Consider the following 111,768-nt stretch of genomic DNA (forward strand, 5'->3'; position numbering starts at 1 on the left):
GTCGCGCATCCGCGGCCCGAAAACGGCCCGCGCGACGCCGAGCGCCTCGTCCTGGCCGAGACGATGGGGCGGCAGGGCCGTGGCGAGCGAGAGGATGCGGGGGGTATGGTTCATCCTCAGCGATGTGATGCGCGCAGGGGTGGCAGACCAGCCCTCCGGAGGGAGTTCCTTCGCTTGCTCCCCCACGACTCTTTCCCGCTCTCCGATACGTCGATGTGGATTGAGCAGGAGCCATGTCCTGTATCACTATATCGGGCGTCGGATTTTCGGGGGTGTGGCGGTGGATCGGAACGAACAGGACAGCCAGAGCGCTGCGGACGAGGCCGCGTCCCACCGGTCCGTCGGCATCGGCCTGATGGGTCGGCTGCGCGCCTATTTCCTGGCGGGTGTCCTGGTGACGGCACCGATCGCGGTGACGGTCTATCTCGGCTGGTGGTTGCTGGCCTTCATCGACGGGCATGTGCGCCCGCTGATCCCCACCGCCTACAACCCGGAAAACTACCTGCCCTTCTCCATCCCGGGCATCGGGGTGCTGACGCTGATCATCGTGCTGACCCTGATCGGGGCCTTCGCAGCCGGCTATGTCGGGCGGCTGGTGGTGCGCATCGGCGAAGGCGTGGTGGAGCGCATGCCGGTCGTCCGCTCCGTCTACGGGGCGGTGAAGCAGATCGTCGAGACGGTGGTCGCCAAGAAATCCAAGGCCTTCCGCGAGGTGGTGCTGGTGGAATATCCGCGCCACGGCGTGTGGTCTCTAGGCTTCATCACCGGAGCCGCCCATCCGGAGGTGCAGAAGATGTCGGCGGAGGAGATGGTCCACGTCTTCATCCCCTGCGCTCCGCCGACCGCCGGCTACTTGGCGATCATGCCGCGGCGGGAGGTGACCGTTCTGGACATGACGGTGGAGGACGGGCTTAAGCTGGTGATGTCCGGCGGCATCGTCACCCCGCCCGACCGCAAGTCCCCCCCGCAGCTTCACAAGCTGGATCGGGAGCGCAAAAGCGCCTGACCGTCACCAGCCGCTCAACCCGCTCAGTAGCTCACACGGATGCCTTCGCGGTATTGCCGGGCGGATTTCGCGTCCTCGAAGGCACCAACTCCGCTCTTCTGCATCGCTTCCCACGCCGCCATGACCTCTTCGCGCAATTGAACCCGCTGGCCCATCACCGGAGCGTCCGTCCTGGTTTGCGTTGCAGGAAGGGAGATCGACGGAAACAACGAATCGTCCGACGTGAATTCACGGTCCTGTGAAACCGTATGGGTGGATGGCTGCCCCGTGCGCTCGGCAATCAGCGATGCCGCATCCCACTCCCCAATGGAGCGAAGCGCCTTGTCGATGGACGACAGGTCTACCCCGGCATCCTTCAATTTATAGGCCGCATCGGCTTCCTTGCGTGTGTACGCCATCCGCGAGTCGGCGGGCTGCGTGATGCTGAAGCCCTGGAAGGGATCCAGAATCATACGCTGGTTACCGGATTGAGCAAGCAACAGCGCCGGGTTGGTGCCCTGCGCCATCAGTGAGGTCGATATCTCCCCATACTGCTCCGACGCTCCCTGACCACGCTGATCCAGCAGGGACAGCTTTCCCATAAGCTCCTCTCGCTTCGCACTGGTCGCGCTGAGAGCTTTTCTGAAATCATCCGACGTGGTGTCGTCGCTGGAGAAAAGCCCCGCATTATCATTGTGAGCCATGCGAAACGTCGCCGAGTACGCCGTGAGACGGGACTCTTTAAGCCGCTGTTTGAGCGCATTATGGACGTCTTCGCCGGTCAGCTTGCCGCTGTCGACCAACGACGACAACTGCGTCCGCGTTTCAGCAGACAGCGCATTGAACGCGGTCAAAGACTCATCGCGCAGAGAAGAGGCCAGAGGGCTCAACGACACACTGTCCGCAATCCCTCCGGTGGTTCCACCGATCGCCCGCCCTGTTCCGCCTCCTGACGCCGACGAAGCGGACGGAGACGGAACGGAAGACGATGTGCGTTGGATTGATCCGCCCCGTTGTGAGGAGACATCGGAAATGCTCATCGCCGGATTCCTCGCCAGTTAGGAAAAGAGGCATTGTGCTAATCATAAACAAAAAGGATCATGAAGACACCAATCACACGCAAAACCACATACATATGCGTTAATAAATTCAGGCCACATTTCGCCAAACTCAAACACTGATCAACGCCCAGCCGACAAGGCGCTTTGAATTTCTCACGCGACCTGCGTATGAGCGTTGATCAATATTATTAATATTCAATCACTTTCTTCCAAGAATCACTCAGAAGAATAATCCGCGCCCGCCACTCCAATAATCACAGCCATGACGAACTCTTTATTCAATTTATTTTCCATTGATGAGGATTCATCATTAGCTGACAGAAAGACAATTTTCAAGAGAAAAATATAAAAATGCACCAACCCTTAGTTATCTAATCATGAGACACCGACACAAATTATTTGAATATTTGCGTATGCGCTGCATGTCGTTGAAGCAGTGTAGACGAGCATTTCTCCTGCCGACTTGGCAGCGGTGATGCACTGAAAAAGAGGCACTCTTTGGAGACCCGGCGACGGGCAGGCTCGCACGAAAAAGAGCGCGCACGTCAGGCTTGAGAAGTTTGCTGGAGAACAGACTTGAGGCGCCGATCAAGATTTTGATCGGACCGAGCAAAATCAATGGTTTGCGCCCATGAAAACGGGGTCTTGATCTGCGCTCCTACCCCGACCGCAGCGTCTTTGCGGCCGCGTCCCGTTCGAACAGATACAACAAAGTCCGCAGCGCCTGACCGCGCTCCCCCGCTAAGTCCGGATCGCGGTCCACGATCAGCTTTGCGTCGTCACGGGCGGCGGCCAGCAGGTCGCCGTGCACCGCCAGATCGGCCATGCGGAACTCCGGCAGGCCGGACTGGCGGGTGCCCAGCACCTCGCCCGCACCGCGCAGCCGCAAGTCCTCCTCCGCGATGACGAAGCCGTCCTCGGTGTCGCGCATCGTTTTCAGGCGGGCGCGCGCCGTCTCCGTCAGTTGCGGGTCGAACATCAGCAGGCAACTGGACGGCTTCTCGCCGCGTCCCACCCGGCCACGGAGCTGGTGAAGCTGGGCGAGGCCGAAGCGCTCGGCGTGCTCGATCACCATGACGGTGGCCTCGGGCACGTTCACGCCGACCTCGATGACCGTGGTGGCGACCAGAACATCCAGGTTGCCGGCCTGGAAGGCCGCCATCACCGCGTCCTTGTCCGGCCCGCGCATCTTGCCGTGCACGAGCCCCACCCGATCGCCGAAGGTGGCGCGCAGGAAGGCGTGGCGCTCCGTCGCGGCGGCGAGGTCGGTCTGTTCCGATTCGTCCACCAGCGGGCAGACCCAATAGACCCGCGCGCCCTCTTGCACCTTGCGGTGGATGCCGTGCACCACCTCCTCCAGCCGGTCGAGCGCGATGGTCACGGTCTGGATCGGCTTGCGCCCCGCCGGCTTCTCGGTCAGGCGCGACACGTCCATGTCGCCGTAGGCGGTCAGGGTCAGCGTGCGCGGGATCGGCGTGGCCGTCATCACCAGCACGTCCACCGCCCGCCCCTTAGCGGAGAGCTGGAGCCGCTGGTGGACGCCGAAGCGGTGCTGCTCGTCGATCACCGCCAGGGCGAGATCCTTGAAGGCGACGTCCTCCTGGAACAGCGCGTGGGTACCGACCAGCAGCGGCAATTCGCCCGAGGCCAGACGGTCCAGCACCGCCTGCCGCGCCTTGCCCTTGTCGCGCCCGGTCAGCAGGGCGAGGTCCACCCCCGCCGCCTTGCACAGCGGGGCGAGGCTTTCGGCGTGCTGGCGGGCCAGGATCTCGGTCGGCGCCATCAGGGCGGCCTGATGACCCGCCTCCACCGCGTTCAGCATCGCCATCAGCGCGACCACCGTCTTGCCGCTGCCAACGTCGCCCTGGAGCAGGCGCAGCATCCGCCGCTCCGCCGCCATGTCCTCGTAGATTTCCTCCAGCGACGTGACCTGGGACTTGGTCAGGGAAAAGGGCAGCGCCGCGGCGACCTTGGCGCGCAGCCGCCCGTCGCCCTGGATGACGCGGCCGGACAGGCGGCGCTGCTGCATGCGAACCAGCGTCAGGGCGAGCTGGTTCGACAGCAGTTCGTCATAGGCCAGCCTGCGGCGGATCGGGTTGGTCGGGGCGAGGTCGGCCTCGTCCTCCGGCGTGTGGGCGCGGCGGATCGACTCGTGCCATGTCGGCCAGCCGTTGCGGGAGCGCCACGCCGCGTCCTGCCATTCCGGCAGCTCCGGCACGTCGGTCAGCATGGCCCGCACGGCCTTGCGCAGCGTCTTGGCCGGGAGCCCGGCGGTCATCGGATAGACCGGCTCCACCGCCTCGATCTCGTCCTTCGATTCCAGCGGGACCACGGCGTCGGGGTGGGTGATCTGCGGCGTGTCGTGGAACCACTCGACCTTGCCGGACACCACCACCGTCTTGCCGACCGGCATCTGCCGCTCCAGCCAGTCGCCCTTCACATGGAAATAGATCAGCTCCAGCACGCCCGTCTCGTCGGTGCAGCGGACCTTGTAGGGATGGCGGGAGTTGTGCGGAGCGGCGTGCGAATCGATGCGCACCGTCATGGTGGCGATCCGCCCGTTCGGCGCCTCGGCGATCTTCGGGGCGTAGCGGCGGTCGATGACGCCGCAAGGCAGGTGCCACAGCAGGTCCACGACCTGCGGACCGGCCAGCTTTTCGACGAGCTTGCCCAGCCGGGGACCGAGGCCGGGGAGCGCCGTCACCGGACGGAACAGGGGGAAGAGAACGACGGGACGCACGGGAATGGAGTCTCGGCAGCGGGGGTACGGGGGCCTGTGGCACCCATTCAAGCCCGCCGAGGGGGCTCCGCGTCAAGCGCGGCGGTTTCCGAAGATGGCCGGGAGGGGAAAAGAAGACGGCGGTGTGCAAGGGGTTGGGGGGAAGCCTGGGCGGGGGACGCCGATCCAAGGCAAAAGCCCGTTGCACACCGCCGCAAGAAACGATCCGAGGGTATGCGGGAACATTCCGGATCGTGTGTGGCCGGCGGCGGGAACCGCCGGTGGATGACTCGCCAGTAATCAAACGTCGTCAATGACTGTAGTTGTAGCGTCGCCCGCCTGACCCCAGCGTTGCGGGATCATGAAATCCGTTTCATGAAGCGCCTGCTCACCGCGCCGCGGCCAGCAGGGCGTCGATGTCCACATGCTCCTCCAGCCGGGCGGCGATGCGGTCGAGCGCCTGTTCGACCGTCGCCGCGTAGGATTGGCCGGACGCCTCGCCCCCCAGCCCCGTCAGGAAGGCGGCGCGGAAGCCGTCCGCCCCGAACAGGCCGTGCAGGTAGCAGCCCATCACCCGCCCGTCGGCGGACACCGCGCCATCGGTCTGCCCGTTCGCCAGGGTCAGCATGGGTCGGGCGCGGTCCGGCCCCTCCGTTCGGCCCATGTGCATCTCATAGCCGGCGACCGCGGCCCCCGTGGCGGTCTCCGTCCCGGTCGCCTCCTCCAACACCTTCGGCCCCTTCAGCACGGTGTCCACGTCCAGCAGGCCCAGCCCCTCGGCCTCGCCCGGCGGCCCCTCGATGCCGTCCGGGTCGGCGATGCGGCGGCCGAGCATCTGGTAGCCGCCGCAGATGCCCAGCACCCGCCCGCCGCGCCGGCGATGGGCGGCGAGATCGACGTCCCAGCCCTGGGCGCGCAGCACCGCCAGATCGGCGATGGTCGCCTTGCTGCCCGGCAGGATGACCAGATCGGCATCGCCCGGCAGCGGTTGGCCGCGCGGCACCATGGACAGGGCGACGTCCGGCTCCTGGGCCAACGGATCGAAATCGTCGAAGTTGGCGATGCGCGACAGCATCGGCACGGCGACGCGCAGCCGCCCACCCGAGCGGGTCCTCCAGGTGTCCAGCGCCACCGCGTCCTCCGCGGGCAGCAGGGCGGCGTCGGCCAGCCAGGGCACGACGCCGAAGCTCGGCCAGCCCGTGCGCTCGGCGATCACCGACAGGCCGCCGTCGAACAGCCGCACGTCGCCGCGGAACTTGTTGATGAGGAAGCCGGCGACCAGCGCCCGCTCCTCCGGCGGAATCAGGGCGTGGGTGCCCACGAGGCTGGCAATCACCCCGCCGCGGTCGATGTCGCCCACCAGCACCACCGGCACGCCCGCCGCGGTGGCGAAGCCCATGTTGGCGATGTCGCCGGCCCTAAGGTTGACCTCCGCCGGGCTGCCCGCCCCCTCGACCACCACAATGTCCGCCTCGGCCTTCAGCCGCTCGAAGCTGTCGAGCACGGTGGGGAGAAGCTGCCCCTTGCGCGCCTGGTAGTCGCCGGCCCGTGCCGTGCCCGCCACGACGCCGCGCACCACCACCTGGGACCCGACGTCCGACTGCGGCTTCAGCAGCACCGGGTTCATGTGGACGGACGGCGCCACCCCGCAGGCCCGCGCCTGGAGCGCTTGGGCGCGCCCGATCTCGCCGCCGTCGGCGGTGACGGCGGCGTTGTTGGACATGTTCTGCGGCTTGAAGGGCCGCACGGTCAGGCCGCGGCGGACCAGCGCCCGGCACAGCCCGGCCACCAGCAGCGACTTTCCGACGTCGGAGCCGGTGCCCTGCAACATGATCGCGCGCGGCATGGCTCAGAACTCGATGCCCGGCTGGGCCTTGATGCCCGCCTGGAAGGGGTGCTTGACCAGCGTCATCTCGGTCACGAGGTCGGCGGACTCGATCAGCTCCGGCTTGGCGGTGCGGCCGGTGACCAGCACATGAAGCCCCTCGCGCCGCCCGGTCAGCACGGGAAGCACCTCCTCCACCGGCAGATAGCCCATGCGCAGGACGATGTTCAGCTCGTCGAGCACGACGAGGCTGTACCGCGGGTCGGCCATCAGCTCCTGCGCCTTGGCCCAGGCGGCCTTGGCGGCGGCGATGTCGCGCTCGCGGTCCTGGGTCTCCCAGGTGAAGCCCTCACCCATCGTGAAGACGTCCACGAGATCGTCGAAGCGCTCCAGCGCCACCGTCTCGCCCGTGGACCAGGCGCCCTTGACGAACTGCACCACCCCCACCCGCATGCCGTGCCCGGCAGCGCGCAGGATCAGGCCGAAGGCGGCGGTGGACTTGCCCTTGCCGTTGCCGGTGTTGACCATCAGCAGGCCCTTCTCCTGCGTCTTGCTGGCCATCACCCGGTCGTGCAGCGCCTTGCGCCGCTTCATCTTCTCGGCGTGGCGTTCGTTCTGGTCGGCATCGTTCCGGTTGGCGTCTTCGGTCATGGTGTCTCTCCCTTCAGCAGCAGCGGCAGCCCGGCGGCGACGAAGGCCACCCGCTGGGCCACGGCGGCGATGTCCTGATGCAGCCGCCCGGCATGGTCGCGAAAGCGGCGGGCCAACGCGTTGTCCGGCACGATGCCCAGCCCCACCTCGTTGGAAACCAGCACCACCCGCCCCTCCACCCCGGCCAGCGTGGCCAGCAGTTCGGCGGAACGGGCAGGCACGTCGGCCTCCGCCATCATCAGGTTGGACAGCCACAGCGTCAGACAATCGACCAGCACGCTCGTCCCGGCGCCGGCGTGGCGGAGCAGCGCGCCGGACAGGTCGAGCGGCTCCTCCACCGTAATCCAGCCGGGGCCGCGGTCCTCCTTGTGGCGGGCGACGCGGTCGGCCATCTCGGAATCCCAGATCTGGGCGGTGGCGATGTAGACCCGCGGGCCGGGCGATGCGGTCACCAGCCCCTCGGCGTAGCGGCTCTTGCCGGAGCGGGCGCCGCCCAGGACGAGGGTGATGTCGGTGCTCATGACGGTCGGATCACCTTGACGCTTGCGGGTTTGGGCGACGCTTGGCGGACAGGCGCTTGCGGAATCGGATGGTTAGCGCAGTTGGCGGCCCGGCGCAAACCGCCATGGCGGTTGTCCTCCGCCACCTCCGTCCCGTACCATCCGCCGCCTTCCCTCCCGAACGATCCCGGAGCCGCCGATCGTGACCGACACCAACCGGCCCCGCCCGGCCCTGGCCCGCGCCGCAGCCTTCCTCCGGCGCCTCACCGGCAAGCTGTTCCGCCGCGGCGCGCCCGTCCCTCCGCCTCCGGCGAAGCCGGCGCCTGTGACGGAGCCGATGGAATCCGGGGTCTTCACCGGCGACTCCGGCTCGCTCGCCTACCGCCTGTTCGTGCCGAAGGGTGCGGCGGCCGGACCGCGCCCGCTGCTGGTCATGCTGCACGGCTGCACCCAGTCGCCGGAGGACTTCGCCGTCGGAACCCGCATGAACCGGCTGGCCGAGGAGGCCGGCTGTCTCGTCCTCTATCCGGAGCAGACTCCCGCGGCGAACGACAAGAAATGCTGGAACTGGTTCAACCCCGACCACCAGCGCCGCGAGCGCGGCGAACCGGCGCTGATCGCCGGAGCCACCCGGCAGGTCCTGGCGGAGCAAGGAGCCGATCCGCAGCGTGTCTACGTCGCCGGAATTTCGGCGGGCGGCTCGGCCGCGATGGTCCTGGCGACCACCCATCCCGACCTGTTCGCCGCGGTGGGCGTCCATTCCGGCCTGCCCTACGGCTCGGCCAGCGGCGTGCCGTCCGCCCTGCTGGCGATGAAGGCCGGCTCCTCGCCCGGCCAGCGTCCGGCGGCCGGGGCTCCGGTGGTTCCGGCCATCGTCTTCCACGGCGCCGCGGACAAGATCGTGCATCCGCGCAACGGCGACCATGTGATGGCCCAGGCCACCGCCAACGCGGAGGGCCTGACCGCGAAGACCGAGGACGGGCAGGCCCCCGGCGGGCGCGGCTTCACCCGCACCGTTCACAAGAACCGCGATGGAGCGACGCTGTTCGAGCAGTGGACCGTCCACGGCAGCGGCCACGCCTGGTCCGGCGGCAGCCCGGACGGCACCTACACCGACCCCCAGGGGCCGGACGCCGCGCGGGAGATGCTGCGCTTCTTCCTGTTCCACAGGCACCCCGCGCCCGCGAAAGGCGCCTGAGTCCGCGGTTACCACTTTTGCACAGCCGAATTGGCGCCGCCCGTGCCATAAACTCCTTTAGCATTCTCCAGCCCACCGATCCGGCCATGCGCGTCACCGCCCTTTGCCTCGCCGCCCTCGGCGCCCTCGCGCTGTGCCTGTCGGCTTCGCCGACGGTCCAGGCCGCCAACGTCTCCGCCGGGCAGGCCGAGGCGAAGGAGGCCGCCAAGTCGCTGGGCAATTGCACGCCCGCCAAGGTGGAGGTGATGAGCTACGTCACCGGCCGCTCCGGCCAGACGGTGTTCAAGGTGGGCTGCACGGAGGACAAGGACACCTTCGTGCTGGTGCAGTGCCGGTCGCGAATCTGCACGCTGCTGCGCTGATCGCGGCTTTTTGGATTCATGGCTTTTTAACTGGGTTCGCCTGGAATCGGACTCGAACACGGGACGGGGTGCAGGGAATCATGAGGCTCGCTCAGTCAATCGCGGCTCTGGCGCTGGCGGCCCTTCCCCTGGGCGCCTGCAGCGGGCCGATGATGGTCGCCAGCGTCGGCGCGGATCTGGCCTCCGTCACCAGCACCAAGAAGACGCTCGGCGATCATCTGGTGTCCGCCGCGACCGGGCGCGACTGCTCGTCCGTGACCTTCTCGGAAACCGGTCATTATTGCCCGGAGAAGGTCTATGTCGACCGCTCCCGCGTCTACTGCTACAAGACGTTGGCCGATGTGGATTGCCACCACATCCCGGATCCGCACCGCAACGGCCACACCGCGCTGGCGAGCCCGCCGCCGGACATCCGGCCGGAACCGCGCCAGCCGGGCTGGATCGAACGGATGATGACCGCAGCAGAGCAATAAGCCTGGGGCCTCTCCTCAGCGCATCTTCTTCGCCACGAAAGCCTTGGCGAGGGTCATCATTGCCTTCTCGTGGGTGACGCCGCCCTGACCGCCCTTGCCGGCGGGAACCACCATGGTGGCGGATTTGACCGGGGCGGGTGAACCGGCGCGTCCGCCCGCCGTCGGTGCGTCCTCCCCAGGATCGCGGCCAAGGCGGCTCAGCACGTCGGCCAGCGCCTCCTTGCTCAGCGCCGAATCCGCGGGACCACGGGACCGGCCCGGCGCTGCGGGTGCCGAACGGCTGGGCGCCGACGGGCGGACTCCCCGCTCGACCGCCGCCGCGGCGATCGCCTTCAGGAAGGGCTGGGAGATGCCCAGCAAAAGCTGCGGGTCCTCGACCGCCCAGGCCATCAGGAGCTTCTGCGCGGTCGCCCGGCTCCCCTTGGCCGCCACCAGCGCGTCGCGCACCTTGCCGTCCACATAGGAATTCGCCATCGCCACACGCCTCCGACCGCTGCGGACCCTCATCCGCGCAACAGCGCGACTCTCGGGCGGCAAGGGTTAACAAAGGGTTGCAAAGGCGGTTGCCCGAACGCGGCACGACTCCCCACGGGCAGGGCGGTTGCGCGGCGGGGCGGGAATGGAGGATAGTGGGCCTATGCTGATCGAAACCTACGCCGACCTGATCTGCCCCTGGTGCTACATCGGAAAGCGGCGGCTTGCCCGCGCGTTGGCCGACCGGCCCCGCGTCCAGGTGGAACTGCGGTGGCAGCCCTTCCAGCTCAACCCGGACATGGCACCGGGCGGGATGGAGCGCAGCGCCTATCTGGCGGCCAAGTTCGGCGGCACGGAGCGGGCGCGGCAGATACACCTGGTGGTCGAGGAAACGGCGGAGCGCGACGGCCTGCCGCTGCGGCTGGACCGCATCCGGCGCACGCCCAACAGCTTCGACGGCCACCGGCTGATCCGCATCGCCGCCCGCCATGGGCTGGGCGACCGGATGGCCGACGCGCTGTTCCACGCCTATTTCGTGGACGGGCTGGACATCGGCGACCGCGACACGCTGGCTGCCACCGCCGCCGGCCTGGGCTTCGATTTTACGGACATCAAAAATCTGCTGAACGGCGATGCGGAGACCACGGCGGTCTTCAACGCCGACGCCACGGCGCGGCAACTCGGCCTTCAGGCGGTCCCCTGCTACATCTTCAACCGGCGTTACGCGCTGTCCGGCGCGCAGGAGCCCGCCAGCTTCCTTCCGCTTCTCGACCTTGGGGTGGAGGAGCAGGAAGGCGTCACGGCGGCGGCCGATTGATGATCCGCGTCACGCCACGCATCAGCCTGGACGAGAGCGAGCTTCAGGAGAGCTTCATCCGCGCCTCCGGACCGGGCGGACAGCACGTCAACAAAACGGACAGCGCGGTGCAATTGCGCTTCGACGTGGCGGCCTCGCCGAACATCCCGGATGAGGTGAAGGCCCGGTTGGTCCGGCTGGCCGGCTCGCGCATGACGGCGGCGGGCGTGCTGATCATCGTCGGCGACACCTACCGCAGCCAGCTTCGCAACCGCGAGGACGTTCGGGAGCGGCTGATCGATCTGATCCGCGACGCGACGGTGGTGCCCAAGAGCCGCCGTCCGACCAAGCCGACCCTTGGCTCCAAGAAGCGCCGCCTGGAGGCCAAGGGTCAGAGGTCCGATATCAAGCGTCTGCGCTCCGGCAAGTCGGAGGACTGAGGCCGTTTATTGCGGCGTCTTTTGCCGGCTCAGCGAGATCATGTTCCCGCCATACTGGAACTCCGGGAGATTGGCGAACTGATCCTTGGTGAGTTGGGTCGCCACGATGGCGTCCTGCTGCTGGTTGTAGCGGACGTTGTCGATGTCCAGCGCCACGTTGCGGCCGCCGATGCCCATAATGCCGCCGGTGGAGACCACGAGCTGGCTCGGGCGGTTGCTGCGGTTGAACAGGACGTCCTCGACCTGCCCCACCTTCTGCCCGTCATAGGCGACGACGGACTTGCCCAGCATGGCCTGCGGCTCGATCCGCGAGGCGGTCTGGAGCGACTGTTCGGACATCGGACGGGATGCCTGCTCGCTTCCTCCACCGAACCAGCTCGACGTCTCGGCGCAGCCCCCCAAAGCCAAAAGCGCAACCGCCGACAGGACCGGAACAGCAACCTTACGCATAGCCCCCTCCTTCTGACGAGATAATCACGCGGGTTTAAACAGGCCATCGACCGCAATCGTCACGGCGTCTTGCGCCGATTGCGCCCGGTGGCGCCGGAACGTGCCGCCTTCCCCGGCGTTCTGCACTGTCTCAACTCTCCCGAGGCTCCGCAGAACATGGCCGAAGACACCGCCCGCCGGTTGCAGGCCCGCCCCATCCCGGTGCCGAAGGCCGCCCCGCCCGCCTCCACCCAGACGACGCTGCTGGTCACCGCGCTGGTGGTGGCAACCTTGTATCTGGGAAGCGACATCCTGGTCCCCATCGCGCTCGCGGTGCTGCTGACCTTCGTCCTGGCGCCCATCGTCAGCCGGCTGGAGCGGCTGCGGCTGGGCCGGGTGCCGTCGGTGCTGGCCGTGGTGGTGCTGGTCTTCGCGGGCATCGCCGCCTTCGGCACGGTGGTCGGCGGGCAGATCGCCGATCTGGCAGACAACCTGCCCAGCTACCAGCGCAACGTCCACGCCAAGCTGGATTCGCTGCGCTCCAGCGCGTCGTCGGCGGGCAGCGGCGGAGTGGTCCAACAGGCGACCGAAGCCTTCCGCGACCTGAAACAAGGGCTGGAGCAGGTGACCGGGGAAAACCCGCCCCCCGCCACAGCTCCAGCCGCCGCCCTGCCCGCCCCCGGCGCGGCGCGGGAACCGGTGCCCGTGCGGATCGAGCAGGACGGGTCCGACGCGCTCACCATCATCAGCGACGTGCTGGGGCCGGCGATGGCGCCGGTCGCCACGGCGGGCATGGTCCTGGTCTTCACCATCTTCATGCTGCTGCAACGCGAGGATCTGCGCGACCGGCTGATCCGGCTGGCCGGGTCCGGCGACCTCAGCCGCACGACGGAGGCGATGAACGACGCGGGTGAGCGGGTCAGCCGCTACCTGCTGATGCAGTGCGTCGTCAACGTGACCTACGGCCTGCCCATCGGGATCGGTCTGTGGCTGCTCGGCGTGCCGAACCCGCTCTTGTGGGGGATGCTGGCGACGGTGCTGCGCTTCATCCCCTTCCTGGGGCCGGCGATCGCCGCGGCCTTCCCGATCCTGCTGTCCTTCGCGGTCGATGCGGGATGGACCCTGCCGCTGCTCTGCATCGCCCTGTTCGTGGCGGTGGAGCTGTTCTCCAACAACGTGGTGGAGCCCTGGCTCTACGGCTCCGCCACCGGCCTGTCGTCGCTGGCGATCATCGTCGCGGCGGTGTTCTGGACCACGCTGTGGGGGCCGGTCGGGCTGCTGCTGGCGACGCCGCTGACCGTCTGCCTCGTGGTGCTGGGGCGGCACGTGCCGCAGCTTCATTTCCTGGAGGTGATGCTGGGCGACCGACCGGTCCTGCCCGACGAGGCCAAGCTGTACCAGCGCCTGCTCGCCCGCGACCCCATCGAGGCCATGGAGATCGCCGAGGAGAAGATGAGCAAGGGCGGGCTGGTGGAGGCCGGGCACGGCCTGCTCATCCCCGCCCTGTCGCTTGCCGAGCAGGACCGCCAGCGCAACCGCCTGAACCCGGAAGGACGGCAGGCGGTGGCCGAGGGCATGACGACGTTGCTGGACGAGATGATGGAATCCTCCCCACCCGCCGCGGAGGACACACCGCTGGTGCTGTGCATCGGTGCCCGCAACGACCTGGACGAGGCCGCGGCGGCGCTGCTCGGCCACATGCTGCGCCCGCGGGGGCTGCGCGCCGACGTGATCCCGTGCGAGAAGGTGTCCGTCCGCTCCATCGCCGCCTTGGCCCCGACCGGCGTGTCGGCGGTGGTGCTGTCCTATCTGAACCCGTCCGCCCTGTCGCACGCCCGCCGGCTGGTGCGCCGGTTGCGCCTGCATTTCGGCCCGAACGTGCCGATCCTGCTTTGCCTGTGGAGCGCCCACCCCGAAGCCGACGCGCCGGAACACGCCATATCCCAGACCACCGCCGACCGCGTCGCCACCAGCCTGACCGGCGCCGTCACGCAGTTGGAAGAGGTGGGCGTGCTCGCCCCCGTCGAAGCGGAGAAGGCCCCTCAGGCATAACGGTCAGGAAGGCGCGACGATGGTGCAGACCCGTTTCAGCGCGTCGGCCGCGCGCTCCACATCCTCGTCACGCACCAGCACGTAATCGGTGTCGTAGGTGGACATGGCGAAGATCGGCACCCGCGCCTGGGCCAGCGGCACGGCGATGCGCGCCAGCACCCCGAACAGCGAGAAGTCCAGCGGCCCTTCCACCTTGAAGGCGCGCCAGCCGCGCTCCGCCGTCACACCCTCCGGCACGCGGGACTCGCGGCAGAGGATCGACAGCTCTTCCCCCGTGCGGGTGGCGCTGACCAGCGGGTCGGTCCAGTCGAGCCAGCCGGGCATCCCGTCCCCCGGTGCCAGCCGCGCCACCGCCAGACGGTCGGGCAGGACCGACAGGGTGAGCGGCTTGGTCTCCGGCAGCAGGGCGGCGTCCAGCGTGGCGCGGTCCACCTCGAACGGCTTCAGGATGCGCTTGGCCCTCGCGGCCAGCGACGGGATGCGGGAGCGCATGGCCCGGCCCAGCATGTCCGCCGCGACCGGGCGAAGCTCCGGATCGTCCGCCGCCAGATCGACCATGGCCTGAAGCGCCGCGCTCTGCACGATCCGGCTCGCCCGGTTCTCGAACCAGCCCTCCAGAAGCGCCACCGCGCGCCCGCGCTGCTGCTCCGTCAGGGTCAGGCGTGGCAGGACCGCCGCCAGATGCCAGCGCACCTCCGCCTGCTCGATGGCCGCGGCGTCGGTCAGCAGCCGTTCCGCGAAGGCGTCCAGCGGACGGGCATCGCCGCGCGACACCCGCTCCAGAGCGTCGGCCGCCCGCATCCGCACCCCGGCGTCGGCGTCGAACAGGCAGGCGACCAGTTCCGGCAGCCGCGCGGGATCGGCGGCCACCGCCTCCGCCACCGTCGGGATGTCGCCGAAGGCCCGCCGGTCACCGCCGAGCGCCAGGGCCTTCGCCAGGCCCCTGTCCTTGGGCCCGATATCCTTGGGCCCGCTATCCTTGCCCATCGCCTCAGCGCCGCCCGAAGGGACGCGAGGGGATGTTCCGCCCGAACTTGGACCCGGCCTTCAGCGCGCTGGGACGCGGCGGCGGAGGGGGCGGAGGCGGAGGCGGCGCCTCGCCCTTCGGCACCGCGCCGCCGCCGGCCATCTGCGCCAGATCGCTCATCAGCCGGTTGACGCCACGCACCCGCTGGGCCTCGTCGGCCCATTCGCGGGTGTAGACCAGCTTGTGGTCGGGCCGCAGCTTCATCAAGCTCATCTGCTGGCTGATGTAGGTCAGCAGCTTGGCGGGCTCGGCGTAGCTGTTGTTGCGGAAGGTCAGCACGGCGCCCTTCGGCCCGGCGTCCACACGCTCCACCCCCGCCTGACGGCAGAGCTGCTTGATGGTCACCACGTCCAGCAGGTTCTCCACCTCGCCCGGCAGCTTGCCGAAGCGGTCGATCAGCTCCGCCGCGAAGCCGTCGATCTCCGCCCGGTCCACCAGTTCGGCGATGCGGCGGTAGAGCGACAGGCGCACCGTCAGGTCGGGGACATACTCCTCCGGGATCAGCACCGGCGTGCCCAGGTTGATCTGCGGGGTCCAGGGCTGGTCCTCCGCGCCGCTCGGCACCTGCCCGTCCATGTTGGCGCGGGCGTTGGCGACGGCCTCCTCCAGCATGTGCTGGTACAGCTCGACGCCGACCTCCTTGACGTGGCCCGACTGCTCCTCGCCCAGCAGGTTGCCGGCGCCGCGGATATCCATGTCGTGGCTGGCCAGCTGGAAGCCGGCGCCCAGGCTGTCCAGCGTCTCGATGACGTGCAGCCGCTGCTGCGCCGTGCCGGTCAGCGGCTTGTTCGGCGCGTAGGTGAGGTAGGCGTAGCCGCGCACCTTCGAGCGGCCGACGCGCCCGCGGATCTGGTAGAGCTGGGCCAGGCCGAACATGTCCGCCCGGTGCACGATCAGCGTGTTGGCGTTGGGGATGTCGATGCCGCTCTCGATGATGTTGGTGGCGAGCAGCACCTCGAACTTGCCCTCGTCGAAGGCGGTCATCACCTCCTCCAGCTCGCTGGCGGGCATCTGGCCGTGGGCGGTGACGATCTTGACCTCGGGTACCAGCTCGCGCACCCGCTCGGCGACCTTGGGCAGGTCCTCCACGCGGGGGCAGACGTAGAAGGTCTGGCCGCCCCGGTAATGCTCGCGCAGGATGGCCTCGCGCACCACGACGGGGTCGTAGGGCAGGACGAAGGTGCGCACCGCCAGACGGTCCACCGGCGGGGTGGCGATCAGCGACAGCTCGCGCACGCCGGACAGCGCCATCTGCAGCGTGCGCGGAATCGGCGTGGCGGTCAGCGTCAGGACGTGCACGTCGGCGCGCAGCTCCTTCAGCCGCTCCTTCTGCTTCACGCCGAAATGCTGCTCCTCGTCGACGATGACCATGCCGAGCTGCTTGAACTGCACGCCCTTGCCGAGCAGCGCGTGGGTGCCGATCACGATGTCGGCGGTGCCCTCCGTCAGCTCCTGCTTGACCTTGGTCTGCTCCTTGGCGGTGACCATGCGGGAGAGCTGGACGATGCGCAGCGGCAGCCCGGCGAAGCGGGTGGTGAAGGTCTTGAAATGCTGGCGCGCCAGCAGCGTGGTCGGCACCACCACGGCGACCTGCTGCCCGCTCATGGCGACGAGGAAGGCGGCGCGCAGCGCCACCTCCGTCTTGCCGAAGCCGACGTCGCCGCAAACCAGCCGGTCCATCGGACGGCCCGAGCCGAGATCGGTGAAGACCTCCTCGATGGCCTTCAGCTGGTCGTCGGTCTCCGGATAGGGGAAGCGGGCGGCGAACTCCTGATAGACGCCCTCCGGCGTGTAGACCGGATCGGCCTTCTTCAGCATGCGCTCGGCGGCGATCTTCAGCAGCGCCTCGGCCATGTCCTTCAGGCGCTTCTTGACGCGGGCCTTGCGGCCCTGCCAGCCGGCCCCGCCCAGCTTGTCGAGCTGCGCGTGCGCGTCCTCCGACCCGTAGCGGGTCAGCACCTCGATGTTCTCGACGGGAACGTAGAGCTTGTCGCCCCCCTCGTAGATCAGCCGCAGGCAGTCGTGCGGCGCCCCGGACACCTCCAGCGTCTCCAGCCCGTCGTAGCGCCCGATGCCGTGGTCCATGTGCACCACGAGGTCGCCCGAGGCCAGCGCCGTGTATTCGGCGATGAAGTTGGCGGCCTTGCGCTTCTTCTTCGCCGCCGGGCGGACGAGGCGGTCGCCGAGGATGTCCTGCTCGGTGATGACGGCCATGTCGGCGGAGGTGAAGCCGTGCTCCATCCCCAGAACGATCATGCCGATGATGTTGCGGTCGAAGCGGCGGACGTCCTCAATGCTCTCCGCCGGCTCCAGCCCCGGAATGCCGTGGTCGCCCAGCACCGTCATCAGACGGTCGCGCGACCCCGCGGAATAGCCGGCCACCAGCACGCGCCGCCCATCGGCCCGCAGCGCGCGGATGTGGTCCTTCACCGCCTCGAAGACGTTGACGTCGGGCCGCGCCCGCTCCTCGGCGAAGTCGTGGCCGCGGCGCCCGCCGGCGTCCAGCGTACCCTTGATGCCCGGCGGCGTGCCGAAGGGCTGGAGCTGCGCCACGGCGTGGGCGGCGAACAGGTCATCCCAGGCCTGGGCGTCGAGGAACATCATGCCGACCGGCACCGGCTTGTAGACCGGCGAGCCCGTCCGCTTCTCGATGACGATCATGCTCTCGCGGGAGGCGTGGAAGTCCACCACCTGCGCGATGCGCGAATCGCGGGCTTCCGTCGCCTGATGGTCCAGCGACAGGATGGCCTTCGGCATGTAGGCCAGCAGCGATTCCATCGTCTCGTGGAACAGCGGCAGCCAATGCTCCATGCCGCCGTACTTGCGCCCGGCGCTGATCGCCTCGTAGAGCGGGTCGTCGTCGGTGACGGCGCCGAACAGCTCGCGGTAGCCGGAACGGAAGCGGGCGATGCCGGCCTCGTCCAGGAAGACCTCCGACATCGGCTTCAGGTCGATGCCGTCGCGCTTGTCAGTGGTGCGCTGCGACATGGGGTCGAAGCTGCGCACCGCCTCCAGCTCGTCGCCGAACAGGTCGAGGCGCAGCGGCTCGTCGGTGCCCGGCGGGAACAGATCGACGATGCCGCCGCGGATGGCGAACTCGCCCGGCTCGCGCACCGTCTGGGCGCGGGTGTAGCCGTTGCCGGCCAGATAGCGCTGCAGCTTCTCCAGGTCGATCCGGTCGCGCAGCTTCGCCGAGAACACCGCGTCGCGGAAGGCGGCGCGGGGCGGCACCTTCTGCACCATGGCGTTGACGGTGGTCAGCACGACCAGCGGCGCGGCGTCCGCCTTGCGCGCCAGCAGGCGGGTCAGCGTGTCGATGCGCTTCGCCACGATGCCGCCGTTGGGCGACACGCGGTCGTAGGGCAGGCAGTCCCAGGCCGGGAAGACCTGCACCTCCAGCGACGGCGCGAAGAAGGCCAGCGCCTCCGCCAGCTGGGCGGCGCGGGTGTCGTCGAGCGCGACGTGGAGAAGTCCGGCACTCCCCGCCCGCTTGGCGAGGTCGGCGAGGACGCGGGCGTCATGACCGGCGGGGGCGCCGCCGACCAGAAGGCGGCCGGAGCGTCCCGGCTGCAACTGTTCGAAGCTGGGCAAGGATCGGGCCTCAGGACCCCTGACGGGGCGTGTAGCGGAACTTGGTCAACAGCTGCATGACGTCGGTGTCATGCTCGGCGGGCAGCGGCTCGCGCCCGGCGTACCAGTTGTAGAGGTCGGGGTCGCTGAGTTCGAGCAGCGCCTCGTAGCGGTCGAGCTGCGCGTGGTCGAAGTCCGGGACATGGGCGTCGGCGAAGCTGCCGATCAGCAGGTCCATCTCGCGCATGCCGCGGTGCCACGACCGGAAGCGCAGCCGCTTGCGCCGGTTTTCCAGGGACTCGCCGCTCTCCGACAGGGTGTTCTCGTCGCTCATGCCATCCACGCCAAAAAGCCCCGGCCCCGGAAGATAGGGGGCGGAGCGGTCCACATCCACCCCCGCATCCTGCACACCGGCACGCCCCCGCGCAAACCGAAATGCCGGACGATCCCCCGGAAGGAGCTTGATTCAGCGCGCGAGCCACGCCTCCAGCCCGTCGCGCAGGTCGGGGCCGGGGGCCAACCGGGCGAAGCGCTCCGTCTCCACCGCCAGCCCTTCGCCGATGGTCATGTTCAGCCCGCGGGTCACCGCTCCCAGGATGCCGGACACCGCAACCGGGGAGTGCCGGACGATCCGCCCGGCCAGTTCGAAGGCCGCGGGCAGCAGCGCGTCGTGGGGCACCACTTGGTTGACCAGCCCCACCGCCAGCGCCGTCGCCGGCGGAAAGGCGTCGCCGGTCAGCAGCCATTCCAGCGCCCGCTTGCGCCCGGCGTTGCGGGGAAGCCGTTGGGTCCCGCCGAAGGTCGGCATCATGCCGAGCTTGATCTCCGCCTTGGAGAAGTTCGCCCGCTCGCTGGCGACGGCGAGGTGGGCGGCCTCCAGAATCTCGCAGCCGCCGCCGTAGCAGATGCCGTTGACAGCGGCGATGATGGGCTTGGGAAAGGCCTCGATCCGCGCGCACAGCGTCTGTCCGGGCCGGAACGCCCGCACCGCGGCCTCCGGTCCCTGCCGGACGGCCTGGGTGAACTCCGCGATGTCCGCCCCGGCGGAGAAGGCGCGCTCCCCGGCACCGGTGATGATGACCGCCCGCACCGCCTCGTCGGCCTCCAGCGCGTCCAGCGTGTCGAGCATCGCGGCGGCCAACGCCATGCTGATGGCGTTCAGCTTCGCGGGGCGGTTCAGGGTGAGGGTGGCGATTCCTCCGGCGGTGACGCACAGGACGGGGTTGGCGGAATCGGTGTAGGGCATGGTGCGTTCCTTTTTCCTGCATTTGGAATGCCACACTGTCGAGCCCGAGCCACGCCCCTGACAAACGACTACGCCGCGTGTTCGGGTGAGCAACGCTCACCTGAAACCGGGCCTTCGCCGCAGGCCAAAGCGTCACCTTGACAGAATCGCGACAGTTGGTACACTGAACAGTCCCAGCCATTAGCCGTGGAGGTCGCCATGACCGACGGTTCGATCGGACGCTCGGAACCCCTGGTCCGCTCGGCCGGCGTGGTGGAGCGCACCGGCAGCGCGACCGACCGCAAACAGCGGCGGCAGAATCGGCAGGACCTGCAACAGCAGGAGCGGGAGCAGCAGGAGCGCCGCGACCAGGACGAGGCCAACCACAAGCGCCGGCGCCTCTACGACCTGCTGTTCGACGAGATCGATGAGTTGGACACGCTGAACGCCGGGCAGCGGGCGCGCATCAAGCAGAATCTGCGCGCGCAGCTGGCCAACCGCCGCCCGCCGCCCCACCTCGCCCCCAACCTCGCCCAGCCGCCCCCGGCGGATCAGGACATCGAACGCATCGCGGCGTCGCTCCTCGAAAAAGCCGTCGCAGCCCATTCCGTCGACCACGACCACATCGTCGACATGGCGGCGCCGACGAAACCCACACTGCCACCGGGACAGACGGCGGAAAACATGGCTCTCGCCAACCAGCTTCGCGAGTGTCTGGAACAGCGGACGACGACATCGCGGCGCGTTGCCGTGTATCTGCGCCTTCTTCTGACACTGGAAGGTGCCTTCCGTCCGCATCTGGTGGTGGACGCCTAACCACAGCGCCAGTCCGGGTATAATGCGCGAATTCGGAGAAAGCCCCCCTCCGATGCGCCACCCAGGATGGTCGGGCCATGCGGCACAATGGTCCTGTTGTTTCTCCGGCGGAGTCCGGGCGCGTTTCCGCGCCGTTTCTGCCGCGGAAAACCCGCTCCCGTAGGGAGGTTCCCCCGTGCCCGACACCCATCTCGCCACGCACGCCCAGCCGTCCGGCGACGCCCTCCGCCAAGCGCTCTCCACCCGATTCCAAAAGATCCGCGCCCGCACCGCCGAACTCGCGGCCCCCTTGTCGCCCGAGGACCTGATGGTCCAGTCGGTGCCCGACGGCGCCCCGGCCAAATGGCACCTCGCCCACACGACGTGGCTGTTCGAAACCACCGTCCTGGTGCCCTGCAACCCCGGCTACCGCCCCTTCGATCCGGCCTTTCTGACGCTGTTCGCCGCCCGCGACGACCGGTTCGGCAGCCACCAGCTTCCCTCCCCCACCCTGCGCCTGCTGTCCCGGCCCAACGCGGCGGAGGTCATGCGTTACCGCGACCATGTGAACGCCGCGGTGCTGCACCTGCTGAATCAAGCCGACGAGGCCGAACTGCCGGAAATCGCCGACCGTGTGGCCGTCGGAATCACGCACGAGCGGCGCCACCAGGAACGGCTGCTGACCCACATCAAGCACGCCTTCTGGAGCAACCCGCTGCGTCCCGCCTACGACCAGCCGCCACAGGCCGCGCCAGCACCGCCGCAACCGGAACGCTGGGTCGAGCATGAAGGCGGCCTCATCGAGATCGGGCGGTCGGAAGCCGGGGCCGGTTTCGATCATGAGGGGCCGCGTCATCGCGTCCATCTGGAGCCCTTCCGCCTCGCCACCCTGCCGGTGTCCTGCGGCGCCTTCCGGGACTTCATCGAGGATGGCGGCTATTCAAAGCGCTCGCTCTGGCTCGCCGATGGCTGGGAGGCGGTGCAGACCGAGGGATGGCAGGCCCCGCTCTATTGGGAATGGCGCGACGGCGCTTGGCAGATCTTCACCCTTTACGGCATGCGCGCGCTCGATCCCGCCGAGCCGGTCTGCCATGTGAGCTGGTTCGAGGCCGACGCCTTCGCCCGCTGGGCCGGCAAGCGCCTGCCGGACGAAGCCGAATGGGAAGCGCTCGCCTCCCGCTGCGACAGCATCGGCAATCTGTTGGGCACCGGTCACCGCCACCCGCGCCCCAGCACCTGCCACGGCGACGGCCCCTGGCAATTGTTCGGCGACGTGTGGGAATGGACGCGCAGCCCCTTCACCCCCTACCCCGGCTACCGCCTGCCCGACGGGGTGGACGAGGCCGTCCATGGCCGCTTCATGATCAACCGCATGGTGTTGCGGGGCGGCAGCTGCGTCACCCCCTTCGACCACGCCAACCCGACGACCCGGCATTACCTACGGCCGGAATCCCGCCTGTCCTTCACCGGACTGCGGCTGGCCGAGGATGCCTGAGACATTGGAATCGTTTTAAACGGTGGCGTTGCACCGCAGCAAGCTCTATAACCATAATAAAATTATGGACTAAGGAGCCTGCGATGTCCCTCGATCTGCCTCAGGTGTTCCGCCACCACGTCTTCTGTTGCTCCCAACAGCGCCCGCCCGGCCATCCGCGCGGGAGCTGCGCGGCGAAGAACGCCCACCCGCTGTGGGAGCAGCTCGGCCAGCGCATCCAGGCCAAGGGGCTGACGGACGTCGGCATGGCCTGGACCGGCTGCCTCGGCTTTTGCTCCGCCGGGCCGCTGATGGTGGTCTATCCGGAAGGCCTGTGGTACCGCCCGGAAACGCCCGCCGACATCGACGAGATCGTCGACTCGCACCTCGTCAACGGCACGCCGGTCGAACGGCTGGTGATGGTGCTGACCCGCTGAACGCAAAAGCCCCTCCGCGGCGTGGCCGGCGGAGGGGCGTTCTTCGTGCGGAACGACGATGCTACTTGCGGAACAGGAACTCGCGGCCGACCTTCACGCGCTTCTCGCCGTCATACTCGATGATGTCGGCGGTGGCGTAGGTCTCGGTCCAGCGCTCCGGCAGATAGCTGCCGGTGCCGATGATGTCGACGGGGGCGTTGGCCTCCGCCATCAGGCGGCACTTCGCCGGGCCGAAGCCGGAGCTGGCGACGATCTTCACCGCCGGGAATCCGGCCTCGTCCAGCTTCTCGCGCATGAAATGGATGGCCGCGGCCGACACGCCGGTGCCGATCAGGTAGCGGAGCTGCGTCTCGTCGCGGTAGCCGCGGATGGAATGGGGCGCGTGCCGCTCCAGCACCGCGTAAGAGCCCGGCGGGTCCAGCCCTTCCAGGAAGCGCCCGCCCGGCGTGTCGAGCCGCACCGCCAGCTTGCCCTGCGCGGCGAGGCCGGGGAAGCGGCGGCAGACCTCCAGTGCGTCGGTCACCTCGCGCCCGAAGTAATCGACCAGGACGGTCAGCGGCAGTTCGGGGAAGGTCTCGTGGAACATCTCGGCCGCCCGCACGGTCGAACCGGCATAGCCGATCAGCGCGTGCGGCATCGTGCCCATGCCCTTCTTCTGGCCGAAGAAATGGGCGGTGGCGTCGGTGGCGTTGCCGATGAAGCCCTTGGCGCCGACCTTGCGCTTCGCCCGGTCCGACCCGACCGAGGCGGCGTAGGCCATCATCTCCTCCATCTCCGTGCCGGCGCAGTGGCGCGCCTCCATGGCGAGGAAGGCGGTCTTCGGCAGGTCGGCGCACATGGTGAAGGCGTTGTAGGCGCCGACGCAGGCGGGGCCGAGCTTCTGCAGGATGATCGTCTCGGTGTCGACCAGATGGTAGAAGGAGCCGGTGATGTACAGGATCGGCTCGCCCGCACCGACCCACTTCCCTTCCGGATAGTTCAGGACGATGTCGAGGTCGAACCCGCGCTCCCGCGCCACCGCCTCCAGCCATTCGATGGCGAGTCGCGGCGCGCAGACCACCGGACGGCGCATGAAGATGGCGTAGGTGACCTTCTTGTCACCGAATTTCCCGACCGCTTCCTTGGTCCGCTTGAAATAGGTGTCGGTCCATTCGGTGATGGCCGACGCGGGCGGATGGCTGGCGGGCGCGTGACTGGCCGGCGGCTGGTTCCTGGTCTCGTCCATGGCGATGTCCTTGTCTTCCCGCTCTTGCCCTTCGCGACGGTCACGTCCGGAGGCCGCCTCCACCGCGGGAACGGCAATCCGATTGAGAAACCAGCATTATACGCCCTGGCCCTCCGGTGGAAGAGGCTTCATCCGCTACGGCCAACCGCCGCAAGCAATGGTGATTTACCGAAAATACGCTACGAAATCCGGCGCATTTCAAACGCAAAGAAGATGCGAAGAGATGCGCAGTTCTTCACTGTAATTGGCTTTCACCAAAAAGTATAAAATACCTGTATTTGACGCCTTCCTTTCAACCATCCACCATACACTCAAGAACAGGCACCATCCCCTTTCGGTGCCGGGAAAAGCGACGAGGTCGGCATGAGCCGGACAATCCGCCAGAACGCGCCGAACATTGCGGCAGGGCCCTCGACGGCGGCCCCCTCGACGCTGGATCGCCTGGGCCGCCGGGTGGTGGTCGGGCTTCTCTGCACCATGGCCGGGCTCGCCGCGGCGGGCACCGGCGGAGCCTTCCTGCTGAAGCCCGGCACAGCGCAGGCCGGGCGCGCGGTGGGGGACACGCTGCGGACCGCCGCCAACTACGCGCGCCTGCCGGCGATGATCTTCACGTTGAGCGACGGCGACCGGCTGCGCGAGCTGCGGGTCCGCGTGGTGCTCGACATGGAGCCGACCGCCCCCGCCAAGACGGTGGAAAGCTACGGGCCGCGCATCGCCAGCGCCATGACCAACGTGATGCTGGACACCGACCCCGGCGAGCTGCGCGGGCGCAACGGCGCCTTCTACGTCAAGGACGCGGTGATGCGCACCGCCGCGAAGGAACTCGGCGCGATGAAGATCCGGCAAGTGCTGGTCCAGGAGCTCGTCATGCGCTGACGGAAGGCCCGCTCCGCCCACGCCGATGCCGGCCCTCCAACGCTCGACAGGGGCGCCGGAATGGGGAACACTCCCCTCCCGTTCGGATCTTGGGAATGCAAGGAGACGGCCGTGGCCGAGTTCGATTTCGACCTTTTCACCATCGGTGCCGGCTCCGGCGGCGTCGCGGCCAGCCGGCGGGCCGCGTCCATGGGGGCCAAGGTCGCCATCTGCGAAGGCAGCCGGGTCGGCGGCACCTGCGTCATCCGCGGCTGCGTGCCGAAGAAGCTGCTGGTCTACGCCGCCCAGTTCCGCGACGCCTTCGAGGACTCCAGCGCCTACGGCTGGGCCACCGCCACGCCGGCCTTCGACTGGGCGACGCTGATCGGGCGCAAGGACGCCGAGATCGACCGGCTGAACGGCATCTACATCAAGATGCTGGAGAACTCCGGCGTCACCCTGCACACTGGCTTCGGGCGGCTGATCGACCGCCACACGGTCGAGGTCGCGAACCAGCGCTACACCGCCAAAAACATCCTGGTCGCCACCGGTGGCTGGCCGGCGCTGCCCAAGATTCCGGGGATCGAGCACGCCGTCACCTCCAACGAGGCGTTGCAGCTCGGCACCCTGCCCCACTCCGTCATCATCCTGGGCGGCGGCTACATCGCCGTGGAGTTCGCCGGGATCTTCCGGGGTTTGGGCGCCGAGGTCACGATCATGATCCGCGGCGAGGAGCTTCTGAACGGCTTCGACGACGACATCCGCGTCGCTCTGGCCCAGGAGATGCGCAAGCGCGGCATCACCATCCTCACCCGCACCCAGCCGGTGAAGGTCGAGGAGGGCCCCGGCGGCTTCACCGTCACCGACCAGCTGGGGCGGGAACATTCCGCCGGCCTCGTCATGGCGGCGACCGGACGCCGTCCAAACACCCGCGACCTCGGGCTGGAAGCCGCCGGCGTCGCGCTGGACGACGCCGGGGCGATCCGGGTGGACGAGTATTCGCGCACCAGCGTGGACAACATCTTCGCCGTCGGCGATGTCACCGACCGCATGGCCCTGACCCCCGTCGCCATCGCCGAGGGGCGTGCCTTCGTGGAAACGGTGTTCAACGACAACCCGACCAGCATCAGCTACGCCAACATCCCGACCGCCGTCTTTTCCATCCCGCCGCTCGGCACCGTCGGCCTGACCGAGGCGGAAGCGCGGGTGAAACACGCGACGGTGGACATCTACAAGGCCGGTTTCCGCCCGATGAAGCACACCATGTCGGGCCGCGACGAGCGCGTCCTGATGAAGCTGGTCGTGGACGGCGAGAGCCAGCGCGTGCTCGGTTGCCACATGATGGGCATGGACGCCCCGGAAATCGTCCAGGGGCTGGGCATCGCCCTGAACTGCGGCGCCACAAAGAAAGATTTCGACCGCACCATTGCTCTTCACCCATCTACCGCGGAAGAGTTCGTTCTGATGCGCGAGAAGGTGTCCTGACGATCGGACATAAAACCAAAGGTCAGGAGCCAGATTTCCTGGAACGCTTCTAAGAAGCCTGTGTTGAGAGCACACGACGATGGCGGCGGCACTCACGGCGGCGGTCAAGCACCCCCGCGGACGCCGCCGCCTCCCATCCTTCATCCAGGCACCGGGAGGGCTCCTACGCATGTTCATGCACAACAAGAACCTGATGTACACGGTCCGCGTCGCCGAACCGGACCCGAAGCTGGCCAGCCTGATGCTGGAACAGTTCGGCGGCCCGCAGGGCGAATTGGCGGCGGCCTTGCGCTACTTCACGCAGGGCCTTTCCGACGAGGACCCGGGCCGCAAGGACATGCTGATCGACATCGCGACCGAGGAACTGAGCCATCTGGAGATCATCGGCAGCATCGTCGCCATGCTGACCAAGGGCGTGAAGGGCAAGCTGGCCGAGGGTGCGGAGGAAGTCACCGACCTCTACGCCGACATCGCCAAGGGCAACGGCAGCCACACGCTGGCCCTGCTCTACGGCGGCGGCCCGGCGCTGACCAACTCCGCGGGGCAGCTGTGGACCGGCGGCTACATCGACAGCATCGGCGAGCCGACCGCCGACCTGCGCTCCAACATCGCCGCGGAATCGCGGGCCAAGATCATCTATGAGCGCCTCATCAACATCACCCCCGATCCGGGCGTGAAGGACGCGCTGACCTTCCTGATGACCCGCGAGGTGGCCCACCAGAAGATGTTCGAGAAGGCGCTCTATTCCATCGAGAACAACTTCCCGCCGGGCAAGCTGCCGGGCAACCCGGAATACACCGACAAGTACTACAACATGAGCCAGGGTGACGGCGACATGCGCGGCCCGTGGAACCAGGGCGAGCAGTGGGAGTTCGTGAACATCACCCCCGACCAGGCCCCGGTCAGCGGTGGCGACGGCAACCCCTCGGTCCGGCTGGCGGCGGAAGAGATGAAGGCCGTCAACGAGGCCGCCAAGCGCACCATGTCGCGCACCGACGTGAACCCGGTGACGGGTGCCGACCTCGGCGCCGGCCCCGGTTCCGGCAAGATGACCCCGGTGAAGTAACGTCCCGATCCCCCTCTCCCCCCTGGGGAGAGGGCTGGGGTGAGGGGGCGCCCGTCAGGGCGTCCACGCTCTGCACTGAGTCAACGTGGTCGGCCTCACGGCCGCCCCCTCATCCTGACCTTCTCCCCGGGGGGAGAAAGAATCAGGCCTTCACCACCGCCTCGTCCCGCCTTGGCCGGGTCATCAGCCACAGCAGCACCAGCAGCCCGGGCACCGCCCCGCCGGTGGACAGCAGAAAGAAGCTGCTCCAGTCCATCCGCTCGGCCAGCCAGCCCGACGAGGCACCGAACAGGTCCCCGCCCAGCTTGTAGAAGCTGCTGAGCAGCGCGTATTGCGTGGCCGTGTAGGCTGTGTTGCACAGGCTGGACAGATAGGCGACGAAGGCCGCCGTCGCGATGCCGCCGCAGACATTCTCCAGCGCCACCGTCACCGCCAGCGCCGACACGTCATGCCCGACCTGCGCCAGCATGACGTAGCCGAGGTTGGACAGCATCTGCATCAGCCCACCGACCAGCAGCCCGCGCAGCACGCCGACGCGCCCGACCAGCACGCCGCCGATCAACCCGCCGACGATGGTCGCCCACAGGCCGAACAGCTTGGTGACGTTGGCGATCTCCGTCTTCTCGAAGCCGAGATCGACGTAGAAGGGCGCCGACATCACCCCCGCCAGCACATCCCCCAGCTTGTAGCAGGCGATGAACAGCAGGACCGCCGCCCAGGCCGGGCGCGTCATGAACTCCACGAAGGGCGCCACGACGGCGCCGTAGACCCAGGCCAGCAGGTCCGCCTTCCAGCCGGTCAGATGCGGACGCATGGCCAGCCAGTCGGCCACATGCTGCTCCCGCGCCTTGGACTCCGCCGAGTCCGCGACCTTCGGCTCGCGGTTCAGCAGGATCGTCACCATGCCGACCGCGACCAGCCCGGCCATGACGTAGTAGGCGACGTGCCAGCCGAAGAACTCCGCGAGGTACAAAGCCCCCGCCCCCGCCGCCAGCATGCCGAAGCGGTAGCCCAGCACGAGGATGGCCGCACCGGCGGCCTGCTGGTGCTCCTCCAGCACCTCGACGCGGTAGGCGTCGACCACGATGTCCTGGCTGGCCGAGAAAAAGGCCACCACCACCGCCAGCATGGCGGTCCACCACAGGTCGGTGACCGGGTTGGTGCTGCCCAGCCCGATCAAAGCCGCCATCAGCCCGGCCTGCGCCACCAGCGCCCAGCCGCGCCGCCGCCCGAACAGACGGGTCATCACCGGCAGGCGCAGCCGGTCGATCAGCGGTGCCCAGACGAACTTCAGCGCGTAGGGCATCGTGACCAGCGCGAACAGGCCGATGGCCGTCTTGCTGATGCCGCCCTCGCGCAGCCAGACCGACAGGGTGGACCCGGTCAACGCCAGCGGCAGCCCTTCGGAAAAGCCGAGGAACAGAATGGCCAGAACGCGCCGGTCAAGATAGACGGAGGCCGCCTGACCCCAGGAGGATGGTTTCACCCGTTCAACCCTTCCGCACACCTGCGTATCCGTTTGTATAGGCCCCAGCCGGACGCTCCGGCCAGCGCGCTTTTTCGGGCGCGGCGCCGCATCATCCATTGCGGAAGTTGCGGTCGAAACTATGGAAAAATTTCTCGGCAACCGCTATACAGAGTACCCCTCTGGCCGTCATCCGGCCGTCTGGAGGAACCCTTAGCACAAGGAAAGAGCGGGCGTCATGGTTGAGCGTTGGTCCCCCGACAGTTGGAGGTCGAAGCCGGCGAAGCAGCTTCCGACCTATCCGGACCCGTCCAAGGTCGAAGCGGTGGAGCAGCGCCTGTCCTCCTATCCCCCGCTCGTCTTCGCCGGTGAGGCGCGCCGGCTGAAGGACAGCCTTGCCGCCGCCGCCGCCGGCAACGCCTTCCTGCTGCAGGGCGGCGACTGCGCGGAGAGCTTCGCGGAGTTCCACCCGAACAACATCCGCGACACCTTCCGCGTCCTGCTGCAGATGGCCGTCGTGCTGACCTTCGGCGCCGCCATCCCGGTGGTCAAGGTGGGCCGCATGGCCGGGCAGTTCGCCAAGCCGCGCTCCGCCGACACCGAGGTGATGGAGGGGATCGAGCTCCCGTCCTACCGCGGCGACATCATCAACGGCTTCGACTTCACGCCCGACGCCCGCGTTCCCGACCCGGAGCGCATGATGCAGGCCTACACCCAGGCCGCCGCCACGCTGAACCTGCTGCGCGCCTTCTCCCAGGGCGGCTACGCCGACCTGCACAAGGTGCACCAGTGGACGCTGGGCTTCGTCGAGCGCTCCCCCGCCGGTGAGCAGTTCCGCGAGATCGCCAACCGGCTGGACGAGACGCTGGGCTTCATGGCGGCCTGCGGCATCACCGCCCAGACCACCCCGCAGATCCGCGAGACCGAGTTCTTCACCAGCCACGAGGCGCTCCTGCTGCCGTTCGAGCAGGCGATGACCCGCGTCGACAGCACCACCGGCGACTGGTACGACGTGTCGGCCCACATGCTGTGGATCGGCGACCGCACCCGCCAGCCGGACGGCGCGCATGTCGAGTTCCTGCGCGGCGTGAAGAACCCGATCGGCCTGAAGTGCGGCCCGACGACCGACCCGGACGAGCTGATCCGCCTTATCGACCTGCTGAACCCGACCAACGAGCCGGGCCGCCTGACCCTGATCGTCCGCATGGGCGCCGACAAGGTGGCGGAGAAGTTCCCGCCCCTGCTGCGCAAGGTTCAGCGCGAGGGCCGCGTCGTCGTCTGGTCCAGCGACCCGATGCACGGCAACACCGTCAAGTCCTCCAGCGGCTACAAGACCCGCCCGGTGGAGAAGGTGCTGTCGGAGGCGCGCGACTTCTTCGCGGTGCACGAGGCCGAGGGCACCCACGCCGGCGGCGTCCATTTCGAGCTGACCGGCCAGGACGTGACGGAGTGCACGGGCGGCGCCCAGGCGATCACCGATCACAAGCTGGCGCTGCGCTACCACACCGCCTGCGACCCGCGGCTGAACGCCAGCCAGGCACTGGAACTGGCCTTCCTGCTGGCCGAGGAACTGAAGCGCGCCCGCCTGAAGCGCGACGCCGACCGCCGGGCGGCGGCGGAGTAAGGCGTTTTCCTGGGGGCACTGCTGCCCCCACCCCGGCCCTCCCCCGCTTTCGCAGGGGAGGATGCCTTCTGTGAAGCGGCGGCCGTTCCCTCCCCTGCGAAAGCGGGGGAGGGTTAGGGAGGGGGCAAGCGGTGCGAGCGCCTACCGCACCACCATCCGCTCCAGCAGCACCTCGCGCACCCGGATGGCCTGCGCCTCGCGTTTCATCACGCTCGCCACGGTGCTCTTGATCAGGTTGGCGCCTTCGGCCCCGTTCAACTGGCCCGGCTCGATCTGGCGCAGCCGGTCGGCCATCTGGTCGGCGATGCGCGGGACGAAGGGCGCCGCCGCGTTCGGGTCCGCGGTGGGCTCAATCTCCAGCAGCACGCGGATGTCCACCAGACGCGCGTCGCTGCCCCCCAGCGTGAAGGTCATCGTCGGCAGGGACGCGTAGGTCTTCTGCGCCTTGCGGTCGCCACCAACGCCGCGGGCGCCGGATTTGGCGGCGACCACCGTCCAAGTGCCCAGGGCGGCGAGCAGCACCAGGAACACCGCGATGAGGACGGGCATCAGGGACACCGATTCCCCATCGGAGCGCCGCAGCAGGAACCGCACCGGGCCGCCTTTCCCCCATCGTTCCCCTGATGGGAACATGGGCAAATTTAACGATGATTTATCCTAGATAAAAAAACGGGGCCGGTCAAAGCGCGTCGCGCGACCGGCCCCGTATTTTTACTTGCAACCGACGCCCGGCGTTCAGCCGCCGATTCCGCCCATGCACAGATACTTGATCTCCAGGTAATCCTCGATCCCGTACTTGGACCCTTCGCGCCCGATGCCGCTCTCCTTCATGCCGCCGAAGGGGGCGACCTCGGTGGAGATGATGCCCTCGTTGATGCCGACGATGCCGTATTCCAGCGCCTCCGCCACCCGCCAGACGCGGCCGATGTCGCGGCTGTAGAAGTAGGCGGCCAGACCGAACTCGGTGGCGTTGGCCATGCGCACGGCCTCCTCCTCCGTCTCGAAGCGGAACAGCGGGGCGACCGGGCCGAAGGTTTCCTCGCGGGCCACCTTCATGGCCGGGGTCACGTCGGCGAGGATGGTCGGCTCGAAGAAGCTGCCGCCGAGGTCATGCCGCTTGCCGCCCAGCACCACGCGGGCACCCTTCTCGGTGGCGTCGCGGATGTGGTCCTCGACCTTCTCCACCGCGGCCATGTCGATCAGCGGCCCCTGCTGCGCCCCCTCCGTGGTCAGGCCGGGGCCGACCTTCAGCGCCTTCACCGCCTCGGCCAGCTTGGCCGCGAAGGCGTCGTAGACTCCGGATTGCACCAGAAGACGGTTCGCGCAGACGCAGGTCTGGCCGGTGTTGCGGTACTTGGACGCGATGGCGCCCTTCACCGCCTCGTCGAGGTCGGCGTCGTCGAAGACCAGGAAGGGCGCGTTGCCGCCCAGTTCCAGCGACACCTTCTTCACCGTGCCCGCGCATTGGGCCATCAGCTCCTTGCCGATCTCGGTGGAGCCGGTGAAGGTCAGCTTGCGCACCGTCGGGTTGCCGGTCATCTCGCCGCCGATGGCGCGGGCGGAGCCGGTGACGACGCTGAGGATGCCCGCCGGAATGCCCGCCCGCTCCGCCAGCACCGCCATGGCGAGCGCGGTCAGCGGGGTGGCGGTCGCCGGCTTGATGACCATCGGGCAGCCGGCGGCCAGCGCCGGACCGGCCTTGCGGGTGATCATCGCCGCCGGGAAGTTCCACGGCGTGATGGCGGCGGTGACGCCGATCGGCTCCTTGGTCACGACGATGCGGCGGCCCGGCAGATGCTGCGGGATGGTGTCGCCGTAGACGCGCTTGCCCTCCTCGGCGAACCACTCGATGAAGGACGCGGCGTAGGCCACCTCGCCCCGCGCCTCGGCCAGCGGCTTGCCCTGCTCCGCCGTCATGATGCGGGCGATATCCTCCTGGTTCGCCATCATCAGATCGAACCACGTCCGCAGGGTTTTCGCGCGCTCCTTCGCGGTCAGGGCACGCCAGGCCGGCCAAGCGCGCTCGGCGGCTTCGATGGCCCGGCGCGTCTCGTCCGCGCCCATCATCGGCACGCTGCCCAGGACGCTGCCGTCGGCGGGGTTGGTCACCTCCACGGTCTTGCCGCTGTCGGCGTCGATCCACCGGCCATCGACGAAGCACTGGAAGCGCAGCAGCTCGGCGTCCTTCAACCCGAGACGCCGGGCGGTGTCCACGGAATCATACGGCATGGTGCCTTCCTTCCCTCGTTTCTTGTGCACGGCCTCGCGGTCGGCCGCGCGTTCGGCAGAGAGTATAGGGCACCACGCCCGCTCTGCGATCCTTCGCGTGACGTGGGCAGGCGTGCGGACCGGGGATGGAACGCCGGCTGTTACGCCGGAAGGACCGGCACGTTGTCGATCAGGCGCGCCTTGCCCATCCAGGCGGCGGCCAGGAGGCGCGCCGGGCGCTCCACGCGGGCCACCGGCTCGAGCGTGTCGGCGTCGCGCAGTTCGACATAGTCGATGGAGCCGAAACCGGCGGCGGTGACTCGTGCCCGCACCGCCTCCAGGACCGTTGCGGCCTCCGCCCCGCCGGCCAACGCCGACGCCGCCTCGAGAAGCGCGCGGTTCAGCTCCGGCGCACGGGCGCGCTCGTCGGCGGACAGATAGGCGTTGCGCGAGGACATGGCGAGCCCATCGGCCTCCCGCACCGTCGGCAGCCCCTCCACCCGCACCGGGATGTCGAGATCTCGGGCGAAGCGGCGGATGACCATGAGCTGTTGGTAGTCCTTCTCCCCGAACACCGCCACGTCGGGCTGGGCCTGGAGGAACAGCTTCGTCACGACCAGCGCGACGCCGCCGAACATCTGCGGCCGGAAGGTGCCGCACAGCCCCTCCGCCGGGCCGCCGACCGAGATGGCCGTGGCGAAGCCCTCCGGATACATCGCGCGCACCGTGGGAGCGTAGAGCAGATGGCAGCCCGCCGAGGCGAGCTTGCGCGAATCCCCGGCCTCGTCGCGCGGGTAGCGGTCGAAGTCCTCGTGCGGGGCGAACTGGGTCGGGTTGACGAAGACGCTGGCGACCACATGGTCGGCCAATTCACGCGCACGGCGCACCAAAGCGAGATGGCCGTCGTGCAGCGCCCCCATGGTCGGCACCAGGGCCACCGTCTTGCCGTCGCGGTGCCAGGCGGAGACCTGGGCGCGGAGATCGTCGACGCTGCGGACGACCGGCAGGGGCTGTTCCGACTCCGGCTGGCGGGCGGTGGCGAGGGAGGTCATGGCGGGTGCTCCACAGGCGTCATAAACGGCGCTGGGATAAACCGCCGGCCCGGCGCTGTCCAGTCATGGAATTAACCGGCAGCGCCCGAATTTGAAATTTTCCCATCCTGTGGGTGGGCCTGTGGGTGGGCCTGCGGACGGGTTGGGCGATGAAGCCCGCCCCGCCCGCGGGTGGGGTCAACGCATCAGCGTGACGACGACCAGATAGGTCAGGTTCACCCAGGCGCCGAGCGTGGCCAGGAGGACCAGGGTGGCCGGAGACAGGACCACCGAACCGAGGATCACGACGAGCGCCACGACCAGCAGGCCGAGGGCGAGAAGGGTCACGCGCGTATCTTCCATGTCACTGCTTCCAGATGATTGAGAAAATCGGATGCTGGAAGCGATAGACGAAAACCCCACGTGCTGTAGCTGATCTGAATCAACTGCGGTAGCGTTCGTCTCAAAAAGGCACACGCGATTGGGCAAGGGTATTTTGTGGTGTTACGCCCAAGCACAGGGCCGCACAATCGGTGCGACAACCCATTACTGGCGAATTCCAACGATGTCTCGGAGAGGAGTCGGTGTTTGGGATGGTGGGCGCAGTAGGGATTGAACCTACGACCCCACCCGTGTGAAGGGTGTGCTCTCCCGCTGAGCTATGCGCCCATCCCAAAGAAACAACCGCTGACGCACCACAGAGACGACAATGCGAGGCCCGACGGACCCCGATCTTGACCGGCCCATATGGTGGAGGGGATGGTACCATCCGCAAAGTCCATGAACCATCGGACTTTGGGATGGTGGGCGCAGTAGGGATTGAACCTACGACCCCACCCGTGTGAAGGGTGTGCTCTCCCGCTGAGCTATGCGCCCATCCCAGTAAAACCACGTCGGCATCAGGCTCGTTTCGCTGTCGCGTCGTTGCCACCGCTGCGGTGAGGCGGGTTTCTAAAGGCCCCGCCCCCTCCTGTCAAGCACCTGTTTCACACCAATATCAAAGAAGCCCTTCCGCCCGGAGCCCCCGATGAGCCAATGGACATGACGCACCGGACCGCGCTTCCCGCCCAGCCTCCTATCAAGTGTCCCTCTGCCGCCCTCGTCGCCGGGCTGTGCGCGGCGATCGCAGGGCTCTTCCCCCTGCCCGCCCTGGCGCAGCGCTGGCAACTGGACTACCGCGTTCATGTCGGCGGCGTGGCCGTGCTCGACGCGCGGGCGGAACTGACCTTGACCGAGGGCCGCTACAGCGTCCAGGTCAACGCCGCGACGGACGGCTTTCTGGGGCGCCTGTTCCCCTGGGAGACCCAATCGCTCAGCGTCGGCACGGTCGGCCCGGATGGCGTTGCCCCGATCCGCCATACACAGTCCGGAGTCCTGCGCGGCTCCCCGCGGACCGTCACTCTGGACTACGGCCCGGACGGCCGCGTCCGCACACAGGTCTCCCCGCCCCCGGAGGAGGAGGACCGCGAACCGGTCCCCGAGAACCTCACCCGGCAAAGCCGCGATCCGTTGAGCGGTGTCGTGGACATGCTGCTGGCTGGGCTTCACGGCGACGGATGTCAGCGCACCGTGCCCATCTTTGATGGGCGCCGCCGCTACGACATGATGTTCACGGACCGGGGAATGACCATGGTCGGGGCGTCGCGCCATTCGGTGTTCTCGGGCGCGGCGCGGCAATGCCGGGTGTCCCACAAACCGATCGCCGGTTACGAGCGCACGCCGCGCCAAGCCTTCTGGCAGCGCGGCGGGGGCCGGGAGGAACGTCCGCCCGTCGATCTGTGGATCGCTCCGGTGGGGGGGGCCGGCCCGCCCCTGCCCGTCCGGCTGGAAACCGACAGCGGATTCGGCGGGGTCGTCGTCCACCTCACCGCCGCCCGCAAGACCGACCAGACGGCGGAGCGTCCCGTCGAGCCGGCACCGTCACCGCTTCGTTGAAGGATCAGGCGCGCCCGACGCTGCCGCTGCAGGCGGTGGGATGGTACAGCAGTTCGGCCATCGGCCGCTCGGCCAGCGCCTGTTCGCACAGGCGGTTGAACTCGGCCATCTTGCGCTGGAGGTCGCTGTGGTGGGCCATCATCCGGTCGAAGTCGGCGGTGGCCGAGTCGATCTGGCTGCTGGACGGAGCGCGGGCCGCGTTGTGGCCTTCGATGGACAGAGCGTCGGCGGACAGGGTCTTGCCGGTCTGGGTCTTACCGGGGAAGGCAAGGATCTGGGCCATCGGGTGTCTCCTTCGCTCACCACCATTCGATGCGCCCATCCAACAACATTTACCTTTCGTTAGCCACCGTTAATCTCTCGTTAACCATGACAAGAAGGAGACCTACGGCAAAGCCCCCGCTGGGCCTTGCAGCGCGGCCGGCCATTCAGGTGCCCAGCCGCCGCAATGCGTCCGGCAGGTCGGCGAAGCGGTCGAGCAGGATGTCGGCGCCCAACTCCTGCACCGGCATGCGGGGATATCCGTAGGTCATCGCCACCACCGGCACCCCTGCGGCGCGGGCGGCCGTCACGTCGTTGCGGTTGTCCCCCACCATCGCGGCGCTGCCGCCGCCCAGCGCCTCGACCACCCAGGACAAATGGCGCCCGTCCGGCTTCTTCACCGGCAGCGTGTCGCCGCCGGCCAGCGCGGAAAACAGGGCCGACAGGCCCAGCCCGTCGAGCAGCTTCCGGGTGATTCGCTCCGGCTTGTTGGTGCACAGCCCCAGCCTGACGCCGCTGTCCGCCAGCGCCGCCAAGGTTTCCGGCACGCCGGGATAGAGCACCGGGGGTTCGTCGTCCTGGAAATAGGCGTCGAGATAGTCGGCCAGGGCCGTCTTCAAGGCATCCTCGGTCAGGGCGTCGCCGGTCGCCGCGAAGGCCTGCCGGACGAGGGCGGCGGACCCGTCGCCGACCATGCCGCGCACCTGTTCCTCCGTCAGGGTGGGGCGCACGAAACGGGACAGGGTGCGGTTCAGGACTCGGGTCATGTCCCGCGCGCTGTCGATCAGCGTGCCGTCCAGGTCGAAGACGACCGCGGAGAAGGGAATGGCGGCGGACATGGCAGACATCGGCGGGTGTCCCATGGTGAGGCGAAGACGGGCGGATACCCCTTTCGATAGCACGGCCTTCCCCTGGCGGCGAGCCCCTGCTCCGGCAATCCACCCACGCATAGGCCCTTCGGCGCCGCCGGCGCGGGTTGCGTACACCCTCGGGCCGCGATTTGTGTATGTCAGATTGACACAAAAGTTGACTTGGGGTCCCGGCACCGGATGTGGCACTCAATGCTTGAGGACAGACCGTTTGCCCGGATTTTGATGCGCACGCTTTTCCACCCGTTTGCCATAACCCGTTTCCAATACTGCAGGGATATCCGATGACTCAGCACCGCCCGCTCGCCTGCGTCATTCTCGCCGCCGGCAAAGGCACCCGCATGAAATCGGACTTGCCGAAGGTCCTGCACCGCGTCGCCGGCCAGCCGATGGTCGGCCATGTGTTGTCCGCGGTGAGGGCGCTCGACCCCGACCATGTCGTCGTGGTGGTCGGCCCCGGCATGGACAATGTGGCCGACGCCGTCGCCCCCTACCCCACCGCCGTCCAGCACGAGCAGCGTGGCACCGCCGATGCCGTGCGCGCCGCCTTCGGCCTGCTGGAGGGCTTCGACGGCGACGTGGTGGTGCTCTACGGCGACACGCCGCTGGTCACGCCGGACACGCTGCGCGCCATGGTCGCCGCGCGGCGCCAGCCGAGCGACCCGGCGGTGGTCGTGCTGGGCATGCGTCCCGACGATGCCGGCGCCTACGGCCGCCTGATCCTCAACGCCCGCGGCGGGCTTGAGAAGATCGTCGAGTATCTGGACGCCTCGGAGGAGGAGCGCCAGGTCACCCTGTGCAACGCCGGGCTGATGGCCTTTGACGGGTCGCGGATGTTCGACCTCATCAGCCGCATCGGCAACAGCAACGCCAAGAGCGAATACTACCTCACCGACGTGGTGCAGATCGCCCGCAGCAACGGCATGGCCTGCGCGGTGGTCGAGGCCGCCCCGGCGGAGGTCGTCGGCGTGAATTCCCGCGCCGAGCTGTCGGAGGTGGAGAAGCTGATCCAGCGCCGCCTGCGCAAGGCCGCCATGGACAACGGCGCCACCCTGACCGATCCGGACAGCGTCACTTTTTGCGTGGACACCCGCCTCGGCCGCGACGTGATCGTCGGCCCGCACGTGGTGTTCGGCCCCGGCGTGGTCGTCGCCGACCGGGTGGAGATCAAGGCCTTCAGCCATCTGGAGCAGGTGCGGGTGGACAGCGGCGCCCAGGTCGGCCCCTACGCCCGTCTGCGCCCGGGGGCGGAGATCGGCCCCGACGCCCACATCGGCAACTTCGTCGAGATCAAGAACGCGAAGATCGAGGCCGGCGCCAAGGTCAACCACCTGACCTACATCGGCGACGCGCGGGTGGGGACGAAGGCCAACATCGGCGCGGGGACCATCACCTGCAACTACGACGGCTACGCCAAGAGCCACACCGACATCGGCGCCGGGGCCTTCATCGGCTCCAACACCGCGCTGGTGGCTCCGGTCAAGGTGGGCGACGGCGCGATCGTCGGAGCGGGCAGCGTGGTCACCACCGACGTGGAGGGCGACGCGCTGGTCGTGGCGCGCGGGCGCCAGCAGGCTTACACCGGCTGGGCCAAGCGTTTCCGCGAACGGAAGCAAAACGAGAAAGCGAAAAAGGCGTAAGATTGCCCCGGTTGACCGTTCACCCGGCCCCGGCCATCATTCAGGAGTTGCAGGTTCATGTGTGGCATCATCGGCATCATCGGCACGCATGACGCGGCCCCCCGTCTCGTCGAGGGTCTCCGCCGCCTCGAATACCGTGGTTACGACAGCGCCGGCGTCGCCACGCTGGTCAAGGGCGGCATCGAGCGCCGCCGCGCCGAGGGCAAGCTGATCAACCTCGACGCCAAGCTGCGCGAGGCGCCGCTGCCGGGCGTGATCGGCATCGGCCACACCCGGTGGGCGACCCACGGCGGCCCGACCGAGAACAACGCCCACCCGCACGCCACCCACCGCGTGGCCGTGGTGCACAACGGCATCATCGAGAATTACCAGGAGCTGAAGGCTGAGCTGATCGAGCACGGCTACGTCTTCGAAAGCGCCACCGACACCGAGGTGATCGCCCACCTCGTCACCTATTACATGGAGAAGGAGGGGCTGGGTCCGGTCGAGGCCGCCGCCGCTTCCTTCAAGCGCTTCACCGGCGCCTTCTCGCTGGTGCTGCTGTTCTCCGGCCAGGAGGACATGCTGATCGGCGCTCGCCACGGCACGCCGCTGGCCGTCGGCTACGGCGAGGGGGAGATGTATTTCGCCTCCGACGCCTTCGCCCTGGCGCCGCTGACCAACCGCATCTGCTATCTGGAGGACGGCGACTGGGTGGAGCTGACCCGCACCGCCGCCGTGATCCACGACGCCAGCGATGCGGTGGTGGAGCGTCCGGTCAAGACCACCGCCCTGTCCGGCGCGCTGATCGGCAAGGACGGCTACCGGCACTACATGCTCAAGGAAATCTATGAGCAGCCGCAGGTCATCGGCGACACGCTGAACGCCTACATCAACCCGGAGACCGGCCGCGTCACCCTGCCGGAGACCAGCTTCGACATCGCCAAGGCGACGAAGCTGACCATCGTCGCCTGCGGCACCGCCTATTACGCCGGCGTCGTGGCGAAATACTGGTTCGAGACGCTGGCCCGCCTGCCGGTCGAGGTCGACATCGCCTCGGAGTTCCGCTACCGCGAGGCGCCGATGCCCGAGGGCGGCGTGGCGCTGTTCATCAGCCAGTCGGGCGAGACGCTGGATACGCTGGAGGCGCTGCGCTACTGCAAGCGCCAGGGCCAGAAGATCCTGTCCATCGTCAACGTGCCGGAAAGCACCATCGCGCGCGAATCCGACGCGGTGCTCTACACCATGGCCGGTCCGGAGATCGGCGTCGCCTCGACCAAGGCCTTCACGACGCAGCTGACCACGCTGGCCTGCTTGGCGGTCACGGTTGGCCACGCCCGCGGCGTCATCCCGGCGGAGCGGATGCAGCAGATCGCCCAGGCTCTGCGCGAGGTGCCGGCCCGCGCCGCCGACGTGCTGGCCCACGACGAGCGCCTGCACGAGCTGGCGCAGGAGGTCGCGGAGGCCCGCGACGTGCTGTATCTGGGCCGCGGCGCGATGTACCCGCTGGCTCTCGAAGGCGCGCTGAAGCTGAAGGAAATCAGCTACATCCACGCCGAAGGTTACGCGGCGGGTGAACTGAAACACGGCCCCATCGCACTGATCGACGAGAGCGTGCCGGTGATCGTCCTGGTGCCGTCGGACAACCTGTTCGAAAAGACCGTGTCCAACGTCCAGGAGGTCTGCGCGCGGTCGGGCAAGGTGCTGCTGATCGCCGACAAGAAGGGCATCGACAAGCTGTCCGACAAGGTCCGCTGGTCGCTGGAGCTTCCGGCCTGCGACCCGTTGGTCGCCCCGCTGCTCTACGCCATCCCGGTCCAGCTGCTGGCCTATCACGTCGCCGTGCTCAAGGGCACCGACGTCGATCAGCCCCGCAACCTCGCCAAGTCGGTCACCGTCGAGTAACGCGGTCGATCTGCTCGAAGAAAAAGCCCCCGTCCAACCGGCGGGGGCTTTTTTTGTTTCCTCTCGGGACGCCGGTCAGGCCGCCCAGTGGCGCTTCGGGCCGACGTCCACATGGACGAAATTGCTGTCCGGATAATAGCCCACCCCGCCTCCGCGCAGGCTGAGCGCCGCGCGCTGCAGGGTGCGCAGCGGCAGGCCGGGCACCCGCAGGTCGATGGCCTTGCCCTGCATGTGGAAGCTGTTCTGGGCGACGCCGTTGCCGTCCTGCTCGCGCAGCCAAGCGTTGGATTCGGGAGAGCGGTAGCCGGAGATGATGTGCACCGGCGTCTTGCTGCCAACCTTACGGGTCAGGGCGTGCAGCAGATCGAGCAGCTTCGGGTCGATGGGATGCACATCACCGGTGCGGTGGTCGCGCAGCAGATGGTTGATCTCGCGCAGCCCGTCGCGCTGATAACGGCCCTTGGACCAGTATTCCGCCCGCACCCGCTCCCCGGTGTGGAGGTTGAGGAGGACCAATTGTCGCGGTGGGGCGCGCAGCGCCGCCTCCGACACCTCCGGCGCCATCACCATACCGGCGGCGGCCGTCGCCAGACCGATGCGCAACAGTTCCCTCCGGCCGAGCGTGGCTGCTGGGGTCGGTTGGAATTTGGCCTCGGTCATCATGCCTCCATGGGGTCCCGAACGGGGCGGTGCATAGAGCACCCCCTTTTTGTCCGATGACTTTTGGCGGCAGAGCCCCCGCTTGTGTCAAGAAACCAATGGTTAACGTCTTTAAAAAGCCCGCATTTCCTGGGATTTCCAGGATGGGAATGCGCCGGCCGAAGAGGCGGGATGTCCCGTTACAGAGATGAAACACAACGGATCCCCCTTCCGATTCGCTCGAGTCCCTCCCCCGCCCCCTCACGCACCGGTCGTGACAAGGACAGGGCAAAAAACGGCAACCATAAGGGGTACTTCCGTGTCCTCTACCGTTTAGCCTTCGGTAACGAATCTACCTCCATAGTTTGAGTAGTGGAAACAACCCCCGTCAGATTCCTGCCCGTGCCCCCCGTCGCCACAGCCCCTGCGCCGGCTCCCTCCTATCTTCGGCCCGATCAATTGGCCGAGGTGCTGGACCGGCACGCCCGCTGGATCAAGGGCCAGCCGGGCGGCGCGCGCGCCAATCTGGCGCTGGCGGACCTGGAGGGCGCCGATCTGTCGCAGCGCGACCTGCGCGGCGCGCGGCTGGTTGGAGCGAAGTTGGCGCGCTGCCGACTCAGCGGCACCAATCTGGCCGGCGCCGACCTGTTCGGCGTGGACCTGCGCGACGCGGACATCACCCGCGCCAACCTGATGCAAACGGATTTGCGTGGTGCCCGGCTGCGCTCCGCCGATTTCTCATACGCCAATCTGCGCGACGCCGACCTGCGTGCCGGCACGCTGGAACCGGGCGGCACCGCCCGCCGCGGCACCGGTCCGGACGTCCAGGACGCCGAGGCCACCCGGCAGACCCACCGGACCGCCTTGGCCCGGCTTCAGGGCGGCGCCACGGCGGAGGGCGGCATTCCAACCGACCTGACCGGGGCCGTGCTGGCCGGTGCCAACCTGACGGAAGCCGACCTGTGCGGGGCTGTGCTTCAGAACGCCGACCTGACCGGCGCGGTGCTGACCGACGCCAATCTGTCGGGAGCGCGGCTGAACGGCGCCAACCTGACCGGCGCTTTGCTGGACGGCGCCACCTTCGACAACGCCGATCTGGTCGGCACGCGCATGGTCGATTGCGACCTCTCGCAGGCCAAGCTCGGTTCCGCCTGCCTGACCCGCCCGATCGACAGCATGGGGTCGGAGATCCAGCGGGCGATCTTCGACCATGAGCGCTGGATCGACAGCGTCGGCCAGCGCGGGGAGCGCGCCGAACTGGACGGCACCGACCTCAGCCGGGCCGACCTGCGCGGCGTCAATCTCAGCGCGGCCTCGCTGCGCGGCGCCAACCTGTCCGACGCGGCGCTGACCGGCGCACGGCTGATGATGGCCGATCTGTCCGGCGCCATTCTGGAGCGCGCGAACCTGATGGGCGCTGACCTGTCGGGCGCCAACCTCAGCTTCGCCCGGCTGACCGGGGCCGACCTGACACGGGTCAACCTCGGCCCGGCGGAGATCAAGGACCCCAGCGGACGCCCCACAGGCCGCTCCTGGGCTGCCAATCTGATGGGCGCCGACCTGCGGCAGGCCATGCTGACCGACTCCCGCATGGTGCAGGCCAACCTGACCGACGCCGATCTGGAGAACGCCGACCTGGACGGGGCGGATCTGGCCGGCGCAAAGCTCCAGCGCGCCCATCTCAAGGGCAAGGCGCCGCGGCGGCGCTGACCCCTTCCCCTTCGTTCTCCCTTCGCTCCACCACCGTCATCATCCCGCAAAGGAACGCGGCGCATAGTGCGGCACCTTGATCCGCCGGACGATCCACCATGCCCGCCCTCCCCCGCCGCGGCGCCTTGCGCCTTCTCCCCGCCATTCTCATCCCCCTGTTCGTCCGCCCCGGGCGGGCCGAGGACTCGCGCCTGTCCGAAATCTGGCGGTGCGGCGGTGGTGACTGCCCCGGTTACGAGTATCACCCCCGCGACGGTGACCCGGAGCACGGCGCGCCGGCGGGCACCGCTTTCCAGGACTTGCCGGCGGACTGGTTCTGCCCGCGCTGCGGCGCCGGGAAGCCGGATTTCCGTCGAATGGGCGATTGACGAACAAATCGCCTTGCCTTTCCCCATCATTTCGGCAATTATTTCTGATATGGACGATACAGACCGCAAAATCGTTGCGCACATCCAGGAAGACGGACGCGCTTCCTACGCCGACATCGGGACGGCGGTCGGACTGTCGGTGTCCGCCGTGAACGAGCGGCTGAAGAAGCTGCAGGCGAACGGCGTGATCCAGGGCTGGGGGGCGCGGCTGTCTCCCAGGGCCGCCGGGCTGGACGTGCTGGCCTTCGTCGAGGTGCTGCTCGACCGCCCGGAGCATGACGCGCCCTTCCGCGACGCCATGCGCGCCACGTCGGCGGTCCAGGAGTGCCACCACGTCACCGGGGACTGGTCCTATCTGCTGAAGGTGCGCGTGGCCGACACGGAGGCGCTGGAACGCTTCCTGTCCGACCGTCTGAAGGCGCTGCCCGGCGTCGTGCGCTCCCACACCGTGATTGCTCTGTCCTCGGTCAAGGAGACGCCGATCCTTCCCATCGATTCAGACTGACCCACCCGGAGCATCCGCCATGGAGACGCTGCCCGCCCTGCTGAAGGGCCTGATCATCGGATTCAGCATCGCCGCCCCGGTCGGACCGATCGGGCTTCTGTGCATCCGGCGCACCCTGGCCGACGGGCCGGCGCACGGCTTCGTCAGCGGGCTCGGCGCGGCCAGCGCGGACGCGGTCTATGGCGCCATTGCCGGCTTCGGCGTCGCTCTGGTCACCGACGCGCTGCTGGGCGCGCAGGTGGCGCTGAAGCTGGTGGGCGGGCTGATGCTGCTGTGGCTGGGCTGGAGCACCCTGCGCGCCCGTCCGGCGGAGCGCGCCGCGGACGCCCGCGGCGGCGGCGGTCTGGCCGGGGCCTACGCCTCCACCTTCGCCCTGACCCTCGCCAACCCGGCGACGATCCTCAGCTTCGCCGCGGTGTTCGGCGGGCTGGGCGTGTCGGCGGGGGACGGGAGCAGCACCGGCGTGGCCGCCCTGCTCGTTGCGGGCGTCTTCACCGGTTCGGCCATGTGGTGGTTGGGACTCAGCGCCTCGGTCGGGGCGTTTCGGCGCCGGGTCACGCCCGCCGCCATGCTGTGGATCAACCGCGTCTCGGGCGCGGTGCTGGGAGGATTCGGGATCGCGGCCCTTGCCTCTCTCCTGTGAGGAGGCGGGATGCGCCGGTCACCCGGAGCAAATCAGAACAGAATCGTCACGGGGCCGCCCAGCGCGACCACGGCGACGATCAGGATGGCCACCGCCGTCAGCTTCTCCGCCGCCGACCAGCGTTGCCAATCCTTCTTGAAACTCTTGAGATCCTGGGCCATGGCAACCTCCGCCATCCCTGACTGTCCGTGTTGAGAGCGATATTGGGCGCTTCCAGTTGATGTTTGGTTAACGTCACCCGGAAACTCTTTCATCCATCGCAATGCCACAGGTAATCGGAAGAAAAACTGATGCAAGTCAAATAGAGGGCAAAAGCGGGTACAATTTTCGGCATCCCCCATGAGGAGGCCCCCGGGCGCGTCCCGCGTCCCCCGGATGGAAGGGTTTCCACCGACGGTCCGATGCCCCAAATCGCTTTGGACACCCATCGACGCGTCGGCGCCGGACAAGCCTGACCAAGCCCACAAGACATGAGGTGCTGGCGGTGAGCGGACTGAAGATCGGACTGGCCCTGGGCAGCGGGGCGGCGCGCGGCTGGGCGCACATCGGCGTTTTGCGCGCGCTGGAGGAGATCGGGGTCGAGCCCGACGTGATCTGCGGAACCTCCATCGGCGCCGTGGTCGGCGCGGCCTATCTGACGGACCAGCTCGACGAGTTGCAGGCCTGGGCGCAGAGCATGGGCTGGCTCGGCATGCTCGGCATCATCGACCTGACCTTCCGCCGCGGCGGACTGCTGGCCGCCGACCGCACCTTCGACCGGTTCCGCAATCACCGCACCGAGGTCACCATCGATCAGTTGCGCAAGCCCTTCGCCGCGGTCGCCACCGACCTCGGCACCGGGCGGGAGATCTGGCTGCGCGACGGGCCGATGCTCAGCGCGGTGCAGGCGTCCGCCGCCATGCCCGGCCTGTTCCCGGCGGTGCGGCGCGACGACCATTGGCTGGTGGACGGCGCGCTGGTCAACCCGGTGCCGGTGTCGCTCTGCCGCGCGCTGGGAGCGGACGTGGTGATCGCGGTCAACCTGAACAGCGAATTGTCGCCGCTGAGCCGCCCGTCGGGACGCGGCGCCGCCAAGCTGCGCAAGGCCGCGGAGGCGAAGCCGGCCCAGATGCAGGCGCCTCAGATGCAGCAGGCCCGGATGCAGGAGGCCCAGCCCGTTCCAGAGGTGGCGATGGCCCCGGCGGGGGATGCGACCTCCCCCGTCTTCTCCACCCTGACCTCGCAGATTGCCTCCTGGATGGGGCGGCGCCCGGCGGCGCGCACGCGCTTCCTCGCCGATCAGCTGGCACGCCCCCCCGCCTCCGACGTTCCGCCCAACGTGATGGACGTGATGGCCGGGTCCATCGACATCATGCAGGACCGCATCACCCGCTCCCGCCTGGCCGGCGAGCCGCCGGACGTGCTGATCGCGCCCCGCCTCGCCCACATCGGCATCCTGGAGTTCGACCGCGCGGAGGAGGTGGTGGAGATCGGCTACGGCGCCGCCTCGATCCTCAAGCCGGCGCTGGAACTGGCCCTGCGCCGGGCATAGCTGCGCTCAGACGGGAGCCGCCGGCCACATCCAGGTCAGCTCGTGCTTGTTGTGGTGCAGGTGCAAGACCCTCCCGCCGGGGATCGCGGCGAAGGCGCGGGCCGTCTCGTGGTCCGTCTCGGCCTGGAACTTCAGCGTGCAGATGAAGCGCTTGGCCAGCCCGCTCTCCATCCACTGGTTCACCAACCGCAGCAGGCGCGTGGGGTAGCAGATCACGTCGCAGCACAGCCAGTCCACCGGCCCGACATCCTGCGGCTTCAGGCCGAAGGCGCTCTCCTGGCGGAACTCGATGCGCGGCAGGGCGGCGATGGCCGGGTCGAGCGGCGCCTTGTCGACGCTGACCACGCTGGCGCCCAGCTCATGCAGCACCCAGCTCCAGCCACCGGGGCAGGCGCCGAGGTCGATGCAGCGGTCGCCCGGCCCCGGCTGTTCCCCGAACAGGGTCAGCGCCTCCCACAGCTTCAGATAGGCGCGGTTGGGCGGCACGGTCCGGTTCTCGACGAAAGTGACCTCGCCATGACGGTAGGGGCTGGAGCAGCGGGCCGCCGCGACGATGGTGTTCTCGTCCAGCAGCGCCCAGGAGCCCAGCGGCGCCGTCGGCAGCGGCGACGGGAAGACCACCGGCTTGGCCGAGACGTGCGGCAGGTTCTCCTGGATCAGGCTGGCCCGCCGGTGATGGCGCAACGTCCACAGCGCCCAGTTGCGCTGGATGGAGCGCAGGGCCCGCGCGCCCTCTTTGATCGACGCGAACTCGATCCGCACCGGGTCATGCCAGATGTTCTGCGCCCAGGCGGCGGGACGCGCCGGCCCGTCGGCGAAGACCAGCCGGTCCTCCACCGCCGCCACGTCGCCCAGTTCGGCCACGAGATCCGGTACGAAGCCTTCGGGCGCCAGATAGACGGTCTGCCCCAGGGGCGTGTGCGCCGGGAGTGGACGGGCGGACGAAGTGTCGGATGAATCGCTCATGCCGAGGGGCTAGCGCCCCTGGCGTTCGATTGCAAGAGCGCGGTCGAAGAAATCGGTGATCTCCGCGTTGAGCCGCTCGTGAAAGGCCGCCCGGTCGAAGCCCGGCGGGTCCCAGGCGGGCGGTCCGAGTTCCGCCGCAAGGGGGGCCGGCACCGGCATCAGGAACGCAAAATGCCCCGCATCGCGCACGACCTCATACTCGGGCGGCGTTGGCAGCCGGTTGCGCAGTTCCTCGACCTGGGAAGCCGCGATCTGCTCGTCCCGCTCCGCCCGGTACAGGCGGATGGGGATCGTCACCCCGGCGAGGCCGTCCTTGGAGAAAGGAACGCCGACCGGCGCCATCAGGAGCGCGGCACGGATGCGCGGGTCGCGCGCCTCGACACGAGCCTCCGTCTCCTCGTTCCCACGATGGCAGAAGCGCTCACCAGCCGGCGGGGTGCGGCAATGGGCGGCGATGAGTCCCAGTTCCGCCTGCCCGCCGGCGGCCACCAGAACCGTGTAGCCGCCGGCCGAGAAGCCGAGGGCGCCGACGCGTTCGCGGTCGAGCCGGTCGGCCAGGTCCGGTTCCGCCAGAACATGATCCAGCGCGGCGGAAAGCTGGGCCGGACGGTTCCGCCACATCCGTTCCGTGCCGGCGTCCCGATCATCGTCAAAGGCATTGCCCCGGTGATGGGCCGCCGCGACCACATAGCCCCGCCGGGCCAGCGCCATGGCGGTGTCCGCGTGGCCGAAAGCGCTTCCCCCGGACCCGTGGGACACGACCACCAGCGGGTGGCGCCCCTCGGCCACCGGCCCTCCCTCCGCCACCTGAAACACAAAGGGGCCGCGCCGCACCGGCGTTTCCGGCGCATGCGTCGGATACCAGACCACCACGCGGGCGGTCCCGCCATCCACCGGGTCGGTGAAGGCCGACACGCGCATGCCCACCTCCGCCGCGGCACCGCCAGCCCAGAGGACCACGACCCCCGCGATCAGACACCATCCCATTCGCAGCACCGCGTCCTCCACGGCTTGAAGAAAGGCATCGACGACAGAGGTAGCCGCATCATCTCTTCGATCGAGCTGTGACATTCCGCCGCAATCCGCTCAAATTTGGCGGTCATGATTCAGATCAATTGACAATCATTCTCAGTCGCAGCACATTGGCCCCAGCACGACCGCACAACACGCACCGCTGCCGGGGGCCCATGTACGTCTGCATCTGCCACGCGCTGAACGACAAGCAGGTTACCAAGGCGCTGGAGAATGGCGCCCGCACCCCGGCCTCCGTCTTCCGGCATTATGAGCGTCAGGTCCAATGCGGCAAATGCGTTCCAATGATGCGGGACATGGTGCAGAGCCACTGCGCGAATCAGTGCCAGGCTTGCCCCAGCCACGCCGTGACGCAGCATCCCGCCCCGCTGCCGGAACCGGCCAACGCCGACAGCTTCCCCTACGGCGTTGCGGCGGAGTGACGGGCCTCGCCCATCCCCATCCCACCAAATCGCTGCAACGAACCCCCGCAGTCCCGCTCGGCTGAAAAACGGCAAGCTCCGTCCGATTGCCGCCGAGTGCCTTTTTAATCCACGAAGCGCCCGAGTTCTTTCGGAACAGAACGGACTTTTCGCGCCGCTCTTTTCCGTTTGACGCCCACCGCCCCCTTCCATTCGGCTGCGACAAATCGCCATAGACTTATACTCTTGGCCCGCTTGACGGGGCGGAGCCAATCGTGCAGAAAGAGTCCAGCCGGATTCAAGAAATCCGAAGCATTCAGAGCGGCACGGGGCGCTCCTGACTGAACAGGACACACAAAAAGCGAAGTCTTTTGGAACCGGAATTGCTTTTCATGCGTCTGTGAAAGGCAACCGGATGGTTTTCTTATTTGGCGCTGCAGCAATGCATTTTGCACTGCACATGTTTTTGAAAACAGGATTCCAGTGTGAAGCGTCAACCTGGAACACCATCCGGACATCCGATCGAAAGACCCCCAAGCGATCCGAAGGGAGGAGCAAGAGATGAGCCGCCGCAACCGGCACGCCCATGACGCCAAATGCCGTACCCTGCTTCAGGCAACCGCCGAGAGGCTGGACCGGTTGCGGTCGCAGGTGGAGCGGTTCGGTCTTGAGGGTCACGAGGGCATGAGCCGGGACGAGTTGGAACGCACGCTGGACACCCTGCGCGGTCAGCACAACAGGCTGTCCGCCCGCGTCGAGGCGGCGCGCATCGCCACGGATGACGCCTGGGCCTTTGCCCGCGCGATCGCCGACCAAGCGGCGGCGGAACTGGCAGACGGCCTCGACAGCATGGAAGCCCGCTTGAAGCGCGTGGCGGCCTGACCACCGCCGTCGGGTCGGATTACGCGGCTTTCAGCATTACTCGGCCTTCAGCAGCGGCACGGCGCCATATCCGGTCGCTGGGGTGGCCGGCGGCGGCGCGCCGGGCAGGATGATGCGCACCACCGTGCCCTCTCCAGGTGCGCTGCATAGGTCCAGCCGCCCGCCATGGGCTTCCACAAAGCGCTTGGCGAGCGGCAGCCCCAATCCCGTGCCCGAATGGGCCTTGGTGATGTAGCTGTTCACCTGACGGAAGGGCTCCAGCGCGATCTTGATGTCCTCCGGCGACATGCCGATGCCGGTGTCGGCGACGGTCAGCGTCACGCAGCCATCCCCGCCAAGCGCCGCTTCCACACACACGCGTCCGCCCGACGGCGTAAATTTGATGGCGTTGGACAGCAGGTTCAGGACCGCCTGCCGCAAGCGCATGGCGTCGGCCATCACCGTCAGGCCGGGTTCGACGGGGGAGCGCTCCATCCGCACCCCCTTCTGGCCGGCCAGCGCCTCCACCAACTCGACGCACTCGCCCAGCAGGACCGTGACGCGAACCGGCTCGGGATACAGTTCCAGGCGCCCTGCCTCCACCTTCGCCATGTCCAGCACGTCGTTGACCAGCGACAGAAGATGCTGGCCGGAAACGTGGATGCTGGCGATGTATTCCTGATGCTTCGGCGGGCTTGGACCGAACAGGCCGGACATCAACGCCTCGCTGAAGCCGATGATCGCGTTCAGCGGGGTGCGCAGTTCGTGGCTCATGTTGGCGAGGAAATCGGACTTCGCGAGGTTGGCGGCCTCCGCATGCTCCTTCTCCGCCTCCAGCCGGCGGCGCTGCTCCGCCAACATGGCCTCGCGGGCCTGCCGGGCCTCGCGCTCCGCCTGGCGGCGGCGGCGGACGTGGCGCGTCACCACCAGCGACAGCACCAGCGTCGCCAGACCGGCCCCCGCCGCTCCGGCCAGGATGGTGGTGCGCGTCTGATTCAGCCGGCCGCTGATCTGCTCGAACGGGACGGCCACGATGATCGACCAGCCGGTCTGCTGCGACCGGTGAACGAGGACCAGCGCCTCCTGCCCTTCCCGCGTCGTCCCCGAGAACAGCCCCGGATGCGGCTCCATCAGCCGGGGCACCATCTGGTCCCTCACCTTCTGCCCGACATGCAGGTGGGGGTCGGGGGACCGCGCGGCGATGACCATGGCGGGATCGACCACCGACACCGTCCAAGCCGTGGGAATTCCCGAGCCGCGCAGCACGGCGTCCAATCCGTCCAACCCGACCGCCAACGACAGGACGTGCCGGACGGGCGCGCCCGGAAGACCTTCCGGGTCCAGGATCGGCGCGCGGACGATCAGCGCCGGACGTCCCGGCGGTCCTCCCGGAGGCAAAACCCCGCCGACCACCGTCCGCCGCGAGGTGACCACCTGCCGGGTCACCTCGTCCAGACGCGGGGGCGGCAGGGGAACGCCCAGCGGGTATTGGGTATGGAATTGGAGGGACATATCCTCCACCCTGACCAATCCGATCGCCAGCCAGCCCGGTTGGCTTCGCACGGCCTCCGCGGCCTCCGACCTCAGCAGGGCGAGATCGTCCACCGTGTTGCGGCTCAACGCGGCCAGAAGTTCCAGAGGGCGGGCCTTGCTTTCCAGCTCCCGGTCGATGGCGACCATCACGGAACGGGCCTGCGCCGCCAACTCCGCCGCCAGCACGTCCTGCTGCCGGAGATCCAGAATCCAGACCACCACCGCCAGGAACAGCAGCAGCGGGGCGATGGCGGCGAGCCCCAGACCAAGCGTCGATGAGGGCAGGCGCAAGGCACTCTCCGACCTTTGACGGAAACGGAATGGCGTCCGGACTGGTAAGGGGAAGGCGGCGCCCTCCCCATTCCAATGGGTCGCCCGCATCGGTCCGCCTGTCAAGCCCGTCGGTTGCTTTCCTTCGCTCCTCACCCCACCGCCGCGAGTATCCGGGCAAGCTCCACCGCGGTCTTGACGCCCATTTTCTCGAAGACATGGGCGCGGTGCACCTCGACGGTCCGCATGCTGATCCCCAACTCGTCGGCGATGACCTTGTTCAGCTTGCCGGCCACCACCAGCCCCATCACCTGCCGTTCGCGCTGGGTCAGGGTCGCCAGCCGGGCGGCCACGCCGGCCTGCCCGGCCTGCCGTGCCCGCTCCCCGGCGTCGAAGGCCAGCGCGTCGATGACCCGGTCGACGAGGTCATTGTCGTTGAAGGGCTTCTCCACGAAGTCGCGGGCGCCCTTCTTCAAAGCCGACACGGCGATGGGCACGTCGCCATGTCCGGTCAAGAACAGCACCGGCATCCGGCAGCCCATGGCGGTCAGCCGGTCGAACAGCTCCAGCCCGCTCATCCCCTCCATGCGGATGTCCAGCAGAAGGCAGCCGGTCATGGCGGAGTCGTAGTCGGTCAGGAACGCCTCCGCCGACGGCCAGGAGGCCACCGGGACGTTGCGCGACTGGAACAGCCAGCCCAGGGCGTCGCGGATCGCCTCGTCGTCGTCGACGATGTGAAGCTTAGGCTCACACATCGCCGGTTCTCTCGGCGTGGGAGTCCGCCGTGCCCGTCACCGACGGCTCCGACAGGACCGGCAGGGAGAACAGGAACACGGTGCCGCCGTCCGGCGCAGGCTCGAACCACAGGCGCCCCTGATGGTGTTCGATGATGGACCGGCAGATGTTCAGGCCCATGCCCATGCCCTCGGTCTTCGTGGTGAAAAAAGGAGAAAACAGTTTTTCCGCATTTTCGGGCGAAATGCCACAACCGCGGTCCTGGATGCGCGTCAGGACGGCCCCGTCCAGCGCCTGCACCGTCACGCTCAGCCGGCGGCGGTCGCGGCGGGTCGAGGCCATGGCTTCGATGCCGTTGCGCATCAGGTTCACCACCACCTGCTGCAGCAGGATGCGGTCGGCCATCACCGCCGGAAGGCCACGCCCCGTCTCCAGCACCAGCCTCACCCCCTGCTGGCGGGCGTCGGCCTCCATCAGCGCCACACAATCCTCCAGCACCTGCGACAGGCAGCAGAGAGCGACGTTCGGTTCGCTCTTGCGCACGAAGTCGTGGATCCGCCGGATGATCTGGCCGGCGCGCTTGGCCTGCCCGGACAGCTTCTCAAGGGCCGTGGCCAGCTCGTCCGGCCGGATGCTGCCGGCCTGGAGGCGGTTGAGACAGCCGGTGCAATAGCTGGCGATGGCCGACAGCGGCTGGTTCAGCTCATGCGCCAGGGTCGAGGCCATCTCGCCCATGGTGATGAGCCGCGCCGTCTGTTGGAGCCGCTCCTGCTGCTGCCGGGCCAGCTCCTCCGCCTTCTTGCGCTCGGTGATGTCGAGGACGGAGCCCATCCAGCCGGTGTGCCGCCCCTTGGCATCGATCAGTGGCGCCTCGTAGATCAGCGCGTCGAACCGCTCGCCGTTGGCCCGGCGGAAGCGCAACTCGAAGCCGTTGGCCGGCGCGTTGCCGGCCAGGACGGCGCGGAAGACCTCCTCGGTGTGGACGAGATCCTCGGGCAGCCAGTAGGGCATGATCGGCCCCGCCCCCACCAGCTCCTCCGCCGACCAGCCGACCATGCGGCAGAAGGCCGGATTCACATAGATGATGCGGCCGTCCAGATCGCGGGCGCGCATGCCCACCGTCAGGCTGTCTTCCATCGCCTTGCGGAAGGCGTGCTCGGCGCGCAGGGCCTCCTCCGCCCGGATGCGCCGGGCGATGTGGCGGCGCACCGCCCACAGGCTCCACAGGGCCGAAACGGTCAACGCGAAGATGGCCGCGATCAGGATGTTGCGCCCGAGGTTGCCGGAGAGCTGATGCAGCGTGGCGACCAGGGTCAGGCCGTGCCCCGGCGGATCGAAGGGCACGATGTGGCTGCGCCGCGGCTCCGGCATCGCGATGCGCGACTTGGTGCCCAGCACCGCCCCGTAGGGGTCGAGCACCTCCAGCTGGTAGCGCTGGGCGAACCACCAGGGGACGTGATGGGTCAGCAGGGCGTCGATCGACAGCACCCCGGCAAGCGCGCCCGCGAACTCCTGCCCACGGAAGATGGGGATAACGATCTCGAAGGCGGTGTCCGCGGCTCCCAGCCGATAGGGCGCCGAGTAGGCCCGCCGGCCCGAGGAGCGGGCGATCAGGAAAGCGTCCGCGCGGGGGCTGGGACCGAAGGCGTCGTCCAAGGCCGGCCCATCGTCCACCGGCGGTTCCGACCGCACCGGACGGCCCTGCGCGTCCAGCCGCACCACGCGCTGAATCGCCGGATTGACCGTGACGATGTGGCGCGCCATCACCGAGTAGTTCACCGGGGTGGTGTCCTCGCGCCCCAGCGATTCGGCGAGATACTGCAGCTTCTCCTCGTCGGAGGTGAGCTGGAAATGCAGGTTCTGCTCGACCCACAGCACGTCCTTGATGAGGGTGAGCGTCTCCTCCTCCCGCTCGCTGCGGTGGAGCACCCACAGGAAGACGCCGAACAGCAGGACGACCAGCGCCATCGCCACGATCGGCATGGCCTGCACCGGGCCGCGCTGGCCGAGGCCGTAGGCGGTGTTGGCCGCACCGCCGGTCATGGGGGGGAGAGGTGTTGGCACGGCAACCAATGCGTTACGTTCTCAGCTACGGATTTCCACAATAGCGTCGGGGGTGAAATTATCGAACAATGAAAGAATATCAAAGGCCGGACCATCAGTCTGACCAATAACAAGTGGAGGATGACCCCTATGAAGCTCGTTTCGCTGCTGTGCGCCACCGTTGCCGCCGGCTGCCTGATGGCCGCCACCGCCGCCACCGCGCAGGAGCCGATCGTCATCAAGTTCAGCCACGTCGTCGCTCCGGAGACCCCGAAGGGCAAGGGCGCCGAGAAGTTCAAGCAGCTGGCCGAGCAGCGCACCGGCGGCAAGGTGAAGGTCGAGGTTTACCCGAACAGCCAGCTCTACAAGGACAAGGAGGAGCTGGAGGCCCTGCAGCTCGGCGCCGTGCAGATGCTGGCCCCGTCGCTGGCCAAGTTCGGCCCGCTGGGCGCCAAGGAATTCGAGATCTTCGACCTGCCCTACATCTTCCCCTGCAAGGCCGCCCTGGTGAAGGTCACCACCGGCACGATCGGCAAGCAGCTGTTCCAGAAGCTGGAGAACAAGGGCATCACCGGCCTGGCCTATTGGGACAACGGCTTCAAGATCATGAGCGCCAACAAGCCGCTGCACGCCACGGCGGACTTCAAGGGCCTGAAGATGCGCATCCAGTCGTCGAAGGTGCTGGACGCGCAGATGCGCGCGCTCGGCGCCCTGCCGCAGGTGATGGCCTTCTCCGAGGTCTATCAGGCGCTGCAGACCGGCGTCGTCGACGGCACCGAGAACCCGCCGTCCAACATGTACACCCAGAAGATGCACGAGGTGCAGAGCCACGCCACGCTCTCCGACCACGGCTATCTGGGCTACGCGGTCATCGTGAACAAGAAGTTCTGGGACGGCCTGCCGGCCGACGTCCGCACCCAGCTCGACGGCGCGATGAAGGAGGCGACCGAGTACGCCAACAACATCGCCCAGGAAGAGAACGACAAGGCGCTGGAGGCGATGAAGGCCGCCGGCAAGACCAAGTTCTACGAGCTGACCAAGGACGAGCGCGCGTCGTGGCGTCAGGCCATGCTGCCGGTCCATGAGGACATGGCGTCGCGCGTCGGCAAGGAACTGCTGGCGAGCATCAAGACCGAGACCGACGCCGCCAAGTGCGAGTGACACGGTTCGGGTAACCGGGCGGCACCCCCGCCCGGTCTTCGAAGAAAAGAAAACGAAAGCACGGCCTTCGGCAAGCGCCCGCACATTTGACGCGGGCGCTTCCTCCTGCGCGCGGAGCCACCATGCCCATGAAAATCCTAGACCATCTGGAGGAGATTCTTATCGCCTTCCTGATGGCCGCGGCAACGACGATCATCTTCGTCGCTGTCGTCCACCGTTATGCGTCCGGCATCCCCGTCATCCAGGACTACATTCTGCATTGGAATCTGGCCTGGGCGCAGGAGCTGTGCATTTACATGTTCGTCTGGATGGCGAAGTTCGGCGCCGCGTACGGCGTTCGCACCGGCATCCATGTGGGCGTGGACGTGCTCATCAACAAGCTGTCCGTCCCGATGCGGTCGAAGTTCATCGTGTTCGGCCTGCTGGCCGGCGCGACGTTCACCGGCGTGGTCGGCACGATGGGCTCCACCTTCGTCTGGCACATGTCGGACACCGAGCAGGTCTCGGCGGACCTCGAATGGCCGATGTGGATCATCTATCTGGCGATCCCGCTCGGCTCCTACCTGATGTGCTTCCGCTTCCTTCAGGTGATGGTGAACTTCCTGCGCACCGGCGAGTTGCCGCACCACGACCACGGCCATGTCGAGGGTCTTGAGGAGGACACCACCGACCCGCAGCGCGCCGCGCAGGATGTTAACTGGTTCGAGATGGACGACAACCTGCACCCGCACGACATCGCCCATCATGAAGGCCGCAAGCCCGGCAGCGCCGGCAACGCCGGCACGGGACCAAAGGAGAACGACCGATGAACGCCGCCATCATCTTCGGCCTTCTGCTGGTCCTGATGCTCACCGGCATGCCGATCTCGATCTCGCTTGGCCTGACGGTTCTGACCTTCCTCTTCACCATGACCCATGTGCCGATCGAGGCCGTGGCGCTGAAGCTGTTCACCGGCATCGAGAAGTTCGAGATCATGGCGATCCCGTTCTTCATCCTGGCCGGCAACTTCCTGACGCACGGCGGCGTGGCCCGGCGCATGATCAACTTCGCCACGGCGATGGTCGGCCACTGGCACGGCGGCCTCGGCCTTGCCGGCGTGATGGGCTGCGCCCTGTTCGCGGCGGTGTCCGGCTCCAGCCCGGCGACGGTGGTGGCCATCGGCTCCATCGTGCTTCCGGCGATGGTCGCCCAGGGCTTTCCGAAGCAGTTCGGCGCCGGCGTCATCACCACCTCGGGCGCGCTGGGCATCCTGATCCCGCCGTCCATCGTGATGGTGATGTACTCGGTCGCCACCAGCGGCAGCCCGCATGCCGCCTCGGTCGGCCAGCTCTTCATGGCGGGCGTCATCCCCGGCCTGATGCTGGCCTTCGTGCTGGGCGGCGTCACCTGGTATCGCGCGCGCAAGTTCGGCTATCCGCGCCTGCCGAAGGCCAGCTTGGCCCAGCGCCTGAAGGCTCTGCGTGAAGCGATCTGGGGCCTCCTGCTGATCGTCATCGTCATCGGCGGCATCTATTCGGGCGTCTTCACGCCGACCGAGGCCGCGGCGATGAGCGCCGTCTACGCCTTCATCATCGCGGTCTTCGTCTACAAGGACATGCCGCTGCGCGGCGTGCCGAAGGTGCTGCTGTCCTCGGCCAGCATGTCGGCGATGCTGCTCTACATCATCACGAACGCGGTGCTGTTCTCGTTCGTGCTGACGTCGGAGAACATTCCGCAGGGCATCGCCGACTGGATCGTCGGCCAGGGGCTGGGCGTGATCGCCTTCCTTCTGGTGACGAACATCCTGCTGCTGATGGCCGGCAACTTCATGGAGCCGTCGTCGATCGTGCTGATCATGGCGCCGATCCTGTTCCCGGTCGCCATCAAGCTGGGCATCGACCCGGTCCATTTCGGCATCATGATGGTCGTGAACATGGAGGTCGGCATGTGCCACCCGCCGGTGGGCCTGAACCTCTACGTCGCGTCGGGCATCACCAAGATGGGCATCACCGAGCTGACCGTGGCCGTCTGGCCGTGGCTGCTGGCGATGCTGGGCTTCCTGGTGCTGATCACCTACGTGCCGATCATCTCCACCTGGCTGCCGCGCGCGCTGGGGATGATGTAACCCATCGTCCCCGGGCGAAGGCCCATAAGGAAAACCCCTCGCCGGAGCGCTCCGGCGAGGGGTTTTCTCTTTTCGGGGAAGCCGGAGGACGTCACGCCTTCTTGACGAATTCCGACTTCAGATTCATCGCGCCGATGCCGTCGATCTTGCAGGCGATGTTGTGGCCGTCCGCCCCGTCGACCAGACGGATGTTCTTTACCTTGGTGCCGCCCTTGACGACCAGGGACGAGCCCTTGACCTTCAGATCCTTGATGACGGTCACCGCGTCGCCGTCGCTCAGGACATTCCCGTTGGCGTCCCGCACTCCCTGGTCCGCCGCTGCGTCCGCGCCCGCGCCGCCCTCGGCCTGCGGGTTCCATTCATGGGCGCATTCGGGGCAGATCCACAGCATGCCGTCCTGATAGACATGCTCGGAGTTGCATTTCGGGCACTTCAATCCGTCGTCCATATCATCCTCGCCAATCGGGAGCGGCATCCTAGTGCGGCGAGGCAAAATCCGGAAACGCAACTTGCCCGCGGCGGGCATGCGCGCCCATCGCAGGCAAGTTGCGTGTCATTGCAGGCCGCTTACGCCGCCTTGATCGAGGCCAGGAACCTCTGCACCTCATCGCGCAGATCGACGAAGCGCGCCTGGAGGGTCTGGGCGACCTCCACCGACTCGCGGGCCGCCGCCGCCACCTCCGCCGAGGCGTCGGATGCGACCGCGATGCTGCGGGTCACGGTGTCGGCCTCCCCCGCCACGGTGCGGACCCTTTCGGCGATTTCACCGGTCGCCGCCAACTGCTGCTGGACCGCAGCGGCGATCTCCGCCGAGCGCTGGCTGAGCTGGCCGATGGTTTCGGTGATGGCGCCGATGGCGGAGACGGTTTCCTGGGTCACCGACTGGATGGCGCCGATCTGGGTGGCGATCTCCTCCGTCGCCTTGGCGGTCTGGCTGGCGAGGTTCTTCACCTCGCTCGCCACCACCGCGAAGCCCTTGCCGGCTTCCCCGGCCCGCGCCGCCTCGATGGTCGCGTTCAAGGCCAGAAGGTTGGTTTGGCCGGCGATGGAGGTGATGAGGCTGGTGATCTCACCGATCTTGGCGGCGCCGGCGGCCAGCGCCTCCACCGTCTTGCGGCTGGCGTCGGCGCGGTCGATGGCTTGTGCGGAGATGGCGACCGACTGCTTCACGCTCTCCGCGATGCTGCGGATCGACTGGGTGAGCTGCTCGGCCGCCGCGCTGGCCGTCTGAACGGTGCGGCTGGTCTCGTCGGCGGCGCCGGCCACCGAGGCGTTGCACTGGTCGGCGCGCAGCGCGCTGTCCAGCATGCTGCCGGCGCTGCCCTTCATCTGCGAGGCGGCGGTGGAGGCCTCGCCGACCGTCGCCTGGACCGAGCGGTCGAAGGCGGCGGCAAGGCGGGTCAGCCGCTCGCCGCGCTGCGCCTCCTCCGCCTGCCGGGCCAGCTTCTCGGCTTCGAGCCGCTGGCGGTGCTGGGCGTTCTGGCGCAGCATGTCGATGGTGCGGGCCATGGCGCCCATCTCGTCGCGGCGGTCCAGGGCCGGCACGGCGACGGCATAGTCGCCCTCAGCCAGCCGCCCGACCATGGCGGTGATCTGCATCAGCGGGCGGGTGATGGCCGACACGACGAGGTAGAGCGCCGCCATGATGGCGAGGAAGGCGACCGCCCCGACCGCGATCTGGGTCACCGCGTCGGCGGTCACGCGCGCCTCCACCCGGTCCGTGCGCAGGCGCAGGACGAACTCGCCGATGGTCTTGCGCTGGCCGGCCTGCCCGCCGACGATGGGCTTGATCACCTCGATGAAGCCCTTCACGGCCTTGGTGTCGCCGACCTCGGCGACCACCTTGGCCTTGTCGTCGCGCACCTGGGCGCCGAGGAAATCGGGATCGGAGGACGGCGCCCTGGCGACCTCGCGCACCTGTTCGGTGTCGAAGTCGTAGAGCGGGATCGCCGCGGCGCGGGCCTGGAGCGAGGCCACCATATCGGCCCGCGCCGCCAGTGTCTCCTTGGCCTGGGTCGCCGAGCCGTGCACCCCCCAGGCAATGGCCAGCACCTGATAAACGAGCAACACGCCGCCGATCAGCAGCATCGCCCGCAGGCGCAGCCCCAAACCACCGCCCTGAATTCCGCTGTCCTGGATTCCGCCGTCCTGAATTCCGCCTGCCACCCCGCTGACCGTCATGATCCGCCCTTTTTCTTTCTGAACAACAGGTTGCCTAACGGTCGGCGCCCGACGGCGCCCGCCTCGGCGCTATTGGGTCGCCTTGAACCCGGCTTCGAGCTTTGCCAGAACCGCGGCGGCGTCCGGAGTCTTCTTCGACACCACGATGTAGACGTCCAGGCTCTGGACCGGCGTCGCCTTCAGGTCGGCGAGCGTCTTCCCGCCCAGCGCCTGCTGCATCGGCAGCGAATATTGCAGCAGGGTCGGCGCCCGCCCGGCCTGGAGAAGCTGCAGCGCCTGGTCGGCGGTGCGCGCGTCGACCAGCTGCACCTTGTTGGCCGGGTCCTCCATCCAAGCGCGCCAGCCGCCATAAGAATAGCCGTTCAGCGCGATGACCGCCTTGCCCGACAGATCCTCCTTCGCCTTCACCGCCGGGGCTTCGCCGATGCCGTAGGCGTTCAGCTCGATCCGGGCGATCGGGGCGGCGCTGATCAGCGTGGTTCCGTCGAATTCCTTGACCGTGCGGATGCCCAGGAAAATGTTGAACTCGCCCTCCGCGATGCCGGAGAAGAGGCGGCGGGCCGGGGCTGATTCGGCGGTGTAGGCGACGCCGGCGGCCTTGGCCGCCTTGTCGAAGGCTTCGATCAGGCTGCCCTTCGCGGCCCCACCGTCGGTCTGGGTGTAAGGCGGGAATTCCACATAGCCGAGCTTGACGCCGTCCGCCCGCGCCGTGGCGATCCCCGGAGCGGCCATACCGGCAACGGCTCCGACCATGGCTCCGAACAGGCTGGCGAACACCCCGGCCCGCAGCGTCCGCCGGGCGCCTCCGGCAACATTCGCGATCATACGGCTTCCCCTTGCAGTGTCGTTGCATGCTTCCGGCGGACCAGAAGCCGCCATTTGCGAGCATTTTTTAGGAAACATACCTCTTTCCGAGACGCACCTCCACAAGGATAGGGCTGCAATATTGAAATCTGATGGCAGTCCTTAAACAATCCTGACCGGTTGCGGAAAGCTGGACGCCGGACATAAGCTGACCTCCGCTTTTCCCGCGCCGAGGCGTCCTCCCGTGAACTCCGTCTTCCTGCCAACCGCCTGCCCGCACGATTGCCCGAGCACCTGCGCCCTCGAAGTCGAACGGGTCGCGCCGGACCGCATCGGCAAGGTCCGTGGGGCCGCCGCCAACAGCTACACGGCGGGCGTCATCTGCGCGAAGGTCAGCCGCTACGCGGAACGCGTCCATTCCCCCGACCGGCTGAGGACGCCCCTGCGGCGCACCGGCCCCAAGGGGTCCGGCCAATGGGCGGAAATCGGCTGGGACGAGGCGCTGGACCGCATCGCCGACGCCTTCCTGGACGCCGAGCGGGTCCATGGCGCGGAAGCCGTCTGGCCCTACTTCTACGCCGGCACCATGGGGCTGGTGCAGCGCGGCGGCATCCAGCGGCTGCGCCACGCGAAGGGCTATTCCCGGCAGATCAGCACGGTCTGCGACACGCCGGCCAACATGGGCTGGCTGGCCGGCCACGGCGACATCCGCGGCGCCGACCCGCGCGAGATGGCCGACAGCGACCTGATCGTGAACTGGGGCGGCAACCCGGTGGCGACCCAGGTCAACGTGATGACCCACGTCAGCCGCGCCCGCAAGGGCCGCGGGGCGAAGCTGGTCACCATCGATCCCTACCGCACCGGCACGGCGGAGGTGTCGGACCTGCATCTGATGCTGCGTCCCGGCACCGACGGCGCGCTGGCCTGCGCGGTGATGCACGTCCTGTTCCGCGAGGGTCTGGCCGACCGCGCCTATCTCGACCGCTACGCCGCCGGGGCCGACCAGCTTGAGGCCCATCTCGCCACCCGCACACCCGAATGGGCGGCGGCGATCACCGGCCTGACGGTGGAGGAGATCGTCGGCTTCGCCCGCCTCTACGGCGCCACCAAGCGCAGCTATCTGCGGCTGGGCTACGGGCTGACGCGCGGCCACAACGGAGCGGCGCAGATGCACGCGGTGTCCTGCCTGCCGGTGGTCACCGGAGCCTGGGCGCACAAGGGCGGCGGTGCGCTCTACTGCTCGTCGGGCATCTACAGCATCGACCGCACCCTGTCGGAGGGGCTGGACCGGCTGGACAGCTCGGTGCGCGGCTTCGACCAGTCGCGCATCGGCGCGGTGCTGACCGGGGAGGACATCGCCAGCGGTCCTCCGATCACCGCCATGCTGATCCAAAACACCAACCCGGCGGCCATCTGCCCGGACAGCGCCCGCGTGCGCCGCGGCTTCCTGCGCGACGACCTGTTCGTGGCGGTGCATGAGCAGTTCATGACCGACACGGCGCAACTGGCCGACATCGTCATCCCCGCCACCACCTTCCTGGAGCACGACGACCTCTACCGCGGCGGCGGGCAGATGCACATCCTGATCGGCCGCAAGGTGATCGAACCGCAGTTCGAGGCGCGCGAGAACCACTGGGTGATTTCCGAGCTGGCGCGCCGCGTCGGCGCCGAGCATCCGGGCTTCGGCATGAGCGCACTGGAGATCATCGACTCCATGCTGAAGACCTCCGGCCTGACCGACGCCGCCACCCTGACGGAGCAGCGCTGGATCGACGCCCAGCCGGATTTCGAGACCTCGCATTTCCTGAACGGCTTCGCCTTCCCGGACGGGCGGTTCCGCTTCGCGCCGGATTGGGCGGCGCTCGGCCCCTACGGCGCCGGCCAGTTGCCGGAACTGCCGGACCACATGACGCCGGGCCGCCCGGCGGACGCGGAACATCCCTTCCGCCTCGTCACCGCCCCGGCGCGGCAGTTCCTGAACTCCAGCTTCACCGAGACGGTGACCGCCCAGCGCCGCGAAGGCCGTCCCACCGTCCTGATCCATCCGGAGGACGCGGCGGGGCTCGCCCTGGCCGAAGGCGACGCCGTGCGCCTCGGCAACGGGCTGGGCAGCGTCGTCGTCCACGCCAAGCCCTTCGCCGGGGTGCCGCGCGGGGTGGTCATCGTCGAGGGCATCTGGCCGAACAGCGCCTTCCTGGAGGGGATCGGGATCAACACCCTGACCTCGCCCGAGCCGATCCCGCCGGCAGGCGGTGCGGCCTTTCACGACACGGCGGTGTGGCTGCGCGCCGCCTGAGCCGGCTCCGGCATCCATCACCGGACATGATCCGTCCCATCTGAACAAATCGTTTTTCACGATGGCCGGACTGTCCTAGCCTCACTCCGCGGAACACCGAAAGCGGAGGGCGGCGCGATGCCGGTTCACACCACACTGACCCAGCGCCTGGGCCTGTCCCATCCCATCGTCCAGGCCCCGATGGCCGGGGGCGCCGACACGGCGGACCTCGTCGCCGCGGTGGGCGAGGCCGGCGGAGTCGGCTTCATCGGGGCGGCCTATCTGACCCCGGACCAGATCACGGAGCGGGCGCGGGCGATCCGCGCCCGGACCTCCCGCCCCTTCGGGATCAACCTGTTCGCTCCCCTGCCCGCACCCGACGCACCGGACGCGGGGAGGATGGACGCGGCGGTCGCCCGCATCACGCGCTACCACGCCGACCTCGGCCTGCCCGCCCCTGGCGCACCGGCTTCGGGGGCGGACGGCTTCGCCGCCCAACTGGCCGCGGTGCTGGACTGCGGGGCGTCGGCCTTCAGCTTCACCTTCGGCATTCCGCCCGCCGACGCGCTGGCCGCCATCAAGGCGCGGGGCATGCTCCTGCTGGGCACGGCGACGAGCGTCGAGGAGGCCATTGCGCTGGAACGGGCCGGCATGGACGCCGTGGTCGCCCAGGGTGCGGAGGCCGGAGGACACCGCGGCAGCTTCGCCACGGGCTCGGGAGAGGTGGACTTCGCCGCCGGACTGGTCGGCACCATGGCGCTGGTTCCGCAGGTGGTGGACGCGGTGACCCTGCCCGTTCTGGCCTCCGGCGGCATCATGGACGGGCGCGGCATCGCGGCGGCGCTGGCGCTGGGCGCCACCGGTGTGCAGATGGGCACCGCCTTCCTGACCTGCGCGGAGGCCGGCATCCCCGAGGCGCACAAGCGGGCGATCCTCGATGCCCGCGAGACGCAGACGCGGGTGACCCGCGCCTTCTCGGGCCGCCCGGCGCGCGGGATCGTGAACCGGGTCATGGAGGACATCCCGGACAGTGACGCCCTGCCCTTTCCTCTTCAGAACACACTGACCCGCCCGATGCGCACCGCCGCCGCTCAGCAGGGCCGGGCGGAATTCCTGTCGCTGTGGGCCGGACAAGGGGTCCGTCTGGCGCGGAGGCAGACGGCGGCGGAGCTTATGACGCGGCTGGTGGACGAAACCGACGCCGCGGTCCGACGCCTGACCGGCGGCGCCTGATGCATCGGAACTGATGGCTGGCGGTCAGCCCGCGACCGTGGCCTCGGCACAGACGCGGTTGCGCCCGCCGCGCTTGGCGGTGTAGAGCGCCTCGTCGGCGCGGCGCATCAGGGCCAGCAGATCCTCGCCGGGGCGGTATTCCGCCGCCCCGACCGACAGGGACACCGATCCGTAGTTGGCGTTGCGCGTCCGGTTGATGATCTGCCGCGATCCCACGGAGGCGCGGAGCTGCTCGGCCAGCTTGACGGCGTTGGCGAGGGCGGTGTGGGGCAGGATGACGCCGAACTCCTCCCCGCCATAGCGGGCGACGGTGTCGCGCCCTTTCACCCCTTCGGTCAGCACCTTGGCGACCAGTTTCAGCACATGGTCGCCGACGAGATGGCCGTGGGTGTCGTTGAAGCGCTTGAAATGGTCGATGTCCACCATCAGCAGGGTCATCGGCATTCCGGTCTGCACCGCCTCCTCCGCGGCGGAGGCCAGCGCCAGATCGAAGCCGCGCCGGTTCGCGATTCCGGTCAACCCGTCGGTCATCGCCTCCCGCCGCGCCGAATCCAGGACGACGCGCAGTTCGGCCAATTGCTGGCTGGATTCGAGAAGCTGGCTCTGCAGGCGGGTCTGGCGGTCCACGATGGCGGTGGTCTCCGCCGCAATGGCCGCCACCATGGCGCGCAGCTCGGCCAAGCTCATCGGCTGGTCCAGTTCCCCCCGGAAGCCGGCCAGCGCCTGCCCGTAGCGATCGGTTTCCGACCCCACGCTGCCCAACTGGTCGAGGATGCGTCCCAGGGCGACGCGCGCCCGCTCCGACGTCTCACGGATGGCTTGGGCCTCGGCGTCGAGCGTGAAGAAGCGCTTGTACAGCTCGTCGCAATGGCTTTGCGACAGCGTCGCGCCGTCGCGCTGGGCCAGTTCGATGGCTCGCGTCAGGTCCGGGTTCTGTCCGCCGAAGTAGGCGTACCAGAGGGTGAAGTTCTCCGGATTCGGCAAAAGCCCATGGACGGCGATCCGATCCATGGCGCGGCTCGCGAGAATCCGCGCCGTCTCGAAATCCTGGTCGCCCGCCATATCCGTTGCCTTTCCACTGCGCTTTGAAAAAGCTACCGCAGCGGGAAAGAGACGGGCAAGCAACTTTCCAAATGGGTCATTATATTACAATTGGGAAGCAAGTTACTTGCGAATTTCTCAATTGCATTGTCCCACGGATTTCTCGGCGCAGACCGTTGTGCCGTCGATCCAGGTGGCGCCCGACAGATCGGCGTGTCGCAAGTCCGCGCCGCCCAGCCGCGCCCCGGTGAAGTCGGCCTTCTGCAGCATGGCGTTCACCAGCTTCGCGTTGCGCAGGTCGGCTTCCTTCAAGGATGCTCCGGTCAAATCGGCGCGGGTGAAATCAGCCTCGATCAGGCGGGCGCCGTTCAGCTTCACCCCCGGCATGGTGGCGCTGAAGAATTTCGCGCGATAGCCGTCGGTCTCCGACAGGTCGGCGTCCTTCAGCGTGGCCCGCTGGAAGGTGGCGTCGCGCAGCATCGCCCCGGCCAGCTTCACAGACGACAGATCGCGCCCATCGAAATAGCAGCGGCGCCAGTTCACCTTCGGCTGCGCCGGGTCGGTGCATTCGGCCAATGCGGCGGAGGGGGCCAGGGCTGTGCCCAGGAAGGTGGCAAGTACCGCGAAGGCGGCGAAAATTGTCGTCTTCATGCGCCAACAGATAGTGTCGCGCGGGCCGAATAACAAAGGGTCCGGCGCAACAAATGACCGTCACGGGCGGCGACTTACCGTCACGCCCCCTTCGGCGTCCGCAACCCGACCGAACGCCCGGCCTGCGGCGGCACGGGAAGCGTCGCGTGCTCCGCCACGGTGCGGGCGAGCCGTTCCGCGGTGTCCGGAGCCAGCGGCACCGACCGGCGCTCCGCCAGATCCACATGGACCAGAACGAATTCCGCCGTGGCGGCGAGGAAACCGTCCTCCTCATGGCGCATTTCGTGGAACAGGTGCAACCGCTTGGCATCCGCGCCCAGGACCAGGGAAGTGAAGGTCAGCCCATCGCCCTCCGTCACTTCGCGGGCGTAGGTCAGGTGCGCCTCCACCGCGAACATGGACCGCCCCTCGCCCTCCGCGTAGGCCTTGCCGATCCCGAAATGGTCGAGCACGGCGTCGGTCGCGTGATCGAAGGCAAGCAGATAATAGGCCACGTTCATGTGGCCGTTGTAGTCGATCCACTCCGGGCGGACGGTTTCCCGGTGGAGGCGAAGCGGGGTGGGCGAATGGTTCATGCCCTCAAGGATAAGCGATGCCGCCGCGCTTTGGGAACCGGCTTGGGTGCCCGCCGGGCCGGTTCCGATCATCCTGGAGACGCCTCCCTCCCCTTGTGACACGGGAAAGGAGGCGATGGCCCGATTCAGGCGGCCTGCATCAGACGCGAAAACACATCTTCACACGCTGAAGTATTTTGCCCGCGGGTGGTGCAGGACGATGGCGGAGGTGCTCTGCTCCGGATGGAGCTGGTGCTCGTCGGACATCTCCACGCCGATCCGCCCGGCGTCGAGGAGCTTCAGAAGCTGCTCCTGGTCGGCGAGGTTCGGACAGGCCGGATAGCCGAAGCTGTAGCGGCTGCCGCGGTAGGCCTGCTGGAGCAGCTTCTCCTTGTCGCGGCTGTCCTCGGCGCCGTAGCCCAACTCGGCGCGGATGCGGGCGTGGACGTACTCCGCCATGGCCTCCGTCATCTCCACCGACAGGCCGTGCAGGTAGAGATAATCCTGGTAGCGGTTCTCGGCGAACCAGTCCCGCGCCACCTCGGCGCAATGCTGGCCCATTGTGACGATCTGCAGACCCAGCACGTCGCGCTCGCCGTCGTTCACGTCGCGCAGGAAGTCGGCGATGCACTCACCGTCCTCCTTGGCCTGACGCGGCAGGGTGAAGCGGGCGACCTCGCTGGTTCCGTCCTCGGCGAAGAGGATGACGTCGTCGCCGTCGGCCGCCGCCTTCCAATAGCCGTAGACCGCCTGGGGCCGCAGGATCTCCTCCTTCGCGGCGATCCGGAGGATGCGGTCGAGCACCGGGCGAAGCTCCTTCTTCGCCCACTCCTTGAACTCCTCGAAGGACTTGCCGTCCTTCCGGTAGCCCCACTGGAGCTGGTAGAGCATCCGCTCGTTCAGGTAGGTCACCAGCGTCTTCAGCGGCACATGCTCGATGACCTTCGGCCCCCAGAAGGGCGGCGTCGGCACCGGCACGCCCTCGGCCAGACGGGCACGGCGGGCGCGGGCGGCGTCCTTGTCCACCGGACCGACGGTGGCGCTGGTCGCCTGCCCGAGCACGCGGCGGCGGTTGACCGCCCGGCCCGCCCGCTTGGCCTGCTGGATGGCGAGCTGCTGGTCGAAGCTGCCGCCGACCACCTGATCCATCAGGGTCAGACCGTCGAAGGCATCGCCCGCGTAGGCCACGCGGCCCGAGCCGTAGGAGGCCACGCAGTCCGTCTCGACATAGGCGCGGGTCAGCGCGGCACCGCCGAGCAGGACGGGAACCTCCAGCCCCTCGCGGGTCATCTCCTCCAGGTTTTCGCGCATGACGACGGTGGACTTCACCAGCAGGCCGGACATGCCGACGGCGTCGGCCTTATGCTCCTTCGCCGCCTGGATGATCGCGCCGACCGGCTGCTTGATGCCGAGGTTGACGACCTTGTAGCCGTTGTTGGTCAGGATGATGTCGACGAGGTTCTTGCCGATGTCGTGGACGTCGCCCTTCACGGTGGCCAGCACCATGGTGCCCTTCTGCTGGCCGTCCAGCTTCTCCATGTGCGGCTCCAGCCACGCCACGGCGGCCTTCATGGTCTCCGCGGACTGCAGCACGAAGGGAAGCTGCATCTTGCCGGCGCCGAACAGCTCGCCCACCACCTTCATGCCGTCGAGCAGGTAGGTGTTGATGATCTCCAGCGGCGGGTGGGTCTTCATCGCCTCGGCGAGATCGTCCTCCAGACCGGTGCGGTCCCCGTCGACGATGCGCTCCTTCAGCCGCTCCTCGACCGTCTCGGCGCGGGCCTTCTTCTTGGCGTCGGCGGCCTTGCGGCCCTCGAACAGGGCAATGAAGGCCTGCAGCGGGTCGTACCCGTCCGCGCGGCGGTCGAAGATCAGATCCTCGGCGGTCTTGACCTCCGTCTCGGGGATCTGGTGCAGCGGCATGATCTTCGACACATGCACGATGGCGCCGGTCATGCCGCGCTTCACCGCATGGTCGAGGAAGACCGAGTTCAGGACGTGGCGCGCGGCCGCGTTCAGGCCGAAGGAGACGTTGGACAGGCCCAGGATGATCTGGCAGCCGGGCATCTCGCGGCTGATCGCCTCGATGCCCTCCAGCGTCCAGATCGCCAGCTTGCGGTCGTCCTCGTTGCCGGTGGCGATGGTGAAGGTCAGCGGGTCGAACAGCAGGTCGTGGGCCGGCAGGCCGAACTCGTTGACCGCGAGGTCATAGAGGCGCTTGGCGATGGCGAGCTTGCGGTCCGGCGTCTTCGCCATGCCCTCCTCGTCGATGGTCAGCGCGATCACCGCCGCGCCGAACTTCTTGGCGAGCGCGAGGCGCTTGCGGGCCGGCTCCTCGCCGTCCTCGAAGTTGATGGAGTTGATGATCGCCTTGCCGCCGTAGAGCGCCAGCGCCTTCTCCAGCACGATGTATTCGGTGGAGTCGATGACCAGGGGGGCGGTAACCGACCCGGCGAAGCGCTGCACGACCGCCTGCATCTCCGCCACCTCGTCGCGGCCGACGAAGGCGGTGCAGACGTCCAGCGTGTGCGAGCCTTCCTTCACCTGCTCGCGCGCCATCTCGACGCAGCCGTCCCAGTCGTTCTTCTCCTGAAGCTCGCGCCACTTCTTGGAGCCGTTGGCGTTGCAGCGCTCGCCGATGGCGAAGAAGGCGTTCTCCTGGCGCAGCGTGACCTGGGAGTAGAGCGAGGCGACCGCGGGCACCCAATGGACCGTGCGGCCCTTCGGGTTCGGGCGGTGCGACCCGGCCGGGGCCAGCTTGCGCAGCATCTGATTGGCCGCCGCGATGTGCGGGACGTTGGTGCCGCAGCAGCCGCCGACGAGGTTCACCCCGTCCTCGGTCACGAAGCGCTCCAGCCAATGGGCGAAGTCGTCGGCGCGCAGCGGGTAGTGCGTCTTGCCGTCGACCAGTTCCGGAAGGCCGGCGTTCGGCTGCACGGAGACGAGGCCCGGCCAGTTCTGGGTCAGCCACTTCACATGCTCGCTCATCTCCAGCGGGCCGGTGGCGCAGTTGAGGCCCATCAGCGGCACGTCCAGCGCCTGGATCACCGTGGCCGCCGCGGCGATGTCGGTGCCGACCAGCAGCGTGCCCGTGGTTTCCACCGTCACCTGGACGAAGACCGGCGTGTCGGACCCGGCTTCGGCGCGGGCGCGCTTGATGCCGTTGACGGCGGCCTTGATCTGCAGCGGGTCCTGGCAGGTCTCGACCAGGATGGCGTCGGCGCCGCCGGCGATCAGGCCGGCCGCCTGGACGAAGAAGCTGTCCTCAAGGTCCTGATAGGGGATGTGCCCCAGGCTGGGCAGCTTGGTGCCCGGCCCGACCGAGCCGATGACGAAGCGCGGCTGCCCGTCCGTGAAGGTCTCCGCCGCCTCGCGCGCCAGCTCGACCGCGCGCTGGTTGATCTCGAACGCCTTCTCGGAGATGCCGAACTCGCCCAGCGTCACCGGGGAGGCGCCGAAGGTGTCCGTCTCCACCATGTCCGCGCCGGCCTCGAAATAGCCGCGGTGGATCTCCCGCACGATGTCCGGGCGCGAGAGCGGCAGGATGTCGGTGCAGTTCTCGTGCCCCCAGTAGTCCTTCTCCACGTCGAGGTCGAGCGCCTGGATGCGGCTGCCGAACCCGCCGTCGCAGAGCAGGACGCGGTCGCGGAGAGTGTCGAGAATGTGCGGCATGGGAAGGGTCTGGTCCGTTTCGGAAGGAAGGTCGGGCGGAAAGGGTCAGGAGGTCGTCAGCGGTTCACTCAAGGCTATGGCGGTTCGCGGGCCACCAGTCGTGATCAAGCACCTGTTCCAGCGTGTAGGGGCAATCCTGTGGGACGGCGTCTTCGGACATTCCATCCCGGGCGAGACCAAGGACGGCCAGACGGCGGGCATCCCGGTGGGCACGCCCAAGGTCGATTTTCCTGCGCAGGCTGGGGCTGGCGTCGATCTCGTCCCAGGCGGCGATGCGGTGATTGACCACCAACTCCCGCCACCCCAGCCGAGGGTCGGAGGCCGGCGAATGTTCGAGCTTCAGAAGATGCTCGATCACCCGCTTCAAAGCGCTGCCAAGCGCCTTGGCATCCGAACGCCCCATGTCCTCAATCTCCTCCGCCACATGCTCCCAATCGATGGGCGTGTTCAGACGTTCGCGGGCGGCTTCGCGGAGAAGGCGGGCCTGCTCCTGGGTCCAGGCGTAGAAGTCATCGTCGTAGCCGATCCGGCTGTCCATGGCCCCTCCTCCGCGACCGCGATCATCCGCAACACCCTAGCACAGGGGGGCGGTCAGGACACCGCCGGCTGCTTCGCCTTGACGCCCAGCATCCGGCAGATGGCCACCGTCAGGTCCGAGCGGTTTAGCGTGTAGAAATGGAAGTCCTTGATGCCCTGGGCCTGGAGCGCCTGGCACTGCTCCGCGGCCATGGTCGCGGCGACGAGCTGGCGGGTCTCCGGATCGGAATCCAGCCCCTCGAAGGTCTCGGCGAAGCGCTTCGGCATCGCGGCGCCGCACTTGCCGGCGAACTCGACCGCTCGGGCGAAGTTGGTGATCGGTAGGATGCCAGGCACGATCGGCACGGTGATGCCAGCGGCGGCGCAGCGGTCGAGGAAGCGGAAATAGGCGTCGTTGTCGAAGAAGAACTGGGTGATCGCCCGGGTCGCCCCGGCGTCCACCTTGCGCTTCAGGTTGTCCAGGTCGAACTGAGCGCTCGGCGCCTCCGGATGGGACTCCGGATAGGCGGCGACGGAGATCTCGAAGTCGGCGACCTTCCTCATCCCCGCCACCAGATCGGCGGCGTAGGCGTAGCCGCCGGGATGCGGGACGTAGCGTCCGCCGACCCCACCCTCGGTCTCCGGCGGATCGCCGCGCAGGGCCACGAGATGGCGGATGCCGGCATCCCAATAGGTGCGGGCGATGGCGTCGATCTCCTCGCGCGTCGCACCCACGCAGGTGAAGTGGGCTGCGGCGGGGATGCCCGTCTCCTTCTGGATGCGCGTCACCGTGTTGTGCGTGCGCTCGCGCGTCGAGCCGCCGGCCCCGTAGGTCACCGAGACGAAGGACGGGCCGAGCGGGGCCAAGCGCTGGATCGCCTGCCACAGGCTCTGTTCCATCTTCTCCGTCTTGGGCGGGAAGAATTCGAAGCTGACCGACGGGATGCCGGACGTCATGACTGGGCTCCGCTGATGGAGAGGATGGAGGAATCGGCCGGGGATGCGCCCTTCGCGGCGCGCACCGCCGGCCAGATGGATACGGTAAGCGGTTCGCCCGGCAGATGCACCACGGCACCGCAGTCCAGACCGCATTGGCGGCACCAAGCGGCAACCTCGGCGTCGGAGAAGCCCAGCCGGCGGTGCGCATGCTCCGCCCGCAGGGATTCCAAGGCGTGGGGGGCGAAATCGACCACCAGCAGCAGGCCGCCGGGCCGGAGCACCCGGGCCGCCTCGGCCAGGAGATCAGCCGGCGCCTCCGCGAAATGCAGCACCTGATGGACGACCGCCGCGTCGAAGGACCCGGATGGGAAGGGAAGCTGGTACATGTCCGCCTGCCGCACGTGGCAATGGCGAAGCGCCGTATCCTCCAGCTTGGTGCGGGCGATGGACAGCATCTCGCGCGACTGGTCCACACCCACGGCGCGCCGGGCGCGCGGCCCCAGCACCTCCAGCATACGGCCCGTGCCGGTGCCGATGTCCAGAAGATCCCCCACGCCATCGCCGGGGATCAGCCGCAGCAGCGCCTCCTCCACATCGCGTTCCGGGACGTGGAGGGAGCGGATTTCATGCCAACGGGCGGCGTTCTCGCGGAAGTAGCTGGCCGCCGCCTCGGAGCGGGCGCGCTTGATCGCTTCCAGCCGCTCCAGGTCCAGCGTCAACGTCGGGTCGTCGGACGGGATCGCGCCGACCAACACCCGCGCCAGTTCCGCCGAGGCGCCGCGTTCCGTCAGCCGGTAGAAGGCGAAGGTGCCTTCCCGGAAGCGGTCCAGAAGACCGGCGTCGCACAGCAGCTTCAGATGGCGGGACACGCGCGGCTGGCTCTGCCCCAGGATCTGGGTCAACTCGGTCACCGTCAGCTCGCCATGCGCGCACAGCGCCAGCAGCCGAAGCCGCGTGGTTTCCGCCGCCGCCTTCAATGTCGCAAGCAGTTCGTCCATGACCGCCGGCACCGTCCCGAAACGCCCCGAAGGGCCGGCGGGCCACCGCGGCCCACCATGCGGGATACAGATATAAAGATATCTTTATGCAGCGTAAACACGTTTTCACCGATCACCCTTCCAATCGGACAGGGCCGGCTGATGGGATGCCCGGTTGGGGCGCGACGGGCGCGGCAATCCTACCACATACGGCGGTGTCCGTATGGTGACCTCGCGTGGCACGCTGGTCAAAAGGCGGCGCCTGTGTTAGGCACGGAACAAAGGGATCGCGCGGATTCTCCGGGCGATGTCCTGTCCGGCAGCGTCCGTTGCCGCCCGGCGAGGGATCGAACCCTTCGGACGTGGCGCGACGGGGCCGCGGAATCGGATGCCCCGCCCAAAGTCGTGTCCCCAGAAAGAGCCGTCGCCGATGAAGCTGGCCAACCTCTCCCGCTCCCTTCTTCGCTCGACCGCCGTGGCCGTCGTCGCCCTCGGCATGGCGGGCTGCGCGACCGCGCCCGGCAGCAGCGAAGCCGACGTCACGGTCAGCGACCCACTGGAGATTCCCAACCGATTCGTCTTCGCCGTCAACGAGACCGCGGACATTCTGCTGATCCGTCCAGCGACGGAAGTGTATGTGGGCGTCGTCCCCGATCCGCTGCGCCAAGCGGTGCACAACTTCGTCCAGAACCTGCTCGGCCCGCTCTATATCGCCAACAACCTGCTGCAGGGCAACTTCGAGGGTGCGCAGGTCGCCACCGGTCGGTTCATGACCAACACGATCCTCGGCCTCGGTGGCCTCGCCGATGTGGCGACGGAGGCCGGAATCGGCGACCGTCCGGAGGATTTCGGCCAGACGCTGGGCGTCTGGGGCGTCGGCCCCGGCCCTTACGTGGTGCTGCCGTTCCTCGGCCCGTCGAACGTCCGCGACACGCTGGGCTACGGCGTCGACACGCTGGCCGACCCGTTCCGCATCGGCACCAACGCCGCCGGGGCGGACAACGCGCTGTACGGGCGGACCGCCGCCGCGGGTCTGGACCGCCGCTCGCAGCTCCTGCGCGAGATCGACGATCTGCGCAAGAACTCGCTGGATTTCTACGCGACGGCCCGCAGCCTCTACGCGCAGCAGCGCCGCGCCGCGATCGCCAACGACATCGCGCCGGCGACGCCGGAATTCCCCGATTTCGACGAACCCGCCAAGAAATAAGGAGGAGGCCTGCCGCGGTGCGACCGTCCGCGCTCGATCCTTCAGCCGATTGAGTGTTGACAAAGCCTCCGCGGCAGCCACTTTTGCCTTGCCATGCTGACACGTCGCCTGTTTCTCGTGTGCGCGGCCCTGCTCGCGGTGAGCAGCTGGGCCGCCCGTCCCGCCGCCGCGCAATCGGCTGATCCGGGCGCGACCGCGTTCATCCAATCGCTGGGGAACGAGGCCGTCGCCACCTTCTCGAACAAGAGCCTGTCGCGCGAGCAAGCGGTCCAGCGCTTCCGCGGCCTGCTCTATCAGGGCTTCGACGTGGCCTACATCGGGCGCTGGGTGCTGGGCCGCTACTGGAACTCCGCCACGCCGCAGCAGCACGACGAATACCAGAAGCTGTTTGAACGGCTGATCGTCAACACCTACGCCGACCGCTTCGTCGAGTATTCCGGCGAGACTTTCCGCATCACCGGGTCGCGGGTGGAAGGCGAAGCGGACACCATGGTCACCACCCAGATCGTCCGCCCCAACGGCCCGCCGGTGAATGTGGACTGGCGCGTGCGCAAGCGCGACACCGCTTACAAGATCATCGACGTGGTGGTCGAGGGCGTCAGCATGGGGGTGACCCAGCGCCAGGAGTTCGCCTCCGTCATCGGCCAGAACGGCGGACGGGTCGAAGGGCTGCTCCAGGCGCTCCGCCAGAAGGTGGGCAGCGCCGGCTGATCCTTCACCGGCCTGAACGCCCGACGAAATAGGGCGATTTCACCTACGATCTCAAGGGCTGCCTTCGGGCGGCCCTTTTTCATGTCTGGATGTCCTTCGCTCCTGGTTTTCATGAAGGGCCAAACGGCGTTTCCGTGACGAACACCTCCGGAAGAGGTATGGTCGCGCCCGTAGCCTCTCTTGTGTGTTGCAGCAGCGGGCGCCCCATCCGATGGCTGACCGGACCCCGAACGAGATCGAAGAGATCAAGGCGATCATCCTCGCCCACCAGACGTGGCTGAAACGCCGCGGCGGGCGGCGGGCCGACCTCAGCTTCCGTGACCTTTCGGGCCTCAACCTCGATCGGGTGAACCTGAACGGGGCGAAGCTGGCCGGGGCCAATCTCGTCGGCACCCGCCTCGTCCGTGCCGACCTTTCGCAGGCGGACCTGTTCGGCGCCGATATGGAGGGGGCGAACCTGACCGCCTCGACCCTGATTGGGGCCGATCTGCGCGGCGCCAACCTCCACCGGGCCATCCTAACCGACGCCAACCTGCGCGGCGCCGACTTCCGCGCCGGGTCGCTGATGAGCGGAACGGACGACAAGCCGCGCAGCGACGGCGTCACCCGCTTGACCGAGGCGAAGATGGAGCGCTCCATCCTGGCCGGCGCGAACTTCACGGGCTGCGACCTCAGCGGCGCCGACCTGAACGACGCCGATCTGACGGGCGCCGACATGACCGCGGCCGTTCTGGTCGGCGCCGACTTCTGGGGCGCCACGCTGGACGGCGTGACCTTCGACGGCACGACCATCGACGAGGCGACGCTCGACCGCAACTACCTGCCCGCCTCCCTTCCTGAGCACGCCATCGTCAAGCCGGCGTACAAGCCGATGCCGTCTGGGGCGTTCCTGGAGGCCGTTGCCGAGCATGAGCGGTGGGTGAACAGCCAGGGGGCGGAGGGCCGCCATCTCGATCTCGACCTCGTGTCGGTGATCGGGGCCGACCTGACCGGCCGCGTGCTCGCCGCCGCGCGGCTGCGCCGCTGCCGCCTGATGGGCGTCCGGCTGCGCAAGGCCAGCCTGGAGATGGCCGACCTCTCCTACACGGAGATGATCGGGGCCGACCTGACGGAGGCCTGCCTGAACGGCACCAACCTGCGCCGCGCCGGGCTGTCCCGTGCCGTTCTGGCCCGTGCCGACGCCCGCCCCGCCCGCCTGTCCGGCGACCGCCCCTGGCCGGCGAACTTCGACGGCGCCAACCTGACCGGCGCCGACCTTCGCGACGCGCGGATGGAGGAGGCGGTGCTTCGTTCCGCCAAGTTGAGCGGGGCGAAGCTCGACGGCACGGGGATCACGGTGACGGTGGACACCGCGCCACCCCCGCCCCCGGCGCCGGAGGAGCGGCGGACGCAGAAGCGCTACGCACAGCCGCGCCTGATCGTCCAGACCGACCGCGGCGCCCATTCCTCCCGCAACTGGTCGATCGGGGGAGTCTGCCTCTACGCGCCGGACGATCTGTTCGAGGAGGGCGAGATGATCGAGGGCCGCCTGTCCATGGTCGGACGGGATGACATCATGGCTGTCGCGCGGATGGTGGTGGTGCAAAAGGGCGTGGGGAAAGGGCAGGTTTCCGTGCGCTTCCACCAATATGGCGACGATCTCAAGCAGCTTCTGAAGACCGCCTTCCTGGAGCATCAGAAGCTGGAAGGGTAACCGGAAGACGCCCCCTCCCCCGAGGCGGGAGAGGGGGACGCAGGAGCCGCTTAGGAGCGGACCAACGGCTTGTACTTGATGCGGTGCGGATTCACCGCATCCTCGCCCAGGCGGCGCTTCTTGTCGGCCTCGTAGGCTTCGAAGTTGCCCTCGAACCACTCCACATGGCTGTCGCCCTCGAAGGCCAGGATATGGGTGGCGAGGCGGTCGAGGAACCAGCGGTCGTGGCTGATGACCACGGCGCAGCCGGCAAAGCTCTCCAGCGCCTCTTCCAGGGCGCGCAGCGTGTCGACGTCCAGATCGTTGGTCGGTTCGTCGAGCAGCAGCACGTTGGCGCCGGACTTCAGCATCTTGGCGAGATGGACGCGGTTGCGCTCACCGCCGGAGAGCTGGCCGACCTTCTTCTGCTGGTCCGGACCGCGGAAGTTGAAGGACGAGACGTAGGCGCGGCTGGGCATCGACTTCTTGCCGAGGTCGATGATGTCCAGCCCGTCGGAGATCTCCTCCCACACGGTCTTGTTCGGGTTCAGCGAATCGCGGCTCTGGTCGACATAGCCCAGTTTCACCGTCTCGCCGACGCGGAAGGTGCCGGCGTCCGGCCCGTCCTGCTCGGTGATCATGCGGAACAGGGTGGTCTTGCCGGCGCCGTTCGGGCCGATCACGCCGACGATGCCGCCCGGCGGCAGGCGGAAGGACAGGCCGTCGATCAGCAGGCGGTCGCCGAAGCCCTTGTTGATGCTCTCGGCCTCGATGACGACGTTGCCCAGGCGCGGCGGCGTCGGGATGACGATGCGGGCCTCGCCCGTCGTCTCCTTGCCGCTCTCGGCCAGCAGCGTCTCGTAGGCGGAGATGCGGGCCTTGCTCTTGGCCTGACGGGCGCGCGGGGACTGCCGGATCCACTCCAGCTCGGTGGCGAGCTGCTTCTGGCGGGCCTCCTCGGCGCGGCCTTCCTGCTCCAGGCGCTTCTGCTTCTGCTCCAGCCAGGAGGAGTAGTTGCCCTCGTAGGGAATGCCCGACCCACGGTCGAGTTCGAGGATCCAGCCCGTCACGTTGTCGAGGAAGTAACGGTCGTGGGTGACCAGGACGACGGTGCCCTTGTAGTCCTCCAGGTGCTTCTGCAGCCACGCCACGGACTCGGCGTCGAGATGGTTGGTCGGCTCGTCGAGCAGAAGCAGGTCGGGCTTCTCCAGAAGCAGCTTGCACAGCGCGACGCGGCGGCGCTCACCGCCGGACAGCTTGGTCACGTCGGCGTCGCCCGGCGGGCAGCGCAGCGCGTCCATGGCGATCTCGACCGTACGGTCGATGTCCCAGGCGTCGGCGGCGTCGATCTTCTCCTGAAGCTCGGCCTGCTCGGCCAGCAGCGCGTCGAAGTCGGCGTCGGGATCGGCCATCGCCTCCGACACGGCGTTGAAGCGGTCCAGCAGGCCCTTGGTCTCGGCCAGGGCCTCCAGGACGTTCTCCTGCACCGTCTTCGTCGGGTCGAGTTGCGGCTCCTGCGACAGGTAGCCGACCTTGGCCCCCTGCGCGGCCCAGGCCTCGCCCGAATAGTCCTTGTCCAGACCGGCCATGATCTTCATCAGCGTCGACTTACCGGCGCCGTTGACGCCGAGGACGCCGATCTTCACGCCGGGCAGGAAGGACAGCCAGATGTTGTCCAGAACCTTCTTGCCGCCGGGGTAGACCTTGGACAGGCCCTTCATCACATAGACATATTGATAGGACGCCATGCGCCGCTCCGACCCTTCTGCACAAAAAGGAAAAATTCAGGACGCCATCCGCGGCGCCACTTCGCTCGTCCAGGGTTTTAGCGCATAAGGACGCGGCATGAAACGGCGAAGGAGGGAGGCCGGGTGGTCGAGATTTATGTGGATGCCGACGCCTGCCCAGTAAAGTCGGAAATTTACCGGGTGGCCGGGCGCAACGGGATCAAGGTCTGGATCGTCAGCAACGGCCCGCTCCGCCTGCCCAACGAATGCCTCTCGGAACTGGTCGTCGTCGGGTCGGAGTTCGACGCCGCCGACAATTGGATCGCCGAGCACGCGACCGAGGCCGACATTGTGGTCACCGCCGACATCCAACTGGCCGACCGCTGCGTCAAGAAGCGCGCCGTGGTGATCGGCCCGACCGGCCGCCCCTTCACCGACGACAGCATCGGCTCGGCCATCGCCACCCGCGCTCTGATGCAGGATCTGCGCGACATGGGCGTGGTCAGCGGCGGCAACAAGCCGATGAGCCAGCAGGACAAGTCGAAGTTCCTGCAGACGCTCGATCAGGCGGTGCAGGCGCTGAAGGCCGGGCGGCGGCCGAAATGGCGCTGAGCGGTTGCTTGGGCAGTGATCACTCCGGCAGCGCGCCGGCCTGACCGGCGGCAAAGGCCCGCGCCTGCCCGTGCGTGGCGATTCCCTGCCGGTCCAGCCGCGTCAGCAGCGCCGCCGCCAATTCCGCCTCCACCAGTGCGGGGGCGAAGGGACCCATGCGGCGGTCCGTGGCGATGCCGAAGGCGGCGGCCAGCCGGTCGAGGGATGCGCCCTCCAACGCCGGGTCGAGCGCCGCGGCGAGCCGCGCGAGGTCGAGCGCCGGCGGAGCCTCCGGCTCCGGCAGGCCGGCGTCCCGGCAGGCGCGGGCCAGCGTGCCGAGCGATGCATCCACGTCCACGCCCACCACGGCGCAGCCGCGCAGGGTGTCGGCGATCACCGGCCAGGCCGCGGCGAAGGGGCGCGCGCCCTCCACCATCGCCGTGGCTACGCCGTGGATCGCGGTGCCTTCTGCCGGGATGGGCGCGCCGGAATCGATGAACAGCTCCAGCGACAGGCTGCGGAAGACGCGCGGCCCGACCATCCGCACCGTGCCCACCGCGACGACTGGACCCTCCTCCGGACGCCCGGTGGCTGTGGCGACCCACAGGCTGACCATCGGCAGGGCCAGCAGCGGTTCCTCGTCGCCGAAATGGACGGGCCGGGCGTTCGGGCGCAGGACCAGACGCTCGCCGGACAGCAGCGGCTGCGCCTCCCCCACCTTCGCCGGGAAGACCAGGGCGATGCCCGATTGAAGCCCCAGATCCTTGACCCGCACCGGCACCTCGCCCCCCTGGGCGCGGCGCAGCAGGGCCGAAACCATTTGGCCGTCCTCGCGCGCCCGCTCGATGGCGCGGAACAACTCGGGGCGCGACAGGTGGTCGTAGATGTCGGCCCCCGCAGCCAGCCCGAGATGGGCGGAGGCCGCAGGGTTCAGCGTGTCGATCCGCCCGAAATCATCGAGCACCACCACCGGCTCCTCCAGCGCGGCGATCACGCCGGCCAGCCGCTCGCCCGGGCGGTGCTCCCCGTGACGGCCATGGCGCAAGGCCTCCGCCGCCGCCCGGGCGAGGTCGCCGGCCTCGTCCTCCTTGGCGTCGGCGGCGAGGGAGGCGGCGCTGCGCCCGCGCCACGCCGACAGGGCCTCGCGCAGCCGCCCCAGATCGCGGAAATGGCGGTTCAGCCGGGCGAAGGCCATCCACAGCGCCAGCACGCCGAGCCCGACCGCCCCCATGTCCAGCAACGAACGCTCGGGGTCGGCGACGGCCAGCCGCCCGATCTCCACCCCCAGGAAGGCGAGCGCCATGCCCGCCACCGCAATGCCCAGAACCGCCGAACGCCACGCCCCGCCCCGCATCGGGCCGCCTCCACACACCGTCAGGAAGTCGGGACTGTAGCGCCCCCGGGCGCAAGCGGAAAGGGAGCGGGCGGGTCAGCCCTCCCGCTCCTGCCCCGCTAATCGGCGGCGAAGCAGTAGAACAGCCCCGCGCCGCCCGTGCTCCTCAAGGCGTCCTGGCTGCAACCGCCCCGCGTCAGGTGCGAGCTGTTCCAGGATTTGGCCGAGGGATCGTCGCCGAGCCCCATGCGGTCGTGGTGACCGACCATGGCGGCGCCCTCCGTCCCGCTGCGGGTCCAGTTGCCGCAGGTCATGTCCTCCGCACCGCCGAAGGCCGTGCCGTCCGGCTGGCTGCCGGTCAGGATGTCGTGGGTGTTGGGGGTGTCGCCGCGGCCTTTGACCGGCTCGCCGGTTTCGGTGAGTCCAGTCTGCTTGGTCAGGCCATTGGTGGCGTGCAGGTCCTCCACGCTGCGGGCGATCACCTGCCCCTTGGCGTTCTGCCAGGGGCCGGCGCCGATGCGGTCGCGGGCGTTCACCGCGGGCCGGCCATCCGCTGCCTGGGTGGACAGATAGGCCTTCCAGTCGCGGTTCCCCGCCCCGACAGCCTGCGCCAATTGCCGGCAATGGCGGTCCGCACCCTCCAGCCCGCCCAGGTCGGCGCCCTTCCCCGATCCGACGCTGGTGACGAAGAAGCTCATGCCCGCGGAACCGCCGGACGTTTGCGCCGGTGCTTGTGCCGCCGTCAGCAGAACCGCCGCGGCAACCGCGACGCCGATTCCAGCCCCGATGATGGTGCGGACCATAGGTGCCCTCCCCTGCCTTGTTGTTCAGACGATGGTGGTTCGTGGACGCTGGGAGGGGCGGCTTTATTCCCGCATCCTTTCGGCGCATCGCCCAGTCGCATGGCCGATCCTTCTTTTTCCCCCTTCCGGTGCGGGGCGGAATCCTTATGGTCTCTGGCGGCCTCGCATGATGGCCCGCGCACAGGATTTAGTACGAATTTCGAACCATTTTATCCCCATAACGATAAAAAGGTTTACGCAACTCAAAATAACAATGAGAGAAAGAGCGAACGAACACACGCTCTCGTTATCACGCCTTTAAACATTCAAAGACTTATTCGGCCGTTGTTAATCGCTCATTAAGGCAAGTTCGGCAGATTTGATCTTGCGTTCTCCTTCACATTTTTTTAGGTCCGGCGATGGTGATGGTCTACCAGCCTTACGCGCTCCAGCATCGGCAGGAACGGCGGTCCGGGCGCAGGCTTGCGCTGGCGTTGATCGTCGCGCTCGGCCTTCCCCTGGCGGTGGGCGCCGGCTACACCATGGAGACGGTGCGCGGCTATGCGGTGCAAGCCCGCTTGGCGCAGGCGGTCGACGCGGCGGCTCTGGCCGGCGGACGGGTCATGTTTGACGACCAGCGCGACGGCCACATCCGCACCTTCTTCGACAACGCCTTTTCCAAGAGCTTCCTCGGCGCCCACGCCGCCGCGCTGAGGATTGAGGACGACACGAACAGCGGCGTGCTGACGGTGCATGGCCGGGCGACCGTGAAGGCGCTCTTCACCCGTGTCCTGGGCGGCAGCGATCTGGTCGTGGAAGCGCAATCGGTCGTCCGCCGCAACGTCCGCGCCCGCAAAGGGTCTTAAGCCCTTCGAACCGCAACCCTCGGCGCCGTCGGATGGACAACCACCACGGCGCTGCGCCTCTGCCCGAATTTTTTAAGGCATCGGGAAGGTTTGCGCTGATACCATGCGGGACCAGGACCTTCCACAACCCGTCACGTCCCCGTGTCCAGCATCCCGTCCCTTCCATCGCCATCCGGCACGCCGTCCCTGTCCGGGATGAGCCGCATCCGGCAGATGCTGGCCAGCGAGGCCATCGCGGTGCTGCCGATCCGGCGCGTGCCGGGGGACGAGGAGCGTCGGCGGTCCGAGGACGTCTCAACCACCGACGATGCGCTGAGAAGCGGAAAGCGGACGGAGCTTGACGGAGCGCAAGGCAACCGCGCCGGCCGTGCCGGTTCCTCCGCGAAATTTGCGCTGGACGATGCGGAGGGTGACGATGGCCCGGTGACCGGAGCATCGCCGCGGCTGAGCGCAACCCCCAACGCCGCGTTCATCGCGCAAAGCATTCATCAGGACGCGATGGGCAGCGGCCTGCACATCGAGCCCTGGTCCGCCGCCATCACCGCCTACCGCAAGGCCGACGCCGCGGCCTATGCGGCCGGTGCGTCGGCTGGAATGTCCGTCTAGGCGGCGGACCGCTTCCCATCGCTTAGGAAGCCATCGCTTAGGAGGAGGAGTCCTCGCCGTAGATCTGCTCCTGCTGGTAGGCGGTCAGGCCCACACGCTGGATCAGGTCGAGTTGGGTCTCCAGCCAGTCGATGTGCTCTTCGGTTTCCTCCAGGATCTCCCGGAAGATCTCGCGGCTCTGGAAGTCGCGCACCGCATCACAGTCGGCGATGGCCTCCAGCAGATTGCCGCGGTTGTGGCTCTCGATACCCAGGTCGGAGGTGAACATCTCCGGCAGATCCTCGCCGATCTTCAGCTTGTGCAGGTCCTGAAGGTTGGGAAGACCTTCCAGGAACAGGATACGCTCGATCAGCTTGTCGGCGTGCTTCATCTCGCCGATGGATTCCTCGTAGACCTTGTGCGCCAGACGGTGCAGGCCCCAGTTCTTCAACATGCGGGCGTGCAGGAAATACTGGTTGATGGCCGTCAGCTCGTTCGTCAGAATCGTGTTGAGGTGCCGGATAACCTTCGGATCACCTTTCATTTACCCCTCCGTCTTGATTGGCCGCGCGGCGTGGCGCACGGCGCGCTGTTCTTTTGCCCGACGACTGACGGGAAGTGTAAGCCAATACCGCTGGATGGCAATCGGCTTCCGGTTCGGCTGGCTTCAGGGCCGCTCGCTGCGAACCGCCTCGGCCAAGCGGCGCAGCCCCTCGTCCTCGGCCATCGCCTCCACCGGCACGCCCAGGCGGCGGCGCCAGTTGGGGTGCTGGTCCACGGTGCCCGGCAGGTTCGGTTGCTCCACCTCGCCCAGCGCGTCCTCGATCTGCACCATGGCGATGCGGCCCGGCGAGCGGGCGAGGTAGCGGTGGACCGCCTCCATCAGCTCGCGGGAGAAGGGTTGCGAGCCCTCGTTGTTCGGGTAGCTGGCCGGACGAAGCCCTTCGCGCTCCAGCGCCTGGAGCATCCACCAGCGGTCCACGCCGCGGTCCCAGGCGTCCTTGTTCCTCGCGGCCTCGTCGGGATAGAGGTCCAGCCGGGCGCGCCAGTCGAGGTCCCGGTTGGTCCAGAAGCCCTTGAAGGTGGCAAGGTCGTGGGTGGTCACCGTGACCATGGCCCCGGCGGGATACTCCTGCGGCGCCTTGAACCCGCCGTCGGCGCTGCGCTCGAAATAGAGCACGCGGTAGCTGAGGATGCCGGCCCGCTCCAGCGCCGGGCGGAAGCCCTCCGGCACGGTGCCGAGATCCTCGCCGATGACGATGCAGCGGTTGCGCCGGCTTTCCAGCGCGATGATCCGCAGCAGGTCCTCGAACGGGTACTCGACATAGGCGCCGTCGCTGCCGTCCGCCGGGATCCAGAACAGGTGCTGCAGGGCCATCACATGGTCGATGCGCAGCGCCCCGGCGTGGCGCATGTTGGCGCGCAGCATGGCGATGAAGCTGCCGTAAGCCGATTCGCGCAGGCCCACCGGCGACAGCGGGGCGAGGCCCCAGTTCTGCCCCTTCATGTTGAACTGGTCCGGCGGCGCGCCGACGTTGGCCCCCTGCACCAGGATGTCCGACTCGCCCCAGGCCGCCGCGCCGCCGGGATGCGCCGCCACGGCGAGGTCGCGGTAGAAGCCGATGGGCAGCCCGGCCCGCCGCCCGCGCTCCGCCGCCGTGCCCAGCTGACGGTCGGCCTCCCATTGCAGATACTCGAAGAACGCCACCCGCTCGGCCTGCTCGGCGGCGAAGGCCTGGACCTCCGGACTGTCCGGAATCTGGAACGCCGGCGGCCAGGTCCGCCACATCCACTGGGACGGGTCGCGGCGGTAGAAATGCTCGTGCAGCGCCTCGAACACGGCGTGGCGGCGCAGCGGCTCGCCCATCTCGCGCCGGAACGCCTCGAAATCCTGCCGCCGCGTGTCGCTCTCGCCGAGCGCGCGGAAGGTGGCGTGCAGCGCCTCCAGAACCGGCATCTTCAGGGCGGAGACGGCGGGATAGTCCACCAGCTCCGTCGCCCGCACGGCGGCCAGCCGCTGCCGGAACTCCTCCGACGCGATCAGAGCCTGCGCCTGCGGCGTGGCCGCCAGTTCCGGCACCCGCTCCACGTCGATGTAGAGGATGTTGAGGAAGGTCCGGCTGCTCGGCGAATAGGGGCCGATGTGGTTGGGGTCGGCCGGGAACAGCGCGTGCAGCGGATTCAGCCCGACCAGCCCGGCCCCGAGCCCCGCCGCCGTCTCGGCGAAGCGCCCGAGATCGTCGAAGTCGCCGATGCCCCAGTCGTCGCCGCTCGTCAGCGCGTAGAGCTGCAGTCCGATGCCCCAGGTGCGTCCGCCGGGCACCACATCCTCCACCGTCAGGCAGCGCTGCGGCGTGACGATCAGCACCGTGCCACCCTCCAGCGCCCCGCCCACGCCCTGGGGCCGGATCACCACCGACAAACGGTGATAGCCGAGCGGCAAGGTCGGCGGCAGGCGGGTCGAGACGGTGCGCCGCTCGTAGGCCACACCGTCGAGCACCCGCTGCTCGGCCAGCGGCAGGTTGCCGACGCGCAGCGAGGCGCGGTGGGCGAGCCCGCCCTCCTCGGTCAACGTCCAGGTCAGTTCGGCGTCCTCCAGCCCGGCCGGAACGGCCAGGGCGAGGCTGAGCGGCGCGCCCTCGTCGATCACCAGGACGGGGGGCAGCATGCGCCGCCACGCCCGGTCCTCCACCGCGTGCAGGCTCGCCGCCAGTTCCTCGCCACTGCCGGCGGGATAGCCCATGGCGGCGGACAAAGCCCGCTTCGTCGCGTCGGAGGTCTCGCGCCGGTTGCCCCAGATGTCATGGTAGAAGGGCTCGATGCCAAGCCGTTCGGCAAGCCGGTCGAGATCGCTCATTCAGGGGTCCCCGCGGTTATCGGTCGTGGCGTCTTGGTGGCGTCATTCTGGCCGCAACGGCCTGCGCGCGAGCATTGCGCGTCGGGCCGATTCCGTCCAGCCCCGAACATTCGAATTTTCATATTGACCGCAACGCTTTCGCGCGCGGCGACGGGGCAAGGGTGACAACGCGCCGCAACCCTGGATGATCCGGGTTAGGCCTTCAGCGGCTCACCATTTGCGGGATCACGGCCCGACCGCCTCTTTCGCGGCATCGCCATTCGCCGCGGGCACGACCGTCGCCGCCCGCGCGGCCTCCGCCTTGGCCTGCGCGATCTGCTCCAGACGGGCGCGGTAACCGGTCACGGCGGCGGCGACCTCCGCCATCATCGCTTCCAGGGAACGGTTCGAATCCACCGCCCGCATCAGGTCGCGGGCGAGCGAGCGCACGCTCTCCACTTCCTCCAGCGCGGCGGCGCCCGATTCGGCCTGGAGGCGCAGCCGCTCGGCCATCATCTTCAGGGACTTGGCGACCGATTCCGCCGGCCCCGGCTCGCTCAGGTCGTCGAGGCGGCGGAGCAGGTCGTCGAGGAAGGCGGGGACGCGGGCCAGATGCTCCACCGCCATGCGCTCCGGCGGACGGGCGGTCAGGCCGGTGGCGGCGAACTCGATCAGAAAGGCGACCTGGACGCTGATGCGAAGCAGCTTCTGTTCGTTGACGAAGTGGTTGGCTTCGGCCATGAGCTGCCGGGCGTTGATGTGCGCCCAGCGGTTGGTGGCCTTCAGCCGCAGCGTGTTCGGCGCGTCGAGCAGCGGCACCTGGGCGCCTTCGCGCGGCGACTTGCGCCGGTCGGGGCCGGTGTAGTCGGCGGTCACCACGAATTTCTTGCGCGATTCGATCAGGGCGGCCAACCGCTCCTGCACCTGCTTGGGCGACACCGGCTTCACCAGCAGATCGTCGGCCCCGGCGTTGGTGACGCGCATGACCAGAAGCGGCGTCGGCTGCCACGTCGTGGCGACGATGCAGGCGTAGGGGTTGCGGGTGTCCGGCTCGTTGCGCAGGCGGCGGATGAGGCGCAGCGCCTCCGCCTCCTCCCCATCGATGTCCAGCAGGATCAGGTCGGGGGTGGCCGCCGCCGCCATGTCCGCCGCGTCTCGGACCGAGCCGTAGGTCTCCGCCCGCTTCATCCCCAACCGCCCCAGCACCTCGCGCAGGACGCGCTGGGTGTTCGACTGCGTGTCGATGATGGCGGCATCAACCAGGGAATAGTCGTATTCGGGCATGCGTCGGTTCCGCGGAAACCGGAGGTGGAAAGGCCACCCCCGGCCAGGACGTTAGCACAGGCGGAAAAAACCACCTATTGACCCGCATCAACGACCGGGCGATTCGACCTGCACGAACACCAGCGCGGTCCGCCCGTCCACCGGCATCGTCCGCCCGGCCAGTTGCATCCGCCCGTCGCCGGCCCCATCCGCCACGCGGGTGTCGAGCACGCAGCGCCAGCCGCGCGCGTCGGGCACCTCCGGCAGGGTGACGTTGACCGTGTCGGTGTGGGCGTTCAGCACGATCAGAAGCACCCCGTCGTCCTGCGGCGCCCCGTCCACCCCCGTGTAGCTTCCGGCATGGCCGTTCAGCAGCAGCATGATGCAGCGCGCGTGACTGTTGCGCCAATCCTCCGCCGACTTCTCCACCCCTTGCGGCGTGTACCAGACGATGTCCTTCAAACCGTCCGCGGAGGTGCGGCGGCCGTGCAGGAACACCGGGCGGCGCAGCACCGGATGCGCCTTGCGCAGCGCGATCAGCCGCTTGACGAAGGCCAGCATCGGCCCGCCCTCGCCCTTCAGCCGCGCCCAGTCGAGCCAGGAGGTCTCGTTGTCCTGGCAATAGGCGTTGTTGTTGCCCTTCTGGCTGTGGCCGATCTCGTCGCCGGCCAGCATCATCGGCGTGCCCTGGGACAGGAACAGGGTGGCCAGCAGGTTGCGCTTCTGCCTCGCGCGGGCCTCGCGGATCGCCGGGTCGTCGGTCTCCCCTTCCACCCCGTGGTTCCAGGAATGGTTGGCGGAATGGCCGTCGCGGTTGTCCTCGCCGTTGGCCCAATTGTGCTTGTCGTTGTAGGAGACGAGGTCGTGCAGGGTGAAGCCGTCATGCGCCGTGACGAAGTTCACCGACGACCAGGGCCGCCGCCCGCGCTTCTCGAACAGGTCCGACGAGCCGGCGATGCGCCCCGCCAGTTCCGGCAGCATGCCGTCGTCGCCGCGCCAGTAGCGGCGCACGGTGTCGCGGTAGCGGTCGTTCCACTCGGCCCAGCCCGGCGGGAAGTTGCCGACCTGATAGCCGCCGGGACCGACGTCCCACGGCTCGGCGATCAGCTTCACGTCGGCCAGCGCAGGGTCCTGCCGCACGGCATCGAGGAATCCCGAGCCGGGGTCGAACCCGTAGGGCTCCCGCGCCAGCACGGTGGCGAGGTCGAAGCGGAAGCCGTCGACATGCATCTCCGTCACCCAGTAGCGCAAGCTGTCCATGACCATCTGGAGCACGCGCGGGTGGCTGAGATTCAGGGTGTTTCCGGTGCCGGTGTCGTTGATGTAGAAGCGCGGGTTGTCGGGCAGAAGCCGGTAGTAGCTGAGGTTGTCGATGCCCTTGAAGGACAGGGTGGGGCCGAGATGGTTGCCCTCGCCCGTGTGGTTGTAGACCACGTCGAGGATAACCTCGATCCCCGCCTCGTGCAGGCGGGCGACCATGGTCTTGAACTCCGACAGCACGCCGGTGGTCATGTAGCGCGGCTCGGGCGCGAAGAAGCCGACGCTGTTGTAGCCCCAGTAGTTGCGCAACCCCTGCCCGACCAGATGCCGGTCGTCGGCGAAGGACTGCACCGGCAGGAACTCCACCGAGGTGATGCCCAGCGCCTTGAGATAGTCGATCACCGCGTGGGTGGACATGCCGGCGAAGGTGCCGCGCAGCGGGGCCGGCACCTCAGGGTGGCGCATGGTGAAGCCGCCGACATGCGTCTCGTAGATGACCGTGTCCGACCAGGGAACCGCCGGGTGCCGGTCGTGCCCCCAGGTGAAGGCGCGGTCGACCACCCGGCACTTCGGCATGCCGCGCGCGTTGTCGCGCCGGTCGAAGGACAAATCCTCGCGCGTCGAGCCGACGCGATAGCCGTAATGGGCGTCCGACCAGCGGAACGGCCCGAACAGCGCCTTGGCGTAGGGGTCGAGCAGCAGCTTGTTCGGGTTGAAGCGGTGTCCCGCCAGCGGCTCGTACGGCCCGTGGACGCGGTAGCCGTAGAGCAGGCCGGGCCGGGCGTCCGGCAGATAGCCGTGCCAGACCTCGTCGGTGTGCTCCGGCAGGACGACCCGCTCGACCTCGCGCTGGCCGGTCTGGTCGAACAGGCATAGCTCGACTTTCTCGGCGTGGGCGGAGAACAGGGCGAAATTGACCCCGAACCCGTCCCAATTGGCTCCCAGCGGATAGGGCTTGCCGGGCCAGACGGCGGTGCGCGTGGCGGTGGAGATGGACATCAGGGCAGACTCACCACGGGCACGGACATCGGGCGGAACCGCAAACGGCTTGCGTTGAGCGCAGCAGGTGACCTAGCCGAAGCGGATAGCCACCAGTTGCAATAAAGGAGCGGCACGCCGGTCGCGTCAAGTGCGGAACGCCGCTCTTCCCTCCTCCCTTTGATTGAAACGCCCGCTATCCTGCCTTCCGCTCCAGCACCAGCGTGCCCAGCGGCGGCAGCGTCAGGGTGATGGAATGCGGACGGCCATGCCACGCCGTCTCCTCGCTCGCCACGCCGCCGGCGTTGCCGACCCCGCTGCCGCCGTACTCCGGAGCGTCGGTGTTCAGCACCTCCTCGTACCGGCCCGGCAGGGTGACGCCGACGCGGTAGCCGTCGCGCGGCATCGGGGTGAAGTTGCAGACCACGACCACATGGTGCTCCGGGTCCTCCCCGCTCTTGCGCAGGAAGGCGAGGACGGAGTTGTCGCTGTCGTTGGCCTCGATCCATTCGAAGCCCGCCGGGTCGCAGTCGGTCTGGTGCAGCGGCTTCAGGCCGCGGTACATGCGGTTCAAGTCGCGCACCAGGGCGTGAAGCCCCTGGTGCAGCGGCTCCTCCAGCAGGTGCCAGTCCAGGCTGCGCGCCTCGCTCCACTCGCGCCACTGGCCGAACTCGCCGCCCATGAACAGCAGCTTCTTGCCGGGATGGGCGAACATGAAGCCGTAATAGGCGCGCAGGTTGGCGAATTTCTGCCAGTCGTCGCCCGGCATCTTGTTGATCAGCGAGCCCTTGCCGTGCACCACCTCGTCGTGGCTGAGCGGCAGGACGAAGTTTTCCGAGAACTGGTAGATCAGGCCGAAGGTGAGCTGGTGGTGGTGGTAGCGGCGATGGATGGGGTCCTTCGCCATATACTCCAGCGTGTCGTGCATCCAGCCCATGTTCCACTTGTAGCCGAAGCCCAGCCCGCCGAGATAGACGGGCCGCGACACCGCCGGCCAGGCCGTGGATTCCTCGGCCACCGTCATGATCCCCTGGTGATGGCCATAGGTCAGCTCGTTCATCCGCTTGAGGAAGGCGATGGATTCCAGGTTCTCGCGCCCGCCGAAGCGGTTGGGAATCCACTCGCCGGCCTTGCGGCTGTAGTCGAGGTAGAGCATGGAGGCCACGGCGTCGACCCGCAGCCCGTCCAACCGGTAATGCTCCAGCCAGAACAGCGCGTTGCCGAGCAGGAAGTTCTGCACCTCCGTCCGGCCGAAATTGTAGATCAGCGTGTTCCAGTCCTGGTGGTAGCCCTGGCGCGGATCGGCGTGCTCGTAGAGGTGCGTGCCGTCGAACCAGCCCAGCCCGTGCGGGTCGGTCGGGAAATGGCCGGGCACCCAGTCGAGCAGCAGCCCGATCCCCGCCGCGTGGCAGGCGTCCACGAAATACTTGAAGTCCTCCGGCGTGCCGTGGCGGCTGGTCGGCGCGTACATGCCGATCGGCTGGTAACCCCAGGAGCCGTCGAAGGGATGCTCGGTGATCGGCAGCAACTCGATGTGGGTGAAGCCCAGATCCTTCACATAGGGCACCAGCCGGTCGGCCAGTTCGCGGTAGGTGAGGAAACGGTCACCCTCCTCCGGCACCCGCGCCCAGGAGCCGAGATGGACCTCGTAGATGGAAATCGGCGCGGTCAGGTCGGCGCTGGCGGAGCGGGTGCGCTGCCACTCGGCGTCCTGCCAGTCGTAGGATGGCAGGCCGTGCACGACGGAGGCGGTCTGGGGGCGGAACTCGGCCTGGAAGGCGTAGGGGTCGGACTTCAGGGGCAGCAGGTCGCCGCCGGCCCCCTTGATCTCGAACTTGTAGCGCTGGCCGACGGTGGCGTGGGGCACGAAGATCTCCCACACGCCGGCTTCCATCCGCTTGCGCATCGGCAAGCGCCGCCCGTCCCAGTCGCAGAAATCGCCGACGACGCTGACCCGCCGGGCGTTGGGCGCCCAGACGGCGAAGGCGACGCCGGCCACACCGTCGATCTCCCGCGGGTGGGCGCCCAGCCGCTCGAAGCTCTTGAGATGCGTGCCCTCGGCCAGCAGATGGATGTCCAACTCGCCCAGGACGGACCAGAAGCGGTAGGCGTCCTCGAACTCCACCGTCGCCAGCGGGAACTGGACGCGCAGACGGTAGCGGAAACGCTCCTTGCGGTCGGGCAGCACCGCGACGAAGAAGCCCTCGTCGTGGACCTTGTCGGCTTCGCCCGCCGGGTCGCCCGACGCGCTGTCGACCACCCAAAGCTTTTCCGCGCCGGGGATGAAGGCGCGGACCTCGACGGGCTGGTCCTTGCCGGTCTGGTGCATGCCCAGGATCGCGAAGGGATCGCCGTGGTCGGCGCGGACGATGGCCTCGATGCCGCCGCTCAACGGCGACACGGCCTTCGGCGACGCTTCCTGCGCCTTGGCACGGTTTCCCGTTCGGATGTCGTTCGGCATCGGCTGACTTTCCCCTTACCCTTGCTCGTTCTTGGGGTGTGAACATAGCGCCGGGGCGTTTGTCACACCACGCCCGCGGCGTCCTATGTCCCGTTTCGGGTTTCGCCTCAGGACTCGCCGTCCAGAAGCCCCAGCACGCCCTTCACCGGAATGCCGATCCAGTTGGGCCGGTTGGCCGCCTCGTAGGCGATCTCGTAGAGCGCCTTCTCCATCAGGAACAGCGCCAGCAGGCGGCGGTCGGCGGCGGTTCCGTCCGGCACGTCCGGGCAGGCCCCCATGGCGGCGCGGTAGGCCTCCAGGAAGCTCTGCATGCTGCGCCGCTCCCAATCGAGCGCCGCCTCCATCACAGCACCGGCCTCCTCCAGCGCGCCCGTCTCGTCGATCCGGAACAGCGCCGCCCAACTGGCGTAGTTGAAGGAGCGCAGCATCCCCGCCACGTCGCGCAGCGGGCTGTGCTTGGCCCGGCGCTCCTCCAGCGATTTCGCCGGCTCGCCTTCGAAGTCGATGATGTACCAATCGTTCTGGGCGCGCAGCACCTGCCCCAGATGATAATCGCCGTGGATGCGGGTCTTGTCGCCCTGCGGCGGGGTGTCGGCCAGCTCGGCCAGCCGGTTCATCACGTCGGTGCGGCGGGCCAGCAGAGATTCCGCCTGCTCGCGCACGGCGGGGGCCAGGCGGTCGAGGGCGCCGGGCAGCGCGGCGAAGGCGGCCTCGGCCTGACGGCGGGCGGCCTCGCCCCAACCTTTCAGGTCGTCGGCGGTGACCGGTTCCGGATCGAAGGCCGGGTCGCCGGTCCGCTTCGCCAGCGCGCAGTGAAGTTCCGCCGTGCGCTGGCCGAGCGTCGCCATCATGGCGCCGTGCATGCCGAAGGGTTCGCCCTCGGTCGGCTCCTCCGGGTCGTGGGCGAGGCCGAGACGGATGTCGTCCAGCTCGCGCACCAGCGAATCGACGGTGCTGCTCCAGCCGTCGCCCTGGTTGCGGACGAAGCCCTGGAGGACGACCAGCGCGGTGGGCGTGCCGTCTTCCGCCACATGTTCGACGGAGCCGAGCAATGGCGGCGTGTTCTGGAAACCCGCCACCTCGGTCAGGAAGCGTCCGACCTCCAGTTCCGGATGGGCGCCGGGGGTCAGGCGGCGGAACGCCTTCAGCACGGCCTGGCTGCCGACCAGAATGGAGCTGTTGCTCTGCTCCACGCCGAGGCGGCGGATCTCGGTGTCGTCGTCCACCGCGAGGTCGGCCATGCGGGCTGTGGGGGAGAAGCGCAGACGCCCGCTCGACGCCGGAACCTCCCGCCCCTCGCGCAGGGCGGCCAGCAGGCTGCGGGTGAAGGCGTCGGCCTGCATGGCGTCGTAGATGGCGCCGGTGCGCGGGCCGCGCCGGGCTTTGGCCAGCGTGTAGGGCAGCAGCGGCCAGCCGGTGTTGCCGGCGTTCTCCTCCCAGCTCATGGCGAGCGGCAGGAAGTAGGACTGCGGCTTGGCGCCGGTCAGGGACACGTCGGCCCGCACCATCATGAAGCCGTCGCCCGGCCCGTCGAGCCGCGCGAACATCGGGATGTGCGCGCTCTCGATCCGGCGGTCCTTGGCGGCGAACCAGCGCTGCTGAGGCAGGTAGGCCTGCAAGATGTCGCGCGCCAGCTCCTCTCCGGCACGGCCGCTGATCAGGCTTTGCCAGCCGTCGCGCACGACGATGGTCAGCAGGTCGGGCACCGGTTCCGGCATCGTTTCGTGCCAGGACGGCAGCGCCGCCTCGGCGGCCAGGGCGAACCAGTAGAAGCCGTAGGCGGGGATGGTCAGGAGATAGGGCAGATCGCCGACCGGCGGGAAGACCGTCCGGCCCAGCATCTCCACCGGCACGCGGCCGCGGAACTGTTTGAGGTCCAGCTCCACCGCCTGGGCGGAACGGGACAGGTTGGCCACGCAGAGGATGACCTCGTCGCCCTCCTCCGTCGAATGGCAGCGCAGATAGGCCAGAACCTTGCGGTTGCCCGGATAGAGGAGCTGGAAACGGCCGCGCCCGAAGGCCTTGTGCTGCTGGCGGACGGCGATCAGCCGCTTCATCCAGTTCAGGAGAGACGACGGGCTGCGCTGCTGCGCCTCGACGTTGATGGCCTGGAAGCCGTAGATCGGGTCCTGGATCGCCGGCAGATACAGCCGCGCCGGGTCGGCGCGGGAGAAGCCGCCGTTGCGGTCGGGCGACCACTGCATCGGTGTGCGCACGCCATCGCGGTCGCCGAGATAGATGTTGTCGCCCATGCCGATCTCGTCGCCGTAATAGAGCACCGGGGTGCCCGGCATGGAGAGCAGCAGGCTCTTCAGCAGCTCGATCTTGCGGCGGTCGTTCTGGAGCAGCGGGGCGAGGCGCCGCCGGATGCCCAGGTTGATCCGCATCCGCCGGTCGGCGGCGTAGAAGTCCCAGAGATAGTCCCGCTCCCGGTCGGTCACCATCTCCAGCGTCAGCTCGTCATGGTTGCGCAGGAAGATGGCCCACTGGCACTCGTCCGGGATGTCCGGGGTCTGGCGCATGATGTCGGCGATGGGGTGCCGGTCCTCCATGGCGACGGCCATGTAGATGCGCGGCATCAGCGGGAAGTGGAAGGCCATGTGGCATTCGTCCCCGCCCTTCTCCAGGTCGCCGAAATAGGGCAGCACGTCCTCCGGCCACTGGTTCGCCTCGGCCAGCAGCATGCGGTCGCCGTAGCCCTTGTCGATCTCCGTGCGGATGGCCTTCAGGACGTCGTGGGTTTCCGGCAGGTTCTCGTTGTTGGTGCCCTCGCGCTCCTTCAGGTAGGGCACGGCGTCGAGCCGCAGCCCGTCCACCCCCATGTCCAGCCAGAAGCGCATGACGTTCAGCACCTCCTGAAGGACCTTCGGGTTGTCGAAGTTCAGGTCGGGCTGGTGCGAGTAGAAGCGGTGCCAGAAATAGGCCTGCGCCTCGGAATCCCAGGTCCAGTTGGACTTTTCCGTGTCGCAGAAGATGATGCGGGTGCCCTGGTACTTCTGGTCGGTGTCGGACCAGACGTAGAAGTTCCGGTGGTTCGATCCCGGCTTGGCCTGACGGGCGCGCTGGAACCACGGGTGCTGGTCGGAGGTGTGGTTGATGACCAGTTCCGTGATGACGCGCAGGCCGCGGTCGTGGCATTCGCGCAGGAACCGCTTGAAGTCCTGGAGATTGCCGTAGGACGGGTTGACCGCCTTGTAATCGGCGATGTCGTAGCCGTCGTCGCGCAGCGGCGAGGGGTAGAAGGGCAACAGCCACAGCGTGGTGACGCCAAGCTCCTGGATGTAGTCGAGCTTCTGCGTCAGGCCGGCGATGTCGCCGATGCCATCGTTGTCGGCGTCGAAAAACGCCTTAACGTGAAGCTGATAGATGACCGCGTCCTTGTACCAGAGCGTGTCGTTCCGATCGATCCGGCCATTGTCCGAGTTCTTCATACCGCCGCCGTCGCTCCGCTGGTCTGGTGGAGCGGGGCCGCCGGACGGGCGGGGAATCCCACGCCCATCCGGAAGCCGCGCCACATCATAAACCAGTGAGAGTTGGGTCCGTTCCACGGCAAAGGCAACGTTGGACGTGAAACCTGCGATGGCGGACCACCATCGCCGGCGGTGCCGGCCTCAGGCGGTGACCCGCTTCCGCTTGGTGCCCTGGGTCATGCTGCGGTAGACGTCCTGATCCTCTTCGATGAAATGGGCGATCAGGCGATGTTCGACCCAGTTGGTCAGTTCGTTGGGCGTGCAGAACACGACCCCGTACGGCCCCTCGAACCGCAGGGCAAGCAGTTCTTCGGTGATCTGACGGTGCAGCCGCTTGTGCTGCTCGACGGCGCCGCTCTTGGCGTCGATCCAGAACTGCTCCTCGGCGGAGAAATGCTCCTCCGTGTACTTCACGAGGGCGGCAAAGGCGTTCTGGATGATCTTGTAGCCCTGCCCCGCCGCGACCGCCATGTGCAGCAGCCCGGCCAATTCCAGAAGGGTCCGGTGCTGCTCGTCGATGGACTCGTTTCCGACCGTGTATTCGGACTTCCACGGGAAGCGGGCGGATGGCTGCATGGGGGCCTGCCGACGAACGGATGTGCTGGAGGTGTGGGGGACGCCGCAAGATAGCATCCGGAACCGCCCGCCGGGGTCGGACAACTTGCCGCAAATCGAGTCCTCGTCCGACGCGACAACACGATTTTCAACAAATTATTTCAAATACTCTGGATCACGCCCTTGCGGGCTTCGTCATGTAGGTCATGCCGCCGCCGTAGGAGGCGAGCTTGGCCGCCAGCCCGGCTCCACCATCATGTGGCCCGCCATCGTGCGGCAGGAACCCCTGTGCGTCCCAGAAGGTCCGAGCGCCTGGGGTGGAGGTCAGGGCCAGCCAGCGGAAGCCCTGCCGCGCCGCCAACGCGTCCATGCGCTCCAGCGCCGCCACACCCAACCCCAGACCCCGCGCCTCGGGCAGCAGGGCGACGTCGTGCAGATAGAGGCAATCCGGCGCTTCCGGCAGCGCGCCGAGTGGCGAATCGAGTGGCGGCGGAACGCCCAACCGCCCCGGATGCATAACGATGTAACCGATGCCGATCCCGCCCGCCTCGGCCATGGCGCAGCCCTCCGGATAAAGGGCCAGACGCTCGGCAAAAACGGCGCGGTCTTCCGGGTAGGCAGGGTGCACGACCTCGGCGATGGCCATGACACGGTCCAAGTCCGCCGGCTTCATGGCGCGCCATCCCGCGTTCATCCGCATTCTCCCATCCTCCCCGCCCTTTCCAGCCTTCCAGCCCACCATCCGGGCGCGCTATGGTGACCGTTCGCACACCAGCCGACCGGAGGACCACCCATGACCGACACCGCCGCGGCGATCCTGCTGCCCAAGGTGCGGACCATCGCCCACGAAGCGGGTCAGGTGATCCTGCGCTTCTACAACGACGGCATCGACGCCGCCACAAAGGTTGACGGCAGCCCGGTCACCCAGGCCGATCTGGCCGCCGAGCATGTCATCACCCCGGCCCTGCACCACATCGCCCCCGGCATTCCGGTGGTGGCCGAGGAGGCCGTGGCCGCCGGGAACCGGCCGGACATTTCCGGCGGGCGGTTCTGGCTGGTCGACCCGCTCGACGGCACCAAGGAGTTCATCAACCGCAACGGCGAGTTCACCGTCAACATCGCCCTCATCGACGGTGGACGCCCGGTGCTGGGCGTCGTCTACGCGCCGGCCACCGGCGACCTCTACGCCGCCTGCGGACCGGGCACCGCCGTCCATTGGGTGGAAGGCCGCCACGACTACCCCATCCAGGTCCGCAAGCCGCCCCCCGACGGCCTGACCGTGGTCGCCAGCCGCTCCCACGGCAGCGGGGGCGAGCTGGAGGGCTTCCTCGCCGGCTACACCGTGAAGAACCGGGTGACCTGCGGCAGCTCCCTCAAGTTCTGCACGGTGGCTTCCGGCAAGGCCGACCTCTACCCCCGCTTCGGCCCGACCAGCGAATGGGACACCGCCGCCGGCCACGCCATCCTCGCCGCCGCCGGCGGCCGGGTGGAGCAGCCCGACGGCTCGCCCTTCCTCTACGGCAAGGCCGACATCGTGAACCCCCATTTCGTTGCGTATGGATGGTAATGACGCTGTGTGACGCGGCCGTCGCGGTTCTGACCACCGCGGCGCCGCTGGAGAAGGTGCGCCTGACGCGGGACCACGCCGCGGCGTGGCGCGACGGACGCATCACCGAGTTCGGTTCGCTGGTCCCGCCGGAGCGCCCCGCCCGTCCGGAGCGGCCGCTCCTGATGCTGCCCCGCGACATGCCCAAGCGCGGGCGCGGCGGCAGCGCGCAGAACCGCGTCGCCCTGCTGCACGCGCTGGCCCACATCGAGCTGAACGCCATCGACCTCGCCTGGGACATCGTGTGCCGCTTCGTCGGCGAGGGAATGCCCAAGAGCTTCACCGACGACTGGGTGCAGGTCGCCGACGACGAGGCCCGGCATTTCCAGATGCTGGAGGAGCGGCTGAACCAGCTCGGTTCCGGCTATGGCGAGTTGCCGGCCCATGACGGGCTGTGGCAGGCGGCGACCACCACCGCCCACGACCTCGCCGCCCGGCTGGCCGTGGTGCCGATGGTGCTGGAGGCGCGCGGGCTCGACGTGACCCCGGAGACCGTCCGCCGCTTGCGCGAGTTCGGCGACGCGGAGAGCGCCGCCCTGCTCCAGACCATCCACGACGAGGAAATCACCCACGTCGCCGCAGGGCGCCGCTGGTTCGGCCATCTCTGCGCCAAGCGCGGCGTGGACCCGGTGGAGACGTGGCAGGATCTGGTGAAGCGGTATTTCCGTGGCGGCCTGAAGAAGCCCTTCAACGTGACCAGCCGGCAGGCCGCCGACTTCGGCCCGGAATTCTACGAGCCGATCGCGGAGTGACGCCCACACCTTCCGCTCCCCTCTCCCGCCCCGGGAGAGGGAGGGGCCCACGCGTGAGCGTGGGGGGGTGAGGGTACCGCCAAGGATCGGCGCCTTGATCCTCGCTCGACCCTCACCCGCCCGCTTCGCGGGCACCCTCTCCCGGGACGGGAGAGGGGAACACTTTTTACCCCCGCAACAGCTTCGGGTTGGCGATGCCCAGCCGGGCCTGGACGATTTCCTCCAGGCATTCCATCAGCACGTCCTGGCCGTCGTGGTCGAAGTCGCCCGCGGCGATCTCGATGCACAGCCGGTGCTGCAGGGCCTCCACCCGTTGACGCAGGTCGGCGCCGGACAGGCTGTCGTCGGCGTCCTCGCCATAGAGCAGGGCCAGCGCCGCCAGCATGGAGTGGCCGGCCTCGTCCGCGCCGGCGAGTTCGCGCTGCACGATGCCGAGCGCGTTGGCGATCATCAGCGCCGTGTAGCGCTGGGCCGGCGGGATGTGGGGAAGCAGGTCCGTCCGGAAGGTTTCCGCGGTGATGCCCAGCAGTTCCTGGGCGTTCGGGCTGGCGCGCATCAGGCAACCCTCTCTTCGTCGGCATCGCCGGGCGGTTCGGCACCCACCGCCGCCGGGGCGGAGGTCGTCATCCCCAGCCCGTGGATGTGGCGCAAAAGGTCCCACTCGATCTCCGGCAGCATTCTCCCGGTCAGCGCCAGTTCCAGCGAAGGCTCCTCACCCGAGGTGTGGCGGCGGCCCTGGAGGACCGCGATGGCCGCCCAGCGCATGTAGGCGGCGGTTTCCCAATAGGCGACCGCCTGCGGGTCCACCCGGCGGCCGGAGGTCTCCTCGTAACCGGCGTAGAAGTCCTCCCGGCCGGCAAGCCCGCCCGCCTCGCGGTCGTGGCGCCCAAACCGCCAGGAGCGGGCGCAGAACCAGCCGAGATCCTCCATGGGATCGCTGAAGCCCGCGAACTCCCAATCCAGGATGGCGGTCAGCCCGCCGTCCTTCACCAGATAATTTCCGGTGCGGTAGTCGCGGTGGCACAGCACCAGATCGCCCGGCGGCGGCGCGTGGATTTCCAGCCAGCGCAAGCCCCAGGCCAGCACGGCGTCCCTCAGCGCCAGATCGCCCAGCCAGTCGCGGTAGGCGTGGACGCAGTCGAGCGCTGGCGACGAGGCCGGGACCGGCAGGTCCTCCAGCCCCGGCGTGTCCGGCCCGGCTTGGTGCAGGCGGCCCAACTGCCGGCCAAGCTCGCGGGCGAGGCCGCGCTGCGGCTGGTCGGCCTTCACCACCTTGTGTCCGGCCCCGATGCCCTCGGCGCGGCGCATGATGTAGAAGTCGGCACCCAGCACCGCCGGGTCGCCGCAGGCGGCGATGGGCTCCGGCGCCGCCACCCCGGCGCCGAAAGCGGCGCGCAGCACGGCGAACTCCTGCGCCTTGGAAATGCTGGCCTTCATGCCGGACACGGCCGCGCCGCCGCCGGGCTGGGCACGCAGCACGCACGCGTGCCGACCGGCCTTCGGCCCGCCGTCGATGTCCAGCGTCACCGCGAGGTTGAGCGAGATGGCTCCCCCGCCCAGGGTGCCTTCGTCGGCCACCGACACGCGCGTTGCGCCGGTCGCCCCGGCCAGCCACGATTCCAGTCGCGGCCGGCTTTCACCGTCGATCAGTGCGCCCATTCCATCACCCCCAGGCCCAGAAGCCGTCGCCCTCGTCCATGTAGAATCGCGCCAGGACCATCTTGTGGACCTCCGACGCCCCGTCCACCAGCCGGGCCTGCCGGGCGTAGCGGTACATCCACTCCAGCGCCGTGTCCTTCGAATAGCCCCTGGCCCCACAGAGCTGAATGGCCGTGTCCACCGCCTTGTGCAGCGTGTCGGCGACATGGACCTTGGCCATCGACACCTCCTTGCGGGCGAAGTCGCCGCGGTCGAGTTGCCACGCCGCCTTCATGACCAGAAGCCGCCCGATCTCGATCTGCATGGCGACGTCGCCCATCATCCACTGCACGCCCTCGTGCCCGGCCAGCGTGGTGCCGAAGCTCTCGCGCTCGCGGACATAGGCGGCGGCGATCTCCATGGCCCGCTTGGACAGGCCGGTCCAGCGCATGCAATGGGTCAGCCGCGCCGGGCCGAGGCGGATCTGCGTGGCCTTGAGCCCGTCGCCGACCTTCATCAGGACGTTCTCGTCGGCGACCTCCAGCCCGTCGAAGCGCAGCTCGCAATGGCCGCCATGCTCCTCCGGCCCCATGATCGGGATGCGGCGGACGATCTCCCAGCCGGGCTGGTCCTTGTCGAACAGGAAGGCGGTCAGCCCCTTGCGCTTGTCATCGGAGGTGCGGGCGATCAGGATGAAATGCTGCGCCTCCCCCGCTCCGGTGATGAACCATTTGCGGCCGGAGATCACCCAGCGGTCACCCCGCCGCTCCGCTTTGGTCTTCATCATCGAGGGATCGGAGCCGCCGCCGGGATGCGGCTCGGTCATCGCGAAGGCGGAGCGGACCTTGCCGTCGACGATGGGCTGGAGCCAGCGCTCCTTCTGCCCCTCGGTCGCCACCTTGTTGAGAAGCTGCATGTTGCCGTCGTCGGGGGCCGCGCAGTTGAAGCAGACCGGCCCGAAGATGGAGCGGTTCATCTCCTCGTAGGCGGCGGCCATGCCGACGATGCCCAGCCCCTGCCCGCCGCGCGCCGTCGGCATCTGCGGCGCCCACAGCCCGGCGGCCTTCACCTCTCCGCGCAGGCGCTCCAGCAGGGCGGGCGCGATGTTCTCGTGCTCGTCGTAGGAGGCCGGGTCCGCTTCCAGCGGCAGGATCCGCTCCTCCACGAAGGCGCGCACGCGGCGGCGGAACTCCTCGATCGGCGGGGGCAGGCTGAAATCCATCGGTTCGGGTCCTCTCCGTCGTTTTTTCTTGATTACAAGGTGCTGACCAAGTGCCCGCCGTCCACCGGCACCACCGCTCCGGTCATGTAGGCCGACGCGTCGGAGCAGAGCAGCAGCAGCGGCCCGTCGAGGTCCGCCAGCCGCCCCAGCCGCCGCTGCGGCACGCGCCGGATCAGCGCCTGCCCGGCGTCGGTCGCCAGGAAGTCTCGGTTCAGGTCGGTCTCCATGTAACCGGGGGCCAGCGCGTTGACGCGGATGCCGTAACGCGCCCATTCCAGGGCCAGCGCCTGGGTCATCTGCACCAGCCCGGCCTTCGACGCGGTGTAGGCCACGACATGGCCGGCCACCCGCAGCCCGAGGATGGAGGCGATGTTGACGATCGACCCGCCCCGCCCCTGCTCCTTCATCACGCGCGCCGTCTCCTGCGCGGTGAGGAAGGCGCCTTTCAGGTTGGTGTCGATGACGCGGTCCCACTCCTCCTCCGCGTAATCCAGCGCGGGCTTGGCGACGGTGGCCCCGGCGTTGTTGACGAGGATGTCCAGCCCGCCGAGCGCGCCCGCCGCCTCGCGGACACCGGTGCGGACGGAGGCGGCGTCGGTGACGTCCAGCGGCACGGCGATGGCCTGCCCGCCCGCCGCTTCGATCTCCGCGACGGCGGCGTCCAGGCTCTCGCGCCGCCGCGCGGCCAGAGCGACGCGGGCGCCCGCCGCGGCGAGCACCCCCGCGAAGTGACGGCCCAGGCCGGCGGAGGCCCCGGTGACCAGGGCGGTGCGGTTGGTGAGGGAGAGGGTCATGGGGGTCCTGAGTTTGTGAAGGTGGGGTTCATGCGTCGGGCCCCCTCCCTAAACCCTCCTCCGCTTCGCAGGGGAGGGAACGGCTCCTCCCCCTGCGAAAGCGGGGGGAGGTTGGGAGGGGGGCTCCGATGCGACCACGCCCCTCTCACAACCCCCTCGCCTGCTCGCGCAGCACGAACTTCTGGATCTTCCCGGTCGAGGTCTTCGGCAGCGCCCCGAACACCACCGTCCGGGGCGCCTTGAAATGGGCGAGATGGTCGCGACACCAGCCGATCACCTCGGCCTCCGTGACCCGCCCTTCCGATCCCGGCTTCAGCGTGACGAAAGCACAAGGCGTCTCGCCCCATTTCGCATCGGGACGGGCGACGACGGCGGCCTCCATGACGTGGGGGTGCTTGTAGAGAACCTCCTCGACCTCCAGCGAGGCGATGTTCTCGCCGCCGGAGATGATGATGTCCTTGGCGCGGTCCTTGATCTCGACGTAGCGGTCGGGGTGCAGCACGGCGAGGTCGCCGGTGTGAAGCCAGCCGCCGCGCAGCGCCTCGTCGGTCGCCGCCGGGTTCTTCAGGTAGCCCTTCATCACCGTGTTGCCGCGCAGCGCCAGCTCGCCCAGCGTCTCGCCGTCGGCGGGCACCTCGCGGCCGGTGTCGGGGTCGAGCACGGCCTGCTCGGACATGGTGACGTTGGGCACGCCCTGGCGGGCCATCTTCACCGCCCGCTCCTCCAGCGGCAGCTCCGCCCAGCTCTCCTGCCACGCGCAGCCGGTCGAGGGGCCGTAGCATTCCGTCATGCCGTAGAGGTGGGTCAGGCGGAAGCCCATCCGCTCCATGCCCGCAATCACCGCGCTGGGCGGCGCCGCCCCGCCCGTCGCCACCTGCACCGGTCCGTGGTCGAAGCCGCGCTTCACCGCGTCCGGCGCGTGGATCAGCATGGTCAGCACGACCGGCGCGCCGCAGAGATGGGTGACCTTCTCCTCGGCGATCAGGCGGAAGATCGCCGCCGGATCGACGGCGCGCAGGCAGACATGGGTCGCCCCGACCGCCGTCACCGCCCAGGGGTAGGTCCAGCCGTTGCAGTGGAACATGGGCAGCGTCCACAGATAGACGCTGTCGGGCCGCAGCCCGAAGGTGATGACGTTGCCGAGCGCGTTCAGATGGGCGCCGCGGTGATGGTACAGCACACCCTTGGGGTTGCCGGTGGTGCCGGAGGTGTAGTTGAGCGCAATGGACTCCCACTCGTCCTCGGGCGTGCGCCAGGGGGCCTCGGGGTCGCCCGTCTTCAGGAAGTCCTCATACTCCAGACCGCCCACCGGATCGGCGTCCTGCGCCGCCGGGTCGTCGATCCACACCACGCGCGGCGGGGCCGCCATGCGCTCCAGCGCGGCGCGGGCCACCGCGGACAAGCCGCGGTCCACCAGGAACAGCCGGCTTTCGGCGTGCTCCAGGATGAAGGCGACGGCGGGCGGGTCGAGCCGCGTGTTGATGGCGTTCAGCACCGCCCCGGCGCCGGGAATGCCGAAATGCGCCTCCAGCATCGCCGGGGTGTTGAAGGCCAGGACCGACACCACCTCCCCCGGCCGGACGCCGGCCCCGGCCACCGCGGAGGCCAGCGCGCGGGCGCGGTGTTCGACCTCCGACCAGCTCCGCCGCAAGGGGCCGTAGACCACGGCGATCTTGTCCGGATAGACCATCGCGGAGCGGCGCAGGAAGTCCAGCGGCGTCAGCGGCACGTGGTTGGCCGTGCGCCTGGACAGCTCTGCGGACGGAGTGGTGGCGTCCACGCTCGTCTCCTTCCCTGTTCTGCAGCCCTCGATTAAGGGCCGGCGCCTCATGTCGAGCGCCTTGCTGACGATGGTAGTCACGAACCATTGGGCAGAACAAGTTTCACCTTTGGTCGGTCCGTTCCCCTCTGCCCGCAAGAACGTGGCAGGGACGGGCGAGCGCGTTACCGCCTCTGGCGCCGCGGTTGCAGGCCGTCCGCCCGCTACACTGTCCGGCATCGAGCCGTATGGGGGCGACCATGACGACGGTGCGGATCGCGTTCGACAAGGAACTGGTGCTGTCCGGGCATTTCCTGCTGAAGCATCTGGAGAAGCCGGAATTGCAACGCCTCGCCGCCAGCGCCCGGCTGGCCTACTTCCGGCCCGGCGCGGTCATCTTCCAGAAGGGCGACCCCGGCGACAGCATGATGGCGGTCATCCGCGGGCGGGTGAAGATCTGCTCCCACTCCACCGACGGCAAGGAACTGGTGCTGAACATCATCAACAAGGGAGGCCTGTTCGGGGAAATCGCCCTGCTCGACGGGGAGCCGCGGACCGCCGACGCCGTGGCGCTGGAGGAAACCGACCTGCTGGTGCTTGACCGCTCGAAGTTCGTGCCGCTGCTCAACGAGCGCCCGGCGGTGGCGCTCCAGCTCATCACCGTGCTGTGCAAGCGCCTGCGCCAGACCAGCGAGCATCTGGAGGACACGCTGTTCCTGGAGGCGTCGTCCCGCTTCGCCCGCGCGCTGATGCGGCTGGCCGACGTGTTCGGCAAGCCGACACCGGGCGGGCTGAAGCTGGACATCAAGCTGTCGCAGCAGCAGCTCGGCTGCTTGGTCGGCGTGTCGCGGGAAAGCATCAACAAACTGCTGGGCGAATGGCAGCGCAACGGCGTGATCGCCGTGGAGTCCGGGCGCATCACTCTGCTCGACCGCGACGCGCTGGAAGAGATTGCCGAGGCGAACGGGTGAGCTGTCGGGCTGCCCCCTCAATTTAACTCCCGCAGCACCCGCAAGCCGTTGTTCAGGTACCGCACGTCCGGATCGTAGAACAGCCGCGCCGTGTCGGTGATGTCGGTCAGGTTGCCCCGCCAGGACCCGCCGCGCAGCACGCGCTCCCGGCAGTTGGCCGAGGTCCAGACGCTGCCGTCCGTCGGAGCACCGCTGTAGTCCGCGTGCCAGCAGTCGGCGACCCACTCCGCCACCCCGCCGTTCATGTCGTGCAGCCCGAAGGGATTCGGCTTGTAGCTACCGACCGAGGCCGGGGTGAGCCGCTCCTGCGCACCGCCGCAGTCCTTGCAATTGGCGAGCGTCCCGGTCTGCCCGTCCCACCAGTAGCGGCCGGTCGTGCCACCGCGCGCCGCGTATTCCCACTCCGCCTCGGAAGGCAGGCGATAGCGCTGGCCGGTCTTCTGGCTCAGCCACTTCACGTAGGCTTGGGCCTCCAGCCAGGAGATGTTGTGGATCGGGGTGCTGTCGGTGGGCTTGGTCATGCGCGGCATGCCGTCGGTGCAGCCGCCGTCCTCCACGCAGGCACGCCATTCGGCCACCGTCACCTCGTAGGCGCCGAGCGCGAAGGCTTTGGCAATGGTCACCTTGTGCACCGGACGCTCGGAGCGGTCGCCCTGGTCGCTGCCCATGGTGAAGCTGCCGGGTGCGATGCGCACCATCACCGGGCAATCCTTGCAATCCTGGAAGCTGGCCAACCGGCTGTGGTTGCGCACCGCGCTGTTCCCGCTGGCGTTCGGGGGCGCCGCGGCCACCTGCTCCGGCGCGGGCGCGGGCTGAGGGGGCGCCGGCTGAGGGGGCGCCGGTGGAGGTGGTGCCGCCGCTTCGACGACCGGGGGCGGGACCGGTGATGAGGGCGGGGCCTGAGGCGCCGGCGGTTGAGGCGCCACTGCAATCTCCGGCGGCTTGGCGGCGGGGGTGAGCGCGCCCAGCTTCTCCCGCGCCGGCTTGGCGTAGGTTCCGTTTCCGAACAGCCGCAGGAAGGCCTCGAAGTCGGCGGGCTCGCTGCTGCCCTTGACCATCTGCCACAGCGATTCCTCCAGCGCCGGGGTCGCCGGGGCGGCGCCCGGCGGGGCGATCTCCAGCGTCACCATGCCGGTGGCCTTCCCGCCCTTGCTGTCCTCCACCTGATAGGCAAAGGCCCCGGCAGCACCCGCCCGCTCCTGCTCCGGGTCGAAGGTCAGACGGGTCAACCCCTCGGCCGGCAGCCGGTCTCCGGGACGGATCAGCGTGGCGCCGTCCCGCACCTTGCCGCGGTCGGGAACGGCGGTGACGGTGATGGTCAGCGGGTCGCCGTCGGGGTCCACCGGCGCCTCGATGGCTAAGCGGTTCGGCAGGGCGCGGACGGTGCGCGCCCCGGCGACGATCGGCGGGCGGTTGCTGGGCTTGATGGTGATCGCCACCCCGCCCCGCGCCACGCCGCCCCGCCCGTCCATGATCGCGAAGTCGAAGCGCCCGGCGTCTCCCACCATCGTCGCGTCCGGCTTGAAGCTGGTGGCGGCGAGTTGCTCCACGGTCAGGTAGTCGCCGATCAGGACGATGCGGTCGCCGATGCGCACGCCGCCGCCGCGCGGCAGGCCGGATATCTGGGCGAAGAGCTGGTCGTCGTCCGGATCGGTCGGACGCCCGATGCGCAACGGCTCGGCGTCGGCGCGGTCGGACAGCTCCAGCGGGCGGATCTCGCCGAGCACCGGCGGGCGGTTGGGCGGGCGCGGGTTGAAGTAGAAGGGCGCCGCCCCCAGCGAGCCGAAGATGTAGGGCTCCTGCCGCCCGTTGGTCGCCTGCCGCACGGTGTCGCGGACGTTCCGGAAGAACAGGCTCAGCTCCAGCCCCGGAGTCTGGAGGTGCTGAAGCAGCGCGTCGGTGTAGGGGCTGTGGTCGCCCTGCCCGTCCTCCGCCAACTGGTCGGCGCGGGTGGCCATGGCGACCAGCGTGTCGCTGGGCGTGTCGTCGACGCGGGCGAAGCCGTAATTGACCTGAATTCGGTTCTGCCCGGCCTGCTTCAACCGGTCCACGAAGGGGTTGTTGCGGCAGGAATCGAGCATCAGGATGCCCAGCTTGCGCGCCTGGGACAGTTCGCCCAGCATGAGGTTCAGCGGCATCGCCTCGTAGACGAGGTCGCGCTCGCGCTCCAGCTTGGCGTCCGCTGGAACGATGTAGTTGTTGCCGCCCGCCTGGATGCCGTGCCCGGCGTAGAAGATCACCGCCACGTCGGCCTGCGAGGCGCGGATTCCGAAGTCGCGCAACGCCCGCTCGAAGCCGCGGTTGTCCATGTCGAACTTCTCGTCCACCTCGAACTGCAGCTTGCGCAGGACCTCGGCGATGGCCTTGGCGTCGTTGACCGGATTCTGGAGTTCGGGGGCGAATTCGTACTTGCCGATGCCGACGACCAGCGCGATGCGCTTCTCCGGGGATTGTGAGGATTGGGGCGGCGGAGCCTGGGGCGAAGAGGATTGGGCGCCCGCGTCCGCTGCCCAGCCCAGAAGGCCCAACAACAGCAGGACGAGGCCGAGGGACAAAAGGCCTCCACCCGAACAGCGCTGCGTCAAGGGTCCGTCGAACATCGGCCGGCTCCATGGTGGGAAGGCAGTTGCGCACCCCATACCCGGCACCCATCGGCATAAAGTTGCCGATTAACCAATGTTAATATTTCGATTCCTGCACACCAAGCGTTCATTCAGCCTAATCCCGAATACGGCGAGCGTGGAGGATCACTCCCCGGCCTCCGCCGCGGGCCGAACCCCTTCCTCCTCCCGATCGAGGACCAGCCAAGCGCGGACCGCCTTGCGCTTGCCTTTCAGCGCCATCTCGCCCACTGGCAAGCCCACCACCTTGTCCTGCACCGCCGTCCAGGTCGGTTCCCCGATCACGATCCGGCAGTGGGGGGAAGAGCGCATGCCCACCGTCTTGCCCAGCGCTTCCAGGCGGGCGGCGGTGTTGGCGGTGTCGCCCAGCAGCGAATACTCCATGTGCCGCAACCCGCCCAGGCTGCCCGCGACCAGCGGTCCGGTGTGAATGCCGATGCGGATGCCGATGGCCGGCAGCCCTTCCGCCTGCCAGCGGCGGTTCAACTCCTGAAGCTCCCGCCCCATCTGGATGGCGCAGCGCACAGCGCGCTCGGCGTCGGCGTCGATCTCGGCCTGGGTCGTGCGAGCCACGGGTGCGCCGAAGACCGCCAGAATGGCGTCGCCGATGAAACGCAGCACGATCCCCTCATGCGCCGCCACCACCCGCACCATGGCATCGAGATAGCCCTCCAGCCACAGGATCAGCGGCTCCGGCTCCAGCGCCTCGCAGACCGTGGTGAAACCCTCGATGTCGGAGAAGAAGACGGTGGCGGTCAGTTCCTGAGGGCGGGGGCGCCCGCCGGCCAGGAAGGTCGCGCGCTCCCGCCAGATCTCGTCGGCGACGGGCTGGGAGACGTGGTTGGCGAACAACTGCATCAGGCTGCGGCGGTCGGTGCGCTCCTTCAGCGACAGATGCGCGGTCATCGCGGCGATGCCGCCCAGCCACGCGGCCGAGGGCGCCATCGTCGCCACCAGCGGCCCGCCCAGGGCGAACAGCGCCAGCGCCGCCGCCCACAGCGCCAGCAGCCCGAGCAGGCTGGCCGGCACCAGAAGCCACACCGGCCAGCCGACGACCGCCAGCGCCACCCCCGCGGCGCTCAGCGCCAGCACCAGCGCCACGATCCAGCCGGAGGGCAGGTCGCGGCTGGTCCGCCCGTCGAGGATCTGGGCGAGCGCGTGGGCCTGGATCTCCACCCCCGGCGTGGACAGGCCGGCGACCGACAGCGGCGTGCGGTGCTGGTCCACCCCGACCAGGACGGTGCCGACCACGGCGATCCGCCCGGCCAGCCAGCCGCGCGGCAGCATCCCCACCATGTCCGCCGGATAGGTCGGGAAGGGCGGCGTGTCCAGAGACGGGCGAGCGTGCCAGTCGATGCGGAAGGGCTCCGCCCCCGCCGGCCCTCCCGCCGCCGTCCCTCCGGCAAGCTGGGCCAGCCGCGCCGGAAAGCTGGGCAGCCCGTCCGGCCCGCGCGGCACATGCCAGCGCACCGTGCCGTCGAGCCGGTCCTTGGCGAGGTTGGCGTGGCCGTGCGGAATGCCGTCGAGGAACCGCCCGAGATAGCGGCGTTGCTCCTCGGTCAGCGGCGTGTCGCCGAGCGCCGTGATGGCGACCACCGGCACCCGGGCCCGCTGAATGCGCTGGCGCAGCCGCTCGTCGAGCGCGGGCAACGTCGGCTGGTCGAACAGAATGTCCAACCCGATGGCCCGCACCCCCGCCGCCTCCAGCGTCCCCACCAGGTCGGCGAGGAAGCCGCGGTCCACCGGCGACCGGCAGGCCAGCGTGGCGAACAGGTCCTCGCCCAGCGTGACCAGCACGATGCCGGTATGCTGCGGGGCGGACGGCGTGAAATAGGCGATGGCGAGGTCGCGGAAGCTCTCGTCGGCGGAGCGCAGCGGCGGCACCAGACGGGTCAGCCCCAGCGCCGCCGCCGACACGCCGACCACCGCGGCCAATCCCACAAGCCCTTTGGCCAGCCACGGGGCTTTCGCCCACCCCGACCGGTCCCCCGATGTCCCCAACGGCGGCGCCCTCACTCCACGCGCAGGATCACCTGCGCCATCACCAGTTCGGTCTGCTTCAGCGAGTTCAGGGTCCGCTCCAGCCGGGCCGCCGCCTCGTCGGACAGGGGCCGGAAGGCGTCCTGCCGCCCCGGCAGGTCCGCGCCCAGATCGCGCCCGGCGGCGAAGCAGCGCACCTCCTGGTCGGCGGACAGGCTCCCCGACCGTTCCGCCGCGCGCAGCGGCACCGGCATGCGGTCGCCGGCCAGCGTCAGGGTGCGGTGCCCCTCCACCAGCGAGGTGGCCGACGGCCCCGGCGGGTAGATCGGCGTCAACTGGCCGCGCGTGTTGCGCAGGTAGCAGTAGAGATGCGCGTCGCGGTTCGTCTGGAGCACCAGGGTCACCGTCTCTCCGGACCGGTAGGTCGGGTAGAGGCCGCGGTCGGTGGCGAGATAGAGGTTAAGCGGCGCCATGCTGTCCCGCACCGGGTCCAGCAGAAGCGCCGCCTGGGTGGCGCAGCCGGCACCGGCCAGCCGGATGGCCAGCTCCGCGCCTTGCCCCTCGGCACTGACCAAACGCAACGTCATGCTGTGGCGCACCCGCCCATCCGGCCCGGCGACGGAGACAGCGGTGCCGTCCGTCATTGAAAGCTCGCGCGGCCAGGGCACCGTCGCCCCCTTGTCCCAGCGCAGCGTGGCGGTGGCTCCGCGGTTTTCGTCACGCAGGGTGGCCGGGATCAGGGCCGGGTCGGCGGGCTTGCGCAGCAGCACCGTGCCGCCGGACTTCACGCACTGCATTCCGGCGCGGCCCGGGTCGAGGAAGAAGACCTGCTCCTCCCCCTTCTGCATCGGGGTGCCGACCGCGCGGGCGGCGCCGAGGTCGGTCTGGAAGAAGCGCTCCCCGCCGACGAGGCTGCCGACGCTGCTCCAGCCCGAGCCGTCGGGCATGCGGTCCAGCGGCCCGTCGAACGGTCCCTTCACCCGCAGCATGCGCCCGTTGGCGAACAGGAACATGGCGTTGGCGCCATCCGGCACATTGACCGCGGCGCCGTCGGGGACCAGTTGCCCCTGGGCGTAGCCGGGGGCGGTGGAGGCGACGACCACTGCCTGCTCCGCCCCCGCGCGGCCGGCCATGAATCCGACCGCCCCGAAAGCGGCCAGACTGAGGGCCGCCGCGACGAGTCCGCTCAGGGTCCTGTGCGCCATGCTGGCCTCCACCGGCGGGGATCGCGGAATCATTGGCGTTTCCCGAACGCCTGTCCAGGCGGCGAAGGGGGAATAGCGGGGCTGTGGACCCGGCCCAAAGAAGGGCTGGCGCCGTGAACGGACGGGCATGGTCGGACCTCCGAAATGATGCGCGCCGGCCAAAGCGCCGGCCCGTCGAGGCTAGACGGCGGAGGGTGGCGTCCGCTGTGAGACGCAGCACAAAGTTGCGCAGGAGTTGGGCATCCTCCGACGTACTGGATGTGGCGGGCGCCACAGCGCGGCCCGGTCCACCCCCCTAGAGTGCCGGGCAGGACCGGCGCCCCGTTGGTCCGTCCCAGCGCCCGAGGAGACCGACCATGACCGCCCGCCGCCCCAAAGCCGACGTTGCCGTCGGTTTCGACGACCGCTTCGCCCGCCATGGAATCCTGGAGGTCGCCTATCTGCGGTCGGTGGAGATCGACGGCCTGCCCGCCTATGCCGTGTACGCCGCGAACGGCACCTGCCTGTGGCTGGACACCGACCGCGCGTCGGCGGGAGCGACGCTTCAGGAGCATGGGATGGAGCTGGTCAGCGTGCATTGAGAGCGGAAGCGGTGGGGGCATTGCCCCCACCCTCCCCGCTTCGCGGGTCCTCTCCCTCCCCCGCTGCGCAGGGGAGGGATTTTTCGTGTGGGCAACGCCAATTCCCTCCCCTGCGAAACGGGGGAGGGTCAGGGAGGGGGCAACGCACTCAACTCATTCCTTCGGGCTCAACAAGCACGACGTCCGGTTCCGCGTCACGATGGCCAGGCTGTTCTCCGGCTCACCCGCCCGGCGGAAGCGCAACGAATTCAACTGGCTGGCGACGCTGAGCGACAGGACGTTCAGATCGGTCTCGTCGATGATCTTCTCGCCGTCCTGCCAGCACTGGATGCGCACGCGGCCCTTGGGAACCCCGACGTCGATGCCGCCGGGCTGCACCCCCGCGTCGCTGCTCCTCTTGCGGACCACCGTCGCGTCGGCGGCACCACCGACGAGGGGGAGCGCCGCGATCGCCGCCATGAGAAGGAGTTTTCGGACCATGGCGCGCCCTCCCTTCCGTCTCGATCACTGGATGGGCCGGAACTCGACGCGCCGGTTGCGGCTGTCGGTCGGGTCGGGGGTCAGCGGCTGGCTCTTGCCGAGGCCAGCGATGGCGATGCGCTGCGGCTCGATGTGATGGACGCGCACCAGATACTCGCCCACCGACACGGCCCGACGTTCGGAAAGGGCGAGGTTGTACTGCTCGCTTCCCACGGCGTCGGTGTGCCCTTCGATGACGAGGCGGAGCTGCGGGTCCTGCGACATCAGCCCGCCGACCGCGTCGACGTAGGAATAGAACTCCTTCGGGACGTCGGCGGAGTTGAAGGCGAAGTTGATGCGGAAGCCGAAGCCGTTGGTCGGGCGGGTCTCCGCCGGGGTTTCCGGCGCGGAGAGGGTGGCCGGCTGCACGCCGCCGGCGCGACGCGGGGCGGTCGGCGGCGGGGCGACCGGCGGGGCCGCGGCCTCCTGAACGGGCGCGCGCTTGGGCTTGGGCTGGGGCGCCGGTTCCGGCTGGGCCACGGGGGCGGTCGGCGGGCTGTAGCTCTGTTGCGGGGTCGCCTGCTGCTGAGCGGGCGCGCCGTAGTTCACGCTGTCGGTCGGGCGCGGGCGGTTGGCGCTGTTCATGCCGCCGCCGATGATCTCGATGCTGCGGGTGCGGATCTTCGGCTGCTCGGTGCCATCGGTCGGCGCCGGGCCGGGCTTCACGGCCTCGCGCAGCTCGTCCACGGTCGGCGGACGCTCGAACATCATGACCCGGTTGCCGCCGGAGCCCTCGACGGTCTGCGCCCGCGCGGGAACCGCCATGCAGGCCAAGGCGATCATGGGCAGGGCCAGCACGGGAAGCGCCACACCGCTCAGCAGTCGGGCGCTGGTCTTGGAGGTCGGTCGCGGCATCGGTGGTCTCCCATGATTCGGCGCGATGATTCGGCGTGGTGTTCTGTTGCCCCCTTCTTTACCCCGTCCCCCGCCCCCGCGCTGTGAGCCGGCCCACAACTCCCATCGTTGAGCCGATCCTATCGTTGAGCCGCCACGGCGGGCAGAACCTGCACGGCCATCTGCCGGCTGCGCACGCTGGTGCCCTGGATGCTGCTGTAGGCGCCCACCACGTCCGCCAGCGTCGCGCCGGGGATGGGCTGAAGGTCCTCGGTCTTGTAGCGGTCGGCGATGCGGGTCCCGATCTCGTCCGGCGAGACGACGCAGGCGATGGTCTCGGAGGCGCCGGGACGGTCCATGCGCAGGTTGAAGGGCTTCTGCGCTCCCGGCGGGACCTCCACCTGCTGGTTGGCCTGGACGAAGCTGTCGGGTTGGAAGCGGTTGGGGAAGATGCGGGCCACCGACCCGGCGGCGTCCTGGTAGTAGCAATAGACGAAGCCGTTGGCGGTCGGCTGCACCTTGACCACCAGCGCCTCTCCGGCGCGGTAGCGCGGCTGCGGCCCGCGGTCGGAGCTGAGGACCAGATCGGGCGGCGCCCCGGCGGGCGTCGGCGTGGCGCGCGGCAGCCCCTCTCCGCCCGCGTTCGACACCGATTGCACACGCGGCGCCCCCGGCCCCTTCTGACCGCTGGGCTGGGCGAGCATGCGCTGATAGAGGTCGAAATCCACGCGACCGGTGGCGATCAGGTCATTGTCGGCCTGATAGCGGGAAATCGCGTCGCGGGTGCGCTCGTCGAGCTGGCCGCTGTCCGGCCCGTCGTAATAGCCCTCGGCCAGCAGGACGCGCTGGACGTAGGCGACGCGCTGCGACGGCGCCATACCGTCGAACCAGTCGCGCGCCTGCCCGGCGAAGGCCGGGTTGGTCTGGTCGATGCCCAGGCACTGCCAGTAGGGGGTGCGGGTCATCTTGCCCAGCACCTCGATCGTGCTGAGTTCGATCAGCGTGCGCACCGCCTGATGAAGCCCCTCGGACTTGTTGAGCGAAACGTTGAAGGAGAGGCCGGCCTTGCCGATCACTGCCCCGGCGTCCGCCCCCTTGCCCGACGAGATGATGGCGAGCGAATTGCTGGCCGACAGGCCGGGGATGATCTGGCGCGTCGCCAGTTCCCCGATGTTCAGGTCCACCGAGATCACCGACATCACCTGATCGGCGGAGATGCCCAGGTCGAAGGTCGGCAGAGAGATGCCGGCGCTGGCCGCCTCGCTCACCACGTTGTCGTCGAGTTGGGTAATGGCGCCGCGGACATAGTAGGACGGGGCGCGGAAGTTCGGCTGCACCCCGATCATCCAGTAGAGCGCGTTCACGTCGTCCAGCGTCGGCTCGAAATCGACGAAGCGGAAGGCGTTCGACCGCTCGGACATGCGCGACACGGCGGTGATGAGCATCTCCTTGGTGCCGCCTGCCACCCGTCCCGTCGCATCGGGGATGCCGTTGGATGTGATGAAGATGTCGCGCTTGCCATGGTTCCACATCAGCGTGTCCATGCAGCGCAGCGCCTCGCTGAAGTTGGACACGGTGCGCACGGGCGGGGTCTTCGGCTTCT

The 111,768-nt window shown here is 68.5% G+C and carries 98 protein-coding genes and 2 tRNA genes (2 of these 100 running past the window's edge); 39 read left to right on the forward strand and 61 right to left on the reverse strand.

Annotated features, from left to right (window positions below):
- On the reverse strand, positions 1–114 hold the start of the coding sequence (locus tag H0B54_RS04235) for a type III polyketide synthase (protein ID WP_188259356.1). The gene continues 951 nt to the left of window position 1, outside the view; 114 of the gene's 1,065 nt are visible here — the first part of the coding sequence; the start codon lies at positions 112–114; its stop codon lies beyond the left edge, outside the window.
- 166 nt (positions 115–280) lie between these two features.
- On the opposite strand from H0B54_RS04235, the gene H0B54_RS04240 reads away from it, so the two are divergent.
- Positions 281–1,006 carry a DUF502 domain-containing protein gene (locus H0B54_RS04240; RefSeq protein WP_188259357.1) on the forward strand — a complete coding sequence of 242 codons (726 nt, stop codon included), beginning with the start codon at positions 281–283 and terminating at the stop codon, positions 1,004–1,006.
- A gap of 23 nt (positions 1,007–1,029) precedes the next feature.
- On the opposite strand, the gene H0B54_RS04245 is transcribed toward H0B54_RS04240, so the two are convergent.
- The 5 genes from H0B54_RS04245 to cobU form a co-directional block, all read right to left on the reverse strand.
- Positions 1,030–2,025 carry a hypothetical protein gene (locus H0B54_RS04245; protein ID WP_188259358.1) on the reverse strand — a complete coding sequence of 332 codons (996 nt, stop codon included), beginning with the start codon at positions 2,023–2,025 and terminating at the stop codon, positions 1,030–1,032.
- Positions 2,026–2,704: 679 nt separating this feature from the next.
- Positions 2,705–4,786, reverse strand: a complete 2,082-nt coding sequence (gene recG / locus H0B54_RS04250; protein WP_188259359.1) for an ATP-dependent DNA helicase RecG — start codon at positions 4,784–4,786, stop codon at positions 2,705–2,707.
- A 367-nt stretch (positions 4,787–5,153) separates the two neighbouring features.
- A complete protein-coding gene (locus tag H0B54_RS04255; protein ID WP_188259360.1) occupies positions 5,154–6,611 on the reverse strand; it encodes a cobyric acid synthase in 1,458 nt (485 codons plus the stop codon).
- A 3-nt stretch (positions 6,612–6,614) separates the two neighbouring features.
- Positions 6,615–7,241, reverse strand: coding sequence for a cob(I)yrinic acid a,c-diamide adenosyltransferase (cobO, locus tag H0B54_RS04260; RefSeq protein WP_188259361.1), 627 nt, complete (start codon positions 7,239–7,241; stop codon positions 6,615–6,617).
- Positions 7,238–7,762, reverse strand: coding sequence for a bifunctional adenosylcobinamide kinase/adenosylcobinamide-phosphate guanylyltransferase (gene cobU, locus H0B54_RS04265; RefSeq protein WP_188259362.1), 525 nt, complete (start codon positions 7,760–7,762; stop codon positions 7,238–7,240). Before cobU ends, cobO begins: the two co-directional genes overlap by 4 nt.
- A gap of 181 nt (positions 7,763–7,943) precedes the next feature.
- On the opposite strand from cobU, the gene H0B54_RS04270 reads away from it, so the two are divergent.
- The 3 genes from H0B54_RS04270 (at position 7,944) to H0B54_RS04280 (ending at position 9,774) form a co-directional block, all read left to right on the forward strand.
- Entirely contained in the window at positions 7,944–8,939 is a 996-nt protein-coding gene (locus H0B54_RS04270) for an extracellular catalytic domain type 1 short-chain-length polyhydroxyalkanoate depolymerase (protein ID WP_343068889.1), read from the forward strand.
- Between the two features lie 86 nt (positions 8,940–9,025).
- On the forward strand, positions 9,026–9,301 hold the full coding sequence (locus H0B54_RS04275) for a hypothetical protein (protein ID WP_188259363.1): 276 nt from the start codon (positions 9,026–9,028) through the stop codon (positions 9,299–9,301).
- 80 nt (positions 9,302–9,381) lie between these two features.
- Entirely contained in the window at positions 9,382–9,774 is a 393-nt protein-coding gene (locus H0B54_RS04280; RefSeq protein WP_094302363.1) for a hypothetical protein, read from the forward strand.
- 15 nt (positions 9,775–9,789) lie between these two features.
- On the opposite strand, the gene H0B54_RS04285 is transcribed toward H0B54_RS04280, so the two are convergent.
- Positions 9,790–10,248 (reverse strand): hypothetical protein, encoded by a 459-nt coding sequence (locus tag H0B54_RS04285; protein ID WP_094302242.1) that lies wholly within the window; start codon positions 10,246–10,248, stop codon positions 9,790–9,792.
- Between the two features lie 163 nt (positions 10,249–10,411).
- Between H0B54_RS04285 and H0B54_RS04290 the strand changes: the two genes are divergently transcribed.
- Positions 10,412–11,065, forward strand: coding sequence for a DsbA family oxidoreductase (locus H0B54_RS04290; protein WP_188259364.1), 654 nt, complete (start codon positions 10,412–10,414; stop codon positions 11,063–11,065).
- Complete coding sequence (gene arfB, locus H0B54_RS04295) at positions 11,065–11,484, forward strand: alternative ribosome rescue aminoacyl-tRNA hydrolase ArfB (protein WP_188259365.1); 420 nt, start codon at positions 11,065–11,067, stop codon at positions 11,482–11,484. The genes H0B54_RS04290 and arfB overlap by 1 nt, the downstream gene beginning before the upstream one ends.
- Before the next feature lie 6 nt (positions 11,485–11,490).
- On the opposite strand, the gene H0B54_RS04300 is transcribed toward arfB, so the two are convergent.
- Positions 11,491–11,934 carry a PRC-barrel domain-containing protein gene (locus H0B54_RS04300; RefSeq protein WP_094302245.1) on the reverse strand — a complete coding sequence of 148 codons (444 nt, stop codon included), beginning with the start codon at positions 11,932–11,934 and terminating at the stop codon, positions 11,491–11,493.
- A 156-nt stretch (positions 11,935–12,090) separates the two neighbouring features.
- Here H0B54_RS04300 and H0B54_RS04305 point away from each other — a divergent pair, with 156 nt between their 5' ends.
- Positions 12,091–13,965, forward strand: coding sequence for an AI-2E family transporter (locus tag H0B54_RS04305; RefSeq protein ID WP_188259366.1), 1,875 nt, complete (start codon positions 12,091–12,093; stop codon positions 13,963–13,965).
- Between the two features lie 3 nt (positions 13,966–13,968).
- On the opposite strand, the gene H0B54_RS29455 is transcribed toward H0B54_RS04305, so the two are convergent.
- From H0B54_RS29455 to H0B54_RS04325, 4 genes are all read right to left on the reverse strand, one after another.
- On the reverse strand, positions 13,969–14,952 hold the full coding sequence (locus H0B54_RS29455; RefSeq protein ID WP_211109173.1) for an ACT domain-containing protein: 984 nt from the start codon (positions 14,950–14,952) through the stop codon (positions 13,969–13,971).
- Between the two features lie 4 nt (positions 14,953–14,956).
- Positions 14,957–18,583 (reverse strand): transcription-repair coupling factor, encoded by a 3,627-nt coding sequence (gene mfd / locus H0B54_RS04315; protein ID WP_188259367.1) that lies wholly within the window; start codon positions 18,581–18,583, stop codon positions 14,957–14,959.
- Positions 18,584–18,593: 10 nt separating this feature from the next.
- Entirely contained in the window at positions 18,594–18,896 is a 303-nt protein-coding gene (locus H0B54_RS04320) for an FAD assembly factor SdhE (RefSeq protein WP_038530795.1), read from the reverse strand.
- A gap of 132 nt (positions 18,897–19,028) precedes the next feature.
- On the reverse strand, positions 19,029–19,808 hold the full coding sequence (locus H0B54_RS04325; protein WP_188259368.1) for a crotonase/enoyl-CoA hydratase family protein: 780 nt from the start codon (positions 19,806–19,808) through the stop codon (positions 19,029–19,031).
- A gap of 198 nt (positions 19,809–20,006) precedes the next feature.
- Here H0B54_RS04325 and H0B54_RS04330 point away from each other — a divergent pair, with 198 nt between their 5' ends.
- The 3 genes from H0B54_RS04330 (at position 20,007) to H0B54_RS04340 (ending at position 22,493) form a co-directional block, all read left to right on the forward strand.
- Entirely contained in the window at positions 20,007–20,603 is a 597-nt protein-coding gene (locus H0B54_RS04330) for a hypothetical protein (RefSeq protein ID WP_188259369.1), read from the forward strand.
- A gap of 175 nt (positions 20,604–20,778) precedes the next feature.
- Positions 20,779–22,077, forward strand: coding sequence for an ergothioneine biosynthesis protein EgtB (egtB, locus tag H0B54_RS04335; protein WP_188259370.1), 1,299 nt, complete (start codon positions 20,779–20,781; stop codon positions 22,075–22,077).
- A gap of 83 nt (positions 22,078–22,160) precedes the next feature.
- On the forward strand, positions 22,161–22,493 hold the full coding sequence (locus tag H0B54_RS04340; RefSeq protein WP_188259371.1) for a (2Fe-2S) ferredoxin domain-containing protein: 333 nt from the start codon (positions 22,161–22,163) through the stop codon (positions 22,491–22,493).
- A gap of 61 nt (positions 22,494–22,554) precedes the next feature.
- Here the strand turns inward: H0B54_RS04340 and H0B54_RS04345 are convergent, their stop codons facing one another.
- Positions 22,555–23,718 (reverse strand): nicotinate phosphoribosyltransferase, encoded by a 1,164-nt coding sequence (locus tag H0B54_RS04345; protein ID WP_094302254.1) that lies wholly within the window; start codon positions 23,716–23,718, stop codon positions 22,555–22,557.
- Between the two features lie 363 nt (positions 23,719–24,081).
- On the opposite strand from H0B54_RS04345, the gene H0B54_RS04350 reads away from it, so the two are divergent.
- The 3 genes from H0B54_RS04350 (at position 24,082) to H0B54_RS04360 (ending at position 27,124) form a co-directional block, all read left to right on the forward strand.
- Complete coding sequence (locus H0B54_RS04350) at positions 24,082–24,594, forward strand: flagellar basal body-associated FliL family protein (protein WP_188259372.1); 513 nt, start codon at positions 24,082–24,084, stop codon at positions 24,592–24,594.
- Positions 24,595–24,705: 111 nt separating this feature from the next.
- Positions 24,706–26,058: a glutathione-disulfide reductase gene (gene gor, locus H0B54_RS04355; RefSeq protein ID WP_188259373.1), complete on the forward strand. Its 1,353-nt coding sequence runs from the start codon at positions 24,706–24,708 to the stop codon at positions 26,056–26,058.
- A 169-nt stretch (positions 26,059–26,227) separates the two neighbouring features.
- Entirely contained in the window at positions 26,228–27,124 is an 897-nt protein-coding gene (locus H0B54_RS04360; RefSeq protein ID WP_145699941.1) for a manganese catalase family protein, read from the forward strand.
- Positions 27,125–27,266: 142 nt separating this feature from the next.
- On the opposite strand, the gene H0B54_RS04365 is transcribed toward H0B54_RS04360, so the two are convergent.
- Complete coding sequence (locus H0B54_RS04365; protein ID WP_188259374.1) at positions 27,267–28,610, reverse strand: AmpG family muropeptide MFS transporter; 1,344 nt, start codon at positions 28,608–28,610, stop codon at positions 27,267–27,269.
- Positions 28,611–28,827: 217 nt separating this feature from the next.
- Between H0B54_RS04365 and H0B54_RS04370 the strand changes: the two genes are divergently transcribed.
- Positions 28,828–30,213 (forward strand): class II 3-deoxy-7-phosphoheptulonate synthase, encoded by a 1,386-nt coding sequence (locus H0B54_RS04370; protein ID WP_188259375.1) that lies wholly within the window; start codon positions 28,828–28,830, stop codon positions 30,211–30,213.
- A gap of 141 nt (positions 30,214–30,354) precedes the next feature.
- Here H0B54_RS04370 and H0B54_RS04375 read toward each other — a convergent pair whose 3' ends face one another.
- From H0B54_RS04375 to H0B54_RS04400, 6 genes are all read right to left on the reverse strand, one after another.
- Positions 30,355–30,762, reverse strand: coding sequence for a flagellar basal body-associated FliL family protein (locus tag H0B54_RS04375; protein ID WP_211109175.1), 408 nt, complete (start codon positions 30,760–30,762; stop codon positions 30,355–30,357).
- A gap of 186 nt (positions 30,763–30,948) precedes the next feature.
- Positions 30,949–32,442, reverse strand: a complete 1,494-nt coding sequence (gene gabD, locus H0B54_RS04380) for an NADP-dependent succinate-semialdehyde dehydrogenase (RefSeq protein WP_246472317.1) — start codon at positions 32,440–32,442, stop codon at positions 30,949–30,951.
- Between the two features lie 140 nt (positions 32,443–32,582).
- A complete protein-coding gene (gene panC, locus H0B54_RS04385; protein WP_188259377.1) occupies positions 32,583–33,473 on the reverse strand; it encodes a pantoate--beta-alanine ligase in 891 nt (296 codons plus the stop codon).
- A 177-nt stretch (positions 33,474–33,650) separates the two neighbouring features.
- Positions 33,651–33,815, reverse strand: a complete 165-nt coding sequence (locus tag H0B54_RS04390; protein WP_014240656.1) for a hypothetical protein — start codon at positions 33,813–33,815, stop codon at positions 33,651–33,653.
- Positions 33,816–34,046: 231 nt separating this feature from the next.
- Positions 34,047–34,121: transfer RNA gene (locus tag H0B54_RS04395), tRNA-Val, on the reverse strand.
- A gap of 132 nt (positions 34,122–34,253) precedes the next feature.
- Positions 34,254–34,328 (reverse strand) — tRNA-Val (locus H0B54_RS04400).
- A 165-nt stretch (positions 34,329–34,493) separates the two neighbouring features.
- Between H0B54_RS04400 and H0B54_RS04405 the strand changes: the two genes are divergently transcribed.
- Positions 34,494–35,387, forward strand: coding sequence for a DUF3108 domain-containing protein (locus H0B54_RS04405; protein WP_188259378.1), 894 nt, complete (start codon positions 34,494–34,496; stop codon positions 35,385–35,387).
- A gap of 4 nt (positions 35,388–35,391) precedes the next feature.
- Here H0B54_RS04405 and H0B54_RS04410 read toward each other — a convergent pair whose 3' ends face one another.
- Positions 35,392–35,670, reverse strand: a complete 279-nt coding sequence (locus H0B54_RS04410) for a hypothetical protein (RefSeq protein WP_188259379.1) — start codon at positions 35,668–35,670, stop codon at positions 35,392–35,394.
- Between the two features lie 145 nt (positions 35,671–35,815).
- Positions 35,816–36,496: an HAD-IA family hydrolase gene (locus H0B54_RS04415; RefSeq protein ID WP_188259380.1), complete on the reverse strand. Its 681-nt coding sequence runs from the start codon at positions 36,494–36,496 to the stop codon at positions 35,816–35,818.
- Positions 36,497–36,801: 305 nt separating this feature from the next.
- Between H0B54_RS04415 and glmU the strand changes: the two genes are divergently transcribed.
- Both glmU and glmS read left to right on the forward strand, forming a co-directional pair.
- Positions 36,802–38,157 carry a bifunctional UDP-N-acetylglucosamine diphosphorylase/glucosamine-1-phosphate N-acetyltransferase GlmU gene (gene glmU / locus H0B54_RS04420; RefSeq protein WP_188259381.1) on the forward strand — a complete coding sequence of 452 codons (1,356 nt, stop codon included), beginning with the start codon at positions 36,802–36,804 and terminating at the stop codon, positions 38,155–38,157.
- 57 nt (positions 38,158–38,214) lie between these two features.
- Positions 38,215–40,041 (forward strand): glutamine--fructose-6-phosphate transaminase (isomerizing), encoded by a 1,827-nt coding sequence (gene glmS, locus H0B54_RS04425; protein WP_188259382.1) that lies wholly within the window; start codon positions 38,215–38,217, stop codon positions 40,039–40,041.
- Positions 40,042–40,116: 75 nt separating this feature from the next.
- On the opposite strand, the gene mepK is transcribed toward glmS, so the two are convergent.
- Complete coding sequence (gene mepK / locus H0B54_RS04430) at positions 40,117–40,704, reverse strand: peptidoglycan L,D-endopeptidase MepK (protein WP_094302267.1); 588 nt, start codon at positions 40,702–40,704, stop codon at positions 40,117–40,119.
- A gap of 444 nt (positions 40,705–41,148) precedes the next feature.
- On the opposite strand from mepK, the gene H0B54_RS04435 reads away from it, so the two are divergent.
- The 4 genes from H0B54_RS04435 (at position 41,149) to H0B54_RS04450 (ending at position 43,906) form a co-directional block, all read left to right on the forward strand.
- Positions 41,149–42,390 (forward strand): pentapeptide repeat-containing protein, encoded by a 1,242-nt coding sequence (locus tag H0B54_RS04435; RefSeq protein WP_343068900.1) that lies wholly within the window; start codon positions 41,149–41,151, stop codon positions 42,388–42,390.
- Positions 42,391–42,488: 98 nt separating this feature from the next.
- Positions 42,489–42,758, forward strand: coding sequence for a rubredoxin (locus tag H0B54_RS04440; protein ID WP_188259384.1), 270 nt, complete (start codon positions 42,489–42,491; stop codon positions 42,756–42,758).
- Between the two features lie 49 nt (positions 42,759–42,807).
- Positions 42,808–43,263: an Lrp/AsnC family transcriptional regulator gene (locus tag H0B54_RS04445; protein WP_188259385.1), complete on the forward strand. Its 456-nt coding sequence runs from the start codon at positions 42,808–42,810 to the stop codon at positions 43,261–43,263.
- Positions 43,264–43,282: 19 nt separating this feature from the next.
- The gene (locus tag H0B54_RS04450; protein ID WP_094302271.1) at positions 43,283–43,906 is read left to right on the forward strand and encodes a LysE family translocator; all 624 of its coding nucleotides are present in this window, start codon (positions 43,283–43,285) and stop codon (positions 43,904–43,906) included.
- A 32-nt stretch (positions 43,907–43,938) separates the two neighbouring features.
- Here H0B54_RS04450 and H0B54_RS30155 read toward each other — a convergent pair whose 3' ends face one another.
- Positions 43,939–44,067: a hypothetical protein gene (locus tag H0B54_RS30155; RefSeq protein ID WP_281389946.1), complete on the reverse strand. Its 129-nt coding sequence runs from the start codon at positions 44,065–44,067 to the stop codon at positions 43,939–43,941.
- 314 nt (positions 44,068–44,381) lie between these two features.
- Here H0B54_RS30155 and H0B54_RS04455 point away from each other — a divergent pair, with 314 nt between their 5' ends.
- On the forward strand, positions 44,382–45,437 hold the full coding sequence (locus H0B54_RS04455; protein WP_094302272.1) for a patatin-like phospholipase family protein: 1,056 nt from the start codon (positions 44,382–44,384) through the stop codon (positions 45,435–45,437).
- A gap of 6 nt (positions 45,438–45,443) precedes the next feature.
- Here the strand turns inward: H0B54_RS04455 and H0B54_RS04460 are convergent, their stop codons facing one another.
- The gene (locus tag H0B54_RS04460) at positions 45,444–46,403 is read right to left on the reverse strand and encodes an SAM-dependent methyltransferase (protein WP_188259386.1); all 960 of its coding nucleotides are present in this window, start codon (positions 46,401–46,403) and stop codon (positions 45,444–45,446) included.
- Between the two features lie 9 nt (positions 46,404–46,412).
- Positions 46,413–47,390, reverse strand: coding sequence for an alpha/beta hydrolase family protein (locus H0B54_RS04465; RefSeq protein WP_188259387.1), 978 nt, complete (start codon positions 47,388–47,390; stop codon positions 46,413–46,415).
- A 200-nt stretch (positions 47,391–47,590) separates the two neighbouring features.
- Here H0B54_RS04465 and H0B54_RS04470 point away from each other — a divergent pair, with 200 nt between their 5' ends.
- Together H0B54_RS04470 and H0B54_RS04475 are read left to right on the forward strand one after the other, a co-directional pair.
- Positions 47,591–47,857 carry a (2Fe-2S)-binding protein gene (locus H0B54_RS04470; protein ID WP_094302275.1) on the forward strand — a complete coding sequence of 89 codons (267 nt, stop codon included), beginning with the start codon at positions 47,591–47,593 and terminating at the stop codon, positions 47,855–47,857.
- Between the two features lie 540 nt (positions 47,858–48,397).
- On the forward strand, positions 48,398–48,718 hold the full coding sequence (locus H0B54_RS04475) for a hypothetical protein (RefSeq protein ID WP_094302276.1): 321 nt from the start codon (positions 48,398–48,400) through the stop codon (positions 48,716–48,718).
- Between the two features lie 36 nt (positions 48,719–48,754).
- Here the strand turns inward: H0B54_RS04475 and H0B54_RS04480 are convergent, their stop codons facing one another.
- The 3 genes from H0B54_RS04480 to H0B54_RS04490 all read right to left on the reverse strand — a co-directional run bounded on the left by H0B54_RS04480 (position 48,755) and on the right by H0B54_RS04490 (position 53,299).
- Positions 48,755–50,521: a sensor histidine kinase gene (locus tag H0B54_RS04480; protein WP_188259388.1), complete on the reverse strand. Its 1,767-nt coding sequence runs from the start codon at positions 50,519–50,521 to the stop codon at positions 48,755–48,757.
- A gap of 131 nt (positions 50,522–50,652) precedes the next feature.
- Entirely contained in the window at positions 50,653–51,255 is a 603-nt protein-coding gene (locus H0B54_RS04485; RefSeq protein ID WP_094302278.1) for a response regulator transcription factor, read from the reverse strand.
- On the reverse strand, positions 51,248–53,299 hold the full coding sequence (locus H0B54_RS04490) for a sensor histidine kinase (RefSeq protein WP_343068891.1): 2,052 nt from the start codon (positions 53,297–53,299) through the stop codon (positions 51,248–51,250). The genes H0B54_RS04485 and H0B54_RS04490 overlap by 8 nt, the downstream gene beginning before the upstream one ends.
- Positions 53,300–53,428: 129 nt before the next feature.
- Here H0B54_RS04490 and H0B54_RS04495 point away from each other — a divergent pair, with 129 nt between their 5' ends.
- The 3 genes from H0B54_RS04495 (at position 53,429) to H0B54_RS04505 (ending at position 56,543) form a co-directional block, all read left to right on the forward strand.
- The gene (locus tag H0B54_RS04495; protein ID WP_094302280.1) at positions 53,429–54,439 is read left to right on the forward strand and encodes a TRAP transporter substrate-binding protein; all 1,011 of its coding nucleotides are present in this window, start codon (positions 53,429–53,431) and stop codon (positions 54,437–54,439) included.
- A 122-nt stretch (positions 54,440–54,561) separates the two neighbouring features.
- On the forward strand, positions 54,562–55,248 hold the full coding sequence (locus H0B54_RS04500; protein ID WP_188259390.1) for a TRAP transporter small permease: 687 nt from the start codon (positions 54,562–54,564) through the stop codon (positions 55,246–55,248).
- Complete coding sequence (locus tag H0B54_RS04505) at positions 55,245–56,543, forward strand: TRAP transporter large permease (RefSeq protein WP_035674359.1); 1,299 nt, start codon at positions 55,245–55,247, stop codon at positions 56,541–56,543. The genes H0B54_RS04500 and H0B54_RS04505 overlap by 4 nt, the downstream gene beginning before the upstream one ends.
- Before the next feature lie 91 nt (positions 56,544–56,634).
- On the opposite strand, the gene H0B54_RS04510 is transcribed toward H0B54_RS04505, so the two are convergent.
- The 3 genes from H0B54_RS04510 to H0B54_RS04520 form a co-directional block, all read right to left on the reverse strand.
- Positions 56,635–56,991, reverse strand: coding sequence for a zinc ribbon domain-containing protein YjdM (locus H0B54_RS04510; RefSeq protein ID WP_188259391.1), 357 nt, complete (start codon positions 56,989–56,991; stop codon positions 56,635–56,637).
- A gap of 119 nt (positions 56,992–57,110) precedes the next feature.
- On the reverse strand, positions 57,111–58,724 hold the full coding sequence (locus H0B54_RS30610) for a methyl-accepting chemotaxis protein (RefSeq protein WP_188259392.1): 1,614 nt from the start codon (positions 58,722–58,724) through the stop codon (positions 57,111–57,113).
- Positions 58,725–58,793: 69 nt separating this feature from the next.
- A complete protein-coding gene (locus H0B54_RS04520) occupies positions 58,794–59,549 on the reverse strand; it encodes a type 2 periplasmic-binding domain-containing protein (protein WP_094302284.1) in 756 nt (251 codons plus the stop codon).
- Between the two features lie 223 nt (positions 59,550–59,772).
- On the opposite strand from H0B54_RS04520, the gene H0B54_RS04525 reads away from it, so the two are divergent.
- Positions 59,773–61,824: a molybdopterin-dependent oxidoreductase gene (locus H0B54_RS04525; protein ID WP_188259393.1), complete on the forward strand. Its 2,052-nt coding sequence runs from the start codon at positions 59,773–59,775 to the stop codon at positions 61,822–61,824.
- 117 nt (positions 61,825–61,941) lie between these two features.
- On the forward strand, positions 61,942–63,036 hold the full coding sequence (locus H0B54_RS04530; protein WP_188259394.1) for an NAD(P)H-dependent flavin oxidoreductase: 1,095 nt from the start codon (positions 61,942–61,944) through the stop codon (positions 63,034–63,036).
- 24 nt (positions 63,037–63,060) lie between these two features.
- Here the strand turns inward: H0B54_RS04530 and H0B54_RS04535 are convergent, their stop codons facing one another.
- The 7 genes from H0B54_RS04535 to H0B54_RS04565 all read right to left on the reverse strand — a co-directional run bounded on the left by H0B54_RS04535 (position 63,061) and on the right by H0B54_RS04565 (position 71,407).
- Positions 63,061–64,098 (reverse strand): GGDEF domain-containing protein, encoded by a 1,038-nt coding sequence (locus H0B54_RS04535; protein WP_188259395.1) that lies wholly within the window; start codon positions 64,096–64,098, stop codon positions 63,061–63,063.
- A 117-nt stretch (positions 64,099–64,215) separates the two neighbouring features.
- Positions 64,216–64,728: a pentapeptide repeat-containing protein gene (locus tag H0B54_RS04540; protein ID WP_094302288.1), complete on the reverse strand. Its 513-nt coding sequence runs from the start codon at positions 64,726–64,728 to the stop codon at positions 64,216–64,218.
- 80 nt (positions 64,729–64,808) lie between these two features.
- Positions 64,809–65,303, reverse strand: coding sequence for a thioesterase family protein (locus H0B54_RS04545; RefSeq protein ID WP_188259396.1), 495 nt, complete (start codon positions 65,301–65,303; stop codon positions 64,809–64,811).
- Between the two features lie 159 nt (positions 65,304–65,462).
- Positions 65,463–68,954: a methionine synthase gene (metH, locus tag H0B54_RS04550; RefSeq protein WP_188259397.1), complete on the reverse strand. Its 3,492-nt coding sequence runs from the start codon at positions 68,952–68,954 to the stop codon at positions 65,463–65,465.
- Positions 68,955–69,018: 64 nt separating this feature from the next.
- A complete protein-coding gene (locus H0B54_RS04555; RefSeq protein ID WP_188259398.1) occupies positions 69,019–69,492 on the reverse strand; it encodes a DUF29 domain-containing protein in 474 nt (157 codons plus the stop codon).
- A 53-nt stretch (positions 69,493–69,545) separates the two neighbouring features.
- The gene (gene metF / locus H0B54_RS04560; RefSeq protein ID WP_094302291.1) at positions 69,546–70,427 is read right to left on the reverse strand and encodes a methylenetetrahydrofolate reductase [NAD(P)H]; all 882 of its coding nucleotides are present in this window, start codon (positions 70,425–70,427) and stop codon (positions 69,546–69,548) included.
- Positions 70,424–71,407, reverse strand: coding sequence for an ArsR/SmtB family transcription factor (locus tag H0B54_RS04565; protein WP_094302292.1), 984 nt, complete (start codon positions 71,405–71,407; stop codon positions 70,424–70,426). The genes metF and H0B54_RS04565 overlap by 4 nt, the downstream gene beginning before the upstream one ends.
- 409 nt (positions 71,408–71,816) lie before the next feature.
- On the opposite strand from H0B54_RS04565, the gene H0B54_RS04570 reads away from it, so the two are divergent.
- From H0B54_RS04570 to H0B54_RS04580, 3 genes are all read left to right on the forward strand, one after another.
- Positions 71,817–72,593, forward strand: a complete 777-nt coding sequence (locus H0B54_RS04570) for an MlaA family lipoprotein (protein ID WP_188259399.1) — start codon at positions 71,817–71,819, stop codon at positions 72,591–72,593.
- Between the two features lie 138 nt (positions 72,594–72,731).
- The gene (locus H0B54_RS04575) at positions 72,732–73,304 is read left to right on the forward strand and encodes an MlaC/ttg2D family ABC transporter substrate-binding protein (protein WP_343068892.1); all 573 of its coding nucleotides are present in this window, start codon (positions 72,732–72,734) and stop codon (positions 73,302–73,304) included.
- Positions 73,305–73,515: 211 nt separating this feature from the next.
- On the forward strand, positions 73,516–74,997 hold the full coding sequence (locus H0B54_RS04580; protein WP_188259400.1) for a pentapeptide repeat-containing protein: 1,482 nt from the start codon (positions 73,516–73,518) through the stop codon (positions 74,995–74,997).
- A gap of 50 nt (positions 74,998–75,047) precedes the next feature.
- On the opposite strand, the gene ettA is transcribed toward H0B54_RS04580, so the two are convergent.
- Positions 75,048–76,724: an energy-dependent translational throttle protein EttA gene (ettA, locus tag H0B54_RS04585; RefSeq protein ID WP_094302294.1), complete on the reverse strand. Its 1,677-nt coding sequence runs from the start codon at positions 76,722–76,724 to the stop codon at positions 75,048–75,050.
- 123 nt (positions 76,725–76,847) lie between these two features.
- On the opposite strand from ettA, the gene H0B54_RS04590 reads away from it, so the two are divergent.
- Entirely contained in the window at positions 76,848–77,315 is a 468-nt protein-coding gene (locus H0B54_RS04590) for a YaiI/YqxD family protein (protein ID WP_035674278.1), read from the forward strand.
- Positions 77,316–77,334: 19 nt separating this feature from the next.
- Here H0B54_RS04590 and H0B54_RS04595 read toward each other — a convergent pair whose 3' ends face one another.
- The gene (locus H0B54_RS04595) at positions 77,335–78,648 is read right to left on the reverse strand and encodes an exonuclease domain-containing protein (protein WP_246472319.1); all 1,314 of its coding nucleotides are present in this window, start codon (positions 78,646–78,648) and stop codon (positions 77,335–77,337) included.
- A gap of 98 nt (positions 78,649–78,746) precedes the next feature.
- A complete protein-coding gene (locus H0B54_RS04600; RefSeq protein ID WP_188259401.1) occupies positions 78,747–79,430 on the reverse strand; it encodes a hypothetical protein in 684 nt (227 codons plus the stop codon).
- 404 nt (positions 79,431–79,834) lie between these two features.
- Here H0B54_RS04600 and H0B54_RS04605 point away from each other — a divergent pair, with 404 nt between their 5' ends.
- Positions 79,835–80,275 carry a hypothetical protein gene (locus H0B54_RS04605; RefSeq protein WP_246472320.1) on the forward strand — a complete coding sequence of 147 codons (441 nt, stop codon included), beginning with the start codon at positions 79,835–79,837 and terminating at the stop codon, positions 80,273–80,275.
- A gap of 141 nt (positions 80,276–80,416) precedes the next feature.
- A complete protein-coding gene (locus tag H0B54_RS04610) occupies positions 80,417–80,881 on the forward strand; it encodes a hypothetical protein (RefSeq protein WP_343068893.1) in 465 nt (154 codons plus the stop codon).
- 37 nt (positions 80,882–80,918) lie between these two features.
- Here H0B54_RS04610 and bfr read toward each other — a convergent pair whose 3' ends face one another.
- The 8 genes from bfr to H0B54_RS04650 form a co-directional block, all read right to left on the reverse strand.
- Complete coding sequence (gene bfr / locus H0B54_RS04615) at positions 80,919–81,404, reverse strand: bacterioferritin (RefSeq protein WP_094302299.1); 486 nt, start codon at positions 81,402–81,404, stop codon at positions 80,919–80,921.
- A gap of 123 nt (positions 81,405–81,527) precedes the next feature.
- Complete coding sequence (gene malQ / locus H0B54_RS04620; RefSeq protein ID WP_188259402.1) at positions 81,528–83,717, reverse strand: 4-alpha-glucanotransferase; 2,190 nt, start codon at positions 83,715–83,717, stop codon at positions 81,528–81,530.
- 225 nt (positions 83,718–83,942) lie between these two features.
- Entirely contained in the window at positions 83,943–84,980 is a 1,038-nt protein-coding gene (locus tag H0B54_RS04625) for a response regulator (RefSeq protein ID WP_188259403.1), read from the reverse strand.
- Positions 84,981–85,067: 87 nt separating this feature from the next.
- The gene (glgX, locus tag H0B54_RS04630; protein WP_188259404.1) at positions 85,068–87,218 is read right to left on the reverse strand and encodes a glycogen debranching protein GlgX; all 2,151 of its coding nucleotides are present in this window, start codon (positions 87,216–87,218) and stop codon (positions 85,068–85,070) included.
- Between the two features lie 175 nt (positions 87,219–87,393).
- Entirely contained in the window at positions 87,394–89,658 is a 2,265-nt protein-coding gene (gene glgB, locus H0B54_RS04635; protein ID WP_188259405.1) for a 1,4-alpha-glucan branching protein GlgB, read from the reverse strand.
- Between the two features lie 107 nt (positions 89,659–89,765).
- Positions 89,766–93,089, reverse strand: a complete 3,324-nt coding sequence (treS, locus tag H0B54_RS04640; RefSeq protein WP_188259406.1) for a maltose alpha-D-glucosyltransferase — start codon at positions 93,087–93,089, stop codon at positions 89,766–89,768.
- Between the two features lie 180 nt (positions 93,090–93,269).
- Positions 93,270–93,704, reverse strand: coding sequence for a bacteriohemerythrin (locus H0B54_RS04645; protein WP_188259407.1), 435 nt, complete (start codon positions 93,702–93,704; stop codon positions 93,270–93,272).
- Between the two features lie 154 nt (positions 93,705–93,858).
- The gene (locus H0B54_RS04650) at positions 93,859–94,377 is read right to left on the reverse strand and encodes a GNAT family N-acetyltransferase (RefSeq protein ID WP_188259408.1); all 519 of its coding nucleotides are present in this window, start codon (positions 94,375–94,377) and stop codon (positions 93,859–93,861) included.
- 99 nt (positions 94,378–94,476) lie between these two features.
- Here H0B54_RS04650 and cysQ point away from each other — a divergent pair, with 99 nt between their 5' ends.
- Complete coding sequence (gene cysQ, locus H0B54_RS04655) at positions 94,477–95,250, forward strand: 3'(2'),5'-bisphosphate nucleotidase CysQ (RefSeq protein ID WP_188259409.1); 774 nt, start codon at positions 94,477–94,479, stop codon at positions 95,248–95,250.
- Positions 95,244–96,041 (forward strand): ferritin-like domain-containing protein, encoded by a 798-nt coding sequence (locus H0B54_RS04660; RefSeq protein WP_188259410.1) that lies wholly within the window; start codon positions 95,244–95,246, stop codon positions 96,039–96,041. The genes cysQ and H0B54_RS04660 overlap by 7 nt, the downstream gene beginning before the upstream one ends.
- A gap of 166 nt (positions 96,042–96,207) precedes the next feature.
- Here H0B54_RS04660 and H0B54_RS04665 read toward each other — a convergent pair whose 3' ends face one another.
- The 5 genes from H0B54_RS04665 to H0B54_RS04685 form a co-directional block, all read right to left on the reverse strand.
- A complete protein-coding gene (locus H0B54_RS04665; protein ID WP_188259411.1) occupies positions 96,208–96,597 on the reverse strand; it encodes a DUF6285 domain-containing protein in 390 nt (129 codons plus the stop codon).
- Entirely contained in the window at positions 96,597–97,700 is a 1,104-nt protein-coding gene (locus H0B54_RS04670) for a phosphotransferase family protein (RefSeq protein WP_188259412.1), read from the reverse strand. The genes H0B54_RS04665 and H0B54_RS04670 overlap by 1 nt, the downstream gene beginning before the upstream one ends.
- Positions 97,701–97,704: 4 nt before the next feature.
- Positions 97,705–98,901, reverse strand: coding sequence for an acyl-CoA dehydrogenase family protein (locus H0B54_RS04675; RefSeq protein ID WP_188259413.1), 1,197 nt, complete (start codon positions 98,899–98,901; stop codon positions 97,705–97,707).
- A gap of 32 nt (positions 98,902–98,933) precedes the next feature.
- Complete coding sequence (locus H0B54_RS04680; RefSeq protein ID WP_188259414.1) at positions 98,934–99,695, reverse strand: SDR family NAD(P)-dependent oxidoreductase; 762 nt, start codon at positions 99,693–99,695, stop codon at positions 98,934–98,936.
- Between the two features lie 145 nt (positions 99,696–99,840).
- A complete protein-coding gene (locus tag H0B54_RS04685) occupies positions 99,841–101,475 on the reverse strand; it encodes an AMP-binding protein (RefSeq protein ID WP_188259415.1) in 1,635 nt (544 codons plus the stop codon).
- A 239-nt stretch (positions 101,476–101,714) separates the two neighbouring features.
- Here H0B54_RS04685 and H0B54_RS04690 point away from each other — a divergent pair, with 239 nt between their 5' ends.
- On the forward strand, positions 101,715–102,425 hold the full coding sequence (locus H0B54_RS04690; protein ID WP_172428347.1) for a Crp/Fnr family transcriptional regulator: 711 nt from the start codon (positions 101,715–101,717) through the stop codon (positions 102,423–102,425).
- 17 nt (positions 102,426–102,442) lie between these two features.
- Here H0B54_RS04690 and H0B54_RS04695 read toward each other — a convergent pair whose 3' ends face one another.
- The 3 genes from H0B54_RS04695 to H0B54_RS04705 all read right to left on the reverse strand — a co-directional run bounded on the left by H0B54_RS04695 (position 102,443) and on the right by H0B54_RS04705 (position 108,231).
- Positions 102,443–105,025, reverse strand: a complete 2,583-nt coding sequence (locus tag H0B54_RS04695; protein WP_188259416.1) for an SUMF1/EgtB/PvdO family nonheme iron enzyme — start codon at positions 105,023–105,025, stop codon at positions 102,443–102,445.
- A gap of 147 nt (positions 105,026–105,172) precedes the next feature.
- Positions 105,173–106,972, reverse strand: coding sequence for a CHASE2 domain-containing protein (locus H0B54_RS04700; RefSeq protein ID WP_343068901.1), 1,800 nt, complete (start codon positions 106,970–106,972; stop codon positions 105,173–105,175).
- 86 nt (positions 106,973–107,058) lie between these two features.
- Positions 107,059–108,231 (reverse strand): DUF4384 domain-containing protein, encoded by a 1,173-nt coding sequence (locus H0B54_RS04705; RefSeq protein WP_188259418.1) that lies wholly within the window; start codon positions 108,229–108,231, stop codon positions 107,059–107,061.
- A 356-nt stretch (positions 108,232–108,587) separates the two neighbouring features.
- Between H0B54_RS04705 and H0B54_RS04710 the strand changes: the two genes are divergently transcribed.
- Positions 108,588–108,812 (forward strand): DUF1150 family protein, encoded by a 225-nt coding sequence (locus H0B54_RS04710; protein WP_188259419.1) that lies wholly within the window; start codon positions 108,588–108,590, stop codon positions 108,810–108,812.
- 153 nt (positions 108,813–108,965) lie between these two features.
- Here the strand turns inward: H0B54_RS04710 and H0B54_RS04715 are convergent, their stop codons facing one another.
- From H0B54_RS04715 to H0B54_RS04725, 3 genes are all read right to left on the reverse strand, one after another.
- Positions 108,966–109,292, reverse strand: coding sequence for a hypothetical protein (locus tag H0B54_RS04715; RefSeq protein ID WP_094302319.1), 327 nt, complete (start codon positions 109,290–109,292; stop codon positions 108,966–108,968).
- A 24-nt stretch (positions 109,293–109,316) separates the two neighbouring features.
- Positions 109,317–110,186, reverse strand: coding sequence for an OmpA family protein (locus H0B54_RS04720; RefSeq protein WP_094302320.1), 870 nt, complete (start codon positions 110,184–110,186; stop codon positions 109,317–109,319).
- A 119-nt stretch (positions 110,187–110,305) separates the two neighbouring features.
- Positions 110,306–111,768, reverse strand: partial view of a DUF4384 domain-containing protein gene (locus H0B54_RS04725; protein ID WP_246472321.1) — the 3' portion only. It continues 133 nt past the right edge of the window; 1,463 of the gene's 1,596 nt are visible here — the last part of the coding sequence; the start codon falls outside the window, past its right edge — the gene reads right to left on this strand; the stop codon is at positions 110,306–110,308.

It is taken from the genome of Azospirillum tabaci, assembly GCF_014596085.1.
GTDB classification, from domain to species: domain Bacteria; phylum Pseudomonadota; class Alphaproteobacteria; order Azospirillales; family Azospirillaceae; genus Azospirillum; species Azospirillum tabaci.

What these genes read in the sequence shown, in the direction of transcription:
- H0B54_RS04245 (WP_188259358.1), bottom strand. Translation starts at nt 2,025, where the DNA reads ATGAGCATTTCCGATGTCTCCTCACAACGGGGCGGATCAATCCAACGC.
- H0B54_RS04255 (WP_188259360.1), bottom strand. Translation starts at nt 6,611, where the DNA reads ATGCCGCGCGCGATCATGTTGCAGGGCACCGGCTCCGACGTCGGAAAG.
- cobO (WP_188259361.1), bottom strand. Translation starts at nt 7,241, where the DNA reads ATGACCGAAGACGCCAACCGGAACGATGCCGACCAGAACGAACGCCAC.
- cobU (WP_188259362.1), bottom strand. Translation starts at nt 7,762, where the DNA reads ATGAGCACCGACATCACCCTCGTCCTGGGCGGCGCCCGCTCCGGCAAG.
- H0B54_RS04275 (WP_188259363.1), top strand. Translation starts at nt 9,026, where the DNA reads ATGCGCGTCACCGCCCTTTGCCTCGCCGCCCTCGGCGCCCTCGCGCTG.
- H0B54_RS04280 (WP_094302363.1), top strand. Translation starts at nt 9,382, where the DNA reads ATGAGGCTCGCTCAGTCAATCGCGGCTCTGGCGCTGGCGGCCCTTCCC.
- H0B54_RS04285 (WP_094302242.1), bottom strand. Translation starts at nt 10,248, where the DNA reads ATGGCGAATTCCTATGTGGACGGCAAGGTGCGCGACGCGCTGGTGGCG.
- H0B54_RS04290 (WP_188259364.1), top strand. Translation starts at nt 10,412, where the DNA reads ATGCTGATCGAAACCTACGCCGACCTGATCTGCCCCTGGTGCTACATC.
- arfB (WP_188259365.1), top strand. Translation starts at nt 11,065, where the DNA reads ATGATCCGCGTCACGCCACGCATCAGCCTGGACGAGAGCGAGCTTCAG.
- H0B54_RS04300 (WP_094302245.1), bottom strand. Translation starts at nt 11,934, where the DNA reads ATGCGTAAGGTTGCTGTTCCGGTCCTGTCGGCGGTTGCGCTTTTGGCT.
- H0B54_RS04305 (WP_188259366.1), top strand. Translation starts at nt 12,091, where the DNA reads ATGGCCGAAGACACCGCCCGCCGGTTGCAGGCCCGCCCCATCCCGGTG.
- H0B54_RS29455 (WP_211109173.1), bottom strand. Translation starts at nt 14,952, where the DNA reads ATGGGCAAGGATAGCGGGCCCAAGGATATCGGGCCCAAGGACAGGGGC.
- H0B54_RS04320 (WP_038530795.1), bottom strand. Translation starts at nt 18,896, where the DNA reads ATGAGCGACGAGAACACCCTGTCGGAGAGCGGCGAGTCCCTGGAAAAC.
- H0B54_RS04325 (WP_188259368.1), bottom strand. Translation starts at nt 19,808, where the DNA reads ATGCCCTACACCGATTCCGCCAACCCCGTCCTGTGCGTCACCGCCGGA.
- H0B54_RS04330 (WP_188259369.1), top strand. Translation starts at nt 20,007, where the DNA reads ATGACCGACGGTTCGATCGGACGCTCGGAACCCCTGGTCCGCTCGGCC.
- H0B54_RS04340 (WP_188259371.1), top strand. Translation starts at nt 22,161, where the DNA reads ATGTCCCTCGATCTGCCTCAGGTGTTCCGCCACCACGTCTTCTGTTGC.
- H0B54_RS04345 (WP_094302254.1), bottom strand. Translation starts at nt 23,718, where the DNA reads ATGGACGAGACCAGGAACCAGCCGCCGGCCAGTCACGCGCCCGCCAGC.
- H0B54_RS04350 (WP_188259372.1), top strand. Translation starts at nt 24,082, where the DNA reads ATGAGCCGGACAATCCGCCAGAACGCGCCGAACATTGCGGCAGGGCCC.
- H0B54_RS04360 (WP_145699941.1), top strand. Translation starts at nt 26,228, where the DNA reads ATGTTCATGCACAACAAGAACCTGATGTACACGGTCCGCGTCGCCGAA.
- H0B54_RS04370 (WP_188259375.1), top strand. Translation starts at nt 28,828, where the DNA reads ATGGTTGAGCGTTGGTCCCCCGACAGTTGGAGGTCGAAGCCGGCGAAG.
- H0B54_RS04375 (WP_211109175.1), bottom strand. Translation starts at nt 30,762, where the DNA reads ATGCCCGTCCTCATCGCGGTGTTCCTGGTGCTGCTCGCCGCCCTGGGC.
- gabD (WP_246472317.1), bottom strand. Translation starts at nt 32,442, where the DNA reads ATGCCGTATGATTCCGTGGACACCGCCCGGCGTCTCGGGTTGAAGGAC.
- panC (WP_188259377.1), bottom strand. Translation starts at nt 33,473, where the DNA reads ATGACCTCCCTCGCCACCGCCCGCCAGCCGGAGTCGGAACAGCCCCTG.
- H0B54_RS04390 (WP_014240656.1), bottom strand. Translation starts at nt 33,815, where the DNA reads ATGGAAGATACGCGCGTGACCCTTCTCGCCCTCGGCCTGCTGGTCGTG.
- H0B54_RS04405 (WP_188259378.1), top strand. Translation starts at nt 34,494, where the DNA reads ATGACGCACCGGACCGCGCTTCCCGCCCAGCCTCCTATCAAGTGTCCC.
- H0B54_RS04410 (WP_188259379.1), bottom strand. Translation starts at nt 35,670, where the DNA reads ATGGCCCAGATCCTTGCCTTCCCCGGTAAGACCCAGACCGGCAAGACC.
- H0B54_RS04415 (WP_188259380.1), bottom strand. Translation starts at nt 36,496, where the DNA reads ATGTCTGCCATGTCCGCCGCCATTCCCTTCTCCGCGGTCGTCTTCGAC.
- glmU (WP_188259381.1), top strand. Translation starts at nt 36,802, where the DNA reads ATGACTCAGCACCGCCCGCTCGCCTGCGTCATTCTCGCCGCCGGCAAA.
- glmS (WP_188259382.1), top strand. Translation starts at nt 38,215, where the DNA reads ATGTGTGGCATCATCGGCATCATCGGCACGCATGACGCGGCCCCCCGT.
- mepK (WP_094302267.1), bottom strand. Translation starts at nt 40,704, where the DNA reads ATGATGACCGAGGCCAAATTCCAACCGACCCCAGCAGCCACGCTCGGC.
- H0B54_RS04440 (WP_188259384.1), top strand. Translation starts at nt 42,489, where the DNA reads ATGCCCGCCCTCCCCCGCCGCGGCGCCTTGCGCCTTCTCCCCGCCATT.
- H0B54_RS04445 (WP_188259385.1), top strand. Translation starts at nt 42,808, where the DNA reads ATGGACGATACAGACCGCAAAATCGTTGCGCACATCCAGGAAGACGGA.
- H0B54_RS04450 (WP_094302271.1), top strand. Translation starts at nt 43,283, where the DNA reads ATGGAGACGCTGCCCGCCCTGCTGAAGGGCCTGATCATCGGATTCAGC.
- H0B54_RS30155 (WP_281389946.1), bottom strand. Translation starts at nt 44,067, where the DNA reads ATGGCCCAGGATCTCAAGAGTTTCAAGAAGGATTGGCAACGCTGGTCG.
- H0B54_RS04460 (WP_188259386.1), bottom strand. Translation starts at nt 46,403, where the DNA reads ATGAGCGATTCATCCGACACTTCGTCCGCCCGTCCACTCCCGGCGCAC.
- H0B54_RS04465 (WP_188259387.1), bottom strand. Translation starts at nt 47,390, where the DNA reads ATGGGATGGTGTCTGATCGCGGGGGTCGTGGTCCTCTGGGCTGGCGGT.
- H0B54_RS04470 (WP_094302275.1), top strand. Translation starts at nt 47,591, where the DNA reads ATGTACGTCTGCATCTGCCACGCGCTGAACGACAAGCAGGTTACCAAG.
- H0B54_RS04475 (WP_094302276.1), top strand. Translation starts at nt 48,398, where the DNA reads ATGAGCCGCCGCAACCGGCACGCCCATGACGCCAAATGCCGTACCCTG.
- H0B54_RS04485 (WP_094302278.1), bottom strand. Translation starts at nt 51,255, where the DNA reads ATGTGTGAGCCTAAGCTTCACATCGTCGACGACGACGAGGCGATCCGC.
- H0B54_RS04495 (WP_094302280.1), top strand. Translation starts at nt 53,429, where the DNA reads ATGAAGCTCGTTTCGCTGCTGTGCGCCACCGTTGCCGCCGGCTGCCTG.
- H0B54_RS04500 (WP_188259390.1), top strand. Translation starts at nt 54,562, where the DNA reads ATGCCCATGAAAATCCTAGACCATCTGGAGGAGATTCTTATCGCCTTC.
- H0B54_RS04505 (WP_035674359.1), top strand. Translation starts at nt 55,245, where the DNA reads ATGAACGCCGCCATCATCTTCGGCCTTCTGCTGGTCCTGATGCTCACC.
- H0B54_RS04510 (WP_188259391.1), bottom strand. Translation starts at nt 56,991, where the DNA reads ATGGACGACGGATTGAAGTGCCCGAAATGCAACTCCGAGCATGTCTAT.
- H0B54_RS30610 (WP_188259392.1), bottom strand. Translation starts at nt 58,724, where the DNA reads ATGACGGTCAGCGGGGTGGCAGGCGGAATTCAGGACGGCGGAATCCAG.
- H0B54_RS04520 (WP_094302284.1), bottom strand. Translation starts at nt 59,549, where the DNA reads ATGATCGCGAATGTTGCCGGAGGCGCCCGGCGGACGCTGCGGGCCGGG.
- H0B54_RS04530 (WP_188259394.1), top strand. Translation starts at nt 61,942, where the DNA reads ATGCCGGTTCACACCACACTGACCCAGCGCCTGGGCCTGTCCCATCCC.
- H0B54_RS04535 (WP_188259395.1), bottom strand. Translation starts at nt 64,098, where the DNA reads ATGGCGGGCGACCAGGATTTCGAGACGGCGCGGATTCTCGCGAGCCGC.
- H0B54_RS04540 (WP_094302288.1), bottom strand. Translation starts at nt 64,728, where the DNA reads ATGAAGACGACAATTTTCGCCGCCTTCGCGGTACTTGCCACCTTCCTG.
- H0B54_RS04545 (WP_188259396.1), bottom strand. Translation starts at nt 65,303, where the DNA reads ATGAACCATTCGCCCACCCCGCTTCGCCTCCACCGGGAAACCGTCCGC.
- metH (WP_188259397.1), bottom strand. Translation starts at nt 68,954, where the DNA reads ATGCCGCACATTCTCGACACTCTCCGCGACCGCGTCCTGCTCTGCGAC.
- H0B54_RS04555 (WP_188259398.1), bottom strand. Translation starts at nt 69,492, where the DNA reads ATGGACAGCCGGATCGGCTACGACGATGACTTCTACGCCTGGACCCAG.
- metF (WP_094302291.1), bottom strand. Translation starts at nt 70,427, where the DNA reads ATGACGTCCGGCATCCCGTCGGTCAGCTTCGAATTCTTCCCGCCCAAG.
- H0B54_RS04565 (WP_094302292.1), bottom strand. Translation starts at nt 71,407, where the DNA reads ATGGACGAACTGCTTGCGACATTGAAGGCGGCGGCGGAAACCACGCGG.
- H0B54_RS04570 (WP_188259399.1), top strand. Translation starts at nt 71,817, where the DNA reads ATGAAGCTGGCCAACCTCTCCCGCTCCCTTCTTCGCTCGACCGCCGTG.
- H0B54_RS04580 (WP_188259400.1), top strand. Translation starts at nt 73,516, where the DNA reads ATGGCTGACCGGACCCCGAACGAGATCGAAGAGATCAAGGCGATCATC.
- ettA (WP_094302294.1), bottom strand. Translation starts at nt 76,724, where the DNA reads ATGGCGTCCTATCAATATGTCTATGTGATGAAGGGCCTGTCCAAGGTC.
- H0B54_RS04595 (WP_246472319.1), bottom strand. Translation starts at nt 78,648, where the DNA reads ATGCGGGGCGGGGCGTGGCGTTCGGCGGTTCTGGGCATTGCGGTGGCG.
- H0B54_RS04600 (WP_188259401.1), bottom strand. Translation starts at nt 79,430, where the DNA reads ATGGTCCGCACCATCATCGGGGCTGGAATCGGCGTCGCGGTTGCCGCG.
- H0B54_RS04605 (WP_246472320.1), top strand. Translation starts at nt 79,835, where the DNA reads ATGGTCTACCAGCCTTACGCGCTCCAGCATCGGCAGGAACGGCGGTCC.
- bfr (WP_094302299.1), bottom strand. Translation starts at nt 81,404, where the DNA reads ATGAAAGGTGATCCGAAGGTTATCCGGCACCTCAACACGATTCTGACG.
- malQ (WP_188259402.1), bottom strand. Translation starts at nt 83,717, where the DNA reads ATGAGCGATCTCGACCGGCTTGCCGAACGGCTTGGCATCGAGCCCTTC.
- H0B54_RS04625 (WP_188259403.1), bottom strand. Translation starts at nt 84,980, where the DNA reads ATGCCCGAATACGACTATTCCCTGGTTGATGCCGCCATCATCGACACG.
- glgX (WP_188259404.1), bottom strand. Translation starts at nt 87,218, where the DNA reads ATGTCCATCTCCACCGCCACGCGCACCGCCGTCTGGCCCGGCAAGCCC.
- glgB (WP_188259405.1), bottom strand. Translation starts at nt 89,658, where the DNA reads ATGCCGAACGACATCCGAACGGGAAACCGTGCCAAGGCGCAGGAAGCG.
- treS (WP_188259406.1), bottom strand. Translation starts at nt 93,089, where the DNA reads ATGAAGAACTCGGACAATGGCCGGATCGATCGGAACGACACGCTCTGG.
- H0B54_RS04645 (WP_188259407.1), bottom strand. Translation starts at nt 93,704, where the DNA reads ATGCAGCCATCCGCCCGCTTCCCGTGGAAGTCCGAATACACGGTCGGA.
- H0B54_RS04650 (WP_188259408.1), bottom strand. Translation starts at nt 94,377, where the DNA reads ATGAACGCGGGATGGCGCGCCATGAAGCCGGCGGACTTGGACCGTGTC.
- cysQ (WP_188259409.1), top strand. Translation starts at nt 94,477, where the DNA reads ATGACCGACACCGCCGCGGCGATCCTGCTGCCCAAGGTGCGGACCATC.
- H0B54_RS04660 (WP_188259410.1), top strand. Translation starts at nt 95,244, where the DNA reads ATGGTAATGACGCTGTGTGACGCGGCCGTCGCGGTTCTGACCACCGCG.
- H0B54_RS04665 (WP_188259411.1), bottom strand. Translation starts at nt 96,597, where the DNA reads ATGCGCGCCAGCCCGAACGCCCAGGAACTGCTGGGCATCACCGCGGAA.
- H0B54_RS04670 (WP_188259412.1), bottom strand. Translation starts at nt 97,700, where the DNA reads ATGGGCGCACTGATCGACGGTGAAAGCCGGCCGCGACTGGAATCGTGG.
- H0B54_RS04675 (WP_188259413.1), bottom strand. Translation starts at nt 98,901, where the DNA reads ATGGATTTCAGCCTGCCCCCGCCGATCGAGGAGTTCCGCCGCCGCGTG.
- H0B54_RS04680 (WP_188259414.1), bottom strand. Translation starts at nt 99,695, where the DNA reads ATGACCCTCTCCCTCACCAACCGCACCGCCCTGGTCACCGGGGCCTCC.
- H0B54_RS04690 (WP_172428347.1), top strand. Translation starts at nt 101,715, where the DNA reads ATGACGACGGTGCGGATCGCGTTCGACAAGGAACTGGTGCTGTCCGGG.
- H0B54_RS04695 (WP_188259416.1), bottom strand. Translation starts at nt 105,025, where the DNA reads ATGTTCGACGGACCCTTGACGCAGCGCTGTTCGGGTGGAGGCCTTTTG.
- H0B54_RS04705 (WP_188259418.1), bottom strand. Translation starts at nt 108,231, where the DNA reads ATGGCGCACAGGACCCTGAGCGGACTCGTCGCGGCGGCCCTCAGTCTG.
- H0B54_RS04710 (WP_188259419.1), top strand. Translation starts at nt 108,588, where the DNA reads ATGACCGCCCGCCGCCCCAAAGCCGACGTTGCCGTCGGTTTCGACGAC.
- H0B54_RS04715 (WP_094302319.1), bottom strand. Translation starts at nt 109,292, where the DNA reads ATGGTCCGAAAACTCCTTCTCATGGCGGCGATCGCGGCGCTCCCCCTC.
- H0B54_RS04720 (WP_094302320.1), bottom strand. Translation starts at nt 110,186, where the DNA reads ATGCCGCGACCGACCTCCAAGACCAGCGCCCGACTGCTGAGCGGTGTG.